This is a genomic window from Pseudomonas koreensis (assembly GCF_012986595.1).
GTDB classification, from domain to species: domain Bacteria; phylum Pseudomonadota; class Gammaproteobacteria; order Pseudomonadales; family Pseudomonadaceae; genus Aquipseudomonas; species Aquipseudomonas koreensis.
The window spans coordinates 57,672-170,488 of sequence record NZ_JAAQYM010000002.1 but is presented as its reverse complement, the minus strand read 5'-3'; the positions used below and the strand labels follow the sequence as shown (position 1 = coordinate 170,488).

Annotated in this window: 110 protein-coding genes (2 of these 110 cut by a window edge); 66 read left to right on the top strand and 44 right to left on the bottom strand. The window is 58.7% G+C overall.

Features of this window, described 5'->3' with window-relative positions:
* The 21 genes from serC to HBN98_RS05760 all read left to right on the top strand — a co-directional run.
* Window positions 1-795, top strand: partial view of a 3-phosphoserine/phosphohydroxythreonine transaminase gene (gene serC, locus HBN98_RS05860; RefSeq protein ID WP_064588622.1) — the 3' portion only. It extends 291 nt beyond the left edge of the window; only the last 795 of its 1,086 coding nucleotides appear in the window; its start codon lies beyond the left edge, outside the window; its stop codon occupies window positions 793-795.
* Window positions 795-1,889: a prephenate dehydratase gene (gene pheA / locus HBN98_RS05855; protein ID WP_083368276.1), complete on the top strand. Its 1,095-nt coding sequence runs from the start codon at window positions 795-797 to the stop codon at window positions 1,887-1,889. Before serC ends, pheA begins: the two co-directional genes overlap by 1 nt.
* Window positions 1,890-1,901: 12 nt before the next feature.
* Window positions 1,902-3,014 (top strand): histidinol-phosphate transaminase, encoded by a 1,113-nt coding sequence (gene hisC / locus HBN98_RS05850; protein WP_083368277.1) that lies wholly within the window; start codon window positions 1,902-1,904, stop codon window positions 3,012-3,014.
* Between the two features lie 28 nt (window positions 3,015-3,042).
* Complete coding sequence (locus HBN98_RS05845; RefSeq protein ID WP_229755030.1) at window positions 3,043-5,250, top strand: bifunctional prephenate dehydrogenase/3-phosphoshikimate 1-carboxyvinyltransferase; 2,208 nt, start codon at window positions 3,043-3,045, stop codon at window positions 5,248-5,250.
* Window positions 5,247-5,936, top strand: coding sequence for a (d)CMP kinase (gene cmk, locus HBN98_RS05840; RefSeq protein WP_015093983.1), 690 nt, complete (start codon window positions 5,247-5,249; stop codon window positions 5,934-5,936). Before HBN98_RS05845 ends, cmk begins: the two co-directional genes overlap by 4 nt.
* Window positions 5,937-6,055: 119 nt before the next feature.
* On the top strand, window positions 6,056-7,738 hold the full coding sequence (gene rpsA / locus HBN98_RS05835) for a 30S ribosomal protein S1 (RefSeq protein ID WP_041069380.1): 1,683 nt from the start codon (window positions 6,056-6,058) through the stop codon (window positions 7,736-7,738).
* Window positions 7,739-7,946: 208 nt separating this feature from the next.
* Window positions 7,947-8,225 (top strand): hypothetical protein, encoded by a 279-nt coding sequence (locus tag HBN98_RS05830; RefSeq protein ID WP_083368279.1) that lies wholly within the window; start codon window positions 7,947-7,949, stop codon window positions 8,223-8,225.
* A 153-nt stretch (window positions 8,226-8,378) separates the two neighbouring features.
* On the top strand, window positions 8,379-8,675 hold the full coding sequence (ihfB, locus tag HBN98_RS05825) for an integration host factor subunit beta (protein ID WP_083368280.1): 297 nt from the start codon (window positions 8,379-8,381) through the stop codon (window positions 8,673-8,675).
* Between the two features lie 53 nt (window positions 8,676-8,728).
* Window positions 8,729-8,914 (top strand): lipopolysaccharide assembly protein LapA domain-containing protein, encoded by a 186-nt coding sequence (locus HBN98_RS05820; protein ID WP_083369410.1) that lies wholly within the window; start codon window positions 8,729-8,731, stop codon window positions 8,912-8,914.
* A 117-nt stretch (window positions 8,915-9,031) separates the two neighbouring features.
* Window positions 9,032-10,081, top strand: coding sequence for an LPS O-antigen chain length determinant protein WzzB (locus HBN98_RS05815; protein ID WP_083368281.1), 1,050 nt, complete (start codon window positions 9,032-9,034; stop codon window positions 10,079-10,081).
* 412 nt (window positions 10,082-10,493) lie between these two features.
* Window positions 10,494-11,753: an oligosaccharide flippase family protein gene (locus HBN98_RS05810; protein WP_169844038.1), complete on the top strand. Its 1,260-nt coding sequence runs from the start codon at window positions 10,494-10,496 to the stop codon at window positions 11,751-11,753.
* On the top strand, window positions 11,740-12,912 hold the full coding sequence (locus HBN98_RS05805; RefSeq protein WP_083368283.1) for an EpsG family protein: 1,173 nt from the start codon (window positions 11,740-11,742) through the stop codon (window positions 12,910-12,912). Before HBN98_RS05810 ends, HBN98_RS05805 begins: the two co-directional genes overlap by 14 nt.
* The gene (locus HBN98_RS05800) at window positions 12,912-14,114 is read left to right on the top strand and encodes a glycosyltransferase family 4 protein (RefSeq protein ID WP_169844037.1); all 1,203 of its coding nucleotides are present in this window, start codon (window positions 12,912-12,914) and stop codon (window positions 14,112-14,114) included. Before HBN98_RS05805 ends, HBN98_RS05800 begins: the two co-directional genes overlap by 1 nt.
* A gap of 13 nt (window positions 14,115-14,127) precedes the next feature.
* The gene (locus tag HBN98_RS05795; RefSeq protein ID WP_083368284.1) at window positions 14,128-15,165 is read left to right on the top strand and encodes a polysaccharide biosynthesis protein; all 1,038 of its coding nucleotides are present in this window, start codon (window positions 14,128-14,130) and stop codon (window positions 15,163-15,165) included.
* 3 nt (window positions 15,166-15,168) lie between these two features.
* On the top strand, window positions 15,169-16,287 hold the full coding sequence (gene wbjC / locus HBN98_RS05790; protein WP_083368285.1) for a UDP-2-acetamido-2,6-beta-L-arabino-hexul-4-ose reductase: 1,119 nt from the start codon (window positions 15,169-15,171) through the stop codon (window positions 16,285-16,287).
* A 411-nt stretch (window positions 16,288-16,698) separates the two neighbouring features.
* Window positions 16,699-17,829, top strand: coding sequence for a non-hydrolyzing UDP-N-acetylglucosamine 2-epimerase (gene wecB / locus HBN98_RS05785; RefSeq protein ID WP_083368286.1), 1,131 nt, complete (start codon window positions 16,699-16,701; stop codon window positions 17,827-17,829).
* 14 nt (window positions 17,830-17,843) lie between these two features.
* A complete protein-coding gene (locus HBN98_RS05780; protein WP_083368287.1) occupies window positions 17,844-19,097 on the top strand; it encodes a glycosyltransferase family 4 protein in 1,254 nt (417 codons plus the stop codon).
* Window positions 19,097-20,062 (top strand): UDP-glucose 4-epimerase family protein, encoded by a 966-nt coding sequence (locus HBN98_RS05775; protein WP_083368288.1) that lies wholly within the window; start codon window positions 19,097-19,099, stop codon window positions 20,060-20,062. Before HBN98_RS05780 ends, HBN98_RS05775 begins: the two co-directional genes overlap by 1 nt.
* Window positions 20,059-21,087: an MraY family glycosyltransferase gene (locus tag HBN98_RS05770; protein ID WP_083368289.1), complete on the top strand. Its 1,029-nt coding sequence runs from the start codon at window positions 20,059-20,061 to the stop codon at window positions 21,085-21,087. The genes HBN98_RS05775 and HBN98_RS05770 overlap by 4 nt, the downstream gene beginning before the upstream one ends.
* A gap of 86 nt (window positions 21,088-21,173) precedes the next feature.
* Window positions 21,174-23,168 carry a polysaccharide biosynthesis protein gene (locus HBN98_RS05765; protein ID WP_083368290.1) on the top strand — a complete coding sequence of 665 codons (1,995 nt, stop codon included), beginning with the start codon at window positions 21,174-21,176 and terminating at the stop codon, window positions 23,166-23,168.
* 112 nt (window positions 23,169-23,280) lie between these two features.
* Window positions 23,281-23,616 carry a ComEA family DNA-binding protein gene (locus tag HBN98_RS05760; protein WP_083368291.1) on the top strand — a complete coding sequence of 112 codons (336 nt, stop codon included), beginning with the start codon at window positions 23,281-23,283 and terminating at the stop codon, window positions 23,614-23,616.
* A 75-nt stretch (window positions 23,617-23,691) separates the two neighbouring features.
* On the opposite strand, the gene HBN98_RS05755 is transcribed toward HBN98_RS05760, so the two are convergent.
* Window positions 23,692-24,972 carry a Wzz/FepE/Etk N-terminal domain-containing protein gene (locus tag HBN98_RS05755; protein WP_083368292.1) on the bottom strand — a complete coding sequence of 427 codons (1,281 nt, stop codon included), beginning with the start codon at window positions 24,970-24,972 and terminating at the stop codon, window positions 23,692-23,694.
* A 314-nt stretch (window positions 24,973-25,286) separates the two neighbouring features.
* Between HBN98_RS05755 and HBN98_RS05750 the strand changes: the two genes are divergently transcribed.
* Both HBN98_RS05750 and fabF read left to right on the top strand, forming a co-directional pair.
* Complete coding sequence (locus tag HBN98_RS05750; protein ID WP_083368293.1) at window positions 25,287-26,084, top strand: SDR family NAD(P)-dependent oxidoreductase; 798 nt, start codon at window positions 25,287-25,289, stop codon at window positions 26,082-26,084.
* Window positions 26,085-26,101: 17 nt separating this feature from the next.
* Window positions 26,102-27,376 carry a beta-ketoacyl-ACP synthase II gene (gene fabF, locus HBN98_RS05745; protein WP_083368294.1) on the top strand — a complete coding sequence of 425 codons (1,275 nt, stop codon included), beginning with the start codon at window positions 26,102-26,104 and terminating at the stop codon, window positions 27,374-27,376.
* On the opposite strand, the gene HBN98_RS05740 is transcribed toward fabF, so the two are convergent.
* From HBN98_RS05740 to eat, 3 genes are all read right to left on the bottom strand, one after another.
* Complete coding sequence (locus HBN98_RS05740) at window positions 27,373-27,930, bottom strand: TetR/AcrR family transcriptional regulator (protein WP_083368295.1); 558 nt, start codon at window positions 27,928-27,930, stop codon at window positions 27,373-27,375. The genes fabF and HBN98_RS05740 overlap by 4 nt on opposite strands.
* 172 nt (window positions 27,931-28,102) lie before the next feature.
* The gene (locus tag HBN98_RS05735; RefSeq protein ID WP_003226857.1) at window positions 28,103-28,270 is read right to left on the bottom strand and encodes a DUF2897 family protein; all 168 of its coding nucleotides are present in this window, start codon (window positions 28,268-28,270) and stop codon (window positions 28,103-28,105) included.
* 221 nt (window positions 28,271-28,491) lie between these two features.
* The gene (eat, locus tag HBN98_RS05730) at window positions 28,492-29,856 is read right to left on the bottom strand and encodes an ethanolamine permease (RefSeq protein WP_064588599.1); all 1,365 of its coding nucleotides are present in this window, start codon (window positions 29,854-29,856) and stop codon (window positions 28,492-28,494) included.
* Between the two features lie 401 nt (window positions 29,857-30,257).
* On the opposite strand from eat, the gene kdpF reads away from it, so the two are divergent.
* From kdpF to HBN98_RS05700, 6 genes are all read left to right on the top strand, one after another.
* Entirely contained in the window at window positions 30,258-30,347 is a 90-nt protein-coding gene (kdpF, locus tag HBN98_RS05725; protein ID WP_007963673.1) for a K(+)-transporting ATPase subunit F, read from the top strand.
* A gap of 8 nt (window positions 30,348-30,355) precedes the next feature.
* Window positions 30,356-32,050: a potassium-transporting ATPase subunit KdpA gene (gene kdpA / locus HBN98_RS05720; protein WP_083368296.1), complete on the top strand. Its 1,695-nt coding sequence runs from the start codon at window positions 30,356-30,358 to the stop codon at window positions 32,048-32,050.
* Window positions 32,051-32,060: 10 nt separating this feature from the next.
* A complete protein-coding gene (gene kdpB / locus HBN98_RS05715) occupies window positions 32,061-34,124 on the top strand; it encodes a potassium-transporting ATPase subunit KdpB (protein ID WP_083368297.1) in 2,064 nt (687 codons plus the stop codon).
* A gap of 195 nt (window positions 34,125-34,319) precedes the next feature.
* On the top strand, window positions 34,320-34,865 hold the full coding sequence (gene kdpC / locus HBN98_RS05710; protein WP_083368298.1) for a potassium-transporting ATPase subunit KdpC: 546 nt from the start codon (window positions 34,320-34,322) through the stop codon (window positions 34,863-34,865).
* A gap of 122 nt (window positions 34,866-34,987) precedes the next feature.
* Window positions 34,988-37,639 (top strand): sensor histidine kinase, encoded by a 2,652-nt coding sequence (locus HBN98_RS05705; RefSeq protein ID WP_083368299.1) that lies wholly within the window; start codon window positions 34,988-34,990, stop codon window positions 37,637-37,639.
* A gap of 48 nt (window positions 37,640-37,687) precedes the next feature.
* Window positions 37,688-38,386, top strand: a complete 699-nt coding sequence (locus HBN98_RS05700) for a response regulator (RefSeq protein ID WP_003226844.1) — start codon at window positions 37,688-37,690, stop codon at window positions 38,384-38,386.
* Window positions 38,387-38,500: 114 nt separating this feature from the next.
* On the opposite strand, the gene HBN98_RS05695 is transcribed toward HBN98_RS05700, so the two are convergent.
* Window positions 38,501-39,547 carry a patatin-like phospholipase family protein gene (locus HBN98_RS05695; RefSeq protein WP_083368300.1) on the bottom strand — a complete coding sequence of 349 codons (1,047 nt, stop codon included), beginning with the start codon at window positions 39,545-39,547 and terminating at the stop codon, window positions 38,501-38,503.
* A gap of 217 nt (window positions 39,548-39,764) precedes the next feature.
* Here HBN98_RS05695 and HBN98_RS05690 point away from each other — a divergent pair, with 217 nt between their 5' ends.
* From HBN98_RS05690 to HBN98_RS05680, 3 genes are all read left to right on the top strand, one after another.
* Entirely contained in the window at window positions 39,765-40,043 is a 279-nt protein-coding gene (locus tag HBN98_RS05690) for a hypothetical protein (RefSeq protein WP_007963692.1), read from the top strand.
* Window positions 40,044-40,122: 79 nt separating this feature from the next.
* Window positions 40,123-40,893, top strand: a complete 771-nt coding sequence (locus HBN98_RS05685; protein WP_083368301.1) for a CHAD domain-containing protein — start codon at window positions 40,123-40,125, stop codon at window positions 40,891-40,893.
* A gap of 216 nt (window positions 40,894-41,109) precedes the next feature.
* Entirely contained in the window at window positions 41,110-41,904 is a 795-nt protein-coding gene (locus HBN98_RS05680; RefSeq protein WP_083368302.1) for an acyl-CoA thioesterase, read from the top strand.
* A gap of 1 nt (window position 41,905) precedes the next feature.
* Here HBN98_RS05680 and HBN98_RS05675 read toward each other — a convergent pair whose 3' ends face one another.
* From HBN98_RS05675 to HBN98_RS05665, 3 genes are all read right to left on the bottom strand, one after another.
* Entirely contained in the window at window positions 41,906-42,271 is a 366-nt protein-coding gene (locus HBN98_RS05675; protein WP_064588591.1) for an Mpo1-like protein, read from the bottom strand.
* Window positions 42,272-42,456: 185 nt separating this feature from the next.
* Window positions 42,457-43,938 (bottom strand): methyl-accepting chemotaxis protein, encoded by a 1,482-nt coding sequence (locus HBN98_RS05670; RefSeq protein WP_083368303.1) that lies wholly within the window; start codon window positions 43,936-43,938, stop codon window positions 42,457-42,459.
* A 214-nt stretch (window positions 43,939-44,152) separates the two neighbouring features.
* A complete protein-coding gene (locus tag HBN98_RS05665; protein ID WP_083368304.1) occupies window positions 44,153-44,959 on the bottom strand; it encodes a TatD family hydrolase in 807 nt (268 codons plus the stop codon).
* A gap of 237 nt (window positions 44,960-45,196) precedes the next feature.
* Between HBN98_RS05665 and HBN98_RS05660 the strand changes: the two genes are divergently transcribed.
* From HBN98_RS05660 to HBN98_RS05650, 3 genes are all read left to right on the top strand, one after another.
* Window positions 45,197-46,618: an MltF family protein gene (locus HBN98_RS05660; protein WP_064588588.1), complete on the top strand. Its 1,422-nt coding sequence runs from the start codon at window positions 45,197-45,199 to the stop codon at window positions 46,616-46,618.
* Window positions 46,619-46,726: 108 nt separating this feature from the next.
* Window positions 46,727-47,161 carry a DoxX family protein gene (locus HBN98_RS05655; protein WP_007964771.1) on the top strand — a complete coding sequence of 145 codons (435 nt, stop codon included), beginning with the start codon at window positions 46,727-46,729 and terminating at the stop codon, window positions 47,159-47,161.
* Between the two features lie 248 nt (window positions 47,162-47,409).
* Window positions 47,410-47,718 (top strand): hypothetical protein, encoded by a 309-nt coding sequence (locus tag HBN98_RS05650; RefSeq protein ID WP_003226820.1) that lies wholly within the window; start codon window positions 47,410-47,412, stop codon window positions 47,716-47,718.
* 3 nt (window positions 47,719-47,721) lie between these two features.
* Here the strand turns inward: HBN98_RS05650 and greB are convergent, their stop codons facing one another.
* From greB to HBN98_RS05635, 3 genes are read right to left on the bottom strand one after another with little or no spacing between them, the layout of a single operon-like run.
* A complete protein-coding gene (greB, locus tag HBN98_RS05645) occupies window positions 47,722-48,219 on the bottom strand; it encodes a transcription elongation factor GreB (RefSeq protein WP_064588587.1) in 498 nt (165 codons plus the stop codon).
* Window positions 48,220-48,253: 34 nt separating this feature from the next.
* A complete protein-coding gene (locus HBN98_RS05640) occupies window positions 48,254-50,758 on the bottom strand; it encodes an ABC transporter permease (RefSeq protein WP_083368305.1) in 2,505 nt (834 codons plus the stop codon).
* Window positions 50,758-51,441, bottom strand: a complete 684-nt coding sequence (locus HBN98_RS05635) for an ABC transporter ATP-binding protein (protein WP_083368306.1) — start codon at window positions 51,439-51,441, stop codon at window positions 50,758-50,760. The genes HBN98_RS05640 and HBN98_RS05635 overlap by 1 nt, the downstream gene beginning before the upstream one ends.
* Before the next feature lie 10 nt (window positions 51,442-51,451).
* Between HBN98_RS05635 and HBN98_RS05630 the strand changes: the two genes are divergently transcribed.
* The 3 genes from HBN98_RS05630 to HBN98_RS05620 all read left to right on the top strand — a co-directional run bounded on the left by HBN98_RS05630 (window position 51,452) and on the right by HBN98_RS05620 (window position 53,613).
* Window positions 51,452-52,057: an arylesterase gene (locus HBN98_RS05630; RefSeq protein WP_083368307.1), complete on the top strand. Its 606-nt coding sequence runs from the start codon at window positions 51,452-51,454 to the stop codon at window positions 52,055-52,057.
* Between the two features lie 57 nt (window positions 52,058-52,114).
* Window positions 52,115-52,408: a hypothetical protein gene (locus tag HBN98_RS05625; protein WP_003226812.1), complete on the top strand. Its 294-nt coding sequence runs from the start codon at window positions 52,115-52,117 to the stop codon at window positions 52,406-52,408.
* Window positions 52,409-52,641: 233 nt separating this feature from the next.
* A complete protein-coding gene (locus HBN98_RS05620) occupies window positions 52,642-53,613 on the top strand; it encodes a L,D-transpeptidase family protein (RefSeq protein ID WP_064588584.1) in 972 nt (323 codons plus the stop codon).
* 123 nt (window positions 53,614-53,736) lie between these two features.
* Here HBN98_RS05620 and oprI read toward each other — a convergent pair whose 3' ends face one another.
* Window positions 53,737-53,988: an outer membrane lipoprotei OprI gene (oprI, locus tag HBN98_RS05615; protein ID WP_025113130.1), complete on the bottom strand. Its 252-nt coding sequence runs from the start codon at window positions 53,986-53,988 to the stop codon at window positions 53,737-53,739.
* A gap of 636 nt (window positions 53,989-54,624) precedes the next feature.
* Here oprI and HBN98_RS05610 point away from each other — a divergent pair.
* On the top strand, window positions 54,625-54,906 hold the full coding sequence (locus HBN98_RS05610) for a GNAT family N-acetyltransferase (protein WP_025113131.1): 282 nt from the start codon (window positions 54,625-54,627) through the stop codon (window positions 54,904-54,906).
* Between the two features lie 65 nt (window positions 54,907-54,971).
* Here the strand turns inward: HBN98_RS05610 and HBN98_RS05605 are convergent, their stop codons facing one another.
* Complete coding sequence (locus HBN98_RS05605) at window positions 54,972-56,048, bottom strand: 3-deoxy-7-phosphoheptulonate synthase (protein WP_083368308.1); 1,077 nt, start codon at window positions 56,046-56,048, stop codon at window positions 54,972-54,974.
* A 129-nt stretch (window positions 56,049-56,177) separates the two neighbouring features.
* Complete coding sequence (locus HBN98_RS05600) at window positions 56,178-56,621, bottom strand: PilZ domain-containing protein (protein WP_083368309.1); 444 nt, start codon at window positions 56,619-56,621, stop codon at window positions 56,178-56,180.
* On the opposite strand from HBN98_RS05600, the gene HBN98_RS05595 reads away from it, so the two are divergent.
* The 5 genes from HBN98_RS05595 (at window position 56,620) to cysB (ending at window position 60,588) form a co-directional block, all read left to right on the top strand.
* Window positions 56,620-57,006, top strand: a complete 387-nt coding sequence (locus HBN98_RS05595; RefSeq protein WP_083368310.1) for a thioredoxin family protein — start codon at window positions 56,620-56,622, stop codon at window positions 57,004-57,006. The genes HBN98_RS05600 and HBN98_RS05595 overlap by 2 nt on opposite strands.
* A complete protein-coding gene (locus HBN98_RS05590) occupies window positions 57,007-57,963 on the top strand; it encodes a putative 2-dehydropantoate 2-reductase (protein WP_083368311.1) in 957 nt (318 codons plus the stop codon). It abuts the gene before it with no gap.
* A 29-nt stretch (window positions 57,964-57,992) separates the two neighbouring features.
* Complete coding sequence (locus HBN98_RS05585; protein ID WP_064588580.1) at window positions 57,993-58,898, top strand: 5'-nucleotidase; 906 nt, start codon at window positions 57,993-57,995, stop codon at window positions 58,896-58,898.
* 98 nt (window positions 58,899-58,996) lie between these two features.
* Window positions 58,997-59,500, top strand: coding sequence for a universal stress protein (locus HBN98_RS05580; RefSeq protein WP_064588579.1), 504 nt, complete (start codon window positions 58,997-58,999; stop codon window positions 59,498-59,500).
* Window positions 59,501-59,613: 113 nt separating this feature from the next.
* Window positions 59,614-60,588 carry an HTH-type transcriptional regulator CysB gene (gene cysB / locus HBN98_RS05575; protein ID WP_007908591.1) on the top strand — a complete coding sequence of 325 codons (975 nt, stop codon included), beginning with the start codon at window positions 59,614-59,616 and terminating at the stop codon, window positions 60,586-60,588.
* 9 nt (window positions 60,589-60,597) lie between these two features.
* On the opposite strand, the gene HBN98_RS05570 is transcribed toward cysB, so the two are convergent.
* Complete coding sequence (locus tag HBN98_RS05570; protein ID WP_064588578.1) at window positions 60,598-61,080, bottom strand: GreA/GreB family elongation factor; 483 nt, start codon at window positions 61,078-61,080, stop codon at window positions 60,598-60,600.
* Window positions 61,081-61,082: 2 nt separating this feature from the next.
* Window positions 61,083-61,493, bottom strand: coding sequence for a hypothetical protein (locus tag HBN98_RS05565; protein WP_083368312.1), 411 nt, complete (start codon window positions 61,491-61,493; stop codon window positions 61,083-61,085).
* 124 nt (window positions 61,494-61,617) lie between these two features.
* Between HBN98_RS05565 and earP the strand changes: the two genes are divergently transcribed.
* Window positions 61,618-62,760: an elongation factor P maturation arginine rhamnosyltransferase EarP gene (gene earP / locus HBN98_RS05560; protein ID WP_083368313.1), complete on the top strand. Its 1,143-nt coding sequence runs from the start codon at window positions 61,618-61,620 to the stop codon at window positions 62,758-62,760.
* Window positions 62,761-62,808: 48 nt separating this feature from the next.
* A complete protein-coding gene (locus HBN98_RS05555; protein WP_003226785.1) occupies window positions 62,809-63,378 on the top strand; it encodes an elongation factor P in 570 nt (189 codons plus the stop codon).
* A gap of 80 nt (window positions 63,379-63,458) precedes the next feature.
* Here HBN98_RS05555 and HBN98_RS05550 read toward each other — a convergent pair whose 3' ends face one another.
* Both HBN98_RS05550 and HBN98_RS05545 read right to left on the bottom strand, forming a co-directional pair.
* Window positions 63,459-63,878, bottom strand: coding sequence for an organic hydroperoxide resistance protein (locus HBN98_RS05550; RefSeq protein ID WP_064588575.1), 420 nt, complete (start codon window positions 63,876-63,878; stop codon window positions 63,459-63,461).
* 331 nt (window positions 63,879-64,209) lie between these two features.
* Window positions 64,210-64,674 carry a MarR family winged helix-turn-helix transcriptional regulator gene (locus HBN98_RS05545; protein WP_083368314.1) on the bottom strand — a complete coding sequence of 155 codons (465 nt, stop codon included), beginning with the start codon at window positions 64,672-64,674 and terminating at the stop codon, window positions 64,210-64,212.
* Between the two features lie 156 nt (window positions 64,675-64,830).
* On the opposite strand from HBN98_RS05545, the gene HBN98_RS05540 reads away from it, so the two are divergent.
* The gene (locus HBN98_RS05540; protein ID WP_169842426.1) at window positions 64,831-65,580 is read left to right on the top strand and encodes a sulfite exporter TauE/SafE family protein; all 750 of its coding nucleotides are present in this window, start codon (window positions 64,831-64,833) and stop codon (window positions 65,578-65,580) included.
* Here the strand turns inward: HBN98_RS05540 and HBN98_RS05535 are convergent.
* Entirely contained in the window at window positions 65,570-66,424 is an 855-nt protein-coding gene (locus HBN98_RS05535) for a LysR substrate-binding domain-containing protein (RefSeq protein ID WP_047295460.1), read from the bottom strand. The two genes, HBN98_RS05540 and HBN98_RS05535, sit on opposite strands and share 11 nt — an antisense overlap.
* A 96-nt stretch (window positions 66,425-66,520) precedes the next feature.
* Here HBN98_RS05535 and HBN98_RS05530 point away from each other — a divergent pair, with 96 nt between their 5' ends.
* Window positions 66,521-66,742, top strand: coding sequence for a DUF1127 domain-containing protein (locus HBN98_RS05530; RefSeq protein ID WP_064588572.1), 222 nt, complete (start codon window positions 66,521-66,523; stop codon window positions 66,740-66,742).
* A gap of 64 nt (window positions 66,743-66,806) precedes the next feature.
* Complete coding sequence (locus HBN98_RS05525; protein ID WP_083368316.1) at window positions 66,807-68,033, top strand: winged helix-turn-helix domain-containing protein; 1,227 nt, start codon at window positions 66,807-66,809, stop codon at window positions 68,031-68,033.
* Window positions 68,034-68,132: 99 nt separating this feature from the next.
* On the opposite strand, the gene HBN98_RS05520 is transcribed toward HBN98_RS05525, so the two are convergent.
* The gene (locus HBN98_RS05520) at window positions 68,133-69,479 is read right to left on the bottom strand and encodes a class II 3-deoxy-7-phosphoheptulonate synthase (RefSeq protein WP_041069567.1); all 1,347 of its coding nucleotides are present in this window, start codon (window positions 69,477-69,479) and stop codon (window positions 68,133-68,135) included.
* 153 nt (window positions 69,480-69,632) lie between these two features.
* On the opposite strand from HBN98_RS05520, the gene HBN98_RS05515 reads away from it, so the two are divergent.
* A complete protein-coding gene (locus HBN98_RS05515) occupies window positions 69,633-70,388 on the top strand; it encodes a spermidine synthase (protein WP_083368317.1) in 756 nt (251 codons plus the stop codon).
* Between the two features lie 110 nt (window positions 70,389-70,498).
* On the opposite strand, the gene HBN98_RS05510 is transcribed toward HBN98_RS05515, so the two are convergent.
* Window positions 70,499-71,290, bottom strand: a complete 792-nt coding sequence (locus HBN98_RS05510; RefSeq protein WP_083368318.1) for a crotonase/enoyl-CoA hydratase family protein — start codon at window positions 71,288-71,290, stop codon at window positions 70,499-70,501.
* Window positions 71,291-71,714: 424 nt separating this feature from the next.
* On the opposite strand from HBN98_RS05510, the gene HBN98_RS05505 reads away from it, so the two are divergent.
* Entirely contained in the window at window positions 71,715-73,388 is a 1,674-nt protein-coding gene (locus HBN98_RS05505; protein ID WP_008088238.1) for a DEAD/DEAH box helicase, read from the top strand.
* A 168-nt stretch (window positions 73,389-73,556) separates the two neighbouring features.
* On the opposite strand, the gene HBN98_RS05500 is transcribed toward HBN98_RS05505, so the two are convergent.
* Window positions 73,557-74,324 carry a DODA-type extradiol aromatic ring-opening family dioxygenase gene (locus tag HBN98_RS05500; RefSeq protein WP_083368319.1) on the bottom strand — a complete coding sequence of 256 codons (768 nt, stop codon included), beginning with the start codon at window positions 74,322-74,324 and terminating at the stop codon, window positions 73,557-73,559.
* Window positions 74,325-74,427: 103 nt separating this feature from the next.
* Here HBN98_RS05500 and HBN98_RS05495 point away from each other — a divergent pair, with 103 nt between their 5' ends.
* Window positions 74,428-75,072, top strand: coding sequence for a thiopurine S-methyltransferase (locus HBN98_RS05495; protein ID WP_083368320.1), 645 nt, complete (start codon window positions 74,428-74,430; stop codon window positions 75,070-75,072).
* 183 nt (window positions 75,073-75,255) lie between these two features.
* Here HBN98_RS05495 and htpX read toward each other — a convergent pair whose 3' ends face one another.
* Both htpX and HBN98_RS05485 read right to left on the bottom strand, forming a co-directional pair.
* Window positions 75,256-76,143 (bottom strand): protease HtpX, encoded by an 888-nt coding sequence (gene htpX / locus HBN98_RS05490; protein WP_045122567.1) that lies wholly within the window; start codon window positions 76,141-76,143, stop codon window positions 75,256-75,258.
* A gap of 304 nt (window positions 76,144-76,447) precedes the next feature.
* Window positions 76,448-77,659 carry a pyridoxal phosphate-dependent aminotransferase gene (locus HBN98_RS05485; RefSeq protein WP_064588565.1) on the bottom strand — a complete coding sequence of 404 codons (1,212 nt, stop codon included), beginning with the start codon at window positions 77,657-77,659 and terminating at the stop codon, window positions 76,448-76,450.
* 223 nt (window positions 77,660-77,882) lie between these two features.
* On the opposite strand from HBN98_RS05485, the gene msrB reads away from it, so the two are divergent.
* The 3 genes from msrB to HBN98_RS05470 all read left to right on the top strand — a co-directional run bounded on the left by msrB (window position 77,883) and on the right by HBN98_RS05470 (window position 79,322).
* The gene (gene msrB / locus HBN98_RS05480) at window positions 77,883-78,278 is read left to right on the top strand and encodes a peptide-methionine (R)-S-oxide reductase MsrB (protein WP_064588564.1); all 396 of its coding nucleotides are present in this window, start codon (window positions 77,883-77,885) and stop codon (window positions 78,276-78,278) included.
* A gap of 100 nt (window positions 78,279-78,378) precedes the next feature.
* Window positions 78,379-78,864 carry a glutathione peroxidase gene (locus tag HBN98_RS05475; protein WP_064588563.1) on the top strand — a complete coding sequence of 162 codons (486 nt, stop codon included), beginning with the start codon at window positions 78,379-78,381 and terminating at the stop codon, window positions 78,862-78,864.
* Window positions 78,861-79,322 carry a MarR family winged helix-turn-helix transcriptional regulator gene (locus HBN98_RS05470; RefSeq protein ID WP_064588562.1) on the top strand — a complete coding sequence of 154 codons (462 nt, stop codon included), beginning with the start codon at window positions 78,861-78,863 and terminating at the stop codon, window positions 79,320-79,322. Before HBN98_RS05475 ends, HBN98_RS05470 begins: the two co-directional genes overlap by 4 nt.
* Here the strand turns inward: HBN98_RS05470 and HBN98_RS05465 are convergent.
* Window positions 79,306-81,627 carry a hybrid sensor histidine kinase/response regulator gene (locus HBN98_RS05465; protein ID WP_083368321.1) on the bottom strand — a complete coding sequence of 774 codons (2,322 nt, stop codon included), beginning with the start codon at window positions 81,625-81,627 and terminating at the stop codon, window positions 79,306-79,308. The genes HBN98_RS05470 and HBN98_RS05465 overlap by 17 nt on opposite strands.
* Window positions 81,628-81,793: 166 nt before the next feature.
* Between HBN98_RS05465 and HBN98_RS05460 the strand changes: the two genes are divergently transcribed.
* Window positions 81,794-82,684, top strand: coding sequence for an ATP-binding protein (locus tag HBN98_RS05460; RefSeq protein ID WP_064588560.1), 891 nt, complete (start codon window positions 81,794-81,796; stop codon window positions 82,682-82,684).
* On the top strand, window positions 82,681-83,163 hold the full coding sequence (locus HBN98_RS05455) for a GAF domain-containing protein (protein WP_083368322.1): 483 nt from the start codon (window positions 82,681-82,683) through the stop codon (window positions 83,161-83,163). Before HBN98_RS05460 ends, HBN98_RS05455 begins: the two co-directional genes overlap by 4 nt.
* Here the strand turns inward: HBN98_RS05455 and HBN98_RS05450 are convergent, their stop codons facing one another.
* From HBN98_RS05450 to HBN98_RS05415, 8 genes are all read right to left on the bottom strand, one after another.
* Window positions 83,164-86,109: an HD domain-containing phosphohydrolase gene (locus HBN98_RS05450; RefSeq protein ID WP_083368323.1), complete on the bottom strand. Its 2,946-nt coding sequence runs from the start codon at window positions 86,107-86,109 to the stop codon at window positions 83,164-83,166.
* A 48-nt stretch (window positions 86,110-86,157) separates the two neighbouring features.
* The gene (locus HBN98_RS05445; protein ID WP_083368324.1) at window positions 86,158-89,802 is read right to left on the bottom strand and encodes a transporter substrate-binding domain-containing protein; all 3,645 of its coding nucleotides are present in this window, start codon (window positions 89,800-89,802) and stop codon (window positions 86,158-86,160) included.
* 7 nt (window positions 89,803-89,809) lie between these two features.
* On the bottom strand, window positions 89,810-90,436 hold the full coding sequence (locus HBN98_RS05440; protein WP_041069609.1) for a response regulator transcription factor: 627 nt from the start codon (window positions 90,434-90,436) through the stop codon (window positions 89,810-89,812).
* 344 nt (window positions 90,437-90,780) lie between these two features.
* The gene (locus HBN98_RS05435) at window positions 90,781-92,109 is read right to left on the bottom strand and encodes a deoxyguanosinetriphosphate triphosphohydrolase (protein ID WP_083368325.1); all 1,329 of its coding nucleotides are present in this window, start codon (window positions 92,107-92,109) and stop codon (window positions 90,781-90,783) included.
* Window positions 92,110-92,185: 76 nt separating this feature from the next.
* Window positions 92,186-93,349 (bottom strand): EAL domain-containing protein, encoded by a 1,164-nt coding sequence (locus tag HBN98_RS05430; protein ID WP_083368326.1) that lies wholly within the window; start codon window positions 93,347-93,349, stop codon window positions 92,186-92,188.
* A gap of 124 nt (window positions 93,350-93,473) precedes the next feature.
* Window positions 93,474-93,812, bottom strand: a complete 339-nt coding sequence (locus HBN98_RS05425; protein ID WP_064588518.1) for a hypothetical protein — start codon at window positions 93,810-93,812, stop codon at window positions 93,474-93,476.
* Window positions 93,809-94,195 (bottom strand): phage holin family protein, encoded by a 387-nt coding sequence (locus HBN98_RS05420; protein WP_064588517.1) that lies wholly within the window; start codon window positions 94,193-94,195, stop codon window positions 93,809-93,811. The genes HBN98_RS05425 and HBN98_RS05420 overlap by 4 nt, the downstream gene beginning before the upstream one ends.
* Window positions 94,196-94,197: 2 nt before the next feature.
* Complete coding sequence (locus tag HBN98_RS05415; protein WP_064588516.1) at window positions 94,198-94,512, bottom strand: ElaB/YgaM/YqjD family protein; 315 nt, start codon at window positions 94,510-94,512, stop codon at window positions 94,198-94,200.
* A gap of 304 nt (window positions 94,513-94,816) precedes the next feature.
* Here HBN98_RS05415 and HBN98_RS05410 point away from each other — a divergent pair, with 304 nt between their 5' ends.
* On the top strand, window positions 94,817-96,025 hold the full coding sequence (locus tag HBN98_RS05410) for an ammonium transporter (protein WP_083368327.1): 1,209 nt from the start codon (window positions 94,817-94,819) through the stop codon (window positions 96,023-96,025).
* On the opposite strand, the gene HBN98_RS05405 is transcribed toward HBN98_RS05410, so the two are convergent.
* Window positions 96,022-97,734, bottom strand: a complete 1,713-nt coding sequence (locus HBN98_RS05405) for a cation:proton antiporter (protein WP_083368328.1) — start codon at window positions 97,732-97,734, stop codon at window positions 96,022-96,024. The two genes, HBN98_RS05410 and HBN98_RS05405, sit on opposite strands and share 4 nt — an antisense overlap.
* Window positions 97,735-97,935: 201 nt before the next feature.
* Between HBN98_RS05405 and HBN98_RS05400 the strand changes: the two genes are divergently transcribed.
* The 3 genes from HBN98_RS05400 to HBN98_RS05390 all read left to right on the top strand — a co-directional run bounded on the left by HBN98_RS05400 (window position 97,936) and on the right by HBN98_RS05390 (window position 99,625).
* A complete protein-coding gene (locus HBN98_RS05400; protein WP_083368329.1) occupies window positions 97,936-98,172 on the top strand; it encodes a glutaredoxin family protein in 237 nt (78 codons plus the stop codon).
* Between the two features lie 164 nt (window positions 98,173-98,336).
* On the top strand, window positions 98,337-98,654 hold the full coding sequence (locus HBN98_RS05395) for a hypothetical protein (protein ID WP_064588512.1): 318 nt from the start codon (window positions 98,337-98,339) through the stop codon (window positions 98,652-98,654).
* 80 nt (window positions 98,655-98,734) lie between these two features.
* Window positions 98,735-99,625, top strand: coding sequence for a pseudouridine synthase (locus HBN98_RS05390; protein ID WP_083369412.1), 891 nt, complete (start codon window positions 98,735-98,737; stop codon window positions 99,623-99,625).
* A 76-nt stretch (window positions 99,626-99,701) separates the two neighbouring features.
* On the opposite strand, the gene HBN98_RS05385 is transcribed toward HBN98_RS05390, so the two are convergent.
* The gene (locus HBN98_RS05385; protein ID WP_064588511.1) at window positions 99,702-99,923 is read right to left on the bottom strand and encodes a YgdI/YgdR family lipoprotein; all 222 of its coding nucleotides are present in this window, start codon (window positions 99,921-99,923) and stop codon (window positions 99,702-99,704) included.
* Between the two features lie 78 nt (window positions 99,924-100,001).
* A complete protein-coding gene (mobA, locus tag HBN98_RS05380) occupies window positions 100,002-100,604 on the bottom strand; it encodes a molybdenum cofactor guanylyltransferase MobA (protein WP_064588510.1) in 603 nt (200 codons plus the stop codon).
* An 80-nt stretch (window positions 100,605-100,684) separates the two neighbouring features.
* On the opposite strand from mobA, the gene moaB reads away from it, so the two are divergent.
* Window positions 100,685-101,224, top strand: coding sequence for a molybdenum cofactor biosynthesis protein B (gene moaB / locus HBN98_RS05375; protein ID WP_083368330.1), 540 nt, complete (start codon window positions 100,685-100,687; stop codon window positions 101,222-101,224).
* Window positions 101,208-102,434, top strand: coding sequence for a molybdopterin molybdotransferase MoeA (locus tag HBN98_RS05370; protein WP_083368331.1), 1,227 nt, complete (start codon window positions 101,208-101,210; stop codon window positions 102,432-102,434). Before moaB ends, HBN98_RS05370 begins: the two co-directional genes overlap by 17 nt.
* A 57-nt stretch (window positions 102,435-102,491) precedes the next feature.
* On the opposite strand, the gene HBN98_RS05365 is transcribed toward HBN98_RS05370, so the two are convergent.
* Window positions 102,492-102,800, bottom strand: coding sequence for a hypothetical protein (locus tag HBN98_RS05365; RefSeq protein ID WP_169844044.1), 309 nt, complete (start codon window positions 102,798-102,800; stop codon window positions 102,492-102,494).
* Window positions 102,801-103,118: 318 nt separating this feature from the next.
* Here HBN98_RS05365 and yegS point away from each other — a divergent pair, with 318 nt between their 5' ends.
* Entirely contained in the window at window positions 103,119-104,036 is a 918-nt protein-coding gene (yegS, locus tag HBN98_RS05360; protein ID WP_083368332.1) for a lipid kinase YegS, read from the top strand.
* Here yegS and HBN98_RS05355 read toward each other — a convergent pair.
* The 3 genes from HBN98_RS05355 to HBN98_RS05345 form a co-directional block, all read right to left on the bottom strand.
* The gene (locus HBN98_RS05355) at window positions 104,020-104,679 is read right to left on the bottom strand and encodes a response regulator transcription factor (protein WP_083368333.1); all 660 of its coding nucleotides are present in this window, start codon (window positions 104,677-104,679) and stop codon (window positions 104,020-104,022) included. The genes yegS and HBN98_RS05355 overlap by 17 nt on opposite strands.
* Window positions 104,676-105,569, bottom strand: a complete 894-nt coding sequence (locus HBN98_RS05350) for a sensor histidine kinase (protein WP_064588505.1) — start codon at window positions 105,567-105,569, stop codon at window positions 104,676-104,678. Before HBN98_RS05350 ends, HBN98_RS05355 begins: the two co-directional genes overlap by 4 nt.
* Before the next feature lie 490 nt (window positions 105,570-106,059).
* Window positions 106,060-106,530 (bottom strand): hypothetical protein, encoded by a 471-nt coding sequence (locus HBN98_RS05345; protein ID WP_064588504.1) that lies wholly within the window; start codon window positions 106,528-106,530, stop codon window positions 106,060-106,062.
* Between the two features lie 453 nt (window positions 106,531-106,983).
* On the opposite strand from HBN98_RS05345, the gene HBN98_RS05340 reads away from it, so the two are divergent.
* Both HBN98_RS05340 and HBN98_RS05335 read left to right on the top strand, forming a co-directional pair.
* Window positions 106,984-107,919, top strand: a complete 936-nt coding sequence (locus HBN98_RS05340; RefSeq protein WP_025113180.1) for a chemotaxis protein CheV — start codon at window positions 106,984-106,986, stop codon at window positions 107,917-107,919.
* Window positions 107,920-108,119: 200 nt separating this feature from the next.
* The gene (locus tag HBN98_RS05335) at window positions 108,120-108,926 is read left to right on the top strand and encodes an MOSC domain-containing protein (RefSeq protein WP_083368334.1); all 807 of its coding nucleotides are present in this window, start codon (window positions 108,120-108,122) and stop codon (window positions 108,924-108,926) included.
* 70 nt (window positions 108,927-108,996) lie between these two features.
* On the opposite strand, the gene ppnP is transcribed toward HBN98_RS05335, so the two are convergent.
* The 4 genes from ppnP to HBN98_RS05315 form a co-directional block, all read right to left on the bottom strand.
* Complete coding sequence (gene ppnP / locus HBN98_RS05330; RefSeq protein ID WP_003226701.1) at window positions 108,997-109,281, bottom strand: pyrimidine/purine nucleoside phosphorylase; 285 nt, start codon at window positions 109,279-109,281, stop codon at window positions 108,997-108,999.
* Window positions 109,282-109,395: 114 nt separating this feature from the next.
* Window positions 109,396-109,938, bottom strand: a complete 543-nt coding sequence (locus HBN98_RS05325) for a 3'-5' exonuclease (protein WP_064588502.1) — start codon at window positions 109,936-109,938, stop codon at window positions 109,396-109,398.
* A gap of 70 nt (window positions 109,939-110,008) precedes the next feature.
* Window positions 110,009-111,970 carry an acetyl/propionyl/methylcrotonyl-CoA carboxylase subunit alpha gene (locus HBN98_RS05320; protein WP_083368335.1) on the bottom strand — a complete coding sequence of 654 codons (1,962 nt, stop codon included), beginning with the start codon at window positions 111,968-111,970 and terminating at the stop codon, window positions 110,009-110,011.
* 109 nt (window positions 111,971-112,079) lie between these two features.
* Window positions 112,080-112,817, bottom strand: the 3' portion of a protein-coding gene (locus HBN98_RS05315) for an enoyl-CoA hydratase/isomerase family protein (protein WP_083368336.1). 60 nt of this gene lie beyond the right edge of the window; only the last 738 of its 798 coding nucleotides appear in the window; its start codon lies beyond the right edge, outside the window; its stop codon occupies window positions 112,080-112,082.

The window sequence follows — 112,817 nt, the reverse complement described above, 5'->3', positions numbered from 1 at the left end:
ATCGACACCGGTATCTGGTCGCAGAAAGCCATCGAAGAAGCCTCGCGCTACGGCCACGTCAATGTTGCCGCCACTGCCAAGCCTTACGACTATTTCGCCATCCCGGGCCAGAACGAGTGGAACCTGTCGAAAGACGCTGCTTATGTTCACTACGCGCCGAACGAAACCATCGGCGGTCTGGAATTCCAGTGGATCCCGCAAACCGGTGATGTGCCGCTGGTGGCCGACATGTCCTCGGACATCCTCTCGCGCCCAGTGGATATCTCGCGTTTCGGCATGATCTACGCCGGCGCGCAGAAGAACATCGGCCCGAGCGGCATCGTGGTCAACATCGTTCGCGAAGACCTGCTGGGCAAGGCCCGTGCCCTGTGCCCGACCATGCTCGATTACAAGGTCGCGGCCGACAACGGCTCGATGTACAACACCCCGCCGACCCTGGCCTGGTACCTGTCCGGCCTGGTATTCCAGTGGCTGAAAGAGCAGGGCGGCGTCGAAGCGATTGCCAAACTCAATGACGTCAAGCAGCGCACGCTGTATGACTTCATCGACGCCAGCGGTCTCTACAGCAACCCGATCAACAAGTCGGACCGCTCGTGGATGAACGTGCCGTTCCGTCTGGCTGACGATCGTCTGGACAAGCCGTTCCTCGCTGGTGCCGATGAGCGCGGTCTGCTCAACCTCAAGGGCCACCGCTCCGTGGGCGGCATGCGCGCCTCCATCTACAACGCTGTCGACATCACCGCCGTTAACGCGCTGGTGGCGTACATGGCTGAATTCGAGAAGGAACACGGCTGATGTCCGAGCAAGAACTCAAGGCACTGCGCGTTCGCATCGACGCTCTGGACAGCAAAGTCCTCGAGCTGATCAGTGAGCGTGCGCGTTGCGCCCAGGAAGTCGCGCGAGTAAAGATGGCCTCGCTGGCCGAAGGCGAAGTGCCGGTGTTCTATCGTCCCGAGCGTGAAGCTCAGGTGCTCAAGCGGGTGATGGAGCGCAATCAGGGGCCGCTGGGCAACGAAGAGATGGCGCGGCTGTTCCGCGAAATCATGTCCTCGTGCCTGGCGCTCGAGCAGCCGCTGAAAGTGGCTTACCTCGGCCCTGAAGGCACCTTCACCCAGGCGGCGGCCATGAAGCACTTCGGCCACGCAGTGATCAGCAAGCCGATGGCGGCGATCGACGAAGTGTTCCGTGAAGTGGCGGCGGGTGCGGTGAACTTCGGCGTGGTCCCGGTGGAAAACTCCACCGAAGGCGCGGTCAATCACACCCTCGACAGCTTCCTCGAGCACGACATGGTGATCTGTGGCGAAGTCGAGCTGCGCATTCACCATCACCTGTTGGTCGGTGAAAGCACCAAGACCGACAGCATCAGCCGCATCTACTCCCATGCCCAGTCGCTGGCCCAGTGCCGCAAGTGGCTGGACGCGCATTACCCGAATGTCGAGCGCGTGGCGGTGTCGAGCAACGCCGAAGCGGCCAAGCGGGTCAAGGGCGAGTGGAACTCGGCGGCGATTGCTGGCGACATGGCGGCAGGCTTGTATGGCCTGACGCGTCTGGCCGAGAAGATCGAAGACCGTCCGGACAACTCGACGCGCTTCCTGATGATCGGTAACCAAGAAGTGCCGCCGACCGGCGACGACAAGACTTCGATCATCGTCTCGATGAGCAACAAACCTGGCGCGCTCCACGAGCTGCTGGTGCCGTTCCATGACAACGGGATCGATCTGACCCGGATCGAAACCCGTCCGTCGCGCAGCGGCAAATGGACCTACGTGTTCTTCATCGACTTCGTCGGCCACCACCGTGATCCGTTGATCAAGGGGGTGCTGGAAAAGATCAGTCAGGAAGCAGTAGCACTCAAAGTGCTGGGTTCCTACCCGAAAGCAGTTCTCTAAGGGCGGTAGCAAATGAGTGGCAACTTCCTCGCTCTGGCACAGCCGGGCGTGCAACAACTTTCGCCGTACGTTCCGGGCAAGCCTGTGGACGAACTGGCGCGCGAGCTGGATCTGGATCCGGCGAAAATCGTCAAACTGGCGAGCAACGAAAACCCGCTGGGCGCCAGCCCGAAAGCGCTGGCCGCCATCCGCGAAGAGCTGGCCGAGCTGACCCGTTATCCGGACGGCAACGGCTTTGCGCTGAAATCCCTGCTGGCCGAGCAGTGCCGCGTCGAGCTGAACCAGGTCACCCTGGGTAACGGTTCCAACGACATTCTGGAGCTGGTGGCGCGTGCCTATCTGGCGCCGGGTCTCAACGCCGTGTTCAGTGAGCACGCGTTCGCCGTTTACCCGATTGCGACCCAGGCCGTCGGCGCCGAGGCCAAAGTGGTTCCGGCCAAAGACTGGGGGCATGATCTGCCGGCGATGCTTGCGGCCATCGATGCCAATACCCGCGTGGTGTTCATCGCCAACCCGAACAACCCGACCGGCACCTGGTTCGGTGCCGAAGCGCTGGACGAGTTCCTGCAGGACGTACCGGAGCATGTGCTGGTGGTGCTGGACGAGGCGTACATCGAGTACGCCGAAGGCAGCGAACTGCCGGACGGTCTGGATTTCCTCGCGGCGTACCCGAACCTGCTGGTGTCGCGCACCTTCTCCAAGGCCTATGGTCTGGCGGCGCTGCGCGTGGGTTATGGCTTGTCCACCGCCGTAGTAGCGGACGTACTGAACCGCGTGCGCCAGCCGTTCAACGTCAACAGCCTCGCTCTGGCCGCTGCCTGTGCGGCTTTGAAGGACGAAGAGTATCTGGCGCAAAGCCGTCAGCTCAACGAATCCGGCATGCAGCAGTTGCAGGCGGGTTTTCGTGAGTTGGGTCTGAGCTGGATCGAGTCAAAAGGCAACTTCATCTGTGTCGACCTCGGCCAGGTAGCCGCGCCGATTTTCCAGGGCTTGCTGCGTGAAGGCGTGATCGTGCGTCCGGTGGCCAACTACGGCATGCCGAACCACCTGCGGGTGACCATCGGTCTGCCGGCGGAAAACAGCCGCTTCCTCGAAGCGCTGCGTAAGGTTCTGGCTCGTGGGTGATGTCACTGCTCTGCAATCTGCTGCACCTATGATCGGTCGCCTTGTGGTGGTCGGTCTGGGATTGATCGGTGGTTCGTTTGCCAAAGGTTTGCGTGAAAGTGGGATCTGCCGCGAAGTGGTCGGGGTCGATCTCGACCCGCAATCGCGCAAGCTGGCGGTGGAGTTGGGTGTGGTCGATCGTTGTGAAGACGACCTGATCGCTGCCTGTCAGGGCGCCGACGTGATTCAACTGGCGGTGCCGATCCTGGCCATGGAGAAAGTGCTGGCCCGTCTGGCGAGCGTTGATCTGGGCCCGGCGATTCTGACTGATGTCGGCAGTGCCAAAGGCAATGTGGTGCGCGCGGCAACCGAGGCGTTCGGCGGCATGCCGGCGCGTTTCGTGCCGGGTCACCCGATTGCCGGTTCCGAGCAGAGTGGGGTGGAGGCTTCGAATGCCGAGCTGTTCCGTCGGCACAAGGTGATCCTCACGCCGCTCGAGCAAACCGATCCGGCGGCGCTGGCGGTGGTTGATCGCTTGTGGCGCGAATTGGGCGCCGACGTGGAACACATGCAGGTCGAGCGTCACGATGAAGTGCTGGCTGCGACCAGTCATATGCCGCACCTGTTGGCCTTCGGTCTGGTCGACTCGTTGGCCAAACGCAATGAAAACCTTGAGATCTTCCGTTACGCTGCCGGCGGTTTCCGCGATTTCACAAGAATCGCCGGAAGCGACCCGGTTATGTGGCACGACATCTTCCTTGCCAACCGCGAGGCTGTTCTGCGCACACTCGATACATTTCGCAGCGACCTCGACGCCTTGCGCGACGCGGTCGATGCAGGGGATGGGCACCAATTGTTGGGCGTTTTCACGCGCGCCCGGGTTGCCCGCGAGCATTTCAGTAAAATCCTGGCCCGCAGGGCCTATGTGGACGCTATGAATTCCAACGATCTGATTTTCCTGGCTCAACCTGGTGGCCGCCTGTCCGGTCGGATTCGCGTACCAGGTGACAAATCGATTTCCCACCGTTCGATCATGCTCGGCTCGCTGGCCGAAGGCGTGACCGAAGTCGAAGGTTTCCTTGAGGGTGAAGACGCCCTGGCCACCTTGCAGGCGTTCCGTGACATGGGCGTGGTCATTGAAGGCCCGCACCACGGTCGCGTGACCATTCACGGCGTCGGCCTGCATGGCTTGAAGCCTGCGCCGGGCCCGATCTATCTGGGCAACTCCGGTACTTCGATGCGCCTGCTGTCCGGCCTGCTGGCTGCGCAGGACTTCGACAGCACCCTGACGGGTGATGCTTCGCTGTCCAAGCGTCCGATGAATCGCGTGGCCAATCCACTGCGTGAAATGGGCGCCGTGATCGAAACGGCTGCCGAAGGTCGTCCACCGATGACCATTCGTGGCGGGCACAAGCTCAAAGGCCTGACCTACACCATGCCGATGGCCAGTGCGCAGGTGAAGTCCTGCCTGCTGCTCGCCGGTCTGTATGCTGAAGGTAAAACCACGGTCACCGAGCCTGCTCCGACCCGCGACCACACCGAACGCATGCTGCGTGGTTTCGGCTATCCGGTCAGCGTCGATGGCGCTACCGCGTCGGTTGAGTCCGGCGGCAAGCTGACCGCGACCCATATCGAAGTGCCGGGCGACATTTCGTCGTCGGCATTCTTCCTGGTGGCGGCCTCGATCGCCGAAGGTTCCGAGCTGGTGCTGGAACACGTCGGCATCAACCCGACCCGTACCGGTGTCATCGACATCCTGCGCCTGATGGGCGCGGACATCACTCTGGAAAACCAGCGTGAAGTTGGCGGCGAACCTGTAGCCGACCTGCGCGTGCGGGCAGCTAAACTCAAAGGTATCGAGATTCCGGAAGCGCTGGTGCCACTGGCCATCGACGAATTCCCGGTGCTGTTCGTGGCAGCTGCCTGTGCCGAAGGCCGTACCGTGCTGACTGGCGCTGAAGAGCTGCGCGTCAAGGAATCGGACCGCATTCAAGTGATGGCGGATGGCTTGCTGGCACTGGGCGTGAAATGCCAGCCGACCCCGGACGGCATCATCATCGATGGTGGCCAGATCGGCGGCGGCGAAGTGCATGGTCACGGCGATCACCGTATTGCCATGGCTTTCAGTGTGGCTTCGCTGCGCGCCACCGCGCCGATCCGCATCCATGATTGCGCCAACGTCGCGACGTCGTTCCCGAACTTCCTTGCGCTGTGCGCGCAGGTCGGTATTCGTGTGGCTCAAGAGGCTCAGTCGTGAAAAACATTGCACCGGTCATCACCATCGATGGGCCAAGCGGTTCGGGCAAAGGCACGGTCGCCGGGATCCTGGCCAAACGTCTGGGCTGGAATCTGCTGGATTCCGGTGCGCTGTATCGCCTGCTGGCGTTCGCGGCGCACAACCATGGTGTCGACCTGACCAATGAAGAGCTGCTGAAGAAACTGGCCGCTCATCTGGATGTGCAATTTATCGCGGCGACCGACGGTCAGTTGCAGCGCATCATTCTGGAAGGTGATGAAGTCAGCGACGTCATCCGTACTGAAAGCGTCGGTTCCGGCGCTTCTCAGGTGGCTGCGTTGCCGGCGGTGCGCGAGGCGCTGCTGCAGCGTCAGCGTGCTTTCCAGGAGGCGCCGGGCCTGGTGGCCGATGGCCGGGACATGGGGACGGTGGTGTTTCCGGATGCCCCGCTGAAGATTTTCCTCACCGCCAGTGCCGAGGAACGAGCGCGCCGCCGATATTTGCAGTTGAAGGGCAAAGTCGAGGGTGTTAGTCTGTCGAGTCTGCTAGATGAGATCCGTGCACGCGACGAGCGTGATACCCAGCGCGCAGTGGCCCCGCTCAAACCGGCGGCCGACGCGATACAGCTGGATTCCACGGAGTTGTCCATCGATCAGGTGCTTGAACGCATCATGAGCGAGATCGCCATTCGCGATATCGCCGGGTGACCAAGAAGGCCGCAGGGGACCAGTCATAGTCCTGCAGCGCTTCTTTTAAATGAAACTAACCCACACCGTCTGGGGTGTGGAGATGGGCGTATTCTTCGCCCTCATCTACAGGAATTAAAATGAGCGAAAGCTTTGCGGAACTCTTTGAAGAAAGCCTAAAGACCCTGAACCTTCAGGCAGGCTCCATCATCACCGGTGTTATCGTTGATATCGATTACCAAGCTCGCTGGGTAACCGTTCACGCTGGCCTGAAGTCTGAAGCACTCATCCCGCTGGAACAGTTCTACAACGATGCTGGTGACCTGACTATCAATGTCGGTGACGAAGTTCACGTAGCTCTGGATTCGGTTGAAGACGGTTTCGGTGAAACCAAGCTGTCCCGTGAAAAAGCCAAGCGCGCTGAATGCTGGATCGTTCTGGAAGCAGCCTTCGCAGCTGAGGAAGTGGTCAAGGGCGTTATCAACGGTAAGGTTAAAGGCGGCTTCACTGTCGACGTTAACGGCATCCGTGCGTTCCTGCCAGGTTCCCTGGTTGACGTCCGTCCAGTGCGCGACACCACGCACCTGGAAGGCAAAGAGCTGGAATTCAAGGTCATCAAGCTGGACCAGAAGCGCAACAACGTTGTCGTTTCCCGTCGCAGCGTCCTGGAAGCCGAGAACTCCGCCGAGCGTGAAGCTCTGCTGGAATCCCTGCAGGAAGGCCAGCAAGTCAAAGGTATCGTCAAAAACCTCACCGATTACGGCGCATTCGTCGATCTGGGTGGCGTGGACGGCCTGCTGCACATCACCGACATGGCGTGGAAGCGCATCAAGCATCCTTCCGAGATCGTCAACGTTGGTGACGAAATCGACGTCAAGGTTCTGAAATACGATCGCGAACGCAACCGTGTTTCCCTGGGCCTTAAGCAACTGGGCGAAGATCCATGGGTTGCTATCAAAGCCCGTTACCCAGAAAGCACTCGCGTTACCGCGCGTGTAACCAACCTGACCGACTACGGCTGCTTCGCTGAGCTGGAAGAAGGCGTTGAAGGTCTGGTACACGTTTCGGAAATGGACTGGACCAACAAGAACATCCACCCTTCGAAAGTCGTACAAGTCGGCGACGAAGTGGAAGTTATGGTTCTGGACATCGACGAAGAGCGTCGTCGTATCTCCCTGGGCATCAAGCAGTGCAAGTCGAACCCATGGGAAGACTTCTCTGGCCAGTTCAACAAGGGCGACAAGATCTCCGGCACCATCAAGTCGATCACCGATTTCGGTATCTTCATTGGTCTGGACGGCGGCATCGACGGTCTGGTTCACCTGTCCGACATCTCCTGGAACGAAGTGGGCGAAGAAGCCGTACGTCGTTTCAAGAAGGGCGACGAGCTGGACACCGTCATCCTGTCGGTTGACCCAGAGCGCGAGCGCATCTCCTTGGGCATCAAGCAACTGGAAAGCGATCCGTTCTCCGAGTACGTCTCGGTTAACGACAAAGGCGCTATCGTTAAAGGCACCGTGAAAGAAGTTGACGCCAAAGGCGCCATCATTGTTCTGGCTGACGACATCGAAGCGACTCTGAAAGCCTCCGAAATCAGCCGTGACCGCGTTGAAGACGCGCGCAACGTTCTGAAAGAAGGCCAGGAAGTTGAAGCCAAGATCATCAGTGTTGACCGCAAGAGCCGCGTAATCCAGCTCTCGATCAAGTCGAAAGACGACGCTGAAGAGAAAGAAGCTATCCAGAGCCTGAACTCCGTTCAGGAAGCTCCAGCCGATACCACTATGGCTGCTCTGCTGAAGCAAGCAATGGCCAAACAGAACTAAGTTCTGCTTGATCATAAAAAAGGGCGACTTCGGTCGCCCTTTTTTGTGCCTGCGATTTGGTGCGAAACGCTTTGGGTGTGTTGGTTTTCCGGTGAAACCAATCGTTATTCGTTGTGGTCTGTTTCTTTAATCGGATCAATCGCCTATTCGCGACTAAGCTGGGTATTAGTCGTGCAGTAGTCGGGCGTTGCCTGGCATAAGGAAGTGGATGAACAGATTTATAGTCTTTATGGCGGTGTTGGTGCTGGCCGGCTGCACAACGAGTGCGAAGACGCATGCAGTGCGTGGCGTCAGCGGTATCGAGATCGACTGCTCCGGCCTGGGTTCGGGGTGGGAGAAGTGCCAAAAGCGTGCGGCGAAGGAGTGCAAGGGGGCAGGTTATAAGGTCATCACCCGATCTGACGCTGCAAAGGATGAGGATGAGTTTCCATTTGGCTTCAATCCCGCAGGCTACGTCACTCGAACCATGCTCGTGATGTGTCGCTGAATGCGCTCTGATCCGGTTTGGTGCTTCTGTGTCCTGAAAGCGGGCGTTTCAACGCTGAGGAAGATATGTCAATCCCTGGGCTGTTCAAAATCTTCCGGGCGTGCTAAAACCTTTCAAGCGCTGATCTAGCTGCTTGAAAAAGAAGGGAAAAATATGACGAAGTCGGAGTTGATCGAACGAATTGTCACCCATCAAGGGCTACTCTCATCCAAGGATGTGGAGCTGGCCATCAAGACCATGCTTGAACAAATGTCCCAATGCCTGGCCACGGGTGATCGTATTGAGATTCGTGGTTTTGGCAGCTTTTCCCTGCATTATCGTGCGCCACGTGTAGGTCGCAATCCTAAGACCGGTCAGTCCGTCAGTCTTGATGGGAAATTTGTTCCGCATTTCAAGCCAGGTAAGGAGCTTCGGGATCGAGTGAATGAAGATGAGGGGGAGGCGTTGTGATTCGCGAGCGTCGGAGCAATGCAGCGTTTCGTTACCTATCCTCTCTATTTCTGATGCTATTGGCGGTTTCGATAATTGCATTCGTGCTTGAAAACCAGGAGACAGTTGAGGTGCAATTTTTGGGGTGGCTGATGCCTAGGCTCCCCGTCTCACTCTATATATTGTTGCCATTATTATTTGGATTGGCTGTTGGACCGTTGCTAAGCTGGTATTTTCGCTCCAAAAAGCCCCGAGGCTAGCGCCTGTTACGTTTTAAAGTAAAATTTTCTTAGGGATGAGTAAAAGTAGCTTTTCAATGCTGAGCACTTTGTTTTGAGTGGCTGGTTATTAATTTACAAATAAGGATACTGTTTTCCATGTCACAGATCTCAGCCGCCTCAAAAAACAGCGATGAAATAGATATTGTTATGTTAATCAAGGTGCTTTGGGCTCAAAAATTCATGGTCGCTGGTATTACGATGCTAGTGCTAATGGGTGCAGCAGCTTATGCCTTTACCGCAAAACCTCTGTACGAAGCTAGAGTTTATATGTCACCTCCTACCCAGAATGACATTGCCGATTTCAACTACGGTAGGGCATTGAATTCTGATTTACCCCCATTTGCTGTTAAAGATATTTTTGATGTTTTTACCCGTAATATTTTTAGCGAGTCTTTGCGCCAGACTTTCTTCGAAGAGGTCTATTTACCCTCGTTGAGTGAAGCAGCTCGTAAGACATCTCGTGATCGACTTTATCAAAGTTTCTCGAAGCGGCTCGTTGTTGCTGCTGGAAGTAAAGAAAATCCTGATCATTATTCAGTCGTTGTGCAAAGCTATGATCCTGCTGAGGCAAGTCAATGGGCGCGATCTTATGTTAGCAAGGCCGGTGATGCTGCAAAAAATGAAATGATCAAAAACGTTGTCCGAGAGGCTGAAGTTAGAGCAAGAAACCTGGAACAGCAAATTAATGGTCTCCGTGAAAGTGCACGTCGTGAACGAGAGGATAGGATAAAAGTTTTGGGAGAAGCTCTTACAATTGCCAAGTCGATAGGGCTAACTAAGCCAGTTATTATAAGTGGCAAAAATCCGGCGGAATTATCTCTAGGTGTGGACAGTCCAGCTTTGTACATGCGTGGAAGTGAAGCTCTTCAGGCTGAAATTGAAGGGTTGGAAAGCCGTGAATCCGATGATCCTTTTATTCAGAATCTTCGAGTTCTTCAAGTCAAGTATTCTTTTTTGAAAAATCTTAAGATCGATCCATGTAGTGTGGCGGTGTTTCGCCAGGATGGGTTGGTTGACGACCCTGATAGTCCGATCAAGCCGAATAAGTTGTCGATATTAATGCTCGGGGCCGGGCTTGGGATTTTCTTAGCGGTGCTGGTGGTTTTCTGTAGGCATTTTTTACCTTTGTTGCGCTCAAACAACTAATATTTTCCTCTTCTGGTGGGGCGTTCGATTTGCTACGTCGAGTGCCTCAGCTGCCTCAGCACGGTTCACTCCCTATGGTTGGAGCGGGCGTGGCTAAATTTTCTTGAGTAAAAATTCGTTTTTTCCGAGATTCTCAGTATTGGCTGACGCTTTTCGAGGTGCTGGGTTCGTTTCTTTCGAGTGACAATGTGCTGCCCTGCGTGTGGAGTTGGCTGAGGATGATGCATATAAAAAATCTGGTAACGCTATTGTTATATCTGAGAGATAATGGCCGACGTAGAGCCGTGCTGCTTGGATGCTTTGAGGGTGTCCAAAATTAAATTAATGCAGCAACGAGCTATACTGTGTTGTTTTTTTTCTGAAGATGTGGTAGGCGGAAGATTATGATTGTCGGACAGGGATGCAGAGAGGAATGATTAAGCCAATCATCAATATTGGTTTTCAGGCAATCTTCAAGTTAATATTTGCTATCGCGTCTCTGAAGGTGGTTGCTTTTTATGTCGGACCTAACGGAATGGCAGTGGTCGGACAGATACAAGCTTTTCTTCAAATTCTTAGTGCTGGTGCATCATCGGTAACTACCACCGGTGTAGTTAAGCTAATAGCTGAAGATAAAACTCCAAAAGAGCGAGCTTTGCAATCTTCATTAGTATTGCTTACAGCCTTTAGCTTTTCTTTTTTTCTTATTCTGCTTTTCGCTGATGATGTTATATCAAATTTCTTCTTGCAAGGGGAGTGGGGTCGAGCGTTACTGCTTTTGCCGTTAGGCGCATTTTTTTTAGGCTTGAATAATTTATTTGTCTCTTATTTTAACGGTTGTCAAAAATATAACGAATATTTTTGGTTCTCTGTTATAACTGCGCTACTTACGGCATTGTCAACGTGTGCTCTAGCGATTTCATTCGGAAAGTCTGGGGCGATCTACTCTATTGCGTTAGCTCCAGTCATCGCTGGACTTTTTGTGTTGCTTTTGCCTGCACGATTTCGGCTTCCAAAGTTTAATTTAATGGTCTTGGATATAAAGACTATAAAAGTGTTGTTGTCATATTCATTCATGGCTTTAGGGTCGGTAATCGTTGTCTATGGGGTACAAATAGCTCTGCGGGATTATATAGCTATTAACGGCTCATTAGCGGAGGCGGGGGTATGGTATGCGGCCACCCGGTTGTCTGACATATACATGGGTATTTGTAGTGTGCTGTTTTCTACTTTATTGCTACCAAAGTACAGTTCGGAAGAGAATAGTAACCTGACTCGAATGGTGCTGAAGGTTGGCGGTGTGGCTTTTGGCTTCGTCTTAATGATGGTTGCTTCAATTATCTTGTTTGCGGATTTTGCGATATCTCTTGTCTATGGTGACGCTTTTTCTAAGGCGGCTGGAGTTATGAAAGTATATGTGGTTGGTGATGGTCTGAAATGTTTGAGCTGGGTTTTTCTTTATATAATGATAGCCAAACAGCATGTAAAATTTTACATCGCTTATGAGGTATTCAGTGCATTGCTGTATCTGGCTTTTTGTGTGATGTTCTTTCGTTTTTATGGTTTTCAGAATATGGCTTTTGGATATGTATTGCAGGGAGGTATTTCCCTGTTTGTGGTGCTGATATGGTTTTTTGCGGGGAAATACAAAACTTCACAATCAGATAAGAAAGATAGGTATGACCCAGTATAACGTTGTATATGGTTTGGTTTGGTTGTTGGCTATTTTTTCGCTAAGAAAAAATAGCAAAGCTTCTGTCTATCTTTTTCTTGTGCAAGTAATATTGCTCGCATTTTTTGTAGGTCTTAAGTTTCAAACTGGCTACGACTGGCCTATTTATGAAGCCCATTACGCCGCAGTAGCTAATGGTGAAACGTTTTATCTTGAATTTGAATTCGGATACGGATGGCTTGTTCAGATTGCAACGAGTATAGGGTTGACTTTCGAGCAGTTTTCCGCTGTGGTTAGTATATCAGAGGTTTTATTTATTGCTTTGGCTGTCAGGCGTTTTTTTCCTCGCTACTGCTTGGTTGTTATGGCGGTAATGTATTCCGTTCCAGATTTTTATTTAATACCGACATTTTCCCTGCTTCGCCAAGGTCTTGCAGTAAGCATTTTTTTAATAGGTGTTTATAAGTTTTTTTCGGGTAGTAAGTTTGTTGGTATTGTTCTCTTTGCGATAGCTTGTTCGTTCCATTATTCAGTCGCAGGTGGAATCTTGTTGCTTATTCTGGTAAGCACGGTTCCTTTGGGGCGAGTGACATTTTTATTGGTTTTTTTGATATCGGTAGTGCTGTATATTTCTTCATTTGATATTATACGAGGTGTTGTTGAGATTTTAATTGTTTATGTAAATCCGAAATATATGATTTATCTTGATCGTGATGTTTTTAATGCTTCCTTTGCCTATCGAGGCGCATTTGCAATTATTTCTTTAGTATTTTTTGTATGTGTATATTTGGCTTGGGTGAAGCGTGAGTCTGTTACTGGTCAACAGCAATTCAAAAGCACAGACGTGCTCACTTATAAGCTGGCATTTCTAGGGGTCTTAATACCTCTGATTATATTTGGATTTCCTACCTTATCTACTCGTTATCAATTCTTTTTTGCAATTTTTCTAGTGGGCGGTGCCCTTGAGGCTTTGCAAAAATTAACATATGCAAGTCGTTTTGTTATGGTGTTCCTCATTGCAATAATTGCATATCTGCCGTTCTATAGATTTCTTTCAAGTCCGCTTTCGATAGTTTATATACCCTATCAAAGTCAGATGTTTTACGATCATACAAATTCAACTGGGCAGGATCGCACTAACGATTTGCTTAACCAATTAGACGTACTATGGTCCAAATAATGAAGAAAAGTAAAGATATCGTTTTGCTTACAACTAAATATGCAGATGATAAGAAGGATGCTTGGCTGACCAATGAGTTAGCCTATTCTTTGCTTGATGAAGGAAATAAAATTTCAGTAGTTGTCTTTTCCTGGTTGAAAAATGAGCCTGCTTCCTTTGCCAAGATGATTGATGGCATAGATGTTATCAGAGTCAAGCTTCCATCATTTTTTTATAATACTGGCGTCGTCGGCACGGCGCTTAAGGTTTTTCTGTTCCCTTTCTTCGCTCGTCATGAGGTTAAGAGGCATGTGAAGAAATGCGATTTATTAATCGCCAATACACCCTGTGTAACTATATTGGGAATGTCGCGTTATTTTCGGAAGAAATATAATTCCCAGACCTATTTGGTGCTTTGGGACTTTTTTCCATATTATCTCAAAGATCTTGGTGCTATACGGAATAAATTTTTCTTCGGTTTTTTTCGTTATCTCGAACAGTTGATGTATAAAAGCTTCGATCGTATTGGTTGTATGACAGATGGCAATGCGAAGTTTCTGTTTGACAACTTCCCTGAAGTTGATCCTAAGCGTGTGGAAATATTGCCGCTTTGGGCCAAAATCAAGCAAGTTGATCCTGTAGACAGGTCGGCGATTCGGGCGAAGTATCACCTACCCTCTACCGGTTTTATTGCGGTTTATGGTGGGGCTATGTCTATTGTTCAGGAGTTGGATAATATTCTCGATTTGGCCGAGCTTTATTCTGGCAGTGATATAACTTTTCTCTTCATAGGGAGAGGAACTGAGAAAGAAAGGCTAGAGACGTCTGCCGTAAATCGCGGCCTGCGTAATATAAGATTTATCGATTACGTTCCCCGGGATGAGTATCAGCATGTGGTACAGGCCTGTGATGTCGGTTTGATTTCGCTTTCAAAAAAATTGACTGTTCCAAGCTTTCCTTCCAAATCATTGGATTATTTTAAGGTCTCTCTCCCTGTGCTCGCGTCCTTGGATCCAGTCACAGATTTTGGAGATATTCTTGAAAATAAAATTTGTGCCGGATTTGCGGTCGTTGCTGGAGATGTTGCCAAACTAAAAGACAAATTGGATTTGTTGATTAATGATGCTGAACTGTGCAAGGCGCTAGGAGCCAATGGTCGGCAGTATTACGAAAAATACTTGAGCGTTGAGAACGCAAGAAGTATTATCATTTCATCACTATAAGTAGGGTCTTCTCATGGCTATTTCTTTCAATAACTCGACGCTTCTAATCACCGGCGGTACTGGCTCCTTTGGTAATGCTGTACTAAAGCGTTTTCTTGATACAGATATCAAAGAAATCCGCGTGTTCAGTCGTGATGAAAAAAAGCAAGATGACATGCGTAAAAAATACGCAAATTCCAAACTGAAATTCTACATTGGTGATGTTAGAGACTTTCAAAGTGTTCTCAACGCTACTCGTGGAGTAGATTATATTTTTCACGCTGCCGCGTTGAAACAGGTTCCTTCATGCGAGTTTCACCCCATGGAGGCTGTCAAAACTAACGTCCTGGGTACTGATAACGTTCTAGAGGCGGCAATTCAGAATAACGTCAAGCGCGTTGTTTGCTTGAGTACTGATAAGGCTGTTTATCCGATCAATGCAATGGGTATCTCCAAGGCAATGATGGAAAAAGTGATGGTTGCCAAATCGCGCAACGATAACAATACAGTTATTTGCGGTACACGTTACGGTAACGTAATGGCTTCCCGTGGTTCTGTAATTCCATTGTTTGTAGATCAGATTCGTTCGGGTACCCCCCTTAGTCTGACCGATCCAAACATGACCCGTTTTATGATGACCTTGGCGGATGCTGTCGACCTGGTCTTGTACGCGTTCGAGCATGGAACAAATGGTGATATGTTTGTCCAAAAAGCTCCTGCGGCTACCGTGGAAGTATTGGCAAAAGCATTGGTTAATATGCTTAACGTTCCGGATCACCCTATTCAAGTGATCGGTACTCGTCATGGCGAGAAGCTTTTTGAGGCGTTGCTCAGCCGTGAAGAAATGGCTTGTGCTGAGGACCGAGGCGACTATTTCCGCGTCCCACCAGATCTGCGTGATCTGAATTATGCTAAGTTTGTCGAACAAGGGGAAACTAAGATTTCCCGTACAGAAGATTATAATTCGCACAATACTGAGCGACTTGATGTGGAAGGAATGCAAAAGTTGCTTCTCAAGTTGAACTTTATGCGCGCTATTCAGCGTGGCGAGCACGCGACACCCGAGGAATAAGAGATGAAGGTTCTGATTACAGGTGCCAATGGTTTTGTCGGCCAGAATCTTATTTCGCATCTGAGCGAGAAGTCGGATGTTGAGGTGCTCCGTTTTACTCGTGAAGATGCGCTTCAAAGCCTGCCAGAGCTAGTGGCTCAAGTTGATTTTGTTTTCCATTTGGCTGGTGTCAATCGTCCACAGAACCCGCAAGAGTTCTATGCTGGTAACACTGATCTGACTCGCGAACTTTGTGATTCTATTCGACTAAGTGGTCGAAAAGTTCCTGTTTTATATACTTCGTCCACTCAAGCTGGATTGGATAATGCATACGGGCAAAGCAAGCTGGGCGCAGAGCAAATATTGCTTGATCTTAGCTCAGAGTATGGTTCGGATGTTCACGTATGCCGCTTGCCCAACGTTTTTGGAAAGTGGGCCCGCCCGAATTATAATTCGGCAGTTGCAACGTTTTGTAATAATATTGCTCGTGATCTGCCAATTACGATTAATGATCCGCTTGCGCGCATTAACTTAGTTTACATCGATGATGTCATTTCATGTTTTGTTGATGTAATGGAAGGCCGGAAATCAGGTGCGCCGTTTGTTACTGTTGAACCGCAATATAATGTTTCGGTCGGTGAAATTGCCAAGCAGTTGACTACCTTTCGTGAAAGTCGTGAGTCGCTGATTACCGAGTCGGTAGGTACGGGATTTGTCAGAGCTCTGTACTCCACTTACCTGAGTTATTTACCGCCGGAAGATTTTACTTACGAAGTTCCCAAGCACGGTGATCCGCGTGGCGTCTTTGTAGAGATGCTCAAAACCAAAGATGCCGGACAGTTTTCATACTTTACTGCGCACCCTGGGATCACGCGTGGAGGGCATTACCATCACTCAAAGACCGAGAAATTCCTCGTCATTAAGGGCACGGCATGCTTCCGCTTTCGGCATATTGTCTCAGGTGAGTTCTATGAGTTGGTGACCACCGGAGACAAACCGGAAATCGTCGAAACAGTTCCCGGTTGGAGTCATGACATTACCAATATGGGAGTTGAGGAGATGATCGTGATGCTTTGGGCGAACGAAATTTTCGATCGCGAAGCCCCTGATACCTATACTTATCCAGTTGGTACTCAGGCTTAGATTAGTCTAGGCGCCGTTCTGTTTTTTAAATCAGGCAGGACGGCGTCGTATTTACGCTAATCTCACCCCCCTTAAAGGCTGTGATCGGGCTAACTTTATTTTCCGACAATTTATTATACTAATTATGGTTCTGTGGTCTGATAGTTGTTCGCTATTGAATGTTTTGTTGATATCGTTTTTTCCGATTGGTTGCGATTTGACGTGCTTTTCCAGGTCGACTTGGCTGAACCTACATTGGAGTGATGTGGCTCTTCGAGCTTCAATTCGGCTATTTAGCGGCTCAGAATCGTGTCCGCCCGTCCAGTAATGGTCCCAGTTGGACTTCTTGCTTGCCAATGGATGGCGTTCATGGCGGTTGGAGATTAGAATTGTCGATTGTTTTTATCACTTATTAAAATGTGACATTTAAAAATGAAAAAATTGAGAATCGTTACCGTAGTGGGTACTCGCCCAGAAATTATTCGTTTGTCGCGGGTTATGGCTGCTCTGGATAGAGACTGCGACCATATATTGGTACACACCGGTCAGAACTATGATTATGAATTGAACGAAATTTTTTTTCAGGATCTCGGAATTCGGAAACCTGACCATTTTCTGAATGCTGCAGGTGCGACTGGTGCAGAAACCATTGGTAACGTCATCATCGCTGTTGATCGTGTATTAGCAGAGGTTAAGCCTGAGGCTCTTCTTGTGCTGGGCGACACCAATAGCTGCATGGCTGTAATTCCCGCTAAACGACGGAAAATTCCGACGTTTCATATGGAAGCAGGCAATCGTTGCTTCGATATGCGTGTACCCGAAGAAATTAACCGACGTATAGTCGATCACACAGCAGATATTAATCTAACCTACAGCACCATTGCGCGTGACTATCTGCTGAGCGAAGGGCTGCCGCCAGATAGAGTTATTAAAACTGGTAGTCCAATGTTTGAAGTGCTCAATTATTATCGAGAAGGTATTGAGGCTTCGGATGTTATTGAGCGACTTGGCCTTGAGTCGGGTAAATATTTTGTTGTAAGTGCGCACCGAGAAGAGAATATTGATTCCGATACCAATTTCGGAAAGCTAGTAGCCGTACTAAATGCTGTTGCGACTCAGTATGATTATCCAATTATTGTGTCCACTCATCCTCGGACGCAAAAACGTGTTGACGCAATGGGTGCGAAATTTCATAAGAACATCTGCCTATTGAAGCCACTTGGCTTTAAAGATTACAACAAGCTGCAATTAGAGTCCAAGGCGGTACTTTCTGACAGTGGTACGATTAATGAAGAATCGTCGATTCTTAATTTCCCGGCGTTGAATATCCGTGAAGCGCACGAACGTCCAGAAGGTATGGAAGAGGGCGCCGTAATGATGGTTGGTCTTGAGTCTCAGCGGGTCATGCAGGCTCTACAAGTACTTGAAGGGCAAAGCAGAGGGGAAGTTCGCAGTCTGAGACTTGTAGCGGACTATAGTATGCCGAATGTAGCCGATAAAGTAGTTCGAATAGTTCACAGCTATATTGACTATGTGAATCGTGTTGTTTGGAAGAAATACTAAACTGAGCTGCAGGAATGTCTGATAATAAATTAAGGATTTTAGTAGTTACTCAGTATTTTTGGCCTGAAAATATGCGCATCAATGATTTGGTGCGCGATTTTTCTGATAACGGTCATGAGGTAACTGTATTGACGGGGATGCCAAACTATCCTGAAGGGACGGTGTTTCCTGAGTATAAAAGCGATCCCGAGGGGTTCAAGAGTTATTTTGGTGCGCGTGTAGTTCGCGTTCCTCTTATCGCTCGTGGTAAAAATAGTATTCGCTTGGTACTAAATTACCTTTCTTTTTTTATCAGCGCTTCTGTATTTGGTTCAGCTAAATTACGCAATGAAAGGTTTGATGCCATTTTTGTGTATGCTGTCTCACCAATTATGGCAGCGATACCTGCTATTTTGATCGGCCGAATGAAAAGGGCTCCGGTTTATATTTGGGTTCTCGATCTGTGGCCGGAGACCCTTCGAGCCGTGGGTGTATTGCGAAGTCCCACCCTTTTAGCCATGGTAGGGAAGGTCGTTTCGTGGATTTATAATCGTGCCGATTACTTGCTGTTACAGTCTAACGGGTTTTCAGATGATGTAATAAAGTACTGCACAAACCATATTGATACGGAACGCCTGGTCTACTTTCCCAGTTGGGCCGAGGATGATTTTTCCAATGTTTCTGTAAAGACATCCGATTTGTTAAAGCGAGATGACTTTAACTTTACTGTTGTCTTCGCCGGCAACTTGGGCGATGCACAGGATCTGCCCGCAGTGTTAGAAGCTGCAGAATTATTGAAAGATACAGCATCCGTCCGTTGGGTTATAGTTGGCGATGGGCGCATGAGTAAATGGCTTAGTGAGCAAGTTGAAGCAAGAGATTTGCGAAATGTGTTGTTGTTAGGTCGCCACCCTGTTAGCGCTATGCCGGAAATATTTGCTTGTGCGGACGCATTACTTGTGTCGTTGAAGACAAACGACGTTTTTGAAAAAACGGTTCCTGGAAAAGTTCAGGCATATTTAGCGTCTAGCAAGCCTGTCTTAGGCATGATTAATGGTGAGGCTGCCAAGATTATTGAAGAGTCTGGGTGTGGATACGCTTGTGCGTCAGGGGATGCCCAATCACTTGCCGACATTACTTTGAAAATGGCAATGACTGATGCGGTGCAACGCGAAGAAATGGGGCGGCTGGGTCGCTCTTATTACTTAAGTCATTTTTCTAAAAAAACGCTATTAAAACGTCTAGAAGACTTGTTTCACTCTGGGACGTTACGCAAGGATGTGAAATAATGTCGAGGTCCATCTTTTTAACCGGCGCCACTGGATTTGTTGGTAAGGCAATACTTGGTCGTCTGGTCCGTGAAAGTTATGCGGTTATTGCTCCTTTACGTAAAGGATCGGAGACACCTGTCGGCGATATAAAAAAAATCAATATTGATACTATCGACGGCTCCACTGAGTGGCAAGGAAGTTTTGCCGATGTAGACGTAGTCATACATTCGGCGGCTCGTGTTCATGTAATGACCGACACAGCGGTTGATCCTTTAGCTGCATTTCGACAGATTAATGTTGAAGGCACTTTGAATCTGGCTAGGCAGGCTGCTGCAGGAGGCGTCCGGCGATTTATCTTCATCAGCTCAATCAAAGTCAACGGCGAAGGAACCTCGATAGATACTGCTTATTCGCCGGATGATGTACCCGCTCCTGTGGATCCTTATGGGATTTCAAAAAAGGAAGCAGAAGAAGCTCTTCAAGCGCTGGCGGTCGAAACCGGCATGGAAGTTGTCATCATTCGGCCAGTATTGGTTTATGGCCCCGGCGTGAAGGCTAATTTCCAAAGTATGATGCAATGGCTTGACAAAGGTGTGCCTTTGCCTTTTGGAGCAATTCACAATAGTCGCAGTCTCGTCGCTGTTGACAATCTAGTGGACTTGATTCTTGTCTGTATCCGTCATCCGGCCGCCTCTAATCAAATTTTTTTAGTGAGCGATGGCGAAGATCTTTCAACTACGCAGCTGCTGAAAAAAATGGCGTTCGCTCTCGACCGACCGCCCCGTCTCTTACCTGTACCGGCATGGACATTCAAGTTTGGCGCAGCAGCGCTGGGTAGAAAGGATATATCCAATCGTTTGTGTGGATCATTGCGTGTAGATATCACTAAGACACGTGTGCTACTGGGTTGGTCTCCTCCAGTTTCTGTGAATGAAGCACTAAAAGTCACTGCACAACATTTTCGAGAAAGTAGAATAAAATGATCTATTGGTGGTTGGTACCGACAGTGGTCTTAGTGTCGTTGATTCTGACAGCGGTTTTGCGACGTTATGCTTTGGCTCGCAGCATTCTCGATGTTCCAAACTCCCGAAGTTCTCACTCGATGCCCACTCCGCGCGGTGGTGGGGTAGCGATAGTTATAGCTTTTTTGTTGGTATTGCCGGTTTTGGCTTGGGCGCATTTGGTTGCGCTACCGCTGCTGATTGGCATGGGGGGGGGCGGGACAATAGTCGCAATAATCGGATTCATGGACGATCACGGTCATATTGCTGCCCGTTGGCGATTGCTTGGGCATTTTTTTGCAGCCGCCTGGGCTTTATTCTGGCTGGGAGGCATGCCTCCTGTCAGTTTGCTGGGACTGAGCGTAGATCTTGGTTGGCTCGGCCATTTTTTGGCTGCCATCTATCTAGTGTGGATGTTGAATCTCTATAACTTTATGGACGGGATTGATGGGATCGCCAGTGTTGAGGCCATCTCGGCCTGTCTAGGAGCTTGCCTGATTTATTACTTGAATGGATTCGAATCCCATATCTGGATCCCGAGTATGTTGGCTTTGGCGGTGACAGGATTTTTATTCTGGAATTTTCCTCCAGCACGTATTTTCATGGGGGATGCGGGTAGTGGATTTTTGGGCGTAGTTCTTGGCGTGATCTCTATTCAGGCTGCCTGGATAGCGCCGCATCTGCTTTGGACCTGGTTGATTCTGCTAGGCGTGTTCATCGTTGACGCCACTTTTACCTTGATACGACGTCTTCTCCGTGGAGACAAGGTTTACGAAGCCCATCGTAGCCATGCCTACCAGTTCGCTTCACGCCGATATCGCAAGCACCTGCCTGTGACCATAGCGGTCGCAGCAATTAACCTAGGGTGGTTGCTACCTATCGCTCTGTGTGTTTCCTACTTCAACTTAGATGGTGCATTAGGTCTGATAATTGCCTATGTTCCTTTGGTTGTTCTGGCGGTGAAATTCCGTGCGGGTGAGCTCGAGATAAAATCTAGCCCTCGCTGAGAGATTCAGAGTTTTTTAAGTGGCGAGTGCGTCTGGCTCGTCACAAGCGTTCAACAGGGGGGCAGTACGAGGTGTACGACGGAGTTATGGATAAGTTACGCACACTGTTGCTAGGGTTGCCACGCCGGCAAAAGCGCTTCATTCAGGTCTCGGCGGATGTCGTCTTGGTGTGGGCTGCGCTGTGGTTGGCTTTTTTGGTGCGGCTTGGTATCGACGATATGGTAAACCCGTTGATAGCTCACACTTGGCTTTTCTTGATCGCGCCGGTGGTGGGTATACCACTGTTTATTCGTTTTGGAATGTATCGTGCCGTGATGCGATATTTTGGCAACGACGCACTTGTAGCGATTATCAAGGCTGTCAGTTTGTCGTCATTGATACTCGGCGTGATTGTATTTTGGTATAGCAACCACCAGACACTGGTCCCACGCTCGATCATTTTCAACTATTGGTGGTTGAGCATGATCATGATCGGTGGTTTGAGATTGGCTATGCGTCAATACTTTCTGGGTGATTGGTTCGCTGCCGCGCAGCACGTACCTTTTACTAGTCGGGACGACGGCTTGCCAAGAGTCGCTATTTTCGGGGCCGGCGCCGCGGGTAACCAATTAGTTGCTGCGCTTCGCATGGGACGTATCATGCGCCCGGTAGCGTTCATAGACGACGACAAGAGCATTGCTGATCGAGTTATATCCGGGCTTCAGGTGTACAAGCCGAAACACATCCAGCAAATGATCGACGACACGGGGGCTCAGGAAATTCTGTTAGCGATTCCTTCTGCAAGTCGTGGCCGGCGTCGTGAAATTCTTGGTTTCCTTGAAGGCTTTCCGCTCCATGTCCGAAGTGTTCCAGGATTTATGGACCTAGCCAGTGGCAGGGTTAAAGTTGATGATATCCAAGAGGTCGACATCGCCGACTTATTGGGACGTGATGCCGTTCCGGCGCAGGGCGATTTGTTGGAACACTGCGTTACGGGTTTATCGGTCCTGGTCACAGGTGCCGGAGGATCAATCGGCTCGGAGCTTTGCCGACAGATTCTGGCCTTACGTCCGAAGATGCTTCTCCTGTTTGAGCATAGCGAGTTTAACCTTTACAGCATCCTCTCCGAGCTTGAACAAAGAGTCGCTAGAGAATCTCTTTCCGTTCGTCTTCTACCCATTCTAGGATCAGTACGAAATCAAGATAAGTTACTGGATATCATGAAAACTTGGCGCGTCGACACGGTATATCACGCGGCAGCTTACAAGCATGTTCCAATGGTTGAGCACAATATCGCCGAAGGTGTGCTTAATAATGTAATCGGCACGCTCAATACTGCGCAGGCAGCGTTGATGGCAGGTGTCGCCAATTTTGTTTTGATCTCTACAGATAAAGCTGTGCGCCCTACAAATGTAATGGGTAGTACAAAGCGTTTGGCCGAGATGACATTACAAGCACTCAGCAGGGAACTCGCCCCCGTTCTCTTCGGTGACGTGACCAATGTTTCCAGGGTTAACAAGACGCGCTTTACTATGGTGCGATTCGGTAATGTGCTGGGCTCCTCGGGTTCGGTAATACCGTTGTTCTATAAGCAGATCAGGTCTGGTGGGCCTTTGACAGTCACCCATCCAAAGATCACACGTTACTTCATGACCATTCCAGAAGCCGCTCAGCTCGTTATTCAGGCCGGCTCGATGGGGCAGGGAGGCGATGTGTTTGTATTGGATATGGGGGAGCCGGTAAGAATTGTGGAGCTCGCCGAAAAAATGATCCATCTTTCAGGCTTGAGCGTTCGCTCGGAAAAGAATCTGCATGGCGATATTTCCATAGAGTTCACTGGCTTGCGGCCTGGTGAAAAGCTCTACGAAGAGTTGCTGATCGGCGATAACGTGGCGGCCACCCAACATCCGATGATCATGACTGCCAACGAGGATCATCTGCCCTGGGACGTGCTTAAAATCAAGCTGACTGAATTGCTCAGTTCAGTCGAGCAGGATGACTACGTTCGCGTTCGCCAGCTTCTTCGTGAAACCGTCAGCGGTTACGCTCCTGATGGTGACATTGTCGATTGGATCTACCAGCAGCGCCGATTGGAGCCTTGATCGTTTCACATTCGGTAACGTAGGCGTTTTTGACAGCTCCAGCATATCGACTAAATTTGGGAAGCAGCTTAGGAAAAGCTGCTTCCCAATTAATGTCATGGAGCGTCATCTTATGCGTACAAGCTACTTTTACTCGCTGGTATTTGCCCTTCTAAGCGGAGCATCGATTGCCGCTATCGCTGCTCCGGAGGCTAAAACGGCGCCTGTCGAGTCTTCCGTAGTGATGGACTCGGTTGTTAAAGCGAATACTGATAAGGTTGACCTCAATGCTGCAGACGCTTCCACGCTTCAGCGCGAGCTGAGTGGTATTGGTGAGGCAAAGGCCAAGGCGATTGTTGCGTACCGTGACAATAACGGACCATTTGCATCAGTGGATGAACTGCTTGAAGTCAAGGGAATCGGGAAAGCAATTCTGGAAAGGAATCGTGACAGGTTGGAAGTAAATTAATAAAGATATAAAAAGCCGATCATTGATCGGCTTTTTTATTACTGACTCGTTCAATAGTAATATGCTAACTGCTGGTCACTGGTCAACCCTTTTTTTCGGAAACATAACTATTCGTGCCAGCGCAAGCATTGTGCCGAGCAACAATCCAAACACCAAGCCCAAGCCCACGATCAATGCTTTCTTCGGTTTTATCGGTGATTGGGGTGGCGACGCTGGTCTGTCGATATTAACCAGATCAAATTGTTCAAAGTCGACATGAAGATTTTTTAGATGCGCCAGTTCCTCGCGTATATCACTCAGGCCTTTGAGAAACAGTTCCTCGTTTCTACGTTGTTTAAGTAACGCAACCTGACGATTGTTGGCGAGCAGACTGAGCTCTTTCTGAATTTCGTCAACGCGAGTTTCGGTGAAATCATCAGAGTTTCGTGAAACCAGTGTTGCGCGTTCTGCTTCCAGTGCCGATTGACCCATGAAGTACAAAGGTATTGTCTGGTTGCTCACCTCGGTACGAATCATATTGCCCTGCCTCGTCTGCGATGCTTCACCAAACGCGGACGGTGTAGTCGGGGAGACAATACCCAGTTTCTTGGCAATGGATATTGCTTCGTCCAATTGCTTGATCCGATTCTGCCGACGAGTTTGCAGTTGCTGACGCAGAGCCTTCAGCTCGTCCTGAAGGTTTTCCTTCTTGAGTTGGTCTTTCTCCAGAAGCTCTGCAATTTTTGAATCAGTTTCAGCTTCATATGCAGCTTTCTTTGAAACGAGCTTTCTCTCGGTCTGGGCGATGCGGTTGGCAATGATTTTATTAAAGTCTGCTTCGACTTTTTCTTTTTCGCGCTTGATTACAAAGTCGGTGAAGTTGTTGACGATAGAAACGCCATCCATCCCCGACGGATACTCCGCGCCAAATTGGATCGCGTCGGAAAGACTGGCGGCTTTTTTAGAGTCTATCTGCTCAACTGAAAAAGCATTTGCGTTGAAACTGTTGAGTGCATCTTTTGTGGACATCCCATCGCGCTGTAGCGGAGATAGCAACTCGGGATTTGCCTGGAAAAATTGCAGGCGTACATAATAGGACTCAAGCGACGAACCGACGCGTTTTAGCGCTTCTTGCGGCTCAATTTTATAGAGACCGGACTCGTTCAGCGTGTCCAGTTCTGCAGAGGCAACAGGTGTAATGTAGTTTTGGACTTTATATTGCGGTTTTGCCGTTAAAACATAAGTAACTGCAATTGCCGTAGACAGCCCGGTAAATAGCAGAATTATGCCTCTTTGCTTCCAGATATCCCGAAGGAGTGCGGGAATATCGATCTCGTGATGCTCATTCTCTGAACGTATTTTTGCAGGGAGATTCATTAAACGCTCACGTTGAAAAATTAGGTGCTGTCGGAAGCCGCGCAGTACGCTGTGGAAAAATATTTAGCAATATTTTGCATTCTCGCGTATCTAAAATCTGTCCACAAGCTATTGACAGCAAAACTGTCATATTCCTCTGAACGCTCTGCTCTCGGGTTTTCAAAGGCAACGAGGGCTCTTTGTGAACCCAGACTGAGCTCCCGGTGGGCCACGCAATTCGTTTGCAGTCTGTAAGATTACATCTGTAATATTTTCCAGGGGCATGGCTATACTCATGCCTCATGTCATCACCTACGCCCACCGGGAGCACATTTATGAATGCTGTCCAGTCTCAGGGCTCAGCCCTTATCACCGGCGCCTCTTCCGGCATCGGTGCGATTTACGCCGAGCGTTTGGCGTCGCGCGGCTACGATTTGCTGCTGGTCGCGCGCGATGAACAGCGACTGCAGGCTGCCGCCAGTAAGCTGCGCATGGAGCATGGCGTACAGGTTGAAGTGCTCAAGGCGGATCTCACCCACAAAGACGACGTACTCAAGGTCGAGCAGCGCCTGCGCAGCGATTCGGTCATCAGCCTGCTGGTGAACAACGCCGGGGTCGCCACCGAGGGGCTGTTGGCCAATGCCGACATGGAGCAGCTGGAGCGTCTGATCCAGCTCAACATCACGGCGGTCACCCGCTTGGCGTCGGCCGCCGCGGCCAGTTTCACCAAGGCCGGTCGCGGCACGATCATCAACATCGCCTCGGTGGTGGCGTTGTTTCCGGAGCGCTTCAACGCGACCTACAGCGCCAGCAAAGCCTACGTATTGAGCCTGACCCAGTCGCTCAACAGCGAACTCGAAGGCACCGGCGTCAAAGTGCAAGCGGTGTTGCCTGGCGTTACCCGCACCGAGATCTGGGAGCGCTCTGGCATCGACGCCAGTGGCATTCCGGCGGAGATGGTGATGGAGGCCGGCGAGATGGTGGACGCGGCGTTGGCCGGTCTGGATCAGGGCGAGTTGATTACTATCCCGTCGCTGCCGGACGAAGGTGAATGGCAAGCGTTTGTACGTGCGCGGCATGTCATGGCGCCGAATCTGTCGCGCAGCTCGGCGGCTCAACGCTACAAAAATTGATCAGAGGTAACTGCGGTATGAGTCAGCGTCGAATTGTTGTCACCGGCATGGGTCTGGTTTCGCCTTTGGGCAGTGATGTCGAAATTGTCTGGCAGCGTTTGCTGGCCGGGCGCTCGGGCTTGCGCAATTTGCCGGACGCGGTGAGCGCCGATCTGCCGACCCGGGTCGCCGGGATGGTGCCAACGGCGGCGGATGACGCCGAGGCCGGTTTCGATCCGGACCTTGCTACGCCGCCCAAAGAGCAGAAGAAGATGGACCGCTTCATACTGTTCGCCATGGAAGCGGCGCGCCAGGCATTGGCGCAGGCCGGTTGGCAGCCGTCCGAGGAGCAGCATCAGGTGCGTACCGCAACAATCATCGGCTCCGGTGTTGGCGGATTCGGTGCAATAGCCGACGCCGTACGCACGACCGACAGTCGTGGCCCGCGTCGTCTGTCGCCGTTCACCATCCCATCGTTTCTGGTCAATCTGGCAGCCGGGCATGTATCGATCCAGCACGCTTTGAAAGGCCCACTGGGTGCACCGGTGACTGCCTGTGCTGCCGGAGTGCAGGCGATTGGCGATGCTGCGCGGATGATTCGTGCCGGTGAAGCGGATATCGCTGTTTGCGGCGGTGCGGAAGCCTGTATTGACCGGGTCAGTCTGGCCGGTTTTGCCGCAGCCCGAGCGCTGTCCAGCGGCTACAACGACACCCCCGAACGTGCCTCAAGACCGTTCGACAGCGGGCGTGATGGGTTCGTGATGGGCGAGGGCGCCGGTCTGCTGGTAATCGAATCGCTGGAACATGCGCTGGCACGTGGTGCGCAACCTTTGGCTGAGCTGGTCGGTTATGGCACCACTGCCGATGCTTATCACCTGACCGCCGGGCCGGAAGATGGCAGCGGTGCACGACGGGCGATGCAGTTGGCGCTGGCTCAGGCAGGTGTCGCGCCGGATCAGGTGCAGCATCTCAATGCGCATGCGACGTCCACGCCAGTGGGAGATCTCGGCGAGTTGGCTGCCATCAAGGCGTTGTTCGGCACTGAAAATAAAATTGCCGTGACCTCGACCAAGTCGGCCACGGGGCATTTGCTCGGGGCAGCGGGCGGGCTGGAAGCGATCTTCACCTTGTTGGCCATCCGCGATCAGGTTGTGCCGCCGACGCTCAATTTCGACAACCCGGACCCGGCGAGCGCAGGTGTAGACATCGTTCACGGCCAAGCGCGTTCGATGCCGATCGAATATGCGTTATCCAACGGTTTCGGATTTGGCGGAGTGAACGCCAGCGTGTTGTTCAAACGTTGGCAGGCTTAATCCTGCGACTGCTTGAGATGATCGCGAGTGACGTCGAGGATGCGTTGGGCCAACTCGACGTCGGCGACACTGCGCGACAGCAACAACGCGCCCACCAGCGTCGACATGATGACGATGGCCTGGTCGGCTCTGTCGTCGCCGTTCAGCGTATTTGCGATCTGATCCAGTCGACTGCTGAGCACATGATCACTGGTCGGGCTAGGCTGCCCGCGCAGGCCCAGTTCTGAAGAAATGGTCAGCAGCGGGCAGCCTTCGTGCGGTGAGGTCTGATGCCATTCGGACAGATAGGTGTCGATAAACGCGTGCAGCGGATTTTCCTGGGCAAAGATCTCGGCGCACAAGCCGTCGACTTGATCGCTCGCTGCCTGCAGGGCTTTTTCGACCAGTTCGTCCTTGGATTTGAAGTGTGAGTAGAAGCCGCCGTGAGTCAGCCCCAATGCTTTCATCAGCGGTTGCAGGCCGGTGGCACCGATGCCGTCCTTGCGAAACCGCGCGGAGGCTTCCTTGATGATTCGCTGATGGGTCTGAGCTTTATGATCTTGCGAGTAACGCATGTGGAACTCTCCGCAACAAGACCGCCATCTTAACCAAGGAAAATGACATGGTGACTGTACTTCTACTGCTTAAAATTCGGTTGTTGAGTTCAATATGATCCTTATGTGCGAGTAACGGCAACGAAACGTGCCTAAAAAAACAAACCCCGCCGATTCAGGCGGGGTTTTTCGTTCAACGGTCTTGCGCGTCCTTGATGTCCGCTTCGGCATTGCGCTGCGCAACGCGCTTGCGTTCTTCGTCGGTCAGTTCGACCTTGTTGGCAGTGTCGCGCAGCATCATCAATCCGCCAACGATCGAGCCGATTGCAACGACCAGAATCAACCAGGCATACCAGGGCATAACGGCTCTCCTTAATGGCAGCTCGACGGGCGAGGATTTCGCCTGCAATGCTGCATACCACTTTTGAGCGAAGTCAGTTCGCAGTGGTTCCATTCTAGGCCCGAGATCCCCGCTATGCCTTAATTCCCTGTAGGCGCTGCCGAAGGCTGCGATCTGTTGACTTTGCTTTTTCAAAAACAAAATCAAAAGATCGCAGCCTTCGGCAACTCCTGCATGATGGGTTATTGGCCGGTCAGCATCGCATCGGCCGGCGCATCGGCGCGCAACTGGCCGGTGAGCAGGAAGTAGCCGAAGCCCACCGCCATGAAGCCAAGGAAAATCAGCCCGATCAGCGCGTTGAACCAGGCCATCGCCACCAGGCACACCACCGCCAGCACCAGCGCAATCATCGGCACCAGCGGATAGCACGGCGCGCGGAAAGTCCGCTCCAGATTGGGTTCGGATTTTCGCAGTTTGAACAGACTGAGCATGCTCATGATGTACATCACGATGGCGCCGAACACGGCCATGGTGATCATCGCAGCGGTCAGGGTCATGCCGCCGAGGTTGATCAGGCCGTCGCTGTAGATCGCGGCAATGCCGATCACGCCGCCGGCAATGATTGCCCGGTGCGGGGTCTGGAAGCGCGAGAGTTTCGCCAGCGAGGCCGGCAGGTATCCGGCGCGGGCGAGGGCGAAAAACTGTCGCGAGTAGCCGAGGATAATCCCGTGGAAACTTGCCACCAGACCGAACAGACCGATCCACACCAGCATGTGCAGCCAGCCGGAGTTGTCGCCGACCACGGTTTTCATCGCCTGTGGCAACGGGTCGTTGATGTTGGCCAGGGTGCGCCAGTCGCCGACACCACCGGCGAAGAACATCACGCCCATCGCCAGCAGCACCAAGGTCAGAATGCCGCTGATGTAGGCCTTGGGGATTGTGCGCTTGGGATCCTTGGCTTCTTCGGCAGCCATCGCCGCGCCTTCGATGGCGAGGAAAAACCAGATCGCAAACGGAATCGCGGCGAACATCCCGGCAATCGCTGGCGCACCGAACACGTCGGAACCGGCCCAGCCATTCAGGGCAAAGCTGCTGAAGCTGAATGCCGGCGCGACCACGCCCATGAACACCAGTAATTCGATCACCGCCAGCACGCAGACGATCAACTCGAACGTCGCCGCCAGTTTCACCCCGAGAATGTTCAGGGTCATGAACACGATGTAGGCTCCGACCGCCGCGTGTTTCGGATCGAGTGCCGGAAACTGCACATTCAGATAGGCGCCAATTGCCAGGGCGATGGCCGGTGGGGCGAAGACGAATTCGATCAGCGTCGCCAGCCCGGCGATCAGTCCGCCTTTTTCACCGAACGCCCGTCGGCTGTAGGCGAATGGCCCACCCGCGTGGGGAATCGCCGTGGTCAGTTCGGTAAAGCTGAAGATGAAGCAGGTGTACATGGTGGCGACCATGAACGAGGTCACCAGAAAGCCCAGTGTACCGGCCACGCCCCAGCCGTAACTCCAGCCGAAATACTCACCGGAAATCACCAGCCCGACGGCGATGCCCCAAAGGTGCAATGTGCCCAGCGTGGGTTTGAGTTGTGTGTTCATGCGCATGCTCCCTGAACGGTTTGGAAAGCTCGGGGGAGGGCGTGTGCAGTGGGCGTGCCATTGCTGTGAAACAAGTCGTAATGAGTTGAAAGCTGTCGTATCGGGGATGTTCGCGGCTGGATGCCAACATATTTGTGCGCCAGTTGGGTGCGATGTTGACTGTTATGCCGTCTTCGCGAGCAGGCTCGCTCCCACAGGGGAATGCATTTCAACGTGTGGGAGCGAGCCGGCTCGCGAAGAGGCCCGGCCTGACGGCGCAAAAAACCTGTTGTAAAGCCCGCATAAACCCACTCTTTACGCTTTCTTTATGCCCCGCTGCACCCCTCGGTCTCGTTCCTTTACAGCCTCCTTTCCGACAATGCCTCCACACGCGGCAATACGCCGTAACACGGAGATCTTCCATGAGCGTTCTGGACGGGGTGTCCCTGCTGTTGGCAGCCGGGCTGTTCATTTATCTGTTGGTTGCGCTGTTGCGCGCGGATCGGAACTAGGAGCGGCTATGCACAGTTATGACTATTGGCTGATCCTCGCGTTTTTTGCGGTGGTCTTGCTGCCGGCGCCGTTCCTCGGGCGCTTTTACTACAAAGTGATGGAAGGCCAGCGCACCTGGCTGACGCCGATTTTCGGCCCGGTCGAGCGCGGCTGCTATCGCATTGCCGGGGTTGATCCGCAGGCGGAACAGAGCTGGCAGAAATACACGCTGGCCCTGCTGGCGTTCAACCTCGCCGGTTTCCTTCTGCTGTTCGCGATCCTGTTGTTCCAGGATCACCTGCCGCTGAACCCGCAAAACCTGCCGGGCCAGGAATGGACCCAGGCGTTCAACACCGCGGTCAGTTTCATGACCAACACCAACTGGCAGTCCTACAGCGGTGAAGCGACCCTCAGCTACCTGAGCCAGATGGTCGGCCTCACCGTGCAGAACTTCGTCAGCGCCGCCACCGGTCTCGCGGTGCTGGTTGCGTTGTGCCGCGGCATCGGGCGCAAGTCGGCCAAGACCCTGGGCAACTTCTGGGTCGACATGACCCGCGCCACCCTCTACGGCTTGTTGCCGCTGTGCCTGCTGCTGGCGCTGTACCTGGTGTGGCAGGGCGTACCGCAGACCTTCGCGCAGTATGTGAATGCGGTGACGATGCAAGGCGTTGATCAAGTGATCCCGCTCGGCCCGGCCGCCAGCCAGATTGCGATCAAGCAACTGGGCACCAACGGTGGTGGCTTCTTCGGTGTCAACTCGGCGCATCCTTTCGAGAACCCGACCGCCTGGAGCAACTTGTTCGAACTGGCGTCAATCATTCTGATTCCGGTGGCCCTGGTGTTCACCTTCGGCCATTACGTCAAAGACCAGCGTCAGAGCCGCGCAATCATCGCCTGCATGCTCGCACTGTTCCTGATCGGCGGCGCGACGTCGCTGTGGGCCGAATATCAGCCTAACCCTGCGCTGAACAACGTTGCCGTCGAACAGACCGCGCCGCTGGAAGGCAAGGAAGCACGCTTCGGCACCACCGCCACTGTGCTGTGGTCGGTGACCACCACCGCCGCGTCGAACGGTTCGGTCAACGGCATGCACGACAGCCTCAACCCGCTCAGCGGCATGGTTGCGCTGGTCAACATGATGGTCGGCGAAGTGATCTTCGGCGGCGTCGGTGCCGGGCTCTACGGCATGTTGCTCAACGTGCTGATCGCAGTGTTCCTCGCCGGCCTGATGATTGGCCGCACCCCGGAATACCTCGGCAAGAAACTGCAGGCGCGCGAGGTGCAATTGCTGGTGGTGACCTTGCTGGTGATGCCGGTGGGCGTACTGGTGCTCGGCGCCATCGCGGCGGTCCTGCCAGGCCCGGCGGCGACCATCAGTAACCCAGGCCCGCACGGTTTCAGCCAGTTGCTCTACGCCTACACCTCGGCCAGCGCGAACAACGGTTCGGCGTTCGGTGGCCTGAGCGCCAACACGCCGTTTCACAACCTGATGCTGGGTCTGGGCATGTTGATCGGCCGCTTCGGTTACATCCTGCCGGTGCTGGCACTGGCCGGCAGCCTGGCGATGAAGAAAACCGCGCCGATTGGCCAGAACAGCTTCCCGACCCATGGTCCGCTGTTCGTGACCCTGTTGACCGTGACCATTTTGCTGGTGGGCGGCCTGACCTTCCTGCCAACCCTGGCGCTCGGCCCGATCGCCGAACACCTGAGCATGGGCTTCTAAGGAATCCATCATGAATATGCATGTTCCTGCAAAACCTGCGGTGCCGACCAAGTCGGCAGAAGCACCTAAAACCGCGATCTCGGCGCTGTGGCGTCCGGCGCTGGTGCAAGCGTTCGTCAAGCTCGACCCGCGGCAGCTGGTGCGTTCGCCGGTGATGCTGGTGGTCGAACTGACCGCGATCTTCACCACCGTGCTGTGCTTCATTCCGGACAACGTCGTGCCGACTTTCGTCGCCGCGCAGATTGCCCTGTGGCTGTGGTTCACCGTGCTGTTTGCCAACTTCGCCGAAGCTTTGGCCGAAGGTCGCGGCAAGGCCCGCGCCGACAGCCTCAAGGCGGGCAGCGAAGGTCTTAGTGCGCGGCGCAAACTGGCCAATGGCAGCTTCCAGGTGGTGCCTGCCGCCAACCTGCGCAAGGGCGATGTGGTGCGCGTTGAAGCCGGGGAGATGATCCCCGGTGACGGCGAAGTCATCGAAGGGATCGCGGCGGTCAACGAAGCGGCGATCACCGGTGAATCGGCGCCGGTGATTCGCGAGTCCGGCGGCGATCGCTCGGCGGTCACCGGCAACACGCGTCTGGTGTCCGACTGGTTGTTGGTGAAGATCACCGCCAACCCGGGTGAATCGACCCTCGACCGCATGATCGCACTGGTCGAAGGCGCCAAACGCCAGAAAACCCCGAACGAAATCGCCCTCGACATCCTGCTGATCGGCCTGACCCTGATCTTCCTGCTGGTGGTGGTGACCCTGCAACCGTTCGCCCATTTCGCCAACGGCAGCCTGCCGCTGGTGTTCCTGGTGGCGCTGCTGGTCACGCTGATTCCGACCACCATCGGTGGTTTGCTGTCGGCCATCGGTATCGCCGGGATGGATCGTCTGGTGCGCCTGAACGTGATCGCCAAGTCTGGTCGTGCAGTGGAAGCGGCTGGTGACGTGCACGTGCTGCTGCTGGACAAGACCGGCACCATCACCTTCGGTAACCGTCGTTGCAGCGCGGTGTATGCCGCACCGGGTGTGAATGGTCGCGAACTGGCCGAAGGCGCGTTGTTCGCCTCGCTGGCTGACGAAACCGCTGAAGGCAAATCCATTGTCGAATACCTGCGCGGTCTGCACCCGCAAACCGAGCCGGCGCTGGATACCTTGACTGCCGTGCCGTTCAGCGCTGAAACCCGCTTGTCCGGTGTCGACTATCAGGGCCGCGTGTACCGCAAGGGCGCCGTGGATTCGCTGCTTGCCTTCCTCGGTCAACAACGCTCCGATCTGGCCCCTGCGCTGTCGCGGGAAATCGACAAGATCGCCCAGAGCGGCGGCACCCCGTTGCTGGTTTGCGCCGACGGCAAACTGCTCGGTGCGATCCACCTCAAGGACGTGGTCAAGCCAGGCATTCGCGAGCGCTTTGCCGAGCTGCGCAAACTGGGGATTCGCACCGTGATGGTCACCGGTGACAACCCGTTGACCGCAGCGGCCATCGCCGCTGAAGCGGGCGTCGATGACGTGCTCGCCGAAGCCACCCCGGAGAAAAAACTGGCGCGCATCCGCCTTGAGCAGAACGACGGTCGTCTGGTCGCCATGTGCGGCGACGGCGCCAACGACGCGCCGGCGCTGGCTCAGGCTGACGTCGGCATGGCGATGAACGACGGCACTCAGGCAGCACGCGAAGCGGCGAACATGGTCGACCTCGACAGCGACCCAACCAAGCTGCTGGACGTGGTGCAGATCGGCAAGGAATTGCTGGTGACCCGTGGCGCGCTGACGACCTTTTCCATCGCCAACGACGTGGCCAAATACTTCGCGATCCTGCCGGCACTGTTTGCGGCGATCTACCCGCAACTGGGCGTGCTGAACATCATGCACCTGACCAGTCCGCAGAGCGCGATTCTCTCGGCCATCGTCTTCAACGCCCTGATCATCGTGGTGCTGATTCCGCTGGCCCTGCGCGGTGTGCGCGTGCAGGCGGCGAGTGCGGCGGCATTGCTGCGTCGCAACCTGCTGATCTACGGACTGGGCGGGATTCTGGTGCCGTTCGTGGGGATCAAGGCGATCGACATGCTGCTGACGGCGCTGCATCTGGTGTAACGACTGACTGGCCGGGCGCCGCTTTTTGTGGGGAGGGAGCTTGCTCCCGCCGGGCTGCGAAGCAGACCCGACCCGGCCACCACGGATCGCCAGACACGCCGCATTGAACGCTTTACGACTGCTGCGCAGCCCAGCGGGAGCGAGCTCCCTTGCCACAGGTGGCGCAGCGTTGCCAATTTGGAAGAGGATTTTGCAATGTCCACAATGATACGTCCGGCCCTGAGCCTGCTGGTGCTGATGACCCTGATCACCGGCGTGGCCTATCCACTGGTGGTGACCGGCGTTGCGCAGGTCGCTTTCCCTGAACAGGCCAACGGCAGCCTAGTGCACGATGCCGACGGCAAGGTGCGCGGCTCGTCGCTGATCGCCCAGGATTTCGTCGGTGATGCGTGGTTCCATCCGCGTCCTTCGGCGGGTGCCTTCGCAACCGTTTCCAGCAGTGCCAGCAACTTCGCGCCGAGCAATCCGGCGCTGGCCACTCGCGTGATCGATGACGCTCACAAGTTGCAGGTGCCAGGCCAGGGGCCGGTGCCATTGGCGTTGCTGACCACCTCCGGCAGCGGCCTCGATCCACACTTGCCACCGGCGGCAATTGCCTATCAACTGGCGCGTGTCGCGGCCGCTCGCAACCTGCCGGTGTCGACCTTGCAGCAACTGCTCGATGCGCATATCGAACAGCCGCTGGTGGGGCCACCGGTGGTAAATGTGCTGGAGTTGAACATGGCACTGGAAAAGCTGTAGATCAAAAGATCGCAGCCTGCGGCAGCTCCTACAATGGATCGGCGTAAGCCCTGTAGGAGCTGCCGAAGGCTGCGATCTTTTAATGCCTCACCTCAATTTCAAACCGAACAAGGCAAACCCCGATGAGTGACTCCGGCCGCGCCGACGCGCTGTTAGCAGACCTGCCCCGCGACGGCCGTGGCCGGCTCAAAGTCTTCCTCGGCGCCGCCCCCGGTGTCGGCAAGACCTACGCAATGCTCCAGGCCGCGCACACGCAATTGCGTCAGGGCGTGAAAATCATCGCCGGCGTCGTCGAAACCCACGGCCGCGCAGAAACCGAAGCGCTGCTCGGCGGCTTGCCGCAGCAGCCTTTGGTGCGCTCGGAATACCGTGGCGTGATGCTCGAAGAAATGGACCTCGATGGCCTGCTCGCGGCCAAACCGAAACTGGTGCTGGTGGACGAGCTGGCCCACACCAATGCCCCCGGCAGTCGCCACGCCAAGCGCTGGCAGGACATTCAGGAACTGCTCGCCGCCGGCATCGACGTCTACACCACGGTCAACGTCCAGCACCTGGAAAGTCTCAACGATCAGGTGCGCGGCATCACCGGTGTGCAGGTGCGCGAAACCCTGCCGGACTGGGTGCTGCAGGAAGCCTACGAACTGCTGTTGATCGACCTGCCGCCGCGCGAGCTCCTGGAGCGTCTGCGCGAAGGCAAGGTCTACGTGCCGGAGCAGGCGCGGGCGGCGATCGATGCGTTTTTCACCCAGACCAACCTCACCGCGCTGCGCGAGCTGGCGATGCAAACGGCGGCCGCGCAGGTCGATAACGATCTCGCCCAAGGCTATCGCCAATTGGGCCAGGCCGCCCCGGCGGTGCGTGGACGTTTGCTGGTCGGCGTCGACGGCGATGCGCAGGCTGAACGCCTGGTGCGTCACGCCAGCCGCGTCGCCCAGCGTCGGCATTTGCCGTGGAGTCTGGTGCATGTCGACAACGGCACGGTGCGCGACGAGCAGTCGCGGCTGCGCCTGCAAAGCGCCCAGCAATTGGCTGAACGCCTGGGCGGCGAAGTGGTGTTGCTGCGTGCCGGTGAAGTGGCGAAGACCCTGATTCAGCATGCCGCCGAACGCCGCGCCAGTCTGGTGCTGGTCGGTCAGTCACGGCCGAGTCTGCGTCGTCGTCTGTTCGGTGGCGGGCTCGCCGCGCGTTTGCTGCGGCAGGCTCACGGCCTGGAAATCAACGTCCTCGACAACGACCATGATCACCCGCAACCGCGCCAGCGGATAACGCCGACGCTGGTCTGGTTCGACTATGCGCTGGCGCTGGTGGCCACGGTGTTGGCCAGTGCGCTGGCGTGGGCGGTATCGAGTCTTTTGCCGTTGCCGAACATCTCGCTGGTGTTCCTTGCGGCGGTGCTGCTGGTGGCGGTGCGCAGCAGCCTCGGACCGGCGCTGGCCTGCGCGGCGTTGTCCTTCCTGACTTACGATTTTCTGTTCATCCCACCGAATTTTTCCTTCGCCATCCAGCGCGAAGAAGACGTCCTGACCTTGCTGTTTTTCCTGCTGATGGCGGCGCTCACCGGCAACCTCGCCGCACGCCAGCGCCGGCAGCTGCAGGCCCTGCGCGATACGCAGGAAGAAACCAGCGAACTGCTCGACCTGTCGCGCAAACTCACTGCCGCGACGGACCGTCAGGCGGTGATCAGCGCTGCCGCGCAGCACCTCAATGGCTGGAGCGATCTGCAGTTGTGCCTGCTCAATCGAGACGGGCAGGGCGGCTGGAAAGTCGAGACCGGCGGGCCGCTGGAATTTACCGAATCCGAACGTGCTGCCGCCGACTGGGCCTGGCAGCACGATCAACCGGCTGGCATGGGCACCGGCACGCTGCCGTTCGGTCGCTGGTGGTGGTGGCCGCTGTCGGTGGAGGACGGGCCGCTGGCGTTGCTCGGGGTCTGCGCCAAAGAGGGTCAGACCTTGAGCGGCCAGCGTCGACGCCTGCTCACCGCGTTGAGTCAGCCACTGGCCCAAGCCCTGGCCCGGGCGCAACTGGCGGATGATCTGGAGGCTGCGCGCCTGCACGGCGAAACCGAGCAATTGCGCAGTGCGCTGCTGGCGTCGGTGTCCCACGATTTGCGCACACCGCTGACCGCCATGCGCGGCAGCATCGACAGCCTGCTGGCCCTCGGTGAAGCCATTCCGCTGGAGGATCGTCGCGAGTTGCTCGAAGGCACCCGCGATGAAGCCGAGCGCCTCGACCGCTACATCCAGAACCTGCTGGACATGACCCGTCTCGGCCACGGTGCGTTGAAGCTGGCGCGCGACTGGGTGGCGCCGGCCGACATTGTCGGCAGTTCGCTCAATCGCCTGCGTGCGGTGTTGGCGCCGTTGCAGGTCAGCACCGATGTGCCTGCCGAGTTGCCGCTGCTGTTCGTGCATGCGGCGCTGATCGAACAGGCGCTGGTCAACGTGCTGGAAAACGCTGCACGCTTCTCACCACCGCACGGTCGCTTGCAACTGAGTGCTGGCGCGACATACGACGAGATTTTCTTTACGGTCAGCGACGAAGGCCCGGGGATCCCCGAGGACGAGCGGGCGAAGATTTTCGACATGTTCTACACCGCCGCGCGCGGTGATCGCGGCGGGCAGGGCACCGGTCTGGGCCTGGCGATCTGTCAGGGCATGGTCGGCGCGCATGGCGGGCGGATCAGTGTCGCCGACGGCATCGACGGGCGCGGCACCAGCATCACCCTGCACCTGCCATTGCAGACGCAACCGGGAATGGACAATGAAGCCTGAGCCCGGCTGCGCTACTCTCTTGCCAATCTTTTGTGTTGATGTGAATTCATGAGCCAGACCGCGACCATTTTGGTCATTGATGACGAACCGCAGATCCGCAAATTCCTGCGCATCAGCCTCGCCTCGCAAGGCTACAAAGTGCTGGAGGCTGGCACCGGTGCCGAAGGCCTGGCCCAGGCGGCGCTGAACAAACCCGACTTGCTGGTGCTCGATCTCGGCCTGCCGGACATGGACGGCCAGCAGGTGCTGCGCGAGTTTCGCGAGTGGGCCACGGCGCCGGTGCTGGTGCTCTCGGTGCGGGCCAGCGAAGGGCAGAAAGTCCAGGCGCTGGATGGTGGCGCCAACGACTACGTGACCAAGCCGTTCGGCATTCAGGAATTTCTCGCCCGGGTCCGCGCCTTGTTGCGTCAGGCGCCGGCCGGTGAGGCCCAGCAAGCGGCGCTGACGTTCGGTCCGCTCACCGTGGATCTGGCCTATCGGCGGGTGTTGCTCGACGGCGTCGAAGTGGCGCTGACCCGCAAGGAGTACGCGGTGCTGGCGCAACTGGCGCGGCATCCGGGGCGGGTGATCACCCAGCAGCAATTGCTCAAGGACATCTGGGGGCCGACGCACACCGAGGACAGCCACTACCTGCGGATTGTGGTCGGGCATTTGCGCCAGAAGCTGGCGGATGATCCGACGCGGCCGCGGTTTATCGTGACAGAAGCGGGGGTTGGGTATCGGCTGTTGAGCGAGAACAGTCTTTAGTTTTTTATTGGATGATCTGGCGCCTTCGCGAGCAGGCTCGCTCCCACAGGGGAATGCATTCCAAATGTGGGAGCGAGCCTGCTCGCGAAGGCGGCCTTGAGGCAACGCAAAGCTTCAGGGCTCTCTGCTCTGTTCGCTGTCATACCGATCCAGCGTATCCCGCGCAATCTCGCGTCCCAGCGCGATCAATTCCGGCGCCTTGTAGAACTCGAAAAACCGGCACACGCGCTTCGGCACGTTGATCAGGATGTCCGGCGGATACCCGGCAATCTTGTATTGCGCCAGCGAGGTCTGCATCACCTCGAAACTCTGGTTGATCAGGTCCAGCAGTGACGCGGGCCCGACGTTGTCGATGATGAACGAGCCCGTAGCGGATTTCGGTGCGCCCTCACGCTCGGGCGCGGCAGCCGGTTGCTGGGCTTCGGGTTCGGCACCTTCTAGCCACGGGTTGATGTCCGCCGCCTCGGCCCTCAAGGCTTCCTGTTCCAGGCGCAATAATTGTTCAGCCTGGGTGCGACGGAATGGCATCTTCGAACCCAGCGAACTGATCAAACTGTCGAAGCGCGAGCGAAACGCTGGCGGACGCTGGATCACCGGCAGTTTGTAATGGCGCTGGTTGGTCGAGTTGAGATTGACGGCAATGATCAGATCACAGTGGCTCGACACCACCGGGACGATCGGCAACGGGTTGAGAATGCCGCCGTCGACCAGCATCCGGTTGCCCTGCATCACCGGGGTGAACAGGCTGGGAATCGCCGCCGAGGCGCGCATCGCCTGATGCAGGCAGCCTTCCTGGAACCAGATTTCCTGCTGGTTGGTGAGGTCGGCAGCGACGGCGGTGTAGGGGATGCGCAGGTCTTCGATGTTGATCTCGCCGACGATCTTGCGGATCTGTCCGAAGACCTTTTCGCCTCGGATCGCCCCGAGGCGGAAGCTCACGTCCACCAGCCGCAGCACGTCCAGATAATCGAGGGTCTCGATCCAGTTGCGGTACTCCTCGAGTTTGCCCGCCGCATAGATCCCGCCGACCACCGCGCCCATCGAACAACCGGCAATGCAGGCAATGTCGTAACCGCGTCTTTCGATCTCCTCGATGACCCCGATATGGGCATACCCCCGGGCGCCACCGGAGCCCAATACCAGTGCGACACGCTTTTTCATCAAACTTCCTCCCCGACAAGGTTGCACAATGCACCCATCCGGGGGCGGGCGACAATCGGCAGGGTCGTTCGAGACGGCAGGGGCGTCGTTTTTTCGATACTCCGTGACCACTCGGCGTTATGCTTTCGTCACCGCAGATTCATGGGGCGCCAAGGCACTTTTTCCTCGCCACACCGTCTTAACTGCACGACTGTTGACCTATTTTGAGGTGTAAGTGATGAAAGCCTGGATCTGTGTGCCGTTGATCGCGCTGGCATTGGCCGGTTGCGCTGGCAAGACTGCTTATCGTGACAGCTGTGGCAGTCAGCTGGATGCGGCGTGGCATGAACTGGACCTGGCCAAGGCCGAAGGGTTTGCCGGCACGGTCAGCTACTCCAAGGCGCTGTCGTTGCTGACGGCTGCCAAGACCCAGCAGCAATTCGAAGGCTTCGAAGGCTGCAGCAACAAGGCCGAGAAAGCCCGTTTCTATATTCGCGAATCCCGCGCCGGACGCTAAGCTGCTGACGTAACGCAAGGATGCTGCTGTCTTGCAACGGCAGACTTGTGTTTCAGGCCATTGGAATCAGGAGCGAGTGATGTCGGCGTTGGTGGATCGGTTGGTGGCTCATGTCCTGAGCCTGGAAGTACGGCTGCTGGCCTGTCAGGCGCGTTTGACCGCGCGGACCGACCCTGAGGCGCTGCACGACTTGCGCACCACGGTGCGGCGCTTGCGCAGCCTGCTCCGGCCACTGCGTGGTTTGCCCGGTGTCGAGCAACTGGAGGGTGCCGCGTCGGCGGTGGGCCAGTTGACCACGCCGTGGCGCGACCGTGAGGTGCTGGCGGCGTATCTGCTAAAGCACGATCAACCGCACGCGGCGCAACGGCGCTTGGCGCAAATGGCCGAAGCCTATCCGACCCTGGCCGCGAGCGCGGAAGTGGCGTCGCTGCTGATCATCCTCGATGCCTTCCCGCGATTCCTGCGCGCTTCCGAGCGCCAGGGCCTGCTCAAGGGCCTGGGCAAGCGCATTGAAAAACGCCTGCACAAGCAATGGGAAAAACTCGACGAGGCGCTGCACGATCCAGCCCACGACCGACATCGTTTGCGCTTGCTGATCAAGCGCGTGCGCTATGGCATCGAAGCCTATCCGGAACTGGATCGTCTGCCCGAACCAGCGCTGGAACGGCTGAAGTCGGCGCAGGGCGCACTGGGCGACTGGCACGATTGCTGGCAGTGGCTGGCGCGGGCCGAGCAGGAAAGCGATCTGCAACCCTGCGTGGCGACCTGGCAGGCCGGCCTGATCAAGGCTGAAGCCAAGGCGGACCGGGTGCTGGAAAAGCTCAGTTCAAGCTGCTTCAAACAATCCTGATATCACCTGAACCCCTGCAGGCGCTGCCGAAGGCTGCGATCTTGGCTTTTGAAGGTCAAAAGATCGCAGCCTTCGGCAGCGCCTGCAGGGGTTTTTCTTTGAACAGGAAATCGGGGTAAGGCCTTTCTGTCAGTCCATTTGACCGGAATAGACGCTGCGGTGCTCTGCCATGCTGGTTAAGATCGCGGCATCCACATTTCGCTTGCTGAGGTTGTCATGCGCTTTTCCGATCTGCTCGAGGCGGTCCGTCGCCAGCCAGAACTGACCATTCCCGCCGAGTGGGGCCAGGGCCGGGCCAGCTTCGGTGGCCTGGTGGCGGCGCTGCAATACGAAGCCATGCGCGCGAAAGTGCCGGCGGAGCGCCCGGTGCGCTCGCTGGCGATCACCTTTGTCGGCCCGGTCGAGCCGGAGGTGCCGGTGAGTTTCGAAGTCGATGTGTTGCGCGAAGGCAAAGCGGTCAGCCAAGTGTTGGGCCGCGCCCTGCAGAACGGTCAGGTGGTGACGATCGTGCAAGGCAGCTTTGGGGCGTCACGACCTTCGGAAGTGGCGGTTGCCGCGTATCCGGCAGCCGAAATGAAGCACTGGGAAGAATGCCAGGAACTGCCCTATATCAAGGGCGTAACCCCGGAGTTCATGCGTCATCTGGCCATGCGCTGGAGCGTCGGCGGCATGCCGTTCACCGGCAATCAATCGCGGCAGATGGGCGGCTGGGTGCGCTTGCGTGGGGACGTCAAGGAAGAGCCGGTCAATGAGGCGCATCTGCTGGCGCTGGTGGACGCGTGGCCACCGGCCCTGTTGCCGTATCTGAAGAAGCCGGCACCGGGCAGTACGCTGACCTGGACCATCGAATTCGTGCAGCCGCTACGCGACTTGAGCACGCTGGACTGGTGTAAATACCTGGCAGACATCGAGTACGCCGCCGACGGTTACGGTCACGTCGCGGCCAAGCTGTGGAGCGCGGAGGGAGAGTTGATCGCCATGAGTCGGCAGACCGTGACCATTTTTGCCTGACTCAATGCCGACGGTGACGCTCACGCCAGGCGCGCCACCAGCCGCCGCTGAGGAAAAACCGGGGAAAGGTCAGGAACTGTTCGACCAGCAAGCGTGACACGGCATCCTGGCGATCACTGAACGGCTCGGAGGCTTGCGCCTCCAGGCTGTGGCCGTGGCGCTGCAGACCCAGCGCCGCGACGATCCCGATCACGCCGATGGCGACACTCGCCAGGCTCAGGCTGAACACCCCGGAGACGATCAGCAGAAACGCGACGATGAACAACGGCACGGCAATCAGGTGCAACACCAGATTGGCCGGGTGCTGGTGATTGTTCGGGTATGCGCGCCATTGCCACGCGGGAAGATTGGGGTGACGTTTGCCCATGTTGGCTACTCCTCGATCCATGTTGAACACATGGTTGAAGAATAGGCCGGGGCGGGTGGGGCGGCGAATCAAGGTTGGCTATTGGCATCATAGTAATGATGCAAAAAAGATCGCAGCCTTCGGCAGCGCCTACATTGAAATGCGTACACCTGTAGGAGCTGCCGAAGGCTGCGATCTTTTGATCTTCAGAGCTTCAACTGCCCGATTGCCTTGCTCAGCTCCCCGGCCAGCGTCGCCAGTTCATTACTGGTGGTCGCCGAATCCACCGTCTGCTGCACGGTGTTCTCGGTCACATCACGAATGCTCACCACGGCGCGATTCATCTCCTCGGCCACCTGACTCTGCTGCTCGGCCGCCACTGCAATCTGCGTGTTGCTCTCGCGCATCTGCGCCACCGCGCCAGTGATTTCCGCCAGCGCCTCGCCAGCCTCCTGCGCCTGTTGCACGCAGTCGTCGGCCTTGTACGAACTCTCCTGCATGAAGTCCACCGCATCGCGGGTACCGGCCTGCAACGCCGAGACCATGGTGGTGATTTCATCGGTGGAGGTCTGCACACGTTTTGCCAGATTGCGTACCTCGTCGGCAACCACGGCGAAGCCCCGGCCCATCTCGCCAGCGCGAGCGGCTTCGATGGCGGCGTTGAGGGCCAGCAGATTGGTTTGCTCGGCGATGCTGTGAATCACGCTGACCACACCGTTGATCTTCTGGCTGTCTTCGGCCAGGCGCTGGATCATCTCCGCAGTCTGCTGCACGCCGCTGGAGAGTCCGGCAATCGACTGCTGCACGCGACTGACCACTTGCTGGCCGCTGCCAGCGAGGCCATCGGCGGTCTGCGAGAGATCGCGGGTGGCGCCGGCGTGCTGGGCGATGTGATAAACCGTGGCAGTCATTTCATTGATCGCGGTGGCAGCCTGATCGGTTTCGCTCTGCTGACCGAGCATGCCGTGGCGCACTTCGTTCATGCTCGCCGCCAGACGCGCAGCGCCGACGTCCAGTTGCCGCGCGGTGTTGGCAACCGTCGTGACCACCCGCTGATAACCGGCCTGCATCGCGTTGAACGCATTGGCCATCTGCCCGACTTCATCTTTGCAGGCCAGCGGCACACGGGCCGAGAGATCGCCGCTTTTCTCGACATGCAGCATCACGTCTTTCAGCGTGTTGAGTTGGCTGAGCAGGAAGCGGATCAGCAACTGCGAAGCGCCGAGCATCGCCAGCATCAGGATGAACACGGCAACGGCGTAGTTGGCAAAGCGTTCACTGAACACTTGCGCCAGGCTGGGGCCGTAGGCGATGACCGCCACTTGCTGGCCGTCGGCACGGCTGAACACGTCGGCGCCCATCAACGGGTTATTACCGAACAGCGGCAGGTGATTGATCTCGTTCCAGCCGTTGTTGTCGCTGATCTCCAGCACGGGCTGGTCGTTGAGGCGCGGCGCTTCCCCGCGTTTGAACGTCAACACCTGATCGCCTTTGGGCAACGCCTGCCCGGCCGGCCAGGCCTTGAGCAATTGCGCCTGAGCCTGAGCAGAGGTTTTGGACGCTTGGCTGCGGGCCTGTTGCTCGAGTTGCACGGCATACAGCACCAGCAGCAGAGTGGTGACGAAGGCGACCGCGTTGACCGCCCAGAATTTGTATTTCAGCGAGATGTTGCTAAGCCAGGCACCCATGGAGGTCTTCTCTGATAGCGGAAACAGTTTTGGCAAGGTGCCAGCATTGTGCCGCTACGCAGGTCTGAAGATCTTGATACGGGTCAATAGACCGCACCGTCCCGCCCTTGTAGGAGTGAGCCTGCTCGCGATGGCGGTGAATCAGCTGACATCGTTATCGACTGACACACCGCCATCGCGAGCAGGCTCACTCCTACATTGGGCTTCGGCTGTGTCAGGAGAGGGATGGGAGGTTGAAGAATGCGCGAGCACAAGCGGTTGAATGCGCCGCCAGATCCTCCTCTGTCTCACCCCGATGCAACGCCACCTCGCGCAACACTTCGGTCAGATACGCCGGTTCATTGCGGCCATTTTTCGGCTTCGGGCGCAAAGTGCGCGGCAGCAGGTACGGCGCGTCGCTTTCGAGCATCAGTCGTCCGCGCTTGATCTCTTTGACCAGCGGATGCAGGTGCGTGCCCCGGCGCTCGTCGCAGATCCAGCCGGTGATGCCGATGTGCAGGTCCAGGTCCAGATAACTGAACAGGGCTTTTTTCTCGCCGGTGAAGCAATGCACCACGGCGGCGGGCAGTTGATCGCGGAAGTCCCGGAGGATTTCCAGCAGGCGCTGGCTGGCGTCACGTTCGTGCAGGAACACCGGCAATTGCAGTTCTACCGCCAGCGCCAGGTGTTCTTCGAGGACCTTTTCCTGTTGCGGACGCGGCGAGAAATCGCGGTTGAAGTCCAACCCGCATTCACCCACGGCGACCACGTTTTTCTCTTGCAGCAGGCTGCGCAAACGGCGCGCGCTGTCGGCGCTCCAATCGCTGGCCGAATGCGGGTGAATGCCGGCGGTGGCGAACAGCCGTTGACCGCTGCCATCCAGTTGCTGGCACAGCTCCAGCGCCTGCTCGCTACCCTCGACGCTGGTGCCGGTCAGCACCAGTTGGCAGACCCCGGCAGCGTAGGCGCGGTCGAGCACGGCCTGATATTTTTCGGCGAAACTGGGATTGGTCAGGTTGACGCCGATATCGATGAGTTGCATGGTTGCTACCTCGGGCCGAAGGCCGGAAAGCATACCAGAGCTGTAGATTCATAAGAAAAGCCAAGAACTACAAAGAGTTATAGCTGTCTCTTGATGCCGTGACGCAGCCCGGGTTGGCAGAATTGCCATCACTGTGCCAGTCTCTCGCACTTTGCCAGCGCTCCAGGCGCTCTGTTTTCGTCGGTGTTTGCGACCGTTCAGCGGTGAAAAACACCCCGTATTCTTTCCGGAGAGTGGATGCATCGTCCCTCGGTTTTGCTCCTGTTGTGTGCGTCGCTGCTGCTGCCGATAACGGCGGTTGCGCGCCTGCCCGGGCCACTGCAAGCCGTGCCGGCCGCCAAGGTCCGCGACCTCACGGAGATACGCAGCAGCCGTGTGCTGCGGGTGCTGGTCAACCAGAGCCGCAACAGCTCCGGGGAAGTCCAGGGCCAGGCCATCGGTGTCGAATACCATCGTCTGCGCGCCTTCGAGCAATACCTCAATGGCCACGCCCGCGATGGCCAGGAAATCACCCTCAAGATCATTCCCAAAGCCAAGGATCAACTGCTCGGCGCCTTGCAGCGCGGCGAAGGTGACCTGGTCGCGCCTGGAGAACTGCTCGATCTGCAGCCGGGCCATGCGGTCGCCAGCAGTGAGCCGATTGCCCGCAACGTGCCGCTGGTGCTGGTCGGCATCAAGGGCGAGCGTCGCTACACCAAGGTTGAGCAGTTGTCCGGCAAGACCTTGGCGTTGCCCACCGGCAGCGCTGCCGGCGAGGCCGTCAGCCAGCTCAATCAGAAACTTGCGTTGCACAAACTGGCGCCGATCAAGATCGAGTGGGTCGATCCCACTCTCGCGGTCGAGGATGTGCTGGAGATGGTGCAAGGCGGGATATTTCACCTGACCATCGTCGAGCAGCCCATCGCCGAGCGCTGGGGCAAGATCCTGCCCAAGCTGCGTTTTGATCGGCAGTTGATGATCAGCGAGCCGGGTGAGGAGTACTGGTTCGTGCGCCGCGATGCTTCGATGCTGCGGTCGAGCATCGATCGCTTCCTGGTCGGCTACAAGCGGCCGTCGAACGAGGATGCTGAATTTCTGCGGATCTATCGGCGCCTCTATCAAGTGCACTATCCGTTGGCCAAGGCTGACCGCCAGCGTCTGGAAAAACTGCGCCCGACCCTGCAGAAACACGCGGATGCGCAAAACATGGACTGGCTGAATCTGGCGGCGCTGGCGTTCAAGGAATCGGCGCTGCAACCCAGTGCCCGCGGTGGCGGCGGGCCGACCGGTTTGATGCAGATCACCCCATCCGCGGCGCAGCGGGTTGGCGTCAACAATATCCAGAATCTCGATGCGAATGTGCAGGCCGGGGCCAAGTATCTGGCGATGATCCGCCGCAAGTTTTTCAACAGCCCGAAACTCAATGAGCGCGAGCGCATGGCGTTTACCCTGGCGGCCTACAACATCGGTCCGGAGCGTGTGCAAGGCATGCGCGCCGAGGCACGGCGACGCGGGCTGAATCCGAACCAGTGGTTCTTTCAGGTCGAGCGCATCGCCATGGAGCAGGTGGGCATGGGCCCCGTCAGCTATGTTAATAGCGTGAACAAGTATTACTTGGCGTTCGACCGGGAGCGAGAGTCGTTGGAGCCCCGGGGCCAGAAAGTTGCCTCACGGAAATGATCGAATAAGTTGATGTTAATGGCGGAATAATTGCGCTTTTAACATGAATTTAACTGATTAATATAGCGGCCAATCCCAACACACTTCTCGCACAACAAGGAATGCACCATGAGCTCTCTGATCAACAAGGTTCTGTTCACCCGCGCCGGTTACGGCCTGACCATTCTGCGCATTGCTGTCGGCGTGATTTTCGCCGCCCACGGCTCGCAGAAGCTCTTCGGTCTGTTTGGTGGGTACGGTCTGGCGGGTACCGCGCAATATATGGACAGCATCGGCCTGCACCCGGGTTACCTGATGGCGACGCTGGCCGGCGGTACCGAGTTTTTCGCCGGTCTGGCGCTGATCATCGGCCTGCTGGTGCGTCCGGCTGCGCTGGGTCTGACCTTCCTCTCGCTGGTGGCGATCTTCACCGTGCACATCAGCAATGGTCTGTTCATGGCCAACAACGGTTACGAGTTCGCCCTGGCGCTGCTCGGTGGCAGCCTCGCCGTAATGATCGAAGGCGCTGGCAAGCTTTCGGTGGATCGCGCCATCGCCGGTTGAGCGCTCTGGCTCCAGCAAAAGGCCCGCATTGTGCGGGCCTTTTTTGTTGCGGCTGATTCTTGACACTCATCGGTCACGTTATCTAGGATGTTGCTCATGCGCCGATTTAAACAGCTACTTGCGGGGCGCCAGGTGACTCAGACAGTTGCCGTCAGAAGCCGGAACAGGGCTTCGAAATACCGCTAAAGCGCTGGTTCGGTGTTGCCTCTCACCTGCCATGCAGACTTTTGAGGCAGAGACACGACACGATGAATGCACTACGCCCTCCAGCACGTCCCGCGCCGATCACGGCACATATCACCCAGCGCAATCCAAAAATCCTGCTTGGCGGCAAACACCAGCCGACGCTGTTGCGTTATCTCGATGGCTGGCCACGTCGCAGTGGCGGGCCTGCCGCGTTCCTGATCCAGTTTGTCGAAGACGGCGAGTCCCTGGCACGTTTTGCCAGCGACAGTTTCGATCTGGCGGTGATTCAGGCGCCGAGCGCGGAAGACGCCCCGGAAATGATCAAGCAACTGACCCGCGTTGCGCGGCAAGGCTTGATCACCCGCCGCTGAGATTTACGGGTAGTCGATCGCCACGATATAGACGCACTGCTCACCGGTGGGCGTCTGCACCCGGACTTCAGCGTCCAGCGCCTTGCCGATCAAGGCGCGGGCCAGCGGTGAGTCGATGCTGATCAGGCCGAGTTTCAGATCCAGTTCATCCGGGCCGACGATGCGGTAGCGCGACTGCTTGCCGTCTTCGTCCTCGATGGTCACCCAGGCACCGAAGTAAACCTTGTTCGGATCGCTGGGCTTTTCGCTGACAACCTTCAAGGCTTCCAGGCGCTTGGTGAGAAAACGCACGCGACTGTCGATCTCGCGCAGCATCTTTTTGCCGTAGGTGTACTCGGCGTTTTCCGAGCGATCGCCCTGCGCCGCTGCCTCGCTGACCGCCTGGGTGACTTGCGGTCGGCGCACATGCCACAGCTCATGGAATTCGGCGCGCATCCGCGCTTCACCTTCAGGGGTGATCAGCGCGGTGCCGGCGGTGCGGGGAGGGCGATAACGGCTCATGGCAACTTCTTGTGGTGACGAAGGCTGGAGTCTATCAACCCTCGCGCAAGACTGTCAGCGGGCTCGCATTCAGCGCTCGCCGCGTACCGAAGACACCCGCGCCGCCAATCAGCGCCGCACCGATCAGCGGCAGCACCAGCAGCCACGGATGCGGATGCCACGGCAGGTCGAAGGCAAAGCGATACAACACCAGACTCACCACCTCCGAACCGATGGCCGCGAGCAAACCGCTGACCGCTCCGAGCAAACCGAACTCGATGCGCCGCGCCTTGATCAGCAACTGCCGTTCCGCACCCAGTGCGCGCAACAGCGCGCCTTGGCGAATGCGTTCATCCAGCGTTGCCTGCAAACCGGAGAACAACACTGCCATCCCTGCGGCCAACACGAACAACAACACATACTCCACCGCCAGCGTGACCTGAGCGAGGATGCTGCGCAGTTGTTCGAGCAAGGCTTCGACCTGCAGGATGGTCACCGCCGGGAACGCTCGCGACAGCTCGACGATCTGCTGATCATGCCCCGGCGCCAGGTAGAAACTGGTCAGGTAGGTGGCCGGCAGATCCTTCAACGTGCCGGGCTGGAAGATCATGAAGAAGTTCGGCTGGAAGTTGTCCCAGTTGATCTCGCGCAAACTGGTGACCTTCGCTTCACGATTGACCCCGCCGACGCTGAACACCATGTGATCGCCGAGCTTGAGCTTGAGGCTTTCGGCGACTTTGCCTTCCACCGACACGCCCGGTACGTCATCCGAGGGCTGCTCGGTCCACCACGAACCGGCCGTGAGTTTATTGCCGGCCGGCAGGTCGGCGGCCCAGGTCAGGCTCAGGTCACGCTGAACCGCGCGGTCGCCGGCCGAATCCTTGCTGACGATCTGCTGCACCGGTTCGCCATTGATGCTGATCAGCCGTCCCGGCACCACTGGGTACAGGGGCGCCGCTTGAGCGGATACGTTGACCAAGTGATCGGTGAAGGCCTGTTTGTCCGCCGGCAGGATGTTCAGGGCGAAATAGTTCGGGGCGTTTTTCGGCAGCTGGTTTTGCCAGGTGTCGAGCAGCTCGCCACGCAGCAGGGCGATCAGCGCCATCGACAGCAGGATCAGACCGAACGCCAGCGATTGCCCGGCAGCGGCCAGCGGATGACGCAACAACTGGCCCAGGCCCAGGCGCCACGGCAGCGATGCTCGGGCCAACAGGCGACGCAGGCTGTTCAGCAGCAACAGCAACAGCCCGCCAAGAATGAGCGCCGCCACGACGCCGCCCCCGAGCAGGGCGAAGGTCAGCAGCAGGTCGAGACTCAGGCGCCACATGATCAAACCAAGTGCGCCTAATGCTGCGCCATAAACCATCCAGGTGCTCGACGGAATCGGCAGCATGTCGCGGCGCAGCACTCGCAGCGGTGGCACCCGCCCCAGCGCGGCAAGCGGCGGCAGGGCGAACCCGGCGAGCGCTACCAGCCCGGTACCGATCCCGGCCAGCGCCGGAAACAGTCCGCCCGGCGGGACGTCCGCCGGCAGCAGATCATGCAGCAGGGCAAACAGTCCCAGTTGTGCCAACCAGCCGATCACGGCGCCGCTGAGGGCGGCGAACAGACCCAGTACAGTCAATTGAATGCTGAACAACAGCATGGTTTCCCGACGCGACAAACCGAGGCAGCGCAGCAGGGCACTGGCATCGAAGCGGCGACTGGCAAAGCGGTTGGCCGATAAGGCCACGGCCACGCCGGCCAACAACACCGCGACCAGACTCGCCATGTTCAGGTAGCGCTCGGCCTTGCCCAGCGCACCGCCGATCTGTCGGTTGCCATCGCGGGCATCCTGAATTCGCTGGTTTGCCGCCAGTCCCGGTTTGAGCAGTTGCCGATAGGTTTCCAGCGCCTGCGGTTCGCCGCGCCACAGTTCGCGGTAGCTGACCCGGCTGCCGGGTTGCACCACGCCGGTGGCGGCGAGGTCGTCGAGGTTGATCATTACCCGAGGCGTGAGGCTGTAGAAATTGCCGGCGCGATCCGGCTCGTAGGTCAGCACGCGGGTCAGCTTAAGGGTCTTCATGCCGACATCGATGCTGTCGCCGATCTTCAGATCCAGCGCGGTCAGCAGACGTGCTTCGACCCAGGCTTCGCCGGGTTGCGGTTCACCGCCAGAGGTTTGCGGAGCAAACGGGGCCGGAGCACTTTTCAGTTCGCCGCGCAGCGGGTAGGCGCGGTCGACTGCTTTGATACTCGATAACTGAATGCCGTTGTCAGTGGCGATGACACTGGAAAACTCGACAATCTGCGCATGAGCCAGACGCAACTCGGTGCCGCTCTTGATCTGTTCCACGCGTGCCGGCGAACTGCCTTCCAGCACCAGGTCGGCGCCAAGGAACTCGGTGGCGCGCAGCATCATGGCGCCATTGAGACGGGCGCCGAAATAGCCGATGGCAGTGCTCGCCGCGACTGCGACGACCAGGGCGAAGAACAGCACGCGCAATTCACCGGCGCGGGCATCGCGCAGCAATTGGCGGATGGCGAGACTGAACAGACGCAACAGCGGCAGACGTGCCATCAAGGCTCCAGAGGGGCGACCAGCAGCCCGGCTTCAAGTCGGATCAGGCGCCGGCAGCGATGGGCCAGGCGTTCGTCGTGGGTCACCAGCACCAGGGTGGTGCCGCGTTCCTTGTTCAGTTCGAACAGCAAATCGCTGATGCGCTCGCCGGTGTGGCTGTCGAGGTTGCCGGTGGGTTCGTCGGCGAACAGCACGTCCGGCTCGGCAGCGAAAGCCCGGGCAATCGCCACGCGCTGTTGTTCGCCACCGGAGAGCTGGCGTGGCGAGTGCGTCAGGCGCTGGCCGAGGCCGACCCGTTGCAGCAGTTCAGTGGCGCGCTCGCGGGCGTCTTTGCGACCATCGAGTTCCAGCGGCAGCATGACGTTTTCCAGCGCGTTGAGGCTGTCGAGCAACTGGAAGGATTGAAAGACGAAACCCACGTGTTCGGCACGGATGCGTGCGCGCTGGTCTTCGTCGAGATTACTCAGGCCTCGCCCGGCCAGCATGACTTCGCCGCTGCTCGGCAAGTCGAGGCCGGCGAGCAGGCCGAGCAGGGTGGATTTGCCGGAACCGGACGCGCCGACGATGGCCAGGCTGTCGCCCTTGTTCAGTTCCAGGCTGAGTTCGTGCAGGATGGTCAGTTCACCTTCCGCGCTGGGAACCACTTTGCTAAGGTTCTTCGCGGTGAGAATGCTTGCGCCCATGGAGAATCCGATGCGTGTGTGGTTTTTGAGTGCTGGCCTGGCCTTGATGTGCATGGCCCAGAACGCAGCGGCGGGTACTGTCCTGATCGTTGGCGATAGTATCAGCGCCGGTTTCGGACTGGATACCCGCTTGGGGTGGGTATCGCTGCTCGAGCAACGGCTTAAGCAGGAGGGTTTTGACGACAAAGTGGTCAATGCTTCGATCAGTGGCGACACCAGTGCCGGAGGCCAGGCGCGGCTGCCGGCGCTGCTTGCAGAGCATAAGCCGGAGCTGGTGATCCTCGAGCTGGGCGGCAATGATGGCCTGCGCGGAATGCCGCCAACGCAATTGCAACAAAACCTTGCGGCGATGATCGACAGCTCGCGCCAGAGTGGTGCCAAGGTGCTGCTGCTCGGCATGCAACTGCCGCCCAACTACGGCAAGCGTTACACCGATGCCTTCGCCAAGGTTTACGGCGAGCTTGCCGACGAGAAAAAGATCCCGCTGGTGCCGTTTTTCCTCGACGGTGTGGGTGGCCATCCCGACCTGATGCAGGCCGACGGACTGCACCCGGCGGCCGGGGCTCAGGGCAAGTTGCTGGAAAATGTCTGGCCGACGCTAAAACCGCTGTTATGAGGCTTTTCTAGTGGCAGGCTTTCGGCTAATGTGGCGCCCCCTTATTTGGAGCCCCCGATGCCGCGTCCTGCCTGGTCCCTGTTTGCCTACCAACTGATCGAGCCTGACGAACAGCTGGATCTGTTCGCCTGCCAGGAAGTACGGGTGCATCTGGTGACCCGTCAGCTCGAACTCGGTGGCTCGGCCGACCGGACGTTGTGCGGCAGCCTGCTGCCGGCGCAACCACGCTGGTCGAGTGTCGATCGCCGGGTGTTCCAGGATCAGCGCCTGTGTTCGTTGTGTCGGGCGATTCTCGAATCGCAGAAGCGCGGCACCTCGCCGATCTGGCCCGAGTTGCGTTTCGAACTCTAGGGCCGCGCGCGAACCATTGTGGCGAGGGCGCTCGCTCCCGTCCGGCTGCGCAGCCGTCGCAAAAATGTTAAACACAATTTCATGAATGCGTTTGCTGGCTACCGTCAAGGCCTGCTGCGCGGTCCTGCGGGTGAAAGCTCCCTCGCCACAGGTCTCGTGTCTCCCCGAATATTCAAAGCGCGGTGTACAATCGCGCGCTTATACCCTTGTTGATCATGCGAAGGATTTTCCGGATGTTGCCGCGCTTTCCTGCCGTCACCCGCTGCCTGTCACTTGCCGCCCTGTGTGTGGCCGGTCCCGTTGCTGCATTGGAGTTTCCCCTGCCACCACCCGGTGAGGACATCATCGGCCAGGTGCAGGTGATCAAGGCCAAGTACGAAGACACCTTCGCTGACCTGGGAACCAAATACGACTTGGGCTATTCGGAAATGGTCGCGGCCAACCCGGGCGTCGATGCCTGGCTGCCAGGCGCCGGTACGGAAATCGTCCTGCCGACGCGATTCATCCTGCCGCCGGGTCCGCGCGAAGGCATCGTGATCAACCTCGCCGAATACCGCCTCTACTACTACCCGAAAGGCCGGAACGTGGTGTACACCTTCCCGCTGGGTATCGGCCGTGAAGGCTGGGGTTCGCCGATCGCGCACACCACCATCACCGCCAAGACGCCGAACCCGACCTGGACCCCTCCAGCGTCGATCAAGGCCGAGCACGCCGCGGATGGTGATCCGCTGCCGAACGTGGTGCCGGCCGGTCCTGACAACCCGCTGGGGCCGTTCAAGTTCACCCTGGGCACGCCGGGCTACCTGATCCACGGTTCGAACAAGAAATTCGGCATCGGCATGCGCACCAGCCACGGCTGCTTCCGCATGTTCAATAACAACGTGCTGGAAATGGCGGCGATGGTGCCGGTCGGCACTTCGGTGCGCATCCTCAACGACGCGTACAAGTTTGGCAGCAGTGGCGGCAAGGTCTATCTGGAAGCGCACACGCCGATCGACGACAAGGGCAACCCGTCGGTGGTCGACAAGCACACGGCGGTGATCAACGCGATGCTCAAGCGCGAAGACGTGACCAACAACCTGCGCGTGAACTGGGATGTAGTGCGTGATGTGGTGGCGGCCGAAGATGGCTTGCCAACTGAAATCGGCACGCCGAATACCTCGGCACCGATAGTCTCGAGTGCGCCGATCGACCTGCAGCAATAAGATCGATCCAGACCCGCCGATGCGTGAAGCGTCGGCGGGTTTTTTATTGCCCGGACAAAAACTGCAGGCACAAAAAAGCCGACCCAGAAACTGGGTCGGCTTGATAACAATCCCGAGGGATTATTACTTGCGGCTAGCTTTGTCCAGCATACGCAGAGCACGCTCGTTAGCTTCGTCAGCAGTCTGTTGTGCTTTTTGAGCAGCAGCCAGAGCTTCATCAGCTTTACGGTATGCTTCGTCTGCACGAGCTTGAGCGCGAGCAGCTGCGTCTTCAGTAGCGGTCAGACGTGCTTCGGTTTCTTTCGATGCGCTGCTGCAACCGGTAGCCAGAACTGCGGCCAGAGCCAGAGCAGAGAATTTCAGAACGTTGTTCATCGTGTTCCCCTTCAAGGACTTTCAATTAAGTGGCTTTCTCCTCCGATTGAGGAAATAGCCGGCGTACATACTACCCATTACTTGTAGTAAGTAAACTGACGTAGCGCAAGAAGCAAAAAAAATTGTAGGCGTTGATTCTTTTTCGAGCAACTTTTAACGGGGCTGTATAAAAAATATCCAGCTGCAAGCCCCGGCTTGAGCCGGTTAATGAGAAAAAGTTCCCATTGCCCTGTACAGTTTTTGCCGTCTTGCACCAAGTCTGTCTAGATGAATTCGTCTACACTTTTGTTCCGATTTTGCATGACACCTCACATATCTTTGTCCCTCTTGAGGTGACTTTAAAGAAGAGGCTGCGTCTTAAGTCTCGACATCCGGCAATGTTCAGGTGAGCGCACTGGGAAGATCGTCCCCGCGCCTGCCGCTGCGCCCCTCGGAGTCACCCGGTCAACGAGCATGATGACGAGCGCACCTTGAGCATTTTTGCCAATGGTGCCTACTATTTAGCAGGTGCTCGGTTGCGCGAGATCGGTGTGGCTCTTCTCGGTGTCCATCAGGCACGGGGTGGCGTAGATGTTCCTTCGCCGGAAAAACATCGGTAAGGTAGGGGTCAGAATTCAAGACCCGCGAGGAGTAGTGATGAGCGAGGCGTTGTCCATCCACCATGACCAGGCTGGTCATCAGTTCGAGACCAATGTGGACGGTCATCGTGCCTACCTGACCTATATGGATCTGGGGAAACAGACCCTGGATATCTATCGCACCTTCGTGCCCAACGCCCTGCGTGGCCGAGGCATTGCGGCAGCGCTGACCGAAAGTGCGCTGCAATACGCCGAGGAAATGGGCTACACGGTGATCCCGTCGTGCTCCTACGTCGAGCGCTACATGGAGCGCCATCAGAAGCGCGCCGCGAAAATCTGAAAAATCCCCTACACACAAAAACGCCGGGCAATGCCCGGCGTTTTTTTATGCCTGCCAAACGCTGATCAGCTGCGCTGACGTTTCGGCAGAACATCCTTGAGCTTGGCGTGCATGCTGCGCAGGGTGTTCTCGGTGGCGGCCCAGTCGATGCAGGCGTCGGTGATCGACACGCCGTATTGCAGGTCGGCGAGGTCTTTCGGGATCGCCTGGCAGCCCCAGTTCAGATGACTCTCGACCATCAGGCCGATGATCGAATGGTTGCCTTCGAGGATCTGGTTGGCGACGTTTTCCATCACCAGCGGTTGCAGGGCCGGGTCCTTGTTGGAGTTGGCGTGGCTGCAATCGACCATGATGTTCGGCTTGATCTTCGCTTTGTTCAGCGCCTGCTCGCACAGGGCGACGCTGACCGAATCGTAGTTCGGCTTGCCGTTGCCGCCACGCAGCACTACATGACCGTAGGCGTTGCCCTTGGTGGTGACGATCGACACGCCACCTTCCTGGTTGATCCCCAGGAAGCGGTGCGGGCTGGAGACCGACTGCAGGGCGTTGATCGCCACGGTCAGGCCACCGTCGGTGCCGTTCTTGAAGCCGACCGCCGAGGACAGGCCAGAAGCCATTTCACGGTGAGTCTGGGATTCGGTGGTACGCGCGCCGATGGCCGACCAGCTGATCAGGTCCTGCAGGTACTGCGGGGAGATCGGGTCGAGGGCTTCGGTGGCGGTCGGCAGGCCTTTTTCGGCCAGGTCCAGCAGCAACTGGCGACCGATGTGCAGACCGTCCTGGATCTTGAACGAGTCGTCCAGGTACGGGTCGTTGATCAGGCCTTTCCAGCCGACGGTGGTCCGTGGCTTCTCGAAATACACGCGCATAACCAGATACAGGGTATCGGAGACTTCCGCCGCCAATTCCTTCAGGCGGTCAGCGTATTCGTGGGCAGCCTTGATGTCGTGGATCGAGCACGGGCCGATCACTACGAACAGACGGTGGTCGGTGCCATCAAGAATGTTGCGAATGACTTCGCGGCCCTTGGTGACGGTGCGCAGGGCAGCGTCGCTCAGAGGGATATCACGCTTGAGCTGATCGGGAGTGATCAGGGTCTCGTTAGAGGCGACGTTTAGGTCGTTGATCGGTAAATCAGCCATCGTTTACTCGTCAGGTCACGGGTGCCGGCCGCCAGCGATCCCCGCGCGGCGGAGCACAGCAGATTTAAGCGCGTCGGGGAGCCGAACCTTAGCGCGTCAGACGCGGCTCGACAATGGGCAAACGCCGCTTTAATCCAGCACTGGCTGGGCAAAAGCCTTGCGCACGCTGTCGTGGGAGAACTCGTCGGCGTGTTGTTCGACCCATTGCAGGGCCAGCGCCTGAATATCCTGCAGGTCGTCGTGGGCTTCGTTCATGCGGCAATAGCGTTCGATCTGGCACACCTGTTCGCCCATCCGGGCGCTGAACAGCGTCTGCTCATCGGTGAACGCGATCCCCACCAGATAGCCTTTTTTGCGCCGCAGGCACCACGCCACATAGCCCGGATAACAGATGTCGGCGTTGAGCGTCGGCAGGCGCACCTCAAGGGCGGTGCCGTGGCGCCAGGCACGGTGATAATTGCAAGCGATCCCGCCGAGGCTGATAGTGTGCAGCTGTTGCCTGGAAATGCACTCGGGCTTGAGTAACGTTAATTCGACAGGCACTTCGTCCGGATGAGGAATGAAACGTCCCATGAGCACAGACTCCCTGTGTCGGCCATTTGACATTGTTTCCCCCAGTATAGTGGTCGAATCGCAACTGACCGATTTCGACGCCGACCAGCGGCTGCTGGCGATGAGCGGCATTTCTCTGGTGATTTTCACCAGCGTCGGCTGTTCCAGCTGCCGCTATGCCAGAGAGGTGTTGCCCGGCTTCGAGCTGGCGGTCGATCGGCTGTGCTGGATCGATGCCGGTGACAACGGCGGGTTGGTGGAGCGCTATCAGGTCTTTCATTTGCCGGCGCTGTTTGTGGTGCGCGACGGCGAGTTTTTTGGGGCAATGCATACGCGCCTGACCGCCGATGCGCTGAACGCGGCCGTGGCGCAGGCGCTGGGGCGAATTGCAGAGGAGTTGCCATAGATGGTGGAAGCAGACAACAAACCAGTGATCGGGATCATTGGCACCGGGGCAATCGGCGGGTTCTACGGGTTGATGCTGGCGCGAGCCGGGTTTGATGTGCACTTTTTGCTGCGCAGCGAATTCTCGGCAGTGGCCGAACGTGGTTTGCAGGTGGACAGTGCGGTCCACGGCAGCCTGACGCTCAATCCGGTGCAAGCCTACGCCAAGGCCGACGACATGCCGGCCTGCGACTGGCTGCTGGTCGGCGCCAAGACTACCAGCAGCGCCGGGCTGGCCCCGGCGATCATTGCTGCAGCCAAACCCGGAGCGAAGGTGCTGGTGCTGCAAAACGGTCTGGACGTCGAAGACAGCCTGCGGGAGTTGCTGCCCGAGACCCTGCATCTGCTCGGTGGCCTGTGTCTGATCTGCGTGCATCGCGAAGGGCCGGGGCACATCACCCATCAGGCACTGGGCGCGGTCAACGTCGGCTACCACAGTGGCCCGGCAACGGACGACGCGGCGCGCATGGCGATCGTCGAGGCGGGTGCCGGGCTGTTCCGTGCCGCCGGCATCGATTCCCAGGCGATGCCCAACCTGCAACAGGCTCGCTGGCAGAAACTGGTCTGGAATATTCCCTACAACGGTCTCTCGGTTGTGCTCGGTGCCGGCACCACGCCGCTGATGGCCGACGCTGACAGTCGCGCGCTGATCCAGGCGTTGATGGCCGAAGTGGTGCTGGGCGCCAAGGCCTGTGGTCACGACATGCCGCCCGGTTATGCCGAGTACCTGTTCATGATGACCGAGAAGATGCCCGACTATTGGCCGAGCATGTACCACGATTTTCTGCACAAACGGCCGCTGGAACTACAGGCGATTTATGCCCGGCCATTGGCGGCAGCCAAGGCGGCAGGGTGTGAACTGCCGCGTATCGAAGCGTTGTATCGCACGTTGAGTTTTATTGACCGACGCAACACCTGAGTCGGTTCTTTGCGGGAGTGGGGGAAGGCATGGCCAAGAACATCGATGACAAACTGGTGCTGGCGATTTCGTCTCGCGCCTTGTTCGACCTGAGCGAGAGTCACAAGGTCTACCTGTCGGGCGGCGTCGAAGCCTATCGGCAATATCAGATCGAACACGAAGACGAGATTCTCGCGCCCGGCGATGCCTTTCCGCTGGTGGAAAAACTTCTGAGCCTCAACAGTCGCCTTGACCGTGCCCGGGTCGAGGTGATTCTGGTTTCGCGTAACAGTGCCGACACCGGTCTGCGCGCTTTCAACTCGATTCATCACTATGGGCTGGACATCTCCCGGGCGGCCTTCGTCGGCGGGCGCAGTCCGTATCCGTACCTCAAGGCCTTCGGCTGTGACCTGTTTCTGTCCACGCATGCCGAGGATGTGCGCGCCGCGCTGGACGCCGGATTTGCGGCAGCGACGATTCTGTCCGGTGGCGCCAGCCGTGCCGCCAGTGATGAGTTGCGCATTGCCTTCGACGGCGACGCGGTGCTGTTTTCCGATGAGTCCGAGCGCATTTATCAGTCCGGCGGGCTGGAGGCGTTTCAGGCCAAGGAGCGAGAGGCGGCGCGCGAGCCCTTGCGCGGCGGGCCGTTCAAAGGCTTCCTCGCGGCGCTCAATGCGCTGCAACGCGAGTTCCCCGAGAACGACTGCCCGATCCGCACCGCGCTGGTCACCGCGCGTTCGGCGCCGGCCCATGAGCGGGTGATCCGCACCTTGCGCGAGTGGGACATCCGTCTCGACGAATCGCTGTTCCTCGGCGGGCTGACCAAATCGGCATTTCTCGAAGCCTTTGCCGCCGACGTGTTTTTCGACGATCAGGCCGGCCATTGCGAACTTGCCCGCGAAGTGGTTGCCACCGGTCACGTGCCTCACGGCATCAGCAACGAACCATCGATCTAAAGCCCCAGTGCTTCAAGACGTTGCGTCACACGTCGTACTCGCCAAGGCACTGCTAAGCTGAATCAAATCTCCGCCATGTTGGCACGCGAGGAGGTCACATGATTCGTTCGATGCTGTATGCCACTGACCTGGGTCTGTACGCACCGTTAGTGATGCAGCATGCCCTGGCGTTGGCGCGAACATTCAATGCCGACTTGTATGTGGTGCATGCGGTGGAGCCCATGGGGCTGTTTGCCGAGTCGGTGTTGCAGAGCTATCTCGACGAGCAGGCGTTGAACGAATTCCACAGTCAGGGTCTGAAAACTGTCATCGCCAGTATCGAGCAGCGGGTGCTGGACAGTTTTCGCGAAGAGCTGGGCGAGGAGGGCGAGCAGGATCTGCAGCGGATTTGTGCGGTTCGGGTGGTGCAGGGAGATCCGTCGCAGGTGATTCTCGACCAGGTGCAGAAACTCTCGGTGGATTTGCTGATCGTAGGCACTCACAGCCACGGTGTTGGGGTGGAAACCCCTTTGGGGCGCACGGCGACTCGAGTCCTGCAATTGGCCAAGGTGCCGGTCTATCTGGTGCCGTTGGTGGAGCGTCGGCGCCGGGGGGATCGCTGAAGCGGGAATAATGGCGCTTTGATAAAAAAGTTCTAGATTTATTCATCAAACCATTAATATAGTTATATACCGTCGCTGATGCCCGTGGCGTCTACCTGCTTTGAGGGATACATATGAAGCTTCAACAATTGCGCTACATCTGGGAAGTGGCGCACCACGACCTCAACGTTTCCGCTACAGCCCAAAGCCTTTACACCTCGCAACCGGGTATCAGTAAACAGATCCGCCTGCTGGAAGACGAACTGGGCGTTGAAGTGTTCGCCCGCAGCGGCAAGCACCTGACGCGCGTTACCCCGGCTGGCGAGCGCATCATCACCACCGCTGGCGAGATCCTGCGCAAGGTCGAAAGCATCAAGCAGATCGCCCAGGAATTCTCCAACGAGAAAAAAGGCACCCTGTCGATCGCCACCACCCACACCCAGGCGCGTTATGCACTGCCGCCGGTGATCAGCAATTTCATCAAGCAATACCCGGACGTGGCGCTGCACATGCACCAGGGTTCGCCGATGCAGATCGCCGAGATGGCCGCTGACGGCACCGTCGATTTCGCCATTGCCACCGAAGCGCTGGAGTTGTTCGGTGACCTGGTAATGATGCCGTGCTATCGCTGGAACCGCTGTGTGGTCGTGCCGCAGGGCCACCCGCTGACCAAACTGCCGAAGCTGACCCTCGAAGCGCTGGCCGAATATCCGATCGTGACTTATGTATTCGGTTTCACCGGCCGTTCGAAACTCGACGAAGCCTTCAGCCATCGTGGCCTGACGCCTAAAGTGGTGTTCACCGCAGCTGACGCCGACGTGATCAAAACCTACGTGCGCCTCGGCCTGGGCGTGGGCATCGTGGCCAAGATGGCGGTCGACACCAAACTCGACAACGACCTGGTGGTGCTGGATGCCAGCGAGCTGTTCGAGTCGAGCATCACCAAGATCGGTTTCCGTCGCGGCACCTTCCTGCGTGGTTTCATGTGCGACTTCATCGAGAAGTTTGCCCCGCACCTGACCCGCGAAGTGATGGCCAAGGCCATCCAGTGCCACAACAAGCAGGAGCTGGAAGAGCTGTTCGACGGTGTCGAACTGCCGGTCCACTAAGACCCCGCCTCAGAGCACCTCGGTGACAGCGAACTGTTGCCGGGTGCCCGCCACCAGAATCTCCACCTCATCACCTTCGAGCTTGCCCAGCAGGCTTTTGCCCAGCGGTGAGCGCGGGGTGATGACGGTAATCGGCTGACCCACCACATCGACTTTCAGGCCCGCCGCATCCGGGGCCAGGAACAGCCATTGCTCGCGACCCTTTTCGTCTTCAAGGCCGAGCAGGGCGCCGACCTCGATGCCACGATTTTCGTCGTAGGCACGCAACGTCAGGTTCTGGCACAGCGCCAGCGACTGACGGATTTCCTCGACCCGTTTCGCCTGTCCCGCCGCCAGATACGACGCCTCGAGCCCGAGCGTGTCGTACTTGTTCTCAGCAATGTTCTCTTCGTGGGTCGCGGTTTCGTAAGCGGTCTGCGCGGCGCGTTCGGCGATGTCGAGATCGACGCGCAGTCTGTCGAGGATCAACTGGTGGACAGTGTGCTTGTTCATGATCAATCGCAGAATTGCAAAACGTTGGCGCGGCTCTTTTCGCTCGGCGCGGTCTGATCCTGTTGCAGCCAGAACTGGCATTTGGGGTTCGACTGATTACGCGTGCTGCCGCGCGCCTGATCGAGCCGTGCCTGCTGCTCGTTCTTGCGCAGGTTCTCTTCGTACTGCTCGAACAGCGGACTCTGTGGCGCAGTGTCCGGTTGGACCTGGACGGTCGCGGGTGGCCTGGCCAGTTGCTGCACCGCCTGAGCGACGGGCGCCAGTTGTTCGGTGAACACGAAACGCGAGAGCAGCCAGCAGGTCAGGGCGATGGCCAGAAAGCCCAGCCACATGCCCAGGGCGATACTGCCGGTCAGTCGCAGCGCACTAAGCTGAACAGGCAACGGACGACGTGGGTTGGGACGGTAGGGCATGGCGGCCTCCTGGCGGATGATTGCGGGCAAGTGGCGATTGTCGCACGAAGATTAATCGCCGTCGGCTCTTCTGCGCGAGGTCATTTATGCGGACAATCAGCGCTTTTGCCAACGGGAGTCTTGCATGCCGGTACCGAAAACCCGCTGGGATATTTTTTGCACCGTAGTCGATAACTTTGGCGACATCGGCGTGACCTGGCGTCTGGCCCGGCAACTGGTGGCCGAACAGGGGCTGGCGGTGCGCCTGTGGGTCGATGACCTGCGTGCCTTCGAGCGCATCTGCCCCGAGATCGATATCCACCTGGCGCAGCAATCGCAGCAGGGCGTCGATGTTCGGCACTGGCCGAGCGACTGGCCGAATACTGAGGCGGCGGACGTGGTGATCGCCGCGTTCGCTTGCCAGCTGCCGTCCGCGTACATGGATGCCATGGCCGAGCGACAACGGCCGCCGCTGTGGATGAACCTCGATTACCTGAGTGCCGAAGACTGGGTCATTGGTTGTCACGGTTTGCCCTCGGTGAAATATAAATCGGTGCAGAAGTTTTTCTTCTTTCCCGGTTTTCAGCCGGGCACTGGCGGGTTGCTGCGTGAGCAGGGTTTGCTGGAGCGCCGCCGCGCGTTTCAAGCGGATGACGAGGCGCAGCGACAATTCCTGCAGCATCTGGGGGTCGAGCGCGCACCGGGTGCACAACTGATTTCACTGTTTGCCTATGAGAACGCCGGTCTGGCCAGTTGGCTGGACGTGCTGGCCGCCGATGATGCGCCAACCCATCTGCTGGTGCCAGAAGGGCTGATTCTCGGTGATGTCGCACGCTGGCTCGGGGTTGATTCACTGGAGGTCGGCGATCTGAACGTGCGTCAGGCGCTGACGGTGCAGGTGCTGCCGTTCGTCCGTCAGGATCAATACGATCAGTTGCTGTGGTGCTGTGACTTCAATGCGGTGCGTGGGGAAGATTCGTTCGTCCGGGCGCAGTGGGCCGGGCGGCCGATGCTCTGGCACATCTATCAGCAGGACGAAGACATCCATCTGGACAAGCTTGATGCCTTCCTGGCGCTGTATACGAAAGGACTATCGCCGGCGGCGGCCGAGGCGATGAACGGGCTGTGGCGGGCGTGGAGCGCCGGGCAACCAATCGGCGAGCACTGGCTAGAGGCCCGTAAACACTGGCCAGAACTGCAGGAGAACGCCGAGAAATGGTGTCTGGAACAAGGCTTGCAGGCGGATCTTGCCACGGCGCTGGTACAGTTTTACCTAAATTGGATATGATACGCGGCCTAGATTTTTGTAAATCCCATCCAAATTCGGATATTCGCAATGAAAACTGGTAAAGAACTCAAACCCGGTACCGTGATCCGTATCGACAACGATCCTTGGCTGGTTCAGAAAGCTGAATTCACCAAGTCGGGCCGTAACAGCGCGATCATGAAGACCAAGCTGAAGAACCTGCTGACCGGTTACAAGACCGAAACCGTTTACGGTGCGGACGACAAGCTGGACGACGTGATCCTCGACCGCAAAGAAGCGACCCTGTCCTTCATCAGCGGCGACACCTACACGTTCATGGACACCACTGACTACACCATGTACGAACTGAACGCCGAAGACATCGAAAGCGTTCTGCCTTTCGTTGAAGAAGGCATGACCGACGTTTGCGAAGCCGTGTTCTTCGAAGAGCGTCTGGTTTCCGTAGAACTGCCGACCACCATCGTGCGTCAGGTTGACTACACCGAAGGTTCCGCTCGCGGTGACACTTCCGGCAAGGTGATGAAGCCTGCCAAACTGAAGAACGGTACCGAGCTGTCGGTTGCTGACTTCATCGAAATCGGCGACATGATCGAGATCGATACCCGCGAAGGCGGTTCCTACAAAGGCCGTGCCAAATAAGCACTGCTTTTCGCGGAAAGAAAAAGCCCGACCATTGAGTCGGGCTTTTTTGTGCCTGCAGAAAGATCAAAAGATTGCTGTTACACGGTGGTGTGCAGGCGGACGTCAACGTTGCCACGGGTGGCGTTGGAGTAAGGGCAGACCTGATGCGCTGCTTCGACCAGGCTCTGTGCATCCGCTTGCTCGAGGCCCGGCAGGCTGATGTGCAAGTCGATGTCCAGACCGAAACCGCCGGGGATCTGGCCGATGCCGACGTGCGCGGTGATCGAGGCGTCGTCGGGGATCTTGCGTTTGGTCTGGCTGGCAACGAACTTCAGCGCACCGATGAAGCAGGCCGAGTAACCGGCAGCGAACAATTGCTCAGGGTTGGTCGCGGCACCACCGGCACCACCGAGTTCTTTCGGGGTGGCGAGTTTGACGTCGAGAATGTTGTCGCTGGAGATCGCACGACCGTCACGGCCGCCAGTGGAGGTTGCGATTGCAGTGTAGAGAGCTTGCATGGTGTGGGCCTCGTTGAGTGTGTATTTCTGCGCTAATTGTTTGCGCGCTAAGTAAGTGCGAAGTGAATGTATCGCGCGAATATTTAGTGCGCAAGAAAAATTTTTGAGCAGATTGAATTTCGATCCTGTAACGGAGCTGTCGATCACCTTGAAAGTGAAGATTTAGAGCGGCTGGTGGGGATATCGGGGGACTGAAAATATTTTTTCAGGTGACGCGCTCCCTTGTAGGAGTGAGCCTGCTCGCGATAGCGGCAAGACAGGCACCACAGAAGTCGACTGAACCACCGCTATCGCGAGCAGGCTCACTCCTACAAGGTGGGCAGCGTTGTTATCAGGTCAAGCTGTCCTGCAAATGGCTGCGCAGCGCTTGCAACTCCGCTTGCAGCTTCTGCAGGCGTTCCAGAGAAAAGCCGCTGGCGCCGAGGATGCATTGCGGGACCGTCTGGGCTTTTTCTTTCAACGCTCGGCCTTGCGCGGTCAACTCGACAATCACCACACGCTCATCCTCGCGACTGCGCGTGCGGCTGAGCAAACCTTCGCCTTCCAGGCGCTTGAGCAGGGGCGTCAGCGATCCCGGATCGGTCAGTAGTCGCGTGCTGATTTCTCCGACGGTCAAACCATCCTTCTCCCACAGCACCATCATCGCCAGGTACTGCGGATAGGTCAGGCCGAGCGCTTGCAGCAGCGGCTTGTAGACCTTGGTCATCATCAGCGAAGTGGAATGCAGGGCGAAGCAGGCCTGGTTGTCCAGCAGCAGGTGATCGCAGTTGTCGAGGGTGTTGGATTCGGTGGTCATGGTAAAGCCTTGTTCGATGATGGGCTCGAATCTAGCGTCCGAATGTTTAATGCGCCAGATAAATCTCCGGATCTAGTGGTGGCCCAGCTCGCGCTGCAGCGCCAGATACCAGCCTGGACTGGTAGGATGGGGCGCCTGACGGATGAGGACATCGCTGTGATCGAGTTTTTGTTGTACCTGCTGTTTGGCGCCGCCCTTGGCACATTGGGCGGCATATTCGGCATCGGCGGTGGTTTGATCGCGATTCCGCTGCTGGGTGTGTGGTTCGGCCTCGACCAGCAGATTGCCCAGGGCACGGCGCTGGTGATGGTGGTGCCCAATGTGATGCTGGCGCTGTGGCGTTATCACCAGCGCAATCGCATCGAGCTGCGTCATGCATTGCCGTTGGCGGTCATGGGCTTTTGCTTTGCCTGGATCGGGTCGATCTGGGCGGTGGGCATCGATGCGCAAACCATGCGCATCGGCTTTGTCGCCTTCCTCGTGGTGCTGTCGGCGTACAACCTGCTGAAGATGTTTGGCAGGCAACCCGCAGCGACTTCCGAAATGCGTTACTCCTGGCCATGGCTCGGCGTGCTCGGCGCGGCGTCCGGGACCATGGGCGGTCTGTTCGGTGTCGGCGGGGCCGTGGTGGCGACGCCGGTGCTGACCAGCCTGTTCGGCACCAGCCAAGTGGTGGCCCAAGGGCTGTCGCTGGCCCTGGCGTTGCCAAGCACCGGGGTGACGCTGGTGACGTACGCGGTGCATCACGAGGTGGACTGGATGATCGGCCTGCCGCTGGCGATCGGCGGGCTGGCGAGCATCAGTTGGGGGGTGAAAGTCGCCCACGCCATGCCGGAAAAGCTGCTGCGCGGGCTGTTCTGCGGTTTCCTGGTGCTGTGTGCGGTGATGCTCGCCTTTAAAGTTTGAAGCCTTCGACGATGTGCTCGGCCAGGCACTCGGTGATCGGCGACGGATTGTTCAGGTTGCGGATCAGCATGATGCTGGCCTCGGGCAGCAACGGCAGGTCTTCGTTGGCACCGAGAATGCGCATGTCCGGGGTGATCAGGCTTTCCAGTTGCGCGGTGATCGCCAGACCTGCGCTCACCACCGCCATCAGCGCCGACAGGCTGGTGCTGTTATAGGCGATGCGGTAGTCGCGACCCATCGCGTCCAGCGCATTGCACGCCCACAAGCGGCAGAAACAATCACTGTTGAACATTGCCAGCGGCAACGGCGTCTGCTCGTGGGCGCTGAAGTTTTGCGCCTCGGCCCAGACGAAACGTTCTTTGCGCAGCAACTGGCCGATCTCGTTGCCCGGCTCGCGGGTGACGATCGACAAGTCCAGGTCGGTGCGTTGCAACAGCTGTTTGCTGGATTCGCAGTGCACTTCGATCTGGATCAGCGGATAGAACTGGGCGAAGCGCGAAAGTATCCCCGGCAGGAAACGCATCACGTAATCGTCCGGCGTACCGATGCGTACGGTGCCGACCATGTGCGGCTCGCGCAGGGTGTTGAACACTTCACTGTGCAACTTGAGGATGCGTCGCGCATAGCCGAGCAGCACCTGGCCCTCGGCGGTCAGCCGCACCTGGCGTCCATCACGCTCGAACAGTTGCCGCTGCAGCACGTCTTCTTCCAGACGCTTCATCTGCATGCTCACCGCCGATTGCGTGCGGTTGACCATTTCGCCAGCGCGGGTAAACCCGCCCTGATCGGCAATCGCGACGAAGGTGCGCAGGACATCGGTATCGATACTGGGGTAAGCCGACAATTGATGAATCTCCGTGATGAATGCCATCAGAAACATTCGTTGGATTGATCTTAGCGCCAGGGCGAGACTTGAGCCATCCACAAGGAGGGCAACACGATGAAAGGTCAAAGAGAGTATGTAGACGACACAAAGTTTTCCGGCCACGGCCATATCGTTTCCGACCTGCTGCACAAGTTCAGCCGCTGGTACGAACTGCACCGTGAACGCGAGTTGCTCGCCAGTCTGAGCGACGAAGCGCTGAAGGACATCGGGGTCAGCCGTGCCGACGTCGAACACGAGGCTGTCCGGCCGTTCTGGGACGATCCGATGCATAAATGATCAGGGCCTTACTACACAAACCACTTTCAGGTGAGGTAGGTTGCGAGCAGACAAGGAGATGTTCATGCCCGCGACTCTGGCCTTTTCCCTCAAACAGGCGCGACGTCTGGCGCTGGCTGCCCAAGGGTTCAACGGGCGCCAGCCGCCAACCGTCCGCGCGCCGCAGGTTAACCGTCTGATCGAACGGCTGGGCCTGCTACAGATCGACTCCGTCAACGCCGTGGTGCGCTCGCACTACCTGCCGCTGTTTTCCCGTCTCGGTGCCTATTCCTCAGATTTGCTCGACCAGGCTGCCTGGAGTTCGGGGCGCCGTCGCACGCTGTTCGAATACTGGGGGCATGAAGCGTCGTTGCTGCCGCTGGCGATGTATCCGTTGCTGGGGTGGCGGATGCAGCGCGCCAAACGGGGCGAGGACATTTATCAACAACTGGCGAAGTTCGGCCGTGAGCAACAGGACGTTGTTCGCCGCGTGTTGCGCACGGTTGAGGCGCAGGGCGCGTTGGGTGCCGGCAGTCTGTCGACCCGCGAAGACAAGGCCGGGCCATGGTGGGACTGGAGCGCGGAAAAGCAGGCGCTGGAATGGTTGTTCGCAGCCGGTGAAGTGACCGTGGCCGGGCGTCGCGGTTTTGAGCGTTTGTATGATTTGCCGGAACGGGTGATCCCGGCGCCGATCCTGCAGCCGCCGCTGCCGGATGAAGCCAGCGCACAGCGCGGCTTGCTGCTGCACGCGGCCCAGGCGCTGGGTGTCGGCACGGAAAAGGACCTGCGGGATTATTTCCGCTTGAACCCGGGAGATGCGCGGCCGCGTCTGGCGGAACTGGTCGAGGACGGGCAATTGCAAACCTGCGAAGTCGCCGGTTGGCGGCAGATCGCCTATTGCCTGCCGGAGCCGAAAGTGCCGCGCAAAGTCATCGCCAGCGCGTTGTTGTCGCCCTTCGATTCGTTGATATGGGAACGTAGTCGCACCGAGCGATTATTCGATTTCCGCTATCGATTGGAGATCTACACGCCGCAGGACAAACGGGTCTACGGCTATTACGTGCTGCCGTTTCTGCACAACGAGCGGATTGCTGCGCGGGTCGATCTGCGTGCGGAAAGAGCGTCGGGACGCCTGGCGGTGCATGCGGTGCATGAGGAAGAGCCGGGGTTGGCGGATGAGGGGATGCTGGCGCTGGCGTTGAATTTGCGGCGGATGGCCGATTGGCTGGGGCTTGCGCGAGTGCAGCTCAATTGTCAGCGCGAAAGTGCGGGGCGGTTGCGGGTGGCATTGGCGCAGATCGGCGGTGATTGAGCTGGCCTCTTCTCGAGCAGGCTCGCTCCCACATTGGATCTGCGTCGTACACAAAACCAAATGTGGGAGCGAGCCTGCTCGCGAACCGGGCGACGCGGTTTAGCGGCGAACCTGCTTCAGCGTTTCGGCAATCAAAAACGCCAGTTCCAGCGACTGATCGGCATTCATCCGCGGATCGCAGTGGGTGTGATAACGATCCGACAAACCATCTTCAGTGATCGGCCGCGCACCGCCAATGCACTCGGTGACATTCTGCCCGGTCATCTCGATATGAATCCCGCCGGCATAAGTGCCTTCGGCTTCGTGCACCTGGAAGAACTGTTTCACTTCGCCGAGGATCTGCGCGAAGTCGCGGGTCTTGTAGCCGCTGCTGGCCTTGATGGTGTTGCCGTGCATCGGGTCCGAACTCCACAGCACCTGCTTGCCCTCACGCTGCACTGCACGGATCAGTGCCGGCAGGTGATCGCCGACCTTGTTCGCGCCCATGCGGGCGATCAGGTTCAGACGACCCGGATCGTTGTCCGGGTTGAGCACATCGATCAGGCGGATCAGATCGTCCGGGTTCATGCTCGGGCCGACCTTGACGCCAATCGGGTTGTTCACCCCGCGCAGGAATTCGACGTGGGCGCCGTCGAGCTGCCGGGTGCGGTCGCCGATCCACAGCATGTGCGCCGAGCAATCGTAGTAATCGTTGGTCAGGCTGTCGCGACGTACGAAGGCCTCTTCGTAGTTCAGCAGCAGCGCCTCGTGGGCGGTGAAGAAACTGGTTTCGCGCAGTTGCGGCGAGCTGTCCATGCCGCAGGCGCGCATGAACGCCAGGGTTTCATCGATGCGGTCGGCGAGGTGGCTGTATTTCTCGGCCAATGCCGAGTTGGCGATGAAGTCCAGGTTCCACTTGTGCACCTGATGCAGGTCGGCAAAACCGCCCTGAGCGAAGGCGCGCAGCAGGTTGAGGGTGGCGGTGGACTGGTGATACGACTGCAGCAAGCGCTCCGGATCCGGCACGCGACTCTTTTCGTCGAAACCGATGCCGTTGACGATGTCGCCACGGTAGGCCGGCAGGGTCACGCCGTCGAGGGTTTCGTCATTGGCCGAACGCGGTTTGGCGAACTGGCCGGCCATGCGCCCGACCTTGACCACCGGGCAGCCGGCGGCGAAGGTCATGACGATCGCCATCTGCAGCAACACTTTGAAGGTGTCGCGAATCTTCGCCGCAGAGAACTCGGCAAAGCTTTCCGCGCAATCGCCACCCTGCAGCAGAAACGCCCGGCCCTGAGTCACTTCTGCAAACTGGCGACGCAACTCGCGGGCTTCGCCGGCAAACACCAGCGGCGGGTAGCTGGCCAGCGTCTGCTCGACCTGGCGCAAGTGCGCGGCGTCGGGGTATTGGGGTTGTTGCTGGATCGGCAGGGCGCGCCAGCTGTCAGGGCTCCAGGGTTGGCTCATCACGGTCTCTAATTGGTTCTACGCACGGGAAGCCCATGGTAGCAGCAATTAGTGCGTGACCTGCTCCCGCCCCATCACCGACAATCGCCGCTTTGCCACGGTGCCAGAGCGGTGCCATCGCGTCACCGCGCCCGGTGACCATCAGGAGACGAAATGACTGAGGAGCGCGTCGAGCTGTTGCTCGCCGAGGTACAGGATGAGTTCGGCGTTATTCGCGTGCTGGAAGTGGCCGATTACCGCTTTCTGGAGTTCGGCGATGCCATCGAACAGAGCTGCGTGTTCACCGCCGATCCGAGCTGGCTCGAATACGACTACACCCGGGCGATGCTGATTGGCGCGTTGTGTCACGAACAACCGGAGAGTGCGCTGTTCCTCGGCCTCGGTGCCGGCACACTGACGCAGGCCTGCCTCAAGTTCCTGCCGCTGGAAGACGTCGAAGCCATCGAACTGCGCCCGGATGTACCGCGCCTGGCCATCGAATACCTGGGGCTGGATGACGACCCGCGCCTGTATATTCGGGTCGGCGATGCGCTGGAACTGCTGCCGACGGCCGAGCCTGCGGACCTGATCTTCGTCGACCTGTATACCGACGTCGGCCCGGGTGTCGGGCATCTGGCCTGGAGTTTCCTCGGAGACTGTCAGAAACGTCTGAACCCGGGCGGTTTGCTGGTGATCAACCAGTGGGCCACCGATGACGGCAAGCCACTGGGCGCGGCGCTGCTGCGCGGGCTCTATCACCGGCACTATTGGGAATTGCCGGTGAAGGAGGGCAATGTGATTCTGATTGTGCCGGCGGACCTCGATCAAACACTCGACATGCAGGCCCTGACGGCCCGGGCCGAGGCGCTGGCGCCGCGGTTGGGGTATTCGTTGCAGTCGTTGATTAACGCCATTCGCCCGGCTACCTGAGTGGCGACTTGGTTAATTGTAGGAGCTGCCGAAGGCTGCGATCCTTTGATCTTGTTTTTATAGGATCAAGGTCAAAAGATCGCAGCCTTCGGCAGCTCCTACAGGGCGGGTTAGATCCCTTTGAAGATCCCGGGTCGGCGCTCCACCAAAGACCTCACCCCCTCCTTGGCATCCTCACTGCCCAACAACTTCTTCACCAACGCCGGCAACCCCTGCGCCGCCGCTGTCTCACCTTCATAGCGCGCCTGCCGCGCCGACATCAGCGTCGCCTGCACGCCCAGCGGTGCCTGCCGGGCAATCCGTTCGGCCAGTTCGATCGCCCGCGGCAGCAGATCCTCGCTGGCCATCACTTCCTGCACCAAGCCAAGGCGCAACGCATCATGTGCATCGAACTCATCACCGGTCAGCAGCCAGCGCATGGCATTGCCCCAGCCGGCCACCTGATGAAAACGTAAAGTCGCGCCACCAAAAGGAAATATCCCACGCTGCACTTCCATTTGGGCGAAGCGGGTATTGCTGGCGCAGAGGTTGATATCCGCTGCGAGCATCAACTCGATGCCAATGGTCAGGCAGTAGCCCTGCGCGGCGACGATCACCGGTTTGCTGACCCGTGGCCCGACGAATACGCCCCACGGGTCGCAACCACCGGTCGGCACCTCCCAGCCTTGCGCCAGCGCCGAGCTGGCATTCACCAGATCCAGACCGGCGGTAAAGTGCTCGCCATGGCCGAACACCACGGCCACCCGCGCTTCACTGTCGGCCTCGAACTCGCCATAGGCCATACTCAGCGCGTTGAGCAGGTCGAGATCGAACGCATTGCGTTTGGCGGCGCGATCCAGGCCGATCAGGTAGACATGACCACGACGTTCACGGCTGACGCGGCCGGGGCAGGGCTGATTCATGGGTAAATCCTCGGGCGGGAAGGGCGGGGGCAGCGACGGTATGCCGCACATCGGTGAATCGTTTAAGCGGCTTCACCCGCAGGGCCGGGCCTTTTGAAAAATAGACCTTCGCACGATTATCCGCAAAACCCCGTTACACAGCGGCGACACACGGATTCAGACGATAAAAAAAGCTCCCTTTTTGGGCAAAATCCGGTATAGTGCGCGCCGGCCTTTAACCGGGCCGCGTTTAGGTAGCGCAATTTCCCGAAGTCAGCTTCGGCTGCACGTCCGCATTGCGGGCTCTTCCCGGACGATTCTTTTTTTCATTCATTCGTTTTCGCAAATCCCCGCCGACAAAGCTGCCAGGGCGACTCTTGAGTCTCAACACGGCATGCGCAGCTTTGGAGCATGGGTCTTTGCGGATGCACTTAGAGGCAGACCCATGACCCAGGAAACCGGCGGATTCGCCGCTTTTAATCTTAACCCGAATATTCTTGCAGCCGTCGCAGCGACCGGCTACGAAGAGCCTTCGGCGATTCAGCAGCAATCGATCCCGATCATCATGGCCGGCCAGGACATGATTGGCCAGGCGCAAACCGGTACCGGTAAAACCGCCGCGTTCGCACTGCCTATTCTGCACCGCATCGATCCTGCCAAGCGCGAACCGCAAGCCCTGATCCTGGCGCCAACTCGAGAGTTGGCGCTGCAAGTAGCAACCGCTTTTGAAACCTACGCCAAGCAAATGCCAGGCGTCACCGTTGTCGCCGTTTACGGCGGCGCGCCGATGGGCCCGCAACTCAAGGCTATCCGTAACGGCGCACAGATCGTTGTCGCCACTCCGGGCCGTCTGTGCGACCACCTGCGTCGCGACGAGAAAGTCCTGTCGACCGTGAACCACCTGGTTCTCGACGAAGCTGACGAAATGTTGAAACTGGGCTTCATGGATGACCTGGAAGTCATCTTCAAGGCTCTGCCAGCGACCCGTCAGACCGTTTTGTTCTCGGCGACCCTGCCGCAGTCGATCCGCGCCATTGCCGAACGCCACCTGCGCGATCCGCAACACGTCAAGATCCAGACCAAGACCCAAACCGTTACCGCGATCGAACAGGCTCACCTGTTGGTTCACGCTGACCAGAAGACTTCGGCCGTTCTCAGCTTGCTGGAAGTGGAAGATTTCGACGCTCTGATCATGTTCGTGCGCACCAAGCAAGCGACCCTGGATCTGGCCAGTGCCCTCGACGCCAAAGGCTACAAAGCCGCTGCGCTGAACGGTGACATCGCCCAGAACCAGCGTGAGCGCGTCATCGACTCGCTGAAAGATGGCCGTCTGGACATCGTTGTGGCGACCGACGTTGCTGCCCGTGGTCTTGACGTTCCGCGTATCACCCACGTGTTCAACGTGGACATGCCGTACGATCCAGAGTCCTACGTTCACCGTATCGGCCGTACCGGCCGTGCCGGTCGCGAAGGTCGTGCACTGCTGCTGGTAACTCCACGTGAGCGCCGCATGCTGCAGGTGATCGAGCGTGTAACCGGTCAGAAGGTTGCCGAAGTGCGTCTGCCGGACGCTCAGGCTGTTCTCGATGCCCGCATCAAGAAACTGACCAACAGCCTGTCGCCGCTGGTTGCTGATGCCGAATCGACTCACGGCGAACTGCTGGATCGTCTGACCGCCGACATCGGTTGCACCCCGCGTGCCCTGGCTGCAGCTTTGCTGCGCAAGGCTACCAACGGTCAAGCGCTGAACCTGGCTGCGATCGAGAAGGAACGCCCACTGGTGCCGAACAACGCACCGCGTGGCGACCGTCCTGAGCGTACCGGTGATCGTCCGGATCGTGGTGACCGCGAGCGTCGTGCGCCAATGCCTTTGGGCGAAGGCCGTGCCCGTTGCCGTACCGCGCTGGGTGCGCGTGACGGTATCGCCGCCAAGAACCTGCTGGGCGCCATCCTCAACGAAGGTGGTCTGGCCCGCGAAGCGATCGGTCGCATCCAGGTGCGTGACAGCTTCAGCCTCGTCGAGTTGCCGGAAGATGGTCTGGACAAGCTTCTGACCAAGCTGAAGGACACTCGCGTCGCTGGCAAGCAGCTGAAACTGCGTCGCTACCGCGAAGATTGATCCGCCCTCGGGCTGATTGATCGAACATAAAAAATCCCCGACTGGTTCGGGGATTTTTTTTGCTTGTCTGAAAGATCAAAAGATCGCAGCCTTCGGCAGCTCCTACACAGGGTGTACTCATTCCCCACTGTGGGAGCTGCCGAAGGCTGCGATCTTTTGATTCTGCGTTTATCCGAAGCGATAGATATCCATGCCTAACGCACCCATCGTGAATCCCCGGTGCGCCACGCTGAACTCGCCCCCCGCACCCCGTGCGAAATACAACGGCAACAAATGCTCATCGCTCGGATGGCTGCGCACCGCGTTCGGCGCCTGCTGACGATAGTCGTGCAGCGCCGCCTGATCATCCGCCGCCAGCTTGTCGATCATCCAGTCACGAAAATCCCGTGCCCACGGTTCGACGCTTTCCGGGCCGGCGTGCCAGTCCAGTTCGCGCAGATTGTGGGTGATGCTGCCGGAGCCGATCAGCAAAATGCCTTGGTCGCGCAGATTCGCCAGTGCTCGTCCGACCTGGGTTTGCAGCGCCGGGCCGCCGCGACTCGGCAGCGACACCTGCACCACCGGAATATCCGCCTGTGGGTACATCAGCGACAACGGCACCCACACCCCGTGGTCGAACGGTCTTTGCGGATCGAGGCGTGCTGGCAGATGCGCGGCCTGCAGCAATTGGGCGACTTCGGCCGCCAGTAGCGGATCGCCCGGTGCCGGGTACTGCACTTCGAACAGGGCGCGCGGGAAGCCGCCGAAGTCGTGCCAGGTTTCTGGGTGTGGGTTGCTGCTGACCAGCAACTCCTGACTTTCCCAGTGGGCAGAAACGATGACGATGGCTTTGGGTTTTGGCAGCTCGGCCGCCAGACGCGCGAGGGCCGGGCCGCTGGCGCCGGGCTCCAGCGCCAGCATCGGCGAGCCGTGGGAGATAAACAGGCTGGGAAACATGGAAAGGTTCCTGAGCGGTAAGATGGCCCATCTTCTGTCAGTTCATTGATCTAAATCTAATATAAGTTTTAACGCCTTTTGATCGATTTTTTTGGGGTGATGCATGCAGCCTGAGTTTTGGCATAAGAAGTGGGAATCCAATCAGATCGGCTTTCATCTGCCTGAGGTGAACCCGTATCTGCAGCGGCACTGGGCGGTACCGGCAACGTCGCGAGTGCTCGTGCCGTTGTGTGGGAAAAGTCTGGATTTGGCGTGGCTGGCCGGGCGCGGTCATCAGGTGCTTGGGATCGAACTGTCGGAAAAGGCCATCGAGGGCTTTTTCAATGAGCATCAGGTGCAGCCGCAGATCAGCCAGAAGGGTGCGTTCAAGGTCTATCGCGGTGACGCCATCGAGTTGTGGTGCGGCGACTTTTTTGCGCTGACAGCGAGCGATGTAGACGATTGCACCGCGTTATACGACCGCGCCGCGCTGATCGCCTTGCCAGCGCCGATGCGTGAACGTTATGCGGCGTATCTGCAGCAGATCCTGGCGCAGGGTGTGCAAGGGCTGTTGATTACGCTGGATTACGATCAGGCGCAGATGCCAGGGCCACCGTTTGCGGTGGGGGATGATGAAGTGCAGCGGTTGCTGAGCGAAGTCTGGCAGGTGCAGGTGCTTGAGGAGCAGGATGTGCTGGCGGAGAGTGTCAGGTTCCTGCAGGCGGGCGTGACGCGGTTGGAGGAGCGGGTTTACCGGGTTTCCTCCTGATAGATTTTTGCTGACAGTGCCGGCCCCTTCGCGAGCAGGCTCGCTCCCACACTGGACCCGTATATAACAATCCAATGTTGGGGCGAGCCTGCTCGCGAAGAGGTCATCAGCAACAACCATTATTCGTATGTATAAAAAAGGCCCGCATCACTGCGGGCCTTTTTCATGGTCACACCGGTCGAATCAACCGCGACGACGCAGGGCGTCGATACGCTCTTCCAGCGGAGGGTGGCTCATGAACATGCGGGCAAAGCCCTGTTTGATACCACCGTTGATGCCGAAGGCATTCAAGGTGTCCGGCATGTGCACCGGCAGGCCCTGTTCGGCGCGCAGGCGTTGCAGGGCGCCGATCATCGCGTTGGTACCCGCCAGACGTGCGCCGGCTTCGTCGGCGCGGAATTCGCGTTTACGCGAGAACCACATGACGATGGCGCTGGCGAGAATGCCCAGTACCAGTTCGGCGAAGATGGTCGCCACGTAGTAGGCGATGCCTTGGCCTTCTTCGTTCTTGAAGATCACCTTGTCGACGAAGTTGCCGATGATCCGCGCAAAGAACATCACGAAGGTGTTCACCACGCCCTGGATCAGAGCCAGGGTGACCATGTCACCGTTGGCCACGTGACCGATTTCGTGGGCCAGCACGGCTTTCACTTCATCCGGCGAAAAGCGCTCGAGCAGGCCCTGGCTGACCGCGACCAGCGCGTCGTTCTTGTTCCAGCCGGTAGCGAAGGCGTTTGCTTCGTAGGCCGGGAAAATACCGACTTCGGGCATCTTGATCCCGGCTTCACGGGACAGTTGCTCGACGGTTTGCAGCAGCCATTGCTCATGCCGGGTGCGTGGCTGGGTGATGATCTGGGTGCTGGTGCTCATCTTCGCCATCCACTTGGAGATGAACAGCGAGAACAGCGAACCGGCGAAACCAAAGACCGCACAGAAAACCAGCAGCTGACTGAGGTTGAGATCAACCCCGTTGGCCGCCATGAACCCGTTGAAGCCGAACAGGCTCAGGGTGATGCTGGCTATCAGCACGACCGCCAGGTTAGTGGCCAAAAACAGCAGGATGCGCATCATGGTTGTAGAAATCTCCTCAAGCTAAAGATGTAGCGTACTGCGGGGTATATAAGGTGCGGCACCGGGTGATTCAACCGAGTGACTATTTCAAACTGTGTCCTACAGCGCATTGCGGGGTCTGCAGGTCATTGCCCACGATCAAAACCGAAAGGGCTGACAGGCAGCCGCCTCCCGCCGCCATTACGTCAGACGCGTTTAAGCCATATGAATCGCAAGTGTAGAAGGCGCAGCGAGGCGGGGAGGGCAGAAGTGTTGCTGAATCAGACAGTGCGCAACGTGGGGGCCGTTGCGCACTGTTGGCCGGTTATTGGCGGTAGGACTTGAGGAAGTTGCCGATGCGGCCGATGGCCATCTCGAGATCGTCGACACGCGGCAGCGTGACCACGCGGAAGTGATCCGGCCACGGCCAGTTGAACGCCGTGCCTTGCACCACCAGCAGCTTCTCGGAGAGCAGCAGGTCGAGGACGAATTTCTCGTCGTTGTGGATTGGGCAGACCTTCGGGTCGATCCGTGGGAACGCATACAGCGCGCCCATCGGTTTCACGCAGCTGACGCCCGGAATGTCGTTGAGCAATTCCCAGGTGCGGTTGCGCTGCTCGAGCAGGCGACCTTGCGGCAGCACCAGATCGTTGATGCTCTGGTAGCCACCGAGGGCGGTCTGGATCGCATGCTGGCTCGGCACGTTGGCGCACAGGCGCATGTTGGCCAGCATGTCGATGCCTTCAATGTAGCTCTGGGCATTGTGTTTCGGCCCGGAGATGGCGATCCAGCCGGAGCGGAAACCGGCCACGCGGTAGGATTTCGACAGACCGTTGAAGGTCAGGCACAGCAGGTCCGGGGCCAGCGAAGCGGTGCAGATGTGCACGGCGTCGTCGTAGAGGATCTTGTCGTAGATCTCGTCGGAGAACACCACCAGGTTGTGCGCGCGGGCAATTTCCAGCATCCCCAGCAGCACTTCCTTCGAATACACCGCGCCGGTCGGGTTGTTCGGGTTAATGATCACCATGGCCTTGGTGTTCGGGGTGATCTTGGCCTTGATGTCGGCCAGATCAGGGAACCAGCCGGCCCCCTCGTCGCACAGATAATGCACGGCGTTGCCGCCGGCCAGGCTCACGGCCGCGGTCCACAGCGGGTAGTCCGGGGCCGGCACCAGCACTTCGTCGCCGTTGTTGAGCAGCGCCTGCAGCGACATCACGATCAGTTCGGACACGCCGTTGCCCAGGTAGATGTCTTCAATGCCGACACCTTCAACGTTTTTTTGCTGGTAGTACTGCATCACCGCTTTACGGGCGCTGAACAGACCTTTGGAGTCGCTGTAGCCCTGCGCCGTCGGCAGGTTGCGGATCACATCCTGGAGAATTTCGTCCGGCGCTTCGAAACCAAACGGCGCCGGGTTGCCGATGTTCAGCTTGAGGATGCGCTGGCCTTCCTCCTCCAGACGTTTGGCGTGCTTGAGCACCGGGCCGCGAATGTCGTAGCAGACGTTGGCGAGCTTGTTCGATTTGCTGAACTGCATGGCGATGTGATCCCGAAAATGAACGATCCAGACGGCGGATGGCCAACCGTACTGGGATTCCTGCGTCTTCGCACAGGCGGAGTCTTGCGCCCTGGCGCCGAGAATCCGTTTGAATGCGCCCGGTCTGGCTGCCAGACTGGCGTGTGACGAGGCGCAATCATACGTGCCACCCGATCCGTGGAAAAGGTACAGATCGGGCTTTTTCAGCCGCTGAGGTGTGATGATGGAAAAGTTGGAAAAAACCCTGGAAGAATGGCGTGCGATGCTCGACCCGGAGCAGTACAACGTGTGCCGTCTCAGTGCGACCGAACGGCCGTTCTCCGGCAAATACAACGCCACCAAGACCGCCGGTGTCTATCACTGCGTCTGCTGCAACGAGGCGCTGTTCGATTCCACGACCAAATTCGATTCCGGCTGCGGCTGGCCGAGTTTCTACGCGCCGATCGGCGAAAGCGCCATGACCGAAATCCGCGATACCAGCCACGGCATGATCCGCACCGAAGTGAAATGTGCCAGATGTGATGCGCATCTGGGGCACGTGTTCCCTGACGGACCGCCGCCGACCGGTCTGCGCTATTGCATCAACTCGGTGTGCCTGAATCTTGAGCCGCGCGAATAATCGAGCGGGCGACCTTCGGGTCGCCTTTCGGATAATTAAATTGCACGCAATTTAATTGCTCGCTATGTTTGGCCTTCCCGATAACCCGCGGAGCCAACCCATGAGCGCCAACCTGCTGAATATCCCGGTCACCAACATCAAGGGTGAGCAAAAGACCCTCGCCGATTACGCTGGCAAAGCGGTGCTGGTGGTCAACACCGCCAGCAAGTGCGGTTTCACCCCGCAATACAAAGGCCTGGAAGAGCTGTGGCAGACCTACAAGGATCAGGGCCTGGTGGTGCTGGGTTTCCCGTGCAATCAGTTCGGCAAGCAGGAGCCGGGCAACGAGGGCGCGATCAGTGAGTTCTGTGAGCTGAACTACGGCGTCAGTTTCCCGTTGTTCAAGAAGATCGACGTCAACGGTGCCGACGCGCATCCGCTGTTCGTGCAGTTGAAAAAGCGTGCTCCGGGCCTGCTCGGCTCTCAAGGCATCAAGTGGAACTTCACCAAGTTCCTGATTGGCAAGGATGGTCAACTGGTCAAGCGTTTTGCCCCGACCACCAAGCCGCAGGAGCTGAGCGGCGAGATCGAAGCCCTGCTCAAATGAACAGCCTGCCCGTCGATTCGCTGAAGCTCGACAGCCAGTTGTGCTTCAAGCTGTACGCCGCGTCCCGGGCGGTGATTCGTGCCTACAAACCGATGCTCGATCAGCTTGGCCTGACCTACCCGCAGTACCTGGCGATGCTGGTGCTGTGGGAATGGCAGGACAGTGCGCCGGAGCAACCGACGGTGAAGGCCTTGGGCGAGCGCCTGGTGCTGGATTCCGGCACGCTGACGCCGCTGCTCAAGCGTCTTGAGCAGCTGCAGTTGGTGCAGCGTCAGCGCTCGGCGCGCGATGAACGCGAAGTCCACCTGAGCCTGACCGCGCAAGGGCAGGCGCTGCGCGAACAGGTCGGGCCACTCAAGGCCCGGTTGTTGTGCGACAGCGGGGTGGACCTCGATCGGCTCAACGATTTGCGCAACGGCCTCGATCACCTGCTGGGCCAGATCAAAGCACTGTCGTAGTCGGGATCCACTGGTCGAGCAGCGCCGCCAACTCTTCACGGCGGAACGGCTTGGCCAGGTAATCGCTCATGCCGGCGGCGCGGCAACGCTCGCGTTCCTCGGACATGGCGTTGGCCGTCAGCGCGACGATCGGCAGATGCGGCCAGCGCCCGCTCTGGCGGATCTGCCGGCTCGCTTCGTAGCCGTCCATCACCGGCATGTTGCAGTCCATCAGCACCAGATCGAATTCATCGTGTTCCAGCTGATCGAGCGCTTCGGCGCCGTGGGCCGCGACCACCACGTCGCAGCCGAGCTTGCCGAGCATGCCTTTGGCCACCAGTTGGTTGACCGGATTGTCCTCCACCAGCAGCACCTTGCCGCGCCGTTGGACCGGCAGGCTCTCGAGGCGCGCATCATTGATTGTGATGACATCGGCCAGCAGGATGCGCCGCAGGATCTGATACAGCGCGTTGCGCGCCAGCGGGCGGGCCTGTTGCTGCAACGGGGCGAGCGCGGCGGCCTCTTCCCCGGGCATGAAACTGCCGTAGGCGGTGACCACCAGGATCGGTGTGCTGAGGGTCGGGCGCAGACTGAACAGGCACTCCGGGCAATCGGTGATCACCAGGTCGGGCGACAGGCCCAGCAACGGATCGTCCATGGTGCGCTGTTCATAGGTCACGCCCCACACCGGCAGCAAGGTCTTGAGCAACTCCGCCAGCCCGCTGCTGGAGGCGGTGATCGCCAGGACCTTGCCGTGCAGCGGTGGCGGCATGACCGCCCGGGTGTGGCATGGCAGCGGCAGCTCGGCGCAGAACTGACTGCCGAAACCGGCTTCGGAACTGATGGTCAGTCGGCCCTGCATGGCTTCGCACAGGTTGTAGGTCAGCGCCAGACCGAGGCCGGTGCCACCGTACTGACGGGTGATGCCGGCACCGGCCTGGGTGAACGGCTGGAAGATCTTCACCTGAGCGTCCTGGGCGATGCCGATGCCGGTGTCGCAAACTTCGATGCGCACCCCGTTCTGATGGGCGGAGAGGCGCACATCGACCCGGCCGAACCGGGTGAATTTCAGGGCATTGGACAACAGGTTGCTGACGATCTGCCGCACCCGGGTCGGATCGCCCAGCACCAGCGCCGGGAAATGCGGGTCGATCAGGCACGTCAGTTCGACACTGGGCGCCGCGTTCTGCGACAGCAGGTTGGCGGTGTCCTCGACCAGCGAGCCGAGGTCGAACGGGATGTGTTCAAGCTCCAGTTGCCCGGCATCGAACTTGGACAGGTCGAGAATATCGTTGAGCAACTCCACCAGGACCTTGCCCGAGTCATGGGCAATCGACAGCTGTTGCTGCTGCTCGGCATTCAGCGGTCCGTCGAGGGAGAGGGCGATCATTCCCAGCAAGCCGTTGAGCGGCGTGCGGATCTCGTGGCTCATGTTGGCGAGGAACGCCGAACGTGCTTCGGCCATGTCCAGTGCGGTGCTGCGGGCGATTTCCAGCTCCTGGTTGGACTGGCTGAGCCGCGCGTTGATGGCCTTGAGCTCGGCGGTGCGGGCCGAGACAATGTGCTCCAGTTGCCCGAGGTAATCGGTCAGGCGGTTTTCGGCGTTGCGCCGTTGCTGGATTTCCGTGGCGATGTTGTCGAACTGCTGGTTGGCGACCCTGACCAGTTCGCCGATTTCGTCATTGGCGTGTCCGGCCGGGCATTCCAGCTTGGTCGGCTCTGCGCTGCGCGCGTCGCGTCCGCTGAGTTCGCGGATCAGCCGCACCAGTGGCTTGGTCAGCATTACGTAGAACAGCGCCAGGAGGATCCCGGTGAGGATCAGGCTGCGGGCAAAGCCGTTGAGCAGGGTCACCTCGGCGCGGCGCAGGAAGCGGCTGCCGAAGGCGTAGGTGTCGACTTCCAGGCTCAGCGTGCCCAGCGATTCGTTGGGCAAGTGATCGAGGTACAGGCGGTCTTCGAACTGGCGCTTGGCGCCGAACAGGAAGTCGCTGATCACCCGATAGCCGCTTTGCAGCTCGGGGCGTTTGACGCTGGCCAGTACATTGCCGTTGTTGTCGGTCAGCTGCGCAGAGATGATCGCCGGCGAACGCAACAGGCCCAGGGTCAGTTCCTGAGCCAGTTCCGCGTCGATGTTGTAGGCGATCCGCGACGCCGGATTGTGGCTGATTTCCAGCAACGACAGGATTTCACGGTTGATGGAGGCGTCTTCGCTGGCATAATCGATGCCGATTTGCAGCAGGCTGAGCAGCGTGCCCAGAATGAACCCGACCAGCACAGTGAATCTGGCTTGCTTGTAAGACAGCCGGTGGGTGAATTTGATATCCATGGGGTGTTGAACCACTTCCGTTTCCCTTCGCTGCTCAAGCATAGTCGATCATGTATGGATACCGAGGTTCCCGAATCGCCTTGTAACAAGGCCCGAGCGGGGAGTTGAGATCTGTCTGTCGTCGCTGGATCGACATCATCACTGTGAACGTGCCCGAGGAGAAGACGTGGATTCCCGATTGAATGCTTTTCTTGAACGTGCCGAGTCGGTTCTGGCGCGGATCGAACCCTTGCTGCCGGCGCCGCGTCCGCTGATCGACTGGGGCACTTGCCTGGCGGCGCGCTGGCAGCGTGACGGGCGCAGTGGGTATCTGCTGCCGCTGGAAGTCAGCCTCGACATGCGCCTGTCCGACCTGATCGGTGTCGACCGGCAACTGGAGCAACTGGGGCGTAACACCCAACAGTTTCTCGATGGCATGCCGGCCAACCACGCGCTGCTGTGGGGCTCGCGCGGTACTGGCAAATCCTCGCTGGTGCGCGCGTTGTTGGCCGAGCACGCCGACGCCGGCCTGCGTCTGATCGAGATCGAGCGCGATCATCTGGCGGACTTGCCGCGCGTGGTCGAGCAGATTGGCAAACTGCCGCAGCGCTTTGTGCTGTTCTGTGATGACCTGTCGTTCGAATCCGGCGAAGGCGATTACCGCGTACTGAAAAGCGTGCTCGACGGCTCGCTCGAACAAGCCCCGGACAACGTCTTGCTGTACGCCACCTCCAACCGTCGCCATCTGGTGCCGGAGAAGGAAAGCGACAACGAAAACTGGAAACGCGTCGACGGCGAACTGCATCCGAGCGAAGCGGTGGAAGACAAGATCGCGCTGTCGGATCGCTTTGGCCTGTGGCTGTCGTTCTATCCATTTACCCAGGAACACTTTCTCAACGTCGTCGAACACTGGATCGGCCAGTTGGCGGCCAAGGCCGGACTGAGCTGGCAGCGTGACGAAGCGCTGGACATTCTCGCTGTGCGCTGGGCAACCGGGCGCGGCAATCGCAACGGACGTTGCGCGTACCAATTCGCCCGTTACTGGGTGGGACTGAAATTGCTGGAGCACAAGGCATGATTGATTTGCAACAAAGCGGCCAGGGCCTCGAAGGCTATTGCCTGTTGGCCGCGCAACTGGAGTCGCTGCTGGCGGACGAGCGTGATTTCATCGCCAACGCCGCGCAGTTTTCGGCGTTCCTGTTCAACCAGCTCGATGACCTGAACTGGGCTGGCTTTTACCTCAATCGCAACGAAGAACTGGTGCTTGGCCCGTTCCAGGGCCAGATCGCCTGTGTGCGCATTCCGTTCGGGCGTGGCGTATGCGGCGCGGCGGCGGCCAGCCTGCAGACCCAGCGCGTCGAAGACGTGCATGCCTTCCCCGGGCACATCGCCTGCGACAGCGCCTCGAACAGCGAGCTGGTGGTGCCACTGGTCAAGGACGGTCGACTGATCGGCGTGCTCGATCTCGACAGCCCGAAACTGGCACGTTTCGGCGTGGACGATCAGGCCGGTATCGAGCATCTGGCGGCCATTTTCCTGCGTCTGACCGACTGCTGATCAGGCGCTCAGGCCAGCCTTGCGCAACAGGCTGGCCGGTTCCACCGCATCGATCTGCCGTGGGTCGAGAAACCGCGCGGCGTACTGCATGTACACCCCGTCGTTGATGAACAGCCCGAACAATTCTGCATCGATGTGCGCCTCGCGGCACATGGTGGCCATGATCCCCAGCGCCTCGCTCAGGGATTTGGCCTTCTTGTAGGGTCGGTCAGCCGCGGTCAGTGCTTCGAAAATATCGGCAATCGCCATCATCCTTGCCGGCAGGCTCATCTCCTCGCGCTTCAGGCGTTTGGGGTAACCGCTGCCGTCCATTTTTTCGTGATGCCCGCCGGCAATTTCCGCGACGCTGTCCAGGTGCCCGGGGAAGGGCAGGTGGCTGAGCATCAGGATCGTCTGCACCATGTGGTGATTGATGATGTAGCGCTCTTCGCGGGTCAGCGTGCCGCGGGCAATGCTCAGGTTGTAGAGTTCGCCGCGGTTGTATTTGTAGCGCGGCACATCCAGTTTGAATCCCCACGGATTGTCTTCTGGAATCAGTTCGCTGTCGGCGCGTTCGATCAGGTGTTCGGGTCTGTCCGCCAGCAGCGGTTCGCTGACCGGCAGCGTCGGCGCCGGCGTGCGCGCCTGCCGGCGGTTCTCCTCCCAGGATACGCCGAGACGATCATCGAGGGTGCGCGTCCAGCGGCGTTCGGCGATGCGCTCAAGGCGTTGCAGATCGGCTGGCGCCATGGCCTCACCGCCGAGATTGCAGCGGGCGACAAACGCAAAGTCGTCGTCCAGCTCCGTCAGCGTGGTATCTCGCTGCTCGCTCAGTTGTGCCTTGTCACCGCCCAAGGCCAGCGCCTGCCAGTAGCTGATCCAGGTGTCGCGCTTGAGCACTTCGAAGCGTGTGCGGATTTCGTGGATGCGGTCGTTGAGGGTTTCCAGTTTGGTGGCCTTGTCGACGACATACTCCGGCGTGGTGACCTTGCCGCAGTCGTGCAGCCAGGCGGCGATGTGCAGGGCTTCCCATTCGTCTTCGTTTGGCTGATAGCTGCGAAACGCCGGGGCCTGACTGGCGGCAGCGGCCTGCGCGAGCATCAGCGTCAGTTCCGGGACACGCTGGCAGTGACCACCGGTGTACGGACTCTTGGCGTCGATCGCACCGGCCAGCAACTGGATGAACGCATCGAGCAACTGCTTCTGCTTCGCCTGCAGGCGCTGGCTTTCGATGCTGACCGCTGCAGCGCCGGAAACCGCTTGCAGAAAAGCGATGCGGTCCGGGCGCAGTTTCTCCAGATCCTGGGCGCTGCCGCTGTCATTGATCAGCAGAATCAACAGACCGATGGTCTCGTTGTGCCGGTTGCGCAGGCGAATGCCGATCAGATGAATGCGCGGCGACTGCATTGCCAGCAGCACTTTCTGCAAGTCGCCGGCCTGGTCGAAGCCAAGGCTGGTCACCACGTTGTCAGCATTGCTCAGTTGCTGGAACCACGCCGGCCCCTGACCCGCCAGAAGCTCGCCGCCCAGCACATTGAACGCACCCGGTTCCTGGGAGACGCCGTCGATCACCAGCCCATAAGGTTCCATCCGGTTGCCATCGCTTTCGCGCAAATAGATCAAGCCGGCCTGGGCCTGGGCGATCTGCACTGTTTCAAACAGCACCCGTTGCAACAAGGGGGCGAAGCGGGTTTCCGCGCACAGGCTGTCGGTGATGCGGAAGAAACTGGCGAGCGTGTCCTTCATCCGCGCCATCGACAGGCTCAACTGGTCCACCTCCAGCACCGGCGAGCGACGGGTGACCGGAAAATTGAAATCGAAACTGCGAATCGCGTCGGCTTCCTTGACCAGCGCGTGCAGCGGCTTGACCAGAATCCGCGATATCAGCCAACCCAGCGGCAGGCACAACAGCAACGTCGCAAGGGTGATCAGCGCGCCTTGCCAGCGCATGCGGTAGGCGTCGGCGAGCAACTCGTTTTCCGGCACCAGCAGGGCCATCTGCAGCCCTTGCGGCCCGCCTTCCTGCAGATGGGTGCGGGCGACGATCCAGTGGCGGCCATCGACGTCCAGCCGTTTGCCCTGATGCGCGGTGGACAGCAACGCGTGCAGGCTAGGGCTCAGGTCAGCGGCCTTGGCCAGGCGGGCGCTGCTGTCGTCGACAATCAGCCGGCTGCTGTCCGGATAGGCCACGGCATTGCCATCGGCGTCGAACAGCACGATTTCGGTGGAAGGGGTGACCACATGTTTGATCAGAGTGGCCGACAGCGCGGCCAGGGTCAGGTCGGCGCCGATGACGGTGGTTGCGCTGCTGCGTCGGGCCAGGGTGGTGCCGACGTTGTGCGTGGAGAAAAACACATAGGGTTCGGTGGTGATCTGATCGCCCTGCGCCAGCGCGTTGCGGTACCAGTTGCGGGTGCGCGGGTCGTAGCGATCGTCGGGGTTGTCCTGGCGTCCGACCGGGTTCAGCGCCTCATCGAAGAACAACGACTGTGAGGACGCGGTGCCACTGGCCGCGTGTTCGATGCTCCAGACCTGGTAGGCCGCTGCCGGGGGCGCCTTGAGCAGGGTCTTCAGGGCGCTGGTGCGCAAGGGGCGCACCATGAAAAAGTCGCCGTTGCCGTACCCCAGATACAGTGACGCGAGGTTGGTGTTGTCCTTGAGCGACTGGCTGAACGGCTTGAGCAGTGCCAGACGCTGTTGCAGGTTTGCAGCCTCGGCCGCCTGGTTGACCGACAGCAAGCTCAGCAGATGCCGGATCGGTTCGTAGGTGGCCTGCAGGTCCAGGCGCACGTCCTGCTCGATGCGATTGAACAGGTTTTCGCTGCTCGACAGGATGATCCGGGTGGTCTGGCGATAATTGAACAGTCCCAATACGACGCCGGTCAGCAACAGCAGAAAGGTGAACATGACGCTGATGTGCACGTGCAGAGGAAATCGGCGTTGATCCGGGCGCAGTGGGCTGGGCATTGCTGACTCTCCATTGAAGTAAACACACTGCTCAGCGCCAAAGCATAGTTAAGGCTCGGTCATTGTGCTTTTTTCAAGCGAGTCCATTTGTTGCTGCAAGGCCTGCTCCAGTTCGACCATGGCGGTGTCCGTGGCCTGAATGCAGCGCACGATCGTGGGCAAAGGCGAGCCGGGTGTGCAGGCTTGTTCGAGTGCCTCGCAATGGGCTATCAGGCGCGACGCCTGAGCGATCCGGGCTGCGCCCTTGATCTTGTGCGCCATCATCGCCAGCGCCTCACGATCATTATGCGGGGCCAGGGCCAGCAATTCGTGTCGATCAAGGCGGCTGCTCTTGAGCAACTCCGCGAGCAGGCGTCGGGTCTGAAGCGGGTTGCCGCCCGTCAACTGATTCAGCCCGAGGGCATTGTAGGCAGGCTCGGGTGCCACGGGTTGCAAGCCGTTGACCCACTGGCTCAGCGCGCTGAGGCTCAAGGGTTTGAACAGGCAGTCATCCATCCCGGCCTGTTTGCAGCGTTGTACTTCCTCAGGCTGCGCGTTGGCCGTGAAGCCCAGCACCGTGCACGGCGCGCGCCCCGTGCGTTGCTCGTGCTGGCGGATGGCGGCGGTCAGCTCATAGCCGTTCATCAGCGGCATGTTGCAGTCAGCGATGACCAGGTCGAATTCGCCGGCCTGCCACTGTTCGAAGCCGCTGCGCCCCTCTTCGGCCAGGCTGAAGCGATGCCCGAGAAACTCCAGTTGCTGGCACATCAGCAAGCGATTGGCCGGGTGATCATCGACCACCAGGATGTTCAGCGGTGTAAAGGACGTACGAACCGGCGGCTCGGCTTTCACCGGGGTGGCTTTGCAGGGCAGGGTTTGCAGGGGCAGCGACAGGCAGACCTGGGTGCCGATGCCGGGCTGGCTGCTCAATTGCAACTGGCCACCCATCATTTCGCAAAGGTTACGGCAGATGACCAGCCCCAGACCCGCGCCGCTGCGGGCCTGCTGACGGCCATTTTCGGCCTGGGCGAAGGGTTCGAACAGACGCTGTTGATCTTCGATACAGATCCCGACGCCGGTGTCCTGGATCGTCAACTGAATGAGCGAACACTTGCCCGGGCCGTTGGGCTGCACATCCAGCGTCACCCGCACTTGCCCGCACTCGGTGAATTTGATCGCGTTGCTGATGAGGTTGGAGAGGATTTGCTTGAAGCGTAACGGATCCAGTTCGACATCGACCTGGAGTCCGGGCGGATTGACGGACAAGGCCAGGGCAAGGTTTTTCTGGCGGGCCAGGCCGTCGAAGATCCTCACCACCGATGCCACCGTCTCCACCAGATTGACCCGCTCCGGACTCAGGCTCAGGCGCCCGGACTCGATTCGGGCGATATCGAGGATGTCACCGATCAAGCCCAGCAGGTCCTTGGCCGAGCAGTAGGCCGTTTCGATCGATGCGCGGTCCGGGTGTTGCGCGGCCATGCGCTCGAGCGTCAATTCGAGCATGCCGATGACGGCGTTCATCGGCGTACGGATTTCGTGGCTCATGGTGGCCAGGAAGGTGCTTTTGGCGCGGTTGGCTTTGTCCGCCTGTTCCTTGGCCATGCGCAATTCATCGAACAGTTGGCGGCGCTCGCTGATGTCGATCCAGCCGCCGATGATCCCTTGTACATCGCCGCTGGAATCGCGGTACGGCAGGATCCAGTGGTAGATCGTCAGACGCCGGCCGCCAATGTGCAGCGGACGGTCCAGCACCAGCGGCGTGCCTTCGGCCATGACCCGCTGGTAGTCCGCCTGAAACGCTTGTGCTTCGAAGGCATTGCTCAGGGTGCCTTGCATGACGCTTTTGCCGATCACGTCTTCGCGCTTGGCGTTGAAGGCTGCGAGGTAGCTGTCGTTGCAGCTGTGCAGCAGGCCTCGGCGGTCACGCACATAAATCGGGTGCGGCGTGCCATTGACCAGTGAACGCATGAACTCGAACTGATCGTTCAAGGCGCGTTCGGCCGCCTGGCGCTGCTTGATCTGCCGACGCATGTAGGCATTCCACAGCAGTGACAGCACCAGCAACAGACACGCTGCGCCGATCAGTTGATAGAACAGGCGCTGGTAGTGATGCCAGTTGCCTTGCGCGGCGTTGGAAAAACCGCGCCAGCGACTGTTGATGACCCCCAGCTCCTCGGGCGTGATGCTCAGCAGCGCCTTGTCGAGGATCGACGCCAGTTCGGTGTTGTCGCGGGCGGTGGCCAGCGAAAAAGCCGCCTGGCGGGTGCCCAGCGTGGTGGTGATCTGCAACTGATGCTCGAAGATCCGCGACGCAATCAGGTAGTTGGCGATCACCAGCGAGGCGACGGCGCCATCGACCTTGCCTTCGGCGAGCAAGGTCGCAGCACCGAACGTATCGGAGGTTTCAGTCAGGTGGATATTGGGGAATTGGCGGCGCAGGTAATCGGTCATGGGATTGCCCTGGGCGATTGCCAGGAATCGGCCCTTGAGCTGAGTGGGGTGCGTCGGGCTGTCGGCGGACTTGCGTGTCAGCAGGACATAGGAGTTTTCCAGGTAGGGCCGACTGAACAGCAGGGACTGTTCCCGCTCGGGACTGGGCAACAGCGCGGCGATGAGGTCGGCCCGATGCTGCTTGATCTGCTCGATCATGTCGCCGTCGCTGCGGCTGCGCACCAGTTCGAAACGCATGCCGGTACGCAGGCTGAGCAATTCGAGCAAGTCTGCGGTGATGCCCCGCAGATTGCCGTCGCTGTCGAAGAATGTCAGCGGGGCGAACGCCTCATTGACGACGACACGCAGCACCGGATGTCGCTTGAGCCACTGCTCTTCATGGTGAGTCAGTTGCAGCTTCTGGTCGGTCAGCAGGATGTCGCTGCCGGCGCTCCAGCGCTTGGCGATGCTGTCCCGTTCACTGGCCGGGACGGCCTGCAGCGCGGTGTTGATGACGGCGAGGAGTTGCGGATTGTCCGCGCGGACGGCAAAGCTGAAACCGTGGGCTTCCTGTTTGCCGAAATTGGCCATGCGAATGTTGTTCAGATAGCCCTTGTTGATCATGTAGTGAGTGGAAATGGTGTCGCCCAGAAACACGTCGGCCTGATCGAAAGCCACCGCGTTGATTGCATTCTGATAGGACGGGTAAGACGTCAGGATGGCTTTGGGGTACAGCGCCTTGACTTCACTCTGCGGCAGGTAGTGATAAACCATGCTCAGCCGCAGTCCGGCCAGGCCTTCGGTGAGTGTGCGGGTTTCGCCTTCGCGGGTGACCAATACCGGTTGATCGATCGCGTAGGGAGCAGACAGCGCGACGTTTGCGGTGCTCGCCTCGAAACCGTTGGCGGTGCCGAGCATATCGACCTGACCGGCGACCAGCGCTCGCAGAGCAGCGTCCCTTGAGGCAAAGCGTTTGACCCGGATCGGCAGATCGACGGCCTGACCGACGAGGCCGGCGTAATCAGCGGTGAAACCTTCGTAATCGCGCCCGCTGGCGGTCATGTCGAACGGTGGATAATCCGGTGCGGAAGTGCCCAGGACCAGTTCGCTGCGAGTCTGCAACCAACGGCGTTGCGCCGGCTCCAGAGATACGGAGAGCGCCTCCTGGCTCGAACGGCTGCGTAGCACGTAGTCTTGCGCCGGTACGAGGTCGGCATTGACCTGAGTCGTCAGGCACAGGCTTGCGCACAATCCAGCGAGATAGATCTTTAGACAACTGGGCATTGGGCTCTCACACTAGCGCGTTGCGTTTGGCCATCTCGATAAGTTCCACCAGGGATCTGGCCTTGAGTTTCTGCATCAGACGTTTCTTGTAGGTGCTGACGGTCTTGTTGCTGAGAAACATGCCTTTGGCGATTTCCTTGTTGGTGCGACCTTGGGCAAATAATTGCAGAACCATAAGTTCGCGGTCATTGACGGACTTGAACAGTTCCAGTTCGGCATAGCGCACATCGTCGCTGCGAACCGGATTCAATGCCTGGCTGGGGAAATAGTTGTAACCGGAAAGTACAGCCTTGATCGCACTGACCAGTTCGCTCAAGTCTTCTTCCTTGCAGACATAACCGGATGCACCGGACTGCATGCAGCGAATACCGAACAGGGTCGGGCATTGTGCCGTCAGCACCAGGGTCTTGAGCGGGGTGCCCATGGCGTTGAAGCGGGCGAGGACTTCGAGCCCGTCGAGTTTGGGGATGCTGATATCGAGGATGATCAGGTCGGGCATGCATTCGCGGACCATCTGCATGGCATCGACCCCATTATCGGTTTCGCCGACGACCTTGTAACCTTCATGTTCGAGCAGCATTCGAACGGCAAGTCGGATGACGGGGTGATCATCGACAATAAAAACGGAGTTCATAATCAAATCCCATACGTGCGCGAATAAAGCGCGCACCTTAGCTCAGATAAATGAGCGGCCGTATGAACTCACAGGGCTCTAGCGGCAATATAGGATAAGTCCTACACACTTAAAGGATTTCGACTACGACCAAGCTCTTTGTCGCGTAAGGAAGTGTTGAGGTTATTTGTTTAGCCGAATGTTTAAGTTACGCGGTGATTGTTGAATAAACAGCGTTTTCCTGAGTTGTTTCGCGGTCAAACGGCTTACGTTTCGATCCCGGCAACGATTGCTTACGGCATCAGCGGTTTAATGGGTAAACCGTTCAACCGGTCAGGGGCGCTGACCGGTTGAACGGGGCGCGATCAATGACTGGAACGTCCGGTCATTTCCAGCGCCATGTCACTGGCGTAGCTGTCGGTCATCCCGGCGATGAAGTCGATCATGCGCAGAAAGGACGCGTGCAGCGGTCCGTGGGGATCGGGCGCATTGTTGCCCAGCAGGTCGAGGATGCGCCGGCTCTTGAACGACGGCGTGCGACCACCGTGTTGCTCCAGCGCGGCGCCGCAGAACGCGTTGAGGAGAATTTCCAGGGTGGTGTAGGCGCCGATTTCATGCAGCGTCTTGCGCTTGTCCTGGAAGATCTTCTTGCGGGCGATGTCCTTGGCGTTGAGCACGCAACGTTTGGCCGGACCATGCATGTGCTCGACGAGGTCACCGTGCAGGGTGCCGGCCAGCAGCGCGTCCTGCTGCTCGACGAACGCCCGGGCGGCGGCATTGGTCAGGTGTTCGATGGCCTTGCCGCGCAGGATCGCCAGTTTGCGTCGACGCGAATCCTGCGGGCCGAGCTGGCGATAAGTCTCCGGCAGGTCATCACCGACCAGACCGAGCAGCAGCGATTCGACTTCCGCGTATTCCAGCAACTCCATTTCCAGGCCGTCTTCAAGGTCGATCAGCGCATAGCAGATGTCGTCGGCAGCCTCCATCAGATACACCAATGGATGACGCGCCCAGCGCTGGTCTTCCAGCTGCGGCAGGCCGAGCTTGTGGGCGATCTGCTCCAGCAGTGGCAGTTCGCTCTGATAGCAGCCGAACTTGTGTTTCTTGTAGCCCAGCGAGTCGGCATGACGCGCGGTCCACGGGTATTTCAGATAGGTGCCAAGGGTGGCGTAAGTCAGGCGGGTGCCACCGTCGAACTGATGGTACTCAAGCTGAGTCAGCACCCGGAAACCTTGCGCGTTGCCCTCGAAATTGAGGAAGTCCCCGCGTTCGGCTTCGCTCATTGCGTCGAGCCAGCCGCGCCCCGCCGCTTGCTGGAACCAGTGACGAATCGCGTCCTCACCGGAATGGCCGAAGGGCGGATTACCGATGTCATGGGCCAGGCAGGCCGACTGCACCACCATGCCCAAGTCACTCGGTTCGCACCAGTCGGGCAGGGCGCTGCGCAGGGTTTCACCGACACGCATGCCCAGCGAACGGCCTACGCAACTGACTTCCAGCGAGTGGGTCAGGCGGGTGTGGATGTGGTCATTACTGGAGACCGGATGCACTTGGGTCTTGCGTCCCAGACGCCGGAAGGCGCCGGAGAAGATGATGCGGTCATGGTCTTTGTGGAACGGGCTGCGCCCCAGCTCTTGCGGGCTGTGCAGCGGTTTTCCAAGGCGTTCGCGGTTGAGCAGGGTCTGCCAATCCAAGGCTGGTTCTCTCCGTCGGTGACTGGGATGACTGTGGCCCTAGCTTCCCGGTTCGAGCCTGCACCTGCAAGCGGAACTACAGGCCCGCAGCATCGATATCGATCAGCAGCAGGCGTTCGCCGTTGTCAAAGAACTGGCCGGCAGTCAGACAATACTGGTTGCTGGTGGCATCGCGATAGGTATTGGACAGGGTCAGGCGTCGCTCTTCCCAGCCTTCGGCCAGCAAATGATAGAAGTACGGACGCCATGACCAGTTGTGCCCCAGGTAACGGTTGTCGGCAACCCAACCGCTCTGGCGCCACTCAAGGTTCGGCGTCAATTGCGTGCCGTGGCGATCGCATTGGTAGAACCGCAGCAACCACGGATAGTCGGTCAGTTGGGGCAACGCACTGAGCGGTGCGTGGCTCTGGGCCCAGGTCTGGAGGATCGCCATCAGTTCCGCGAGTTGCTGGCGCATCTGCATCAGGCGCCCGCGTTCGGCCAGCTTCTGTCGCACGTAACGCTGGCGCAGTTCGGCGAAGCGCTGCACGAAGGCATCCGTTGCGTGGAACGCTTCCTGCGCCCGGGCGAACAGGAAGCCCTGCACATAACGCGATCCGCATTCCAGGGCGAAATTCAGCTGAGCCTCGGTTTCCACGCCTTCGGCAATGATCCAGCAGCCGGTCTTCTCGGCCATTTGTGCGAGTGCCTTGACCACGTCACTGCTCGGCCCGCCCAGTGCCGCCGCTTGAAACAGGCGCATGTCGAGTTTGAGAATGTCCGGCTGCAAGGCCAGCACCCGATCGAGCTGCGAATAACCGGCGCCGAAATCGTCGATGGCGATGCGTGCACCGGCGTCGCGATAGCGGGCGACCACGTCGGCCAGGCGCTGGCTGTTGCCGCCCAGTTCGGTGATCTCGAAGACGATGCGTTGCGGATCGACCCCGTGGCGCCGCATCTGTTTGAAGCTGGGCAGCGGCTGATCCGCGCGCAAGCGACTGATCCAGCGCGGCGACATGTTCAGGCTGAGAAACCACTCGGCGGGGGCTTCATGCAATCGGCTCAAGGCATTGTCGCGAATCTGCCGGTCGAGGCGCCGCAGGGCGATGGCGGGTATGCGCGGGTTGGCGAACAATGGCCCGACCGAGGTCAGTTGACCGTCTGCCTGGCGCAGGCGACCCAATGCTTCGACGCCTGCAATACGTCCGGTGGCGGTATCGATGAAAGGCTGAAAGCAGGCGAGCGGTTGCCCGTCGATCACGGGGCCTCCTTAGTCGTTCTTGTTCTGGATGAACCCGCCGACCGGGTAGGCGCGCGGGATTGAACCTCCGGATAAGGACGTCCATCCCGCGGGTATTGCAAGAATGCAGCCAGATGTTACGGGCTCAGCGTTTGCTTGAGCTCAGCATCACCAGTTTGATCAGCGGCCCGAGACTGGTGCCCAGACGTATCAGCCGGGTCAGCCCACCGACGCCACCGCTTTTCGCGCCTTTGCCGGTGATAAAGCCCAGCAGCGTGACGGCGGCCACGCCCCACAGTGGCGCGTGCTTGATGCCGAAACCGCCTTGCAGGTTTTGCGTCATGCCGCGCATGCGCTGCAAGGGTTGCAGCACTTGCCCGGCTTCATGGCGGATTTCCTGGCGATGCATTTCCATGCGCAGGCGGATCAGCGCCTTGCGCATCTCCCGGCGTGAGCCGTTATGTGGCAGTTCAGGCAGGCTCATGGCAACAGGCGCTCCCGATCGTTGGCCAATTCTTCCAGGGTGCCGTGGAAGGGTGAGGATTCATCGAAGATCGCGGCCTTGAGGCGCAATGCGCAAAAGATCGCCGCCAGGGTGTAGAACACGCACAGGCCGATGATCCCGGCCAAGCGATAGGTGTCCCACAGCAGGATCAACACCAAGGCTGACAGGCCGACCAGCAACAGCAACGCGAACACCAAAGCCAGCCCTGCGAACAGCAGCAGGCTGACGGTGCGTGACTTTTGCTCCTGCAGCTCGATGCCGAACAGCTCGACATGGCTGTGCAGCAAGCCAAGAACGGCGGCGCCCAGACGCCGCGTGGAGGAGGATGTGCCCGACCCCAGGCCGGATTCGCCGGTCGACATGATCAGCGCCGGGTGGCCAGCAGGCCAATCAGGAAGCCCACCCCGGCGGCGATGCCCACCGACTGCCATGGGTTGGCCGACACGTAGTCTTCGGTGGCGGTGACGGCGGCCTGGCCGCGATCGCGCAGGGTGTCTTCGGTCTGCTTCAGGGTTTCACGGGCGCGCAGCAGGCTGTCGTGGATCTGGTCGCGCAGTTCATCGGCCTGATCGCCTGCCAGAGTCGCGGTGTGCTCGAGCAAGCGCTCAGTGTCGGCGACCAGAGTCTGGAAGTCGTTCATCAGGATTTCTTGAGCAGTCTTTGCCTTGATGCTGGCCATGGGTGGATCTCCGTAAGTGGCGTTTGAAGCGTTCGAGTATGAGCCTTGCGCGAAGGTTCAGTACAAATGACTGGTACAGCTTTTGCTATGTCGTGGTGCGTTCTGCGTCCGCCGTGCGCTGTTGGCGGGCGTACAGGCTGCAAAACCTTAACTCAAATAATCCGGGTTCGTGTCAGACATCGACCTTGTGCGCCAAAGCGGGTCATCGCAGCTCCCGTGCGATGCCTGGCGGGGCACAACTTGGTGCGTGAATGGTCGGCGCGAACCGCTTTGGTGCCTTTTTAGCCTTCAGGTCTGCCTCTTCATGGAAAATCTGCAAAGCGCTGTGGACACGCTGGTTCACAGCTCCAACACGTTGTTCATTCTGATCGGTGCGGTGATGGTACTGGCGATGCACGCCGGTTTTGCCTTCCTCGAAGTCGGCACGGTGCGCCAGAAAAACCAGGTCAACGCCCTGTCGAAGATCCTCAGCGACTTCGCAGTCTCGACCCTGGCCTATTTCTTTATAGGCTATTGGATCTCCTACGGGGTGACCTTCATGCAACCGGCGGCGGTGCTCAGTGCCGATCACGGTTATGGTCTGGTGAAGTTTTTCTTTTTGCTGACCTTCGCCGCAGCGATTCCGGCGATCATTTCCGGCGGCATCGCCGAACGCGCGCGGTTCGTTCCGCAACTCTGCGCCACGGCGCTGATCGTGGCGTTCATCTACCCGTTTTTCGAAGGCATGATCTGGAACGGCAATTATGGTCTGCAGGCCTGGCTGACGGCGCGGTTCGGGGCGGCGTTCCATGATTTCGCCGGTTCGGTGGTGGTTCACGCCATGGGCGGCTGGCTGGCGCTGGCCGCCGTGCTGTTGCTCGGTCCGCGCAACGGCCGTTATCGCGACGGGCGGCTGGTGGCATTCGCGCCGTCGAGCATTCCGTTTCTGGCGCTGGGTTCGTGGATTCTGATTGTCGGCTGGTTCGGCTTCAACGTGATGAGCGCGCAAACCTTGCAGGGCGTCAGCGGTCTGGTTGCGGTCAACTCGTTGATGGCGATGGTCGGCGGCACCGTGGCGGCGCTGATTGTCGGGCGCAATGACCCGGGCTTTCTCCACAACGGCCCACTGGCCGGCCTGGTGGCGATCTGCGCCGGTTCCGACCTGATGCATCCGGTCGGCGCGTTAGTCACCGGCGCGATTGCCGGTGCGCTGTTTGTCTGGTGCTTTACCGCGGCGCAGGTCAAATGGCGCATCGACGATGTGCTCGGGGTCTGGCCGTTGCACGGATTGTGCGGGGTGTGGGGCGGCATCGCCTGCGGCATCTTCGGCCAGAGCGCGCTCGGCGGCCTGGGGGGTGTCAGCCTGATGAGTCAGTTGATCGGCACCGCCCTCGGTGTGCTGGTCGCGCTGATCGGCGGATTCGCCGTCTACGGTTTGATCAAGGCGTTGCATGGTCTGCGCCTGAGCCAGGAACAGGAGTATTACGGCGCCGACCTGTCGCTGCACAAGATCGGCGCGGTGAGTCAGGACTAAGTTTCCTTGTCGTCGGTGCCGGGGTAAAAACCGTGCAACAGGCGATAACGGTTGATGCGCACCTGATCGACGTTCTCCTGCACCTGATGGGCTGGCAGACCGAGCATGATCAGTGCGTGAGAGGCGAGCATCAGGCTCGATTCCAATAGCTCCGGCACCACTTCGGTGGCGCCGGCGGCTTTGAGTTCGGCCCATTGGCTGTCGTCGCGAGTGCGCACCAGAATCGGGATCTGTGCATTGAGCCTGCGGGCCTCCTTGAGGATTCGCAGGCTGATGTCGCTTTGGTCCACGGCGATCACCAGCAGCCGGGCGCGCAACAGGCCGACGGCAGTCAACAGATCGCCGCGCGACGAGTCGCCGTAATGCACCTCGCTTTCGCCGGACGCGGCTTCCTGCACCCGCACCGGATCGTTGTCCAACGCGATATAAGGCTGATGGGCGTTGCGCATGAAACGACCGATGGACTGCCCGACACGGCCGTAGCCACAGATCACCACGTGTTTATTCAAACCGGCGTTGAGCGCACTGATCTCTTCGATTTGCGCTTCCTGGTTCGGCTTGCGGTGCAGGCGCAAGGCAATTTTCGGTGCCGCGCGCAGCAACAGCGGGGTCAGCAGCATCGAGCAGAACGTTGCCGCCAGCAGCAGGGCGCCCAATTCGGCAGGCAGCATCTTGTTCTGCTGCATCTGTGCCATCAAGGCAAAGCAGAACTCACCACCCTGGGCCAAAGCCAGGCCGCTGCGCCAGGCAGTTTCGTGATCGCTGCCGCGCCACTTCACCAGCAGCGCCACGACCGTGCCTTTGATCAGCATCAGGCCGAGGGTCAGGCCGAGAATCAACAGGCTGTGGCTGACGAACAGTTGCAGGTCGATCAGCATGCCGATGCTGACGAAAAACACCCCGAGCAGAATGTCGCGAAAGGGCCGGATGTCGGCCTCGATCTGATGGCGATAGTGGCTCTCGCCCAGCAGCATGCCGGCCAGAAAAGCGCCAAGGGCAGGGGACAGGCCCAGCAGGTGCGTCAGCCATGCGGTCAGCAGCACAATCACCAGCGCCAGCAATACGAACAATTCCGCCGAGCGCGATGCAGCCACTTCATGGAACAGCCGTGGCAGCAACCAGCGGCTGGCCAGCAGCAGACCGAAAAACAGCACCACGGTTTTCACCAGCGTCAGCGGCAAGGCCCAATACCAGGCTTGCGCGCTGCTCCCGGCGAACACCGGCACCAGGGTCAGCAACAACACCGCGACCACGTCTTGAAACAGCAAGACCCCGACCGCGTTCTGCCCGTGACTGCTGAACACTTCGCCCAGACTGCTCAACTCCTTGGTGACTATCGCCGTCGACGACAACGACAGCCCGGCGCCGAGCAACAGGGCCGGAGTCACTGGCATGCCCAGCAGGATCAGCACCAGCCCCAGCAGTCCGGTGCTGAGCAACACTTGCTGGCTGCCCAGACGAAACACCACCTGGCGCAGCGCGATCATTTTCGACAGCGAAAACTCCAGGCCCAGCGAGAACAACAGGAACACCACGCCCAGTTCGGCCACGTCCGGCAGGTGCTCGCTCTCGTTGACCCAGTTGAAAGCGGTCGGCCCCACCATCAGGCCCACGCAGAGATAGCCCAGCACCGGCGGCAAGCGCAGGCGGCGGAACAGGGCAATCATCACCAGGGATGAGGCGAGGATGATCAGCAGGTTGGCAAACACAAGGCACTCCGATGTCGGGCTCAGGCTTCTCAAGCGTAGAGGCAAAAAGCCCGGGAGCATCGCCTGATTGGCGTTTGGACGAGCTGATTTGCGTCAGGCTTTTGCTGATTCTTCGCCGTGTTCGGGCCTTCGGGTTGCTGCGGCTCGACGGGTTTTCGAGGCAGGCCTAGAATGAACGCTCATTTTTCCGGTTGATCGATCATGCCTCCTGAATGTCAGTTGTTCGGCACCTTGGGATGCCATCTGTGTGAGTTGGCAGAGGCCGAGTTGATGCCTTTCGTCGAGCACGGTCTGCTGGTGGAACTGGTAGATATTGCCGACGATGAATCCTGGTTCGAGGCTTACAGCCTGCGGATTCCGCTGCTGCGCCGGGTCGATACCGGTGCGGAACTGGGCTGGCCGTTCAATGCCGATCAAGTAGTGGACTTCCTGAGCTGAGCCGTCTGTTCGCTGACGCGCCACGGTTTCCGCTGGTCGTGACGGGCATCGTTCCCTTGGCACTCTGCGGTTTATTCGGTTACTGTATGCGCATACAGTAATTGGATGGGCCTGCTGCTTTGGATGACCTGAGCAGGTGAATCCGGCAGTCAGAGGGACGAACCGTGGTCAATGTCGAACAGTTGAAGAACAGCGTGAACCGGATGTCGGTTGACGTGGTGCGCGAGGCGGTCCTCGAGCTGCGCCTGGACGGGCTGGTCACGGAGGGCAAGACGCCTTTCAACAAACTGCACTTCAACACCTGCTTTGCCGAAATCGAGGCGCTGTTCCAGCGTGCCGGTTATCACAAGCAACTGGACGTGGTCGGTTATCAGGGGTTGTTGTACGCCTTGTATGACCCTGGGCGTTGGGAGGCGGTCGATGTGCTGCGCTGGCTCAAGGAATTCACCGAAGCCGCAGCGCTGAAGGCGATCCCGGCCTGAGGCGGGCAGGGAATCTGCGCTAGGTTCGTATCGCTCAGTGTTGGATAATGCCGACCTGCATCGAGGGTTCGAATTTCCGTATGTCCACACCAACATTTTCCGCTGCTCAGAATCAGGCCAGCACCCTTTACCTGCCGCCGGGCACCTGGCTGACCGTGTTTGATTGCCTGTGTGAGCATTTCAGGGCGATCAGTCGCGAGCAATGGCTGGACCGGATCGCCCGCGGGCGGGTGCTGGACGGCCAAGGCCAGCCGATTGCGCTGGACCTGCCGTACAAGGAAGGCCTGCGCATTCACTACTTCCGTGAAGTGCCGGATGAGAAGCCGATCCCGGTACTCGAGTCGATCCTGTATGCGGACGAACATCTGGTGGTGGCGGACAAGCCGCATTTCCTGCCAGTGACACCGGCCGGCGAGTATGTCGAGCAGACGTTGCTGCGCCGACTGATCCGGCGCCTGGACAACCCGCATCTGGTGCCGCTGCACCGCATCGACCGGCACACGGCGGGGCTGGTGATTTTCTCGGCCAACCCGCAGACCCGTTCGGCTTATCAGTCGTTGTTCCCGACGCGGCAGATCGATAAACGCTATGAAGCGATCGCCCGTGCGCTGCCTGAGCTGGAGTTCCCGCTGGTGCACAAAAGCCGACTGGTCGACGGCGAACCGTTTTTCCGCATGCAGGAAGGGCCGGGTGTCGCCAATACGGAAACGGCGGTGGAAGTGCGGGAAAAGAACGGTGATCTGTGGCGCTACGGCCTGTACCCGGTGACCGGCAAGAAGCATCAGTTGCGGGTGCACATGACCGCGTTGGGAGCCAGCATCTGCAATGACCCGTTTTATCCGGACGTGTTGAAAGACGCTGAGGATGACTACGCCAATCCGTTGAAGCTGCTGGCGCAGGGGCTGCGGTTTGTCGACCCGGTAACGGGTGAAGAGCGTTCATTCGAGAGCCAGATCACCCTGCAGTGGTGATATCACCCGCTTTTCCGCGCCCATGAAAAAGCCCGCAGCAATGCGGGCTTTTCTGTATCCGGTATCGACCTGAAGCTTACAGCTCTTTAACGGTACGAACCTGATCCTTGTTGAGGCGGGTCTCTTTGCCGTCGAGCTGCTTGAACTCGTAGAAGCCCGAATCTTCGTCGTATTTCGGGGTGTCGACGGCCTGGATTTCGCGACCGTCATTCAAGGTGATCACTGTTGGCGAGGAGCAACCAGCGAGCGTTGCCAGGCCCAGTGCGAGCATGAAAGTGGCGAGGGTCCGTTGAGTCATGAGTGTGTCTCCGAATGGGAATACTTTTGGTTACTGAGCTTGAGACGTATACAAGGCGTGAGAGTTCCTTGAATGCTGTCAGTCTGACACAGTGTTATGCGCATTTAACAGTTCGGGGGTGTTCAGGTTGGCCAGTCGCGGGTCATTGTCCGGGCATTGCAGGGCCGTGGCGTCGAGGTTGCGCATGATCCGGCCGGGGCTGCGCTCACCAGCGTTCCAGGCGGTTTCGAAGGCGGGCAGCAGGGCCACCGGAATCACGCAAAGCAGGGGCTCCCAGTGGTCGTCATGACGCAACATTAAAGGTTTTTCAGGAAACCGGGCGGCGGTTTCGCGCATGCCGTGCAGCAGTTCAGCGTCAATGCGCGGCACGTCGCAGGGCAGGACCAACAGTTGTGGCAGGCGCGCAGCCTTGAGCCCGGCGAGGATCCCGGCCAATGGTCCGGGAAAGTCGCCTTCTTCATCACTCACCAGTTGGTCGGCGAACGCCGCATAACGTTCGTGATTGCGGTTGCAGGAGATGATCAGGTCTTCGGTCAGCGGCCGCACCTTGCGCTGCAGATGCGCTATCAGTGGTTCACCCTGCCATTCGATCAGCCCCTTGTCCTGGCCGCCCATGCGCTGCCCGCGTCCTCCCGCCAGGAGCAGAATGGAGCAGGGGGGCAATGGCGTATTCGAGGTCATGCGGCTCTCCAGCGGGCGGCGAAAAATTCAGGCGCTGTGATATAACACCGGGCTGTTTCCCCTACAACTGGACGAGCCTAATGAAAGCCAAGGCCGATGTACCTTTTGCACCGCTGAACATTGCGGTGCTGACTGTCAGTGATACCCGAACCCTGGAAACCGACACCTCAGGCCAGGTCTTTGTCGACCGTCTGACCGCTGCCGGCCACCACCTGGCGGAACGGGTCCTGCTCAAAGATGATCTGTACAAGATCCGTGCGCAAGTGGCCCACTGGATTGCCGAAGACGTGGTGCAGGTCGTGCTGATTACCGGCGGCACCGGTTTCACCGGGCGTGACAGCACGCCGGAAGCCGTGGCGTGCCTGCTCGACAAGCAGGTCGACGGATTTGGTGAATTGTTCCGCCAGATATCGGTGGCGGATATCGGAACATCGACCGTGCAATCGCGGGCGCTCGCCGGTCTGGCCAATGGCACCCTGGTGTGCTGCCTGCCCGGTTCGACCAATGCCGTGCGCACCGGTTGGGACGGCATTCTGGCGGAGCAACTGGATTCGCGTCACCGTCCGTGCAACTTCGTCACGCACCTGAAACAGGCGGCACCTTGTGAATCCCGTGGGTAAGCCGGGCAAGACCGGGAGCCTGATGCCTGTTGAAGATGCACTGGTTCGGCTGCTGGCAATGGCCGATGCCACGCCGATTGTCGAGCAGGAGTTCCTGCCGTTGGCTGAGGTCGAGGGGCGGGTGCTGGCCGACGACTTGATCTCGACACTCGACCTGCCGCCCTGGCCAAACAGTGCCATGGATGGTTACGCGCTGAATCTGGCTGACTGGACCGGAGAACCGCTGCCGGTCAGTCAGAAGGTGTTCGCCGGGCAGGCGCCCGAAGCATTGAAGCCCGGCACCTGTGCGCGAATCTTCACCGGTGCGCCTGTGCCTGCCGGAGCGGATTGCGTGCAGATGCAGGAAAACGCCGAGGTTCAGGACGATGGCCGGGTGCGTTTTACCGAAACCATGAGCGTCGGCCAGAACATTCGCCCGCAGGGCCAGGAAACCACCGTCGGTGAGCTGATCCTGCCGGCAGGCACCCGGTTGGGACCGATCGAGCAAGGTTTGGCCGCGTCGTTGGGGTGCGCCGGGTTGAACGTGGTGCGCAAGGTGCGGGTGGCGGTGCTCTCCACCGGAGATGAGCTGGTCGAGCCCGGCCAGGCGTTGGGGCCGGGGCAGATCTACAACAGCAATCGGGTGGTGTTGTGCAGCTGGCTGCAGCGCCTGGGATGCGAAGTGATCGATGCCGGTATTCTGCCGGATAATCTGGAGACTACCCGTGCCCGTCTGGGCGACTTGCAGGATGTCGACCTGATCCTCTCGACGGGCGGCGTCTCGGTTGGCGAAGCGGACTTCCTTGGCATCGCGTTGCGGGAAGAAGGCGAGCTGGCGCTGTGGAAACTGGCCATCAAACCGGGAAAACCGCTGACGTTCGGTCATTTTCGTCATGTGCCGGTCATTGGTCTGCCGGGTAACCCGGCTTCGACGCTGGTGACCTTTGCCTTGCTCACGCGGCCCTATCTGTTGCGCCGTCAGGGTGTGCAGGATGTCGAGCCGCTGAAGTTCACGGTGCCGGCAGGTTTCGTCTGGCCGGTGGCCGGCAATCGGCGTGAATATTTACGGGGCCGACTTGAGCAGGGCCAGGCAATCATCTACCGCAATCAAAGCTCAGGGGTGTTGCGCAGTGCAGCCTGGGCGGATGGATTGGTCGAAGTGCGGGAGGGCCGGACGCTGGTAGAAGGCGATCAAGTCGTCTTCATTCCTCTGAGTGATCTGCTCGGCTGATCCCGTCCAGCAAGTGCAGGCTCGACCCATATTAGCGTCGATGCCTGCATTCCTCGATCAATGGCTCATCAGTGTGACCAACTGATCGAACCGGCTGTTGGCAACCCAGCCCAGCAACCCCAAAACAACGGCCATGGCACCTGCCGAATAGGCGAGACGGTGTTTGATGGTTTTGACATCACTGCGGACTTCGTCCATGTCCCGGCGAATGTATTTGAGGTGGGTTTCCAGTTCGGTCACACGCGGTTCCATATCTACGTCTCCAGTGTTTCTAGCGCTCTTTTTGAAATCGGGTGTGTGACTGGCGCGGCTTTCATTAAGGGGGGCGACCGGACTGGTTGAAATTCTGGCTTCATGGCTGTGCATGGAAATGTCCGTCAGCTGTTTCAAATGTCAGCTCGCTAACCTTTCCATGGTTCAAACAGTTGCCAGCCCCGAGGGTGTATCCACTCATTACCTGCACATCCTTGTGTTGTTAAATCGAAGATTGATGCCACCTGCACACGGTGAATCAATGATCGTGATGGGTCAATTGAGCCGATTCCTCACATGTTGTAAGAAAAAATACCGCTGTGTAGGACGCTGCAGGTCAGACGCTTGAATTAAAAGTGAATCTTGCGGCTTTTTTGCGTGCGTCAGTGGTCAAGATAGTTCATACCGATTCAATCTTGGGGAGTGACCATTATGAGTGAACGCAAGGCGCTGTTGATTCTGCATGGCAAGCAGGCACTCAATGAGGCGGTTCGCGCCGCCGTCGAAGGAAAGCGCAAGCAGGGCTGGGAGCTGGCGGTACGGCTGACCTGGGAGGCCGGTGATGCGCAGCGGCTGGTGCACGAGGCACTGGCCGCTGGCTACAAACAGATTATTGCCGGCGGTGGCGATGGCACGTTGCGCGATATTGCCGAGGCGCTCGCCGCCCATTCGCACCAGGCCAGTCTGGTGCTGTTGCCGTTGGGCACGGCCAACGACTTTTCCCGTGCTGCCGGAATCCCGCTGGAGCCGGCCGAGGCCCTGGAGCTGCTGGATGTGCCACCGCGAAACATTGATCTGGGCGCCGTCGGTGGGCAGATCTTCCTCAACATGGCGACGGGTGGTTTCGGCAGCCAGGTCACGGCTAATACCTCTGAAGACTTGAAAAAGGTGCTCGGCGGGGCGGCCTATCTGTTTACCGGTCTGTCGCGTTTCAGTGAGTTGCATGCGGCCTACGGCGAACTGCAGGGGCCGGATTTTCACTGGAGTGGCGAGCTGCTGGCGCTGGGTATCGGCAATGGTCGCCAGGCGGGTGGCGGGCATGAATTGTGTCCGCAAGCCCTGGCGGATGACGGGCTGCTGGATATCAGCATCCTGCCGGCGCCGCAGGAGCTGGTCGGCACGCTGAAAAGTCTGCTCAGTGACGGTTTCGGCCTCGACAATATGTTTGTCCGGGCCCGGTTGCCCTGGGTCGAAATCAAGGTCGCCGAGGGCCTGAGCATCAATCTTGATGGCGAGCCGCTGGAAGGCGACAGCCTGCGCTTCGAGGCACGTCCGGGGGCCTTGCAGGTGCATTTGCCCGAGCATTCACCGCTGCTGGGCGGCGCCCGGTCGATCAGTCGTCGAGACTGATGATCTGCTCGCGCACGGCGAACAGCACCAGACCCGCCACGTCGTAGATCTGCAGGCGTTTCATGATCTGCGAGCGGTGGGTTTCGACGGTCTTGATGCTCAGGCCCAGGCCATTGGCGATTTCCCGGGTGGACTTGCCGCGCACGATCAACCGCAGGATTTCCAGCTGACGTGCCGTCAGGTTGTGCGAGTCGGCCACTTCCGGCTGGTTTTTCTGCGTGCGGGTCAGGGCCTGGTTGATTACCGTATGGGCAATCGCCGGGCTCAGGTAGCGTTCATTGTTGCGCAGCGCTTCAAGGGCGTGCTCAAGCTCGGTGGCCGTGGTGTCCTTGAGCAGATAACCGTGAGCACCGGACTCCAGAGCTTGCATGATCAGCGCCGGATCGGTGTGCATCGACAGGATCAGCACCTTGCTCTGTGGGCGCACCCGCTTGAGCCGTTGCAGGGCTTCCAGTCCGCTGGTTTCCTTCATCGAGATATCCAGCAACACGATGTCGGGCGCCAATTGCTCGACCATTTCGAGCAACTGCGAGCCATCGCTGGCTTCGCCAACGACCGCGTAACCGGGAATGTCGAGCACCAGAGCGCGCACGCCGGCCCTGATCAGCGAGTGGTCATCCACCAGAAGTAAGTTACAAGTCAACGCATAACCTTATTCGTACTGGCCCGCTCGAGTGCACGGGGCGCCCAGGGGAATAGTGCTTCGATTTGAGTGCCTTTGCCCGGCTCGCTGATGACATTCAGCGTACCGCCCAGTTGTTCGATTCGCTCGGCCATCCCGGCCATGCCACGTTGTCCTTCGCGGCCCGGGTCGGCGGCAGGCGCAAATCCCAGGCCATCGTCGCTGATGAACAACGTCAGGCCTTGCGGCAGGCGTTGCACGCGGATCAGCAGGTTTTTCGCCTGCGCGTGACGCAAAATGTTGGTGACCGCTTCCTGGGTAATGCGAAAAGCGGCGACCGCCATTTCTTCCGGGATGCCATTGAGCCGCTGCTGGCAGTCGAGGCTCCAGTGGACCGAGGAGTTGGCCAGCGTCTTGAGCAGGTGCGCGCGCAGGCTGGCTTCGAGGCCGAGGCTGGTCAGTTGGCGCGGATTGAGAATGGCTGACACATCGCGCACCTTGTTCAGGGTTTCTTCAAGGGTGTCGCAGAGTGTCGAGCATTGCTCTTGCAGATCCTGCGGCAGGCGTCTCTTGAGCCACTCGCTTTGCAGCTTGGCGGCGGTCAGCAACTGGCCGATATCGTCATGCAGTTCGCGGCTGAGTCGGTGCCGCTCGTTTTCCTGAACTTCGAGTAGACGGTCCGCGAGTTCCTGGGGCTGGAACTTTATCGATTTGCGCGACAGCCGATATTGCACCCATACACACGCGGTGGCGGCCACGTTCAACAGCAGCAGACCCAATGACAGTGGCGCGGACAGACCGTAGGTCAGCAGGCTGCCGACGGTGGCGATGACACACAATATGAGTGTGAACCGGCGTGCATTTTCCCGGGAGGGTGGCCATGTGGTGATTGACTTGAGGCTGGCGTACATAACGGATGGAGCCAATGGATGTTCGCTGCGGGTAGACCGGCCGGTGGCGGGCGGATCTCTGTCTGAAAATGCTGTCAATTATGTTATTGATTTTAACGAGGTTCAGTGAACGATATTGACCGCCAACTTCGGTGGATGCCTGTCACTGAATCACTGTGCCATTAATTGGGAACAACTAATGGTCGGCATAATACCACTTAAGATACCGTTGGTCGCGTTTGCCATATATGTCCAATGAGTCAGGAAAACGCCCTGTTGGACGTGAGTTCCATTATGGAAAAAACTCGCTTTATTGTGCTCGATGGACACCGATATTGCCTGAAGTTGCTCGTTATACAGACACAGGCAAACCCTGAGGCGGCGGGAAAATATCCGCGGCAATCAGGTGTGATTATTTAGTTCGGTTTGTCGCTGGCAGGTATGAACTATTCATTTGCGACATTCAGCAATCCGCATCTACAACCTCGATTTACGCATTGATAGCGGCAAATCAGGCCTGGCGCTCCGAGTAGGACGCAAGCAATGGCGAATGGCTCGATAGTTGCGGTTGAAACTGGCTTTGACCGACCTGGAATGCAAAAGCTTCGATCAGGGATGTCTGCTCGCTGTTATCCAGACTCAACTGGCCAGTGTTCTGATCGACCAGCTCGATTTGCCAGGCCATCAGGGTGAAACAATCCTTGAGCGCATCCAAGGCCTGGGCGTGCAGATCAATGTGATCCGGCGCGTGATTGAGCAGGCTGTGAATGTGCAGGGAAAACTCGGAGATCGCTTCCAGTGCCAACGCTTCAGCCCGGCTCGCAAGCTTGAGCAGGGTGCTGCGCATGCAGTCGATGGCGTCCTTGTCGTTGCTGATCAGTTGCAGGTGACTCAGGCATTCTTCGGACTTGGCCAGGAGTGTTTCAGCCTCGACAAGAAATTCGGGAAAGCGTTGTGCCCAGTCTTTGCGGTCGATTGGCATGCTTATCTCCACAGCGTCATGTCTGATGAGGGAATGCCGTGTGTGTCGACGATCGTGAATCGTCGCGAGACCGCGCCCCGGCGTGCAAGTGCACAGACTGAGGGTGTCGAGAGGATACGTTTCCACCGAACTGCGATCGCACACAATAGCCTGACTCCGTTCATGCAATGAGAATGGCGTCACATTAATGGCTATTGGATATTGCGAACATCAGGTTGGGCCTGATTGCTACTAGGGGATTCCCTTACACGCGGGAACCTGTGGCGCAAACCGTGGTCGCGCCAGAAGAGAATGTAGCAGATGAAAACACTGGGTCAGTAAAGCATGATGTTAATGTGACATCAATGCTCGTGTATGGCATTTTGATAGTAATTTTTACGGGGATCAAGATTCGCCATAAACAGCCGATAACCCCTCTTAGTGAATTCATCAGAACAAGCCCAGGAGTCATTGATGGCCGGCATTCTCGACACGGTAGACCAACGCACGCAACTGGTGGGTGAGAATCGCCTGGAAATTCTCATGTTTCGACTGGCCGGACGCCAATTGTTCGCGATCAACGTGTTCAAGGTTCAGGAAGTTCTGCAACTGCCGAAGCTGACCCTGATGCCGCAGCGCCACCCGTTTGTCTGCGGCGTGGTCAACCTGCGCGGCCAGACGCTGCCGGTGATCGACCTGTCCCAGGCGATCGGCATGCGCCCGCTGGTGCCGGGTCCGAACAGCACCATCATCGTCACCGAGTACAACCGTTCGGTGCAGGCCTTCCTCGTCGGTGGCGTGGATCGCATCGTCAACATGAATTGGGAAGCCATCCTGCCGCCGCCGACCAGCGCCGGACGCCAGCATTACCTGACTGCGATCAGCAAGGTCGACGAGCAACTGGTGGAAATCATCGACGTCGAGAAAGTCCTCGCCGAAATCGTCCCGTACAACGCCAAGGTCTCGCGCGACAAGCTCGATGACCCGGTGCTGGAGCGTGCCCGCGGTCGTGAAGTGCTGCTGGTGGACGACTCCAACGTCGCGCTTTCGCAATTGCGCGACACCCTCGGCCAGCTCGGGGTGAAAATGCACATCGCCAGCGATGGCCTGAAGGCGCTGAACATGCTCAAGGCCTGGGCCGATACCGGCGTGAACATGACCGACAAGCTGCTGATGGTGTTCACCGACGCGGAAATGCCGGAAATGGACGGTTATCGCCTGACCACCGAAATCCGCAACGACCCACGTCTGCGTGGGCTGTACGTGGTGCTGCATACTTCGCTGTCCGGCAGCTTCAACGACTCGATGGTGAAAAAGGTCGGCTGCGACAACTTCCTCTCCAAGTTTCAGCCGGACAAGCTCGTTGATGTGGTGCGTCAGCGTCTGATGCTCGATGAAGTGCCGGCCTGAAGCAACGTCCTGTGGCGAGGAGATTTATCCCCGACGGACTGCGCAGCAGTCCTGCTTTGTTGTTGCAAGTGGGGCCGCTTCGTGCCCCATCGGGGATAAATCCCCTCGCCACAAAATATCTTTGCAGGGGCGTGCATCAGCCTTTGATTCGCAGATAAAGCTCGTATAGGGTGGCTTTTTTAGCCACCAGGAAGCTGGCCATGCTGCGTCTGAGCGCGCTTTATCGTTACCCGTTGAAATCCGGCAAGCCTGAAGTTCTGCAATCGATTGGCCTGGACAAACTGGGCCTTGAAGGAGACCGCCGCTGGATGCTGGTGGACGAGGCCAGCGGGCGCTTCCTGACCCAGCGCGCCGAAGCGAAAATGGTCCAGCTGTCGGCACTGTGGAATGCGCAGGGCGGTCTGACCCTGAGCGCGCCCGGGCATGCGGCACTTGATGTGCCGTTACCCGAGGCGGATTCCGACCTGCGCGGCGTGACCATCTGGCGCGATACCTTGCGCGTACCGGATGCCGGTGACGAAGCGGCCCGTTGGGTCAGCGATTTCATTGGCAAACCCACCCGGCTGGTGCAGGTGCCACTGAATCGCGCCCGCCTGACTCAGGACGGCTATGGTCGCGAGGACGATCAAGTGGCATTCGCTGATGGCTTCCCGTTGTTGCTGATCGGCGAGGCGTCGTTGCAGGATCTGGCGCAAAAGGTCGGGCGGCCGCTGGAGATGCTGCGTTTCCGGCCGAATCTGGTGATCGAAGGCAGCACGGCGTTCGCCGAAGATGGCTGGAAGCGCATTCGTATCGGCGATGTCGAGTTCCGTGTGGTGAAACCCTGCGCGCGTTGCATTCTGACCACGATTGATCCGCAAACCGGGGAACGCAGTGCCGATCGTGAACCGCTGGCGACCCTGCAGAAACACCGTGCCCAGGCCGATGGCGCGATGTTCGGCCAGAACCTGGTCAACGACAGCAATGGTCAGCTGGAAGTCGGGATGCCGGTGGAAATCCTCGAGTAACCGGCCCTGAAATGAAAATGCCCGTGTCCTGAGACACGGGCATTTTTTTGCGCCGGGAAAAACCGTGGGCTTAGCCGCGGTATTCGCACAGGTAAGCGGTGTCGACGGCGACTTTCAGCTGGAACTTGCTGTTGGCCGGGACGTTGAACTGGCTGCCGGCCGCGAAGGTTTCCCAGTCGCTGCTGTCTGGCAGTTTGACGGTCAGGGCGCCGGAGACCACGTGCATGATTTCACGCTGAGCGGTGCCGAATTCGTATTCGCCCGGGGCCATGACGCCAATGGTCGCCGGACCTTCAGCGGTGCCAAAAGCGATCGACTTGACGGTGCCGTCGAAGTACTCGTTGACTTTGAACATGGGCGATTCCTCTCGAAAAGGGCAAAAAAGGGTTAAAAAAGGCTGGCCAGTATGCACAACGCTCCTGGCGCCGTCACCTGCCCGGCGCGTGTCCGGCGAGTTCCCGCCCTGACTCTAGAGTGGCAACACCAGCGGCAACAACCGTGCGGTATTGCGTGCGTCTTCCAGCGCCCGGTGCTGTTGACCGCTGAACTGCATGCCCGCCAGTTGCAGCGCACCATTGAGCCCCAACGGCCGATCCAGGCGCCGGGCCTTGGCAAAGCGCTGTTTGAGGTTCATGTGCGGCACCCGGCTCAACACGCTGTCGAGTTGCAGGCGCTGCCATTCCTGGAGCAATTGCTTGCGGTCGTAGTCACCCCAACTGACCCAGCCCTCGAGCCGCGTCTGGTGCTGGCCCAGCCAGCGTTCGAAGGCCGGCCAGACCTCGTTCAACGGCTGCGCGGCGTCGATATTGGCCTGAGTGATGTGCGTGAGCTCACGGCAGAACGCCGTCAACAACGGCCGCCGGGTGGGTTTGACGAAGCGCTGAAAGTGATCCTGCTCGCGACCGGCACGATCGACCAGCGTGGCGCCGATTTCGATGATTTCCATTTCCGTAACCGGCCAGCCACCTTCATCGGTGGTGGCTTCCAGATCAATGACCAGCCAATGGGGCATCGCAGGTTTCCTGATTTACGCGTCCTGATAGATCAGAGCGTAGTCAAACCTTGCGTTTGCGCCTGGCGACTCACTCGACCTGCAACAGAACCTGACGATTCTTTACCTGATCGCCGACCTTGACCTGCACCCGCTTGAGCACGCCGTCGATGCCGGCCTTGAGCGGGTGCTCCATTTTCATTGCCTCCAGCACCACCAGCAACTGACCTTTGCTGACCGGGCTGCCTTCGCTGACCAGTACGTCGACGATGGCACCGTCCATCGGCGCCTTCAGCGTGCCGGAGCTGACGCTGCTCTGACTGCTGACCCGCGCATGAGTTCGATCCTCCAGCCGCAGGTTGCCAGGATGGGTGAACAGCCAGAGCGCTTCACCCTCTAGTCGGTAGGCGTGACACTGGCGCAGGCCATCGATCTCCAGGGTCACTGAGCGCGTGTCGCCATCGATAACCTTCAGGATCAGCGAACGCTCCATCACAGTGACGGTGAAGCGCCCGTCGCTGCCCGCCAGCAGTTGCAGCGCCCAGTCCTGCTCTTCAAGGCCGAGGCGGTAATTCAGCGGTACTCCGGCATTGTTGCGCCAGCCCTTGAGCGATGCCCGATGCGCTTGCGCGCCTGACTGATAAAACAGCACGGCAGCGATGGCCAACTCCTCGGCACCGGGGGCGTACGCGTGCAGGCAAGGGTGGTCGGTGAAATGTTGGGCGATGAACGCGGTGCTGAATTCGCCGCTGATGAACTGCGGATGTTGCAGCAGGCTGTCGAGCAAACGTTGATTGCTCTGTACGCCGAGCAGCACGCTGTCCTGCACCGCACGCAGCAACTTGCGCCGCGCCTCTTCGCGGGTGGCGCCGTGGGCGATCAGTTTGCCGAGCATCGGGTCATAGAACGGACTGATCGACTGACCTTCACGCAAGCCATGATCGATCCGCGCCCCTGGGCTCAAGGCCGGTTCCCAGGCCTGAATAAGCCCGGTTTGCGGCAGGAAATTCTGCGTCGGGTCTTCGGCATACAGACGCACTTCCATGGCGTGGCCGTTGAGGGTGACCTGATCCTGGGTCAAGGGCAGCGGCTGCCCTTCGGCGACTGCCAGTTGCCAGGCGACCAGGTCCAGCCCGGTGATCAGCTCGGTGACTGGATGCTCTACCTGCAGACGGGTATTCATTTCCAGAAAATAGAATTGCCCACGGGCATCGAGCAGAAACTCGACCGTCCCGGCGCCGACGTAATTCACCGCGCGGCCAGCCTTGAGCGCCGCTTCGCCCATGGCCTGACGCAACGCCTGCGTCATGATCGGGCAGGGCGCCTCCTCGATGACTTTCTGGTGGCGCCGTTGCACCGAGCAATCGCGTTCGCCGAGGTAAACCAGGTTGCCGTGGCAATCGCCGAACAGCTGCACCTCGACGTGCCGCGGTTCGATCAAAGCCTGTTCGAGGATCAGTTCGTCACTGCCGAAACCGTTCAAGGCCTCGGAGCGCGCCGTGCGCAATTGCGCCGGCAGGTCGTCGCTGTTGTGCACCAGGCGCATGCCGCGCCCCCCACCGCCGGCGCTGGCCTTGATCATCAGCGGATAGCCGATGCGTTCGGCTTCGCGCAGCAAGGTGGCGTCGTCCTGCGCCGCGCCTTGATAGCCGGCGATGCACGGTACGCCGGCGTCGAGCATGGCGATTTTCGACAGGCGCTTGCTGCCCATCAGCTCGATGGCCTCGGCACTTGGGCCAATAAAGGTCAGGCCAGCTTCTTCGCAGGCGCGGGCGAACCCGGCATTTTCCGAGAGGAAACCGTAGCCGGGGTGGATCGCGTCGGCGCCGCTGCGGCGCGCGGCGTCGAGGATCGCCGGGATGTTCAGGTAGGACTGTTGCACCGGTGCCGGGCCGATGTTCACCGCTTGGTCGGCCACCTGCACGTGCAAGGCCTCGGCGTCGGCGTCGCTGAACACGGCGACGGTGCGATAGCCCAGGGCCTGGGCGGTGCGCTGGATGCGGCAGGCGATTTCACCGCGGTTGGCGATCAGGATTTTGTGGAGGGTGGGCATGGCTGTTTCCTCGGAATTTGCGGTGCATGTGCTGGCCTCTTCGCGAGCAGGCTCGCTCCCACATCTGGAATGCGTTGCCCCTGTGGGAGCGAGCCTGCTCGCGAAGCTTTTAAGGTGCCCACTTCGGTTTACGCTTTTGCACGAAAGCCAGGGTGCCCTCGATCCCTTCTTCGCCAGTCACCGCGTCGCTGAACCATTGCGCCGCCTCATCCAGCAATTCACTCGACGGCTGCCCGGCACTGGCGAGCAGCAGTTTCTTGGTCATGGCATTCGCTTCGGGCGCGCAGCACAGGACATGATCGAGCACTTCGTCGAGGCGCTCGGCCAGCGCTTGCGGGTCCTGCTCGACAAAATGCACCAGGCCCAGACGCCGCGCCTGATGGCCGTCGAAGCGTGCGGCGGTCAGCGCCAGTCGGCGGGTTTCGGTCAGGCCGATGCGCTGCACCACGAACGGCGCGATCTGCGCCGGCAGCAGACCGAGGCTGGTTTCCGGCAGGCCGAACTGCGCCTGGTGATCGGCCATCGCGATGTCACTGACGCAGGCCAGTCCGAACCCGCCGCCGAGCACCGCGCCCTGCAATACGCTGATCAGCACTTGCGGAGCGTGTTGCGCTTCTTGCAGCAGGGCGCCGAACGCACGGTTCAACGCGCGGTAGGCGTCGGCCCCCTGCGCACGGGCATTGGCCATGTCCTTGATGTCGCCGCCGGCACAGAAATGCCCGCCGGCGCCACTGAGCACCAGGGCGCGCACGCGGCGTTCATCCCGCACTGCCGCCAGTACCGCGCGCAGTTCGGCGACCATCTGCAGGCTCATCGCATTGCGGCTGTCCGGGCGATTGAGGGTGAT

Bases quoted from the DNA above. Each gene is read 5' to 3' on its own strand.
- HBN98_RS05650 (WP_003226820.1), top strand. From the start codon at position 47,410: ATGAATGCACTACGCCCTCCAGCACGTCCCGCGCCGATCACGGCACAT.
- HBN98_RS05630 (WP_083368307.1), top strand. From the start codon at position 51,452: ATGCGTGTGTGGTTTTTGAGTGCTGGCCTGGCCTTGATGTGCATGGCC.
- HBN98_RS05600 (WP_083368309.1), bottom strand. From the start codon at position 56,621: ATGGGACGTTTCATTCCTCATCCGGACGAAGTGCCTGTCGAATTAACG.
- moaB (WP_083368330.1), top strand. From the start codon at position 100,685: ATGAAAGCCAAGGCCGATGTACCTTTTGCACCGCTGAACATTGCGGTG.
- HBN98_RS05750 (WP_083368293.1), top strand. From the start codon at position 25,287: ATGAATGCTGTCCAGTCTCAGGGCTCAGCCCTTATCACCGGCGCCTCT.
- eat (WP_064588599.1), bottom strand. From the start codon at position 29,856: ATGAACACACAACTCAAACCCACGCTGGGCACATTGCACCTTTGGGGC.
- rpsA (WP_041069380.1), top strand. From the start codon at position 6,056: ATGAGCGAAAGCTTTGCGGAACTCTTTGAAGAAAGCCTAAAGACCCTG.
- msrB (WP_064588564.1), top strand. From the start codon at position 77,883: ATGGAAAAGTTGGAAAAAACCCTGGAAGAATGGCGTGCGATGCTCGAC.
- HBN98_RS05775 (WP_083368288.1), top strand. From the start codon at position 19,097: ATGTCGAGGTCCATCTTTTTAACCGGCGCCACTGGATTTGTTGGTAAG.
- HBN98_RS05765 (WP_083368290.1), top strand. From the start codon at position 21,174: ATGGATAAGTTACGCACACTGTTGCTAGGGTTGCCACGCCGGCAAAAG.
- wbjC (WP_083368285.1), top strand. From the start codon at position 15,169: ATGAAGGTTCTGATTACAGGTGCCAATGGTTTTGTCGGCCAGAATCTT.
- HBN98_RS05565 (WP_083368312.1), bottom strand. From the start codon at position 61,493: ATGCCCTACCGTCCCAACCCACGTCGTCCGTTGCCTGTTCAGCTTAGT.
- HBN98_RS05525 (WP_083368316.1), top strand. From the start codon at position 66,807: ATGCCCGCGACTCTGGCCTTTTCCCTCAAACAGGCGCGACGTCTGGCG.
- pheA (WP_083368276.1), top strand. From the start codon at position 795: ATGTCCGAGCAAGAACTCAAGGCACTGCGCGTTCGCATCGACGCTCTG.
- greB (WP_064588587.1), bottom strand. From the start codon at position 48,219: ATGAGCCGTTATCGCCCTCCCCGCACCGCCGGCACCGCGCTGATCACC.
- HBN98_RS05500 (WP_083368319.1), bottom strand. From the start codon at position 74,324: ATGTTTCCCAGCCTGTTTATCTCCCACGGCTCGCCGATGCTGGCGCTG.
- HBN98_RS05495 (WP_083368320.1), top strand. From the start codon at position 74,428: ATGCAGCCTGAGTTTTGGCATAAGAAGTGGGAATCCAATCAGATCGGC.
- ihfB (WP_083368280.1), top strand. From the start codon at position 8,379: ATGACGAAGTCGGAGTTGATCGAACGAATTGTCACCCATCAAGGGCTA.
- HBN98_RS05830 (WP_083368279.1), top strand. From the start codon at position 7,947: ATGAACAGATTTATAGTCTTTATGGCGGTGTTGGTGCTGGCCGGCTGC.
- HBN98_RS05665 (WP_083368304.1), bottom strand. From the start codon at position 44,959: ATGCAACTCATCGATATCGGCGTCAACCTGACCAATCCCAGTTTCGCC.
- HBN98_RS05760 (WP_083368291.1), top strand. From the start codon at position 23,281: ATGCGTACAAGCTACTTTTACTCGCTGGTATTTGCCCTTCTAAGCGGA.
- HBN98_RS05610 (WP_025113131.1), top strand. From the start codon at position 54,625: ATGAGCGAGGCGTTGTCCATCCACCATGACCAGGCTGGTCATCAGTTC.
- HBN98_RS05845 (WP_229755030.1), top strand. From the start codon at position 3,043: ATGATCGGTCGCCTTGTGGTGGTCGGTCTGGGATTGATCGGTGGTTCG.
- HBN98_RS05795 (WP_083368284.1), top strand. From the start codon at position 14,128: ATGGCTATTTCTTTCAATAACTCGACGCTTCTAATCACCGGCGGTACT.
- HBN98_RS05510 (WP_083368318.1), bottom strand. From the start codon at position 71,290: ATGAATCAGCCCTGCCCCGGCCGCGTCAGCCGTGAACGTCGTGGTCAT.
- ppnP (WP_003226701.1), bottom strand. From the start codon at position 109,281: ATGTTCAAAGTCAACGAGTACTTCGACGGCACCGTCAAGTCGATCGCT.
- oprI (WP_025113130.1), bottom strand. From the start codon at position 53,988: ATGAACAACGTTCTGAAATTCTCTGCTCTGGCTCTGGCCGCAGTTCTG.
- HBN98_RS05640 (WP_083368305.1), bottom strand. From the start codon at position 50,758: ATGGCACGTCTGCCGCTGTTGCGTCTGTTCAGTCTCGCCATCCGCCAA.
- HBN98_RS05695 (WP_083368300.1), bottom strand. From the start codon at position 39,547: ATGAAAAAGCGTGTCGCACTGGTATTGGGCTCCGGTGGCGCCCGGGGG.
- HBN98_RS05670 (WP_083368303.1), bottom strand. From the start codon at position 43,938: ATGGGTGCCTGGCTTAGCAACATCTCGCTGAAATACAAATTCTGGGCG.
- HBN98_RS05420 (WP_064588517.1), bottom strand. From the start codon at position 94,195: ATGTCGACCGGCGAATCCGGCCTGGGGTCGGGCACATCCTCCTCCACG.
- HBN98_RS05570 (WP_064588578.1), bottom strand. From the start codon at position 61,080: ATGAACAAGCACACTGTCCACCAGTTGATCCTCGACAGACTGCGCGTC.
- HBN98_RS05800 (WP_169844037.1), top strand. From the start codon at position 12,912: ATGAAGAAAAGTAAAGATATCGTTTTGCTTACAACTAAATATGCAGAT.
- HBN98_RS05675 (WP_064588591.1), bottom strand. From the start codon at position 42,271: ATGGGCAAACGTCACCCCAATCTTCCCGCGTGGCAATGGCGCGCATAC.
- HBN98_RS05620 (WP_064588584.1), top strand. From the start codon at position 52,642: ATGTTGCCGCGCTTTCCTGCCGTCACCCGCTGCCTGTCACTTGCCGCC.
- HBN98_RS05390 (WP_083369412.1), top strand. From the start codon at position 98,735: ATGTCCACACCAACATTTTCCGCTGCTCAGAATCAGGCCAGCACCCTT.
- htpX (WP_045122567.1), bottom strand. From the start codon at position 76,143: ATGATGCGCATCCTGCTGTTTTTGGCCACTAACCTGGCGGTCGTGCTG.
- HBN98_RS05505 (WP_008088238.1), top strand. From the start codon at position 71,715: ATGACCCAGGAAACCGGCGGATTCGCCGCTTTTAATCTTAACCCGAAT.
- HBN98_RS05680 (WP_083368302.1), top strand. From the start codon at position 41,110: ATGCGCTTTTCCGATCTGCTCGAGGCGGTCCGTCGCCAGCCAGAACTG.
- HBN98_RS05415 (WP_064588516.1), bottom strand. From the start codon at position 94,512: ATGGCCAGCATCAAGGCAAAGACTGCTCAAGAAATCCTGATGAACGAC.
- HBN98_RS05805 (WP_083368283.1), top strand. From the start codon at position 11,740: ATGACCCAGTATAACGTTGTATATGGTTTGGTTTGGTTGTTGGCTATT.
- HBN98_RS05425 (WP_064588518.1), bottom strand. From the start codon at position 93,812: ATGAGCCTGCCTGAACTGCCACATAACGGCTCACGCCGGGAGATGCGC.
- kdpB (WP_083368297.1), top strand. From the start codon at position 32,061: ATGAATATGCATGTTCCTGCAAAACCTGCGGTGCCGACCAAGTCGGCA.
- HBN98_RS05520 (WP_041069567.1), bottom strand. From the start codon at position 69,479: ATGAGCCAACCCTGGAGCCCTGACAGCTGGCGCGCCCTGCCGATCCAG.
- HBN98_RS05325 (WP_064588502.1), bottom strand. From the start codon at position 109,938: ATGCCCCATTGGCTGGTCATTGATCTGGAAGCCACCACCGATGAAGGT.
- HBN98_RS05820 (WP_083369410.1), top strand. From the start codon at position 8,729: ATGCTATTGGCGGTTTCGATAATTGCATTCGTGCTTGAAAACCAGGAG.
- HBN98_RS05445 (WP_083368324.1), bottom strand. From the start codon at position 89,802: ATGCCCAGTTGTCTAAAGATCTATCTCGCTGGATTGTGCGCAAGCCTG.
- HBN98_RS05590 (WP_083368311.1), top strand. From the start codon at position 57,007: ATGGTGGAAGCAGACAACAAACCAGTGATCGGGATCATTGGCACCGGG.
- HBN98_RS05685 (WP_083368301.1), top strand. From the start codon at position 40,123: ATGTCGGCGTTGGTGGATCGGTTGGTGGCTCATGTCCTGAGCCTGGAA.
- HBN98_RS05455 (WP_083368322.1), top strand. From the start codon at position 82,681: ATGATTGATTTGCAACAAAGCGGCCAGGGCCTCGAAGGCTATTGCCTG.
- cysB (WP_007908591.1), top strand. From the start codon at position 59,614: ATGAAGCTTCAACAATTGCGCTACATCTGGGAAGTGGCGCACCACGAC.
- earP (WP_083368313.1), top strand. From the start codon at position 61,618: ATGCCGGTACCGAAAACCCGCTGGGATATTTTTTGCACCGTAGTCGAT.
- HBN98_RS05780 (WP_083368287.1), top strand. From the start codon at position 17,844: ATGTCTGATAATAAATTAAGGATTTTAGTAGTTACTCAGTATTTTTGG.
- HBN98_RS05735 (WP_003226857.1), bottom strand. From the start codon at position 28,270: ATGCCCTGGTATGCCTGGTTGATTCTGGTCGTTGCAATCGGCTCGATC.
- HBN98_RS05475 (WP_064588563.1), top strand. From the start codon at position 78,379: ATGAGCGCCAACCTGCTGAATATCCCGGTCACCAACATCAAGGGTGAG.
- HBN98_RS05410 (WP_083368327.1), top strand. From the start codon at position 94,817: ATGGAAAATCTGCAAAGCGCTGTGGACACGCTGGTTCACAGCTCCAAC.
- hisC (WP_083368277.1), top strand. From the start codon at position 1,902: ATGAGTGGCAACTTCCTCGCTCTGGCACAGCCGGGCGTGCAACAACTT.
- HBN98_RS05345 (WP_064588504.1), bottom strand. From the start codon at position 106,530: ATGCCAATCGACCGCAAAGACTGGGCACAACGCTTTCCCGAATTTCTT.
- kdpF (WP_007963673.1), top strand. From the start codon at position 30,258: ATGAGCGTTCTGGACGGGGTGTCCCTGCTGTTGGCAGCCGGGCTGTTC.
- HBN98_RS05400 (WP_083368329.1), top strand. From the start codon at position 97,936: ATGCCTCCTGAATGTCAGTTGTTCGGCACCTTGGGATGCCATCTGTGT.
- HBN98_RS05320 (WP_083368335.1), bottom strand. From the start codon at position 111,970: ATGCCCACCCTCCACAAAATCCTGATCGCCAACCGCGGTGAAATCGCC.
- kdpC (WP_083368298.1), top strand. From the start codon at position 34,320: ATGTCCACAATGATACGTCCGGCCCTGAGCCTGCTGGTGCTGATGACC.
- HBN98_RS05550 (WP_064588575.1), bottom strand. From the start codon at position 63,878: ATGCAAGCTCTCTACACTGCAATCGCAACCTCCACTGGCGGCCGTGAC.
- HBN98_RS05810 (WP_169844038.1), top strand. From the start codon at position 10,494: ATGATTAAGCCAATCATCAATATTGGTTTTCAGGCAATCTTCAAGTTA.
- HBN98_RS05580 (WP_064588579.1), top strand. From the start codon at position 58,997: ATGATTCGTTCGATGCTGTATGCCACTGACCTGGGTCTGTACGCACCG.
- HBN98_RS05585 (WP_064588580.1), top strand. From the start codon at position 57,993: ATGGCCAAGAACATCGATGACAAACTGGTGCTGGCGATTTCGTCTCGC.
- HBN98_RS05545 (WP_083368314.1), bottom strand. From the start codon at position 64,674: ATGACCACCGAATCCAACACCCTCGACAACTGCGATCACCTGCTGCTG.
- fabF (WP_083368294.1), top strand. From the start codon at position 26,102: ATGAGTCAGCGTCGAATTGTTGTCACCGGCATGGGTCTGGTTTCGCCT.
- HBN98_RS05690 (WP_007963692.1), top strand. From the start codon at position 39,765: ATGAAAGCCTGGATCTGTGTGCCGTTGATCGCGCTGGCATTGGCCGGT.
- HBN98_RS05755 (WP_083368292.1), bottom strand. From the start codon at position 24,972: ATGAATCTCCCTGCAAAAATACGTTCAGAGAATGAGCATCACGAGATC.
- HBN98_RS05660 (WP_064588588.1), top strand. From the start codon at position 45,197: ATGCATCGTCCCTCGGTTTTGCTCCTGTTGTGTGCGTCGCTGCTGCTG.
- HBN98_RS05470 (WP_064588562.1), top strand. From the start codon at position 78,861: ATGAACAGCCTGCCCGTCGATTCGCTGAAGCTCGACAGCCAGTTGTGC.
- HBN98_RS05515 (WP_083368317.1), top strand. From the start codon at position 69,633: ATGACTGAGGAGCGCGTCGAGCTGTTGCTCGCCGAGGTACAGGATGAG.
- yegS (WP_083368332.1), top strand. From the start codon at position 103,119: ATGAGTGAACGCAAGGCGCTGTTGATTCTGCATGGCAAGCAGGCACTC.
- HBN98_RS05700 (WP_003226844.1), top strand. From the start codon at position 37,688: ATGAGCCAGACCGCGACCATTTTGGTCATTGATGACGAACCGCAGATC.
- HBN98_RS05440 (WP_041069609.1), bottom strand. From the start codon at position 90,436: ATGAACTCCGTTTTTATTGTCGATGATCACCCCGTCATCCGACTTGCC.
- HBN98_RS05555 (WP_003226785.1), top strand. From the start codon at position 62,809: ATGAAAACTGGTAAAGAACTCAAACCCGGTACCGTGATCCGTATCGAC.
- wecB (WP_083368286.1), top strand. From the start codon at position 16,699: ATGAAAAAATTGAGAATCGTTACCGTAGTGGGTACTCGCCCAGAAATT.
- HBN98_RS05635 (WP_083368306.1), bottom strand. From the start codon at position 51,441: ATGGGCGCAAGCATTCTCACCGCGAAGAACCTTAGCAAAGTGGTTCCC.
- HBN98_RS05350 (WP_064588505.1), bottom strand. From the start codon at position 105,569: ATGTACGCCAGCCTCAAGTCAATCACCACATGGCCACCCTCCCGGGAA.
- HBN98_RS05625 (WP_003226812.1), top strand. From the start codon at position 52,115: ATGCCGCGTCCTGCCTGGTCCCTGTTTGCCTACCAACTGATCGAGCCT.
- HBN98_RS05770 (WP_083368289.1), top strand. From the start codon at position 20,059: ATGATCTATTGGTGGTTGGTACCGACAGTGGTCTTAGTGTCGTTGATT.
- HBN98_RS05485 (WP_064588565.1), bottom strand. From the start codon at position 77,659: ATGCAGTTCAGCAAATCGAACAAGCTCGCCAACGTCTGCTACGACATT.
- HBN98_RS05605 (WP_083368308.1), bottom strand. From the start codon at position 56,048: ATGGCTGATTTACCGATCAACGACCTAAACGTCGCCTCTAACGAGACC.
- HBN98_RS05465 (WP_083368321.1), bottom strand. From the start codon at position 81,627: ATGGATATCAAATTCACCCACCGGCTGTCTTACAAGCAAGCCAGATTC.
- HBN98_RS05815 (WP_083368281.1), top strand. From the start codon at position 9,032: ATGTCACAGATCTCAGCCGCCTCAAAAAACAGCGATGAAATAGATATT.
- HBN98_RS05595 (WP_083368310.1), top strand. From the start codon at position 56,620: ATGAGCACAGACTCCCTGTGTCGGCCATTTGACATTGTTTCCCCCAGT.
- HBN98_RS05340 (WP_025113180.1), top strand. From the start codon at position 106,984: ATGGCCGGCATTCTCGACACGGTAGACCAACGCACGCAACTGGTGGGT.
- HBN98_RS05740 (WP_083368295.1), bottom strand. From the start codon at position 27,930: ATGCGTTACTCGCAAGATCATAAAGCTCAGACCCATCAGCGAATCATC.
- kdpA (WP_083368296.1), top strand. From the start codon at position 30,356: ATGCACAGTTATGACTATTGGCTGATCCTCGCGTTTTTTGCGGTGGTC.
- HBN98_RS05385 (WP_064588511.1), bottom strand. From the start codon at position 99,923: ATGACTCAACGGACCCTCGCCACTTTCATGCTCGCACTGGGCCTGGCA.
- HBN98_RS05705 (WP_083368299.1), top strand. From the start codon at position 34,988: ATGAGTGACTCCGGCCGCGCCGACGCGCTGTTAGCAGACCTGCCCCGC.
- HBN98_RS05655 (WP_007964771.1), top strand. From the start codon at position 46,727: ATGAGCTCTCTGATCAACAAGGTTCTGTTCACCCGCGCCGGTTACGGC.
- mobA (WP_064588510.1), bottom strand. From the start codon at position 100,604: ATGACCTCGAATACGCCATTGCCCCCCTGCTCCATTCTGCTCCTGGCG.
- HBN98_RS05335 (WP_083368334.1), top strand. From the start codon at position 108,120: ATGCTGCGTCTGAGCGCGCTTTATCGTTACCCGTTGAAATCCGGCAAG.
- HBN98_RS05365 (WP_169844044.1), bottom strand. From the start codon at position 102,800: ATGCACAGCCATGAAGCCAGAATTTCAACCAGTCCGGTCGCCCCCCTT.
- HBN98_RS05450 (WP_083368323.1), bottom strand. From the start codon at position 86,109: ATGCCCAGCCCACTGCGCCCGGATCAACGCCGATTTCCTCTGCACGTG.
- HBN98_RS05530 (WP_064588572.1), top strand. From the start codon at position 66,521: ATGAAAGGTCAAAGAGAGTATGTAGACGACACAAAGTTTTCCGGCCAC.